Annotated in this window: 69 protein-coding genes and 2 pseudogenes (1 of these 71 cut by a window edge); 35 read left to right on the forward strand and 36 right to left on the reverse strand. The window is 71.9% G+C overall.

Going from position 1 to position 81,432, the window contains the following annotated elements:
• Both AB0O28_RS32960 and rpsT read left to right on the forward strand, forming a co-directional pair.
• Positions 1-660 carry the 3' portion of a hypothetical protein gene (locus AB0O28_RS32960; RefSeq protein ID WP_363646478.1) on the forward strand. 462 nt of this gene lie to the left of the window's left edge, so only the last 660 of its 1,122 coding nucleotides appear in the window; its start codon lies beyond the left edge, outside the window; it ends in the stop codon at positions 658-660.
• Positions 661-797: 137 nt separating this feature from the next.
• Positions 798-1,070: a 30S ribosomal protein S20 gene (gene rpsT / locus AB0O28_RS32965; RefSeq protein WP_363646479.1), complete on the forward strand. Its 273-nt coding sequence runs from the start codon at positions 798-800 to the stop codon at positions 1,068-1,070.
• A gap of 104 nt (positions 1,071-1,174) precedes the next feature.
• Here the strand turns inward: rpsT and AB0O28_RS32970 are convergent, their stop codons facing one another.
• Entirely contained in the window at positions 1,175-2,380 is a 1,206-nt protein-coding gene (locus tag AB0O28_RS32970; RefSeq protein WP_363646480.1) for an MFS transporter, read from the reverse strand.
• Between the two features lie 66 nt (positions 2,381-2,446).
• On the opposite strand from AB0O28_RS32970, the gene AB0O28_RS32975 reads away from it, so the two are divergent.
• Positions 2,447-2,944, forward strand: a complete 498-nt coding sequence (locus tag AB0O28_RS32975; protein ID WP_363646481.1) for a MarR family transcriptional regulator — start codon at positions 2,447-2,449, stop codon at positions 2,942-2,944.
• Positions 2,945-2,961: 17 nt separating this feature from the next.
• Here AB0O28_RS32975 and holA read toward each other — a convergent pair whose 3' ends face one another.
• The 4 genes from holA to AB0O28_RS32995 form a co-directional block, all read right to left on the reverse strand.
• A complete protein-coding gene (gene holA / locus AB0O28_RS32980) occupies positions 2,962-3,927 on the reverse strand; it encodes a DNA polymerase III subunit delta (protein WP_363646482.1) in 966 nt (321 codons plus the stop codon).
• A 95-nt stretch (positions 3,928-4,022) separates the two neighbouring features.
• Positions 4,023-4,790, reverse strand: a complete 768-nt coding sequence (locus AB0O28_RS32985; protein WP_363646483.1) for an SDR family oxidoreductase — start codon at positions 4,788-4,790, stop codon at positions 4,023-4,025.
• 106 nt (positions 4,791-4,896) lie between these two features.
• The gene (locus AB0O28_RS32990; protein WP_363646484.1) at positions 4,897-5,655 is read right to left on the reverse strand and encodes a glucose 1-dehydrogenase; all 759 of its coding nucleotides are present in this window, start codon (positions 5,653-5,655) and stop codon (positions 4,897-4,899) included.
• 98 nt (positions 5,656-5,753) lie between these two features.
• Positions 5,754-6,020, reverse strand: coding sequence for an Atu4866 domain-containing protein (locus AB0O28_RS32995; protein WP_363646485.1), 267 nt, complete (start codon positions 6,018-6,020; stop codon positions 5,754-5,756).
• Positions 6,021-6,165: 145 nt separating this feature from the next.
• On the opposite strand from AB0O28_RS32995, the gene AB0O28_RS33000 reads away from it, so the two are divergent.
• Positions 6,166-7,014, forward strand: a complete 849-nt coding sequence (locus AB0O28_RS33000) for a helix-turn-helix transcriptional regulator (protein WP_363646486.1) — start codon at positions 6,166-6,168, stop codon at positions 7,012-7,014.
• A 145-nt stretch (positions 7,015-7,159) separates the two neighbouring features.
• Here the strand turns inward: AB0O28_RS33000 and AB0O28_RS33005 are convergent, their stop codons facing one another.
• The 5 genes from AB0O28_RS33005 to hflX form a co-directional block, all read right to left on the reverse strand.
• Positions 7,160-9,775 (reverse strand): ComEC/Rec2 family competence protein, encoded by a 2,616-nt coding sequence (locus AB0O28_RS33005; RefSeq protein ID WP_363646487.1) that lies wholly within the window; start codon positions 9,773-9,775, stop codon positions 7,160-7,162.
• A gap of 62 nt (positions 9,776-9,837) precedes the next feature.
• Complete coding sequence (locus AB0O28_RS33010; RefSeq protein ID WP_363646488.1) at positions 9,838-10,902, reverse strand: helix-hairpin-helix domain-containing protein; 1,065 nt, start codon at positions 10,900-10,902, stop codon at positions 9,838-9,840.
• 141 nt (positions 10,903-11,043) lie between these two features.
• Complete coding sequence (locus AB0O28_RS33015; RefSeq protein WP_363646489.1) at positions 11,044-11,898, reverse strand: DegV family protein; 855 nt, start codon at positions 11,896-11,898, stop codon at positions 11,044-11,046.
• 147 nt (positions 11,899-12,045) lie between these two features.
• Positions 12,046-13,254, reverse strand: coding sequence for an imidazolonepropionase (gene hutI / locus AB0O28_RS33020; protein ID WP_363646490.1), 1,209 nt, complete (start codon positions 13,252-13,254; stop codon positions 12,046-12,048).
• A 450-nt stretch (positions 13,255-13,704) separates the two neighbouring features.
• The gene (hflX, locus tag AB0O28_RS33025) at positions 13,705-15,108 is read right to left on the reverse strand and encodes a GTPase HflX (protein WP_363646491.1); all 1,404 of its coding nucleotides are present in this window, start codon (positions 15,106-15,108) and stop codon (positions 13,705-13,707) included.
• Between the two features lie 513 nt (positions 15,109-15,621).
• Here hflX and AB0O28_RS33030 point away from each other — a divergent pair.
• Positions 15,622-16,974, forward strand: a complete 1,353-nt coding sequence (locus AB0O28_RS33030) for an FAD-binding oxidoreductase (protein WP_363646492.1) — start codon at positions 15,622-15,624, stop codon at positions 16,972-16,974.
• A gap of 72 nt (positions 16,975-17,046) precedes the next feature.
• Here AB0O28_RS33030 and AB0O28_RS33035 read toward each other — a convergent pair whose 3' ends face one another.
• Complete coding sequence (locus AB0O28_RS33035; RefSeq protein WP_363646493.1) at positions 17,047-17,727, reverse strand: DUF4097 family beta strand repeat-containing protein; 681 nt, start codon at positions 17,725-17,727, stop codon at positions 17,047-17,049.
• Positions 17,728-17,875: 148 nt separating this feature from the next.
• Here AB0O28_RS33035 and aceB point away from each other — a divergent pair, with 148 nt between their 5' ends.
• The 11 genes from aceB (at position 17,876) to AB0O28_RS33090 (ending at position 30,830) form a co-directional block, all read left to right on the forward strand.
• Positions 17,876-19,462: a malate synthase A gene (gene aceB / locus AB0O28_RS33040; protein ID WP_363646494.1), complete on the forward strand. Its 1,587-nt coding sequence runs from the start codon at positions 17,876-17,878 to the stop codon at positions 19,460-19,462.
• Between the two features lie 18 nt (positions 19,463-19,480).
• Complete coding sequence (locus AB0O28_RS33045) at positions 19,481-20,932, forward strand: FAD-linked oxidase C-terminal domain-containing protein (RefSeq protein ID WP_363646495.1); 1,452 nt, start codon at positions 19,481-19,483, stop codon at positions 20,930-20,932.
• Complete coding sequence (locus AB0O28_RS33050) at positions 20,932-22,287, forward strand: FAD-binding oxidoreductase (RefSeq protein ID WP_363646496.1); 1,356 nt, start codon at positions 20,932-20,934, stop codon at positions 22,285-22,287. The genes AB0O28_RS33045 and AB0O28_RS33050 overlap by 1 nt, the downstream gene beginning before the upstream one ends.
• Positions 22,288-23,538 carry a heterodisulfide reductase-related iron-sulfur binding cluster gene (locus AB0O28_RS33055; protein WP_363646497.1) on the forward strand — a complete coding sequence of 417 codons (1,251 nt, stop codon included), beginning with the start codon at positions 22,288-22,290 and terminating at the stop codon, positions 23,536-23,538.
• Positions 23,539-23,566: 28 nt separating this feature from the next.
• Positions 23,567-24,301: an IclR family transcriptional regulator gene (locus AB0O28_RS33060; protein WP_363646498.1), complete on the forward strand. Its 735-nt coding sequence runs from the start codon at positions 23,567-23,569 to the stop codon at positions 24,299-24,301.
• Between the two features lie 29 nt (positions 24,302-24,330).
• Complete coding sequence (locus AB0O28_RS33065; RefSeq protein ID WP_363646499.1) at positions 24,331-24,549, forward strand: DUF2277 domain-containing protein; 219 nt, start codon at positions 24,331-24,333, stop codon at positions 24,547-24,549.
• An 88-nt stretch (positions 24,550-24,637) separates the two neighbouring features.
• Positions 24,638-25,306 carry a hypothetical protein gene (locus tag AB0O28_RS33070; RefSeq protein WP_363646500.1) on the forward strand — a complete coding sequence of 223 codons (669 nt, stop codon included), beginning with the start codon at positions 24,638-24,640 and terminating at the stop codon, positions 25,304-25,306.
• Positions 25,307-25,496: 190 nt separating this feature from the next.
• Positions 25,497-27,446: an FHA domain-containing protein gene (locus tag AB0O28_RS33075; protein WP_363646501.1), complete on the forward strand. Its 1,950-nt coding sequence runs from the start codon at positions 25,497-25,499 to the stop codon at positions 27,444-27,446.
• Positions 27,447-27,551: 105 nt separating this feature from the next.
• Positions 27,552-28,250: an RNA polymerase sigma factor gene (locus AB0O28_RS33080; RefSeq protein ID WP_363646502.1), complete on the forward strand. Its 699-nt coding sequence runs from the start codon at positions 27,552-27,554 to the stop codon at positions 28,248-28,250.
• The gene (locus AB0O28_RS33085) at positions 28,250-29,278 is read left to right on the forward strand and encodes a CU044_5270 family protein (RefSeq protein ID WP_363646503.1); all 1,029 of its coding nucleotides are present in this window, start codon (positions 28,250-28,252) and stop codon (positions 29,276-29,278) included. Before AB0O28_RS33080 ends, AB0O28_RS33085 begins: the two co-directional genes overlap by 1 nt.
• Before the next feature lie 70 nt (positions 29,279-29,348).
• Positions 29,349-30,830, forward strand: a complete 1,482-nt coding sequence (locus tag AB0O28_RS33090) for a hypothetical protein (RefSeq protein WP_363646504.1) — start codon at positions 29,349-29,351, stop codon at positions 30,828-30,830.
• 10 nt (positions 30,831-30,840) lie between these two features.
• Here AB0O28_RS33090 and AB0O28_RS33095 read toward each other — a convergent pair whose 3' ends face one another.
• The 11 genes and pseudogenes from AB0O28_RS33095 to AB0O28_RS33145 all read right to left on the reverse strand — a co-directional run bounded on the left by AB0O28_RS33095 (position 30,841) and on the right by AB0O28_RS33145 (position 42,401).
• The gene (locus AB0O28_RS33095) at positions 30,841-31,587 is read right to left on the reverse strand and encodes an HNH endonuclease family protein (RefSeq protein ID WP_363646505.1); all 747 of its coding nucleotides are present in this window, start codon (positions 31,585-31,587) and stop codon (positions 30,841-30,843) included.
• Positions 31,588-31,846: 259 nt separating this feature from the next.
• Positions 31,847-32,797: an ABC transporter substrate-binding protein gene (locus tag AB0O28_RS33100; protein WP_363646506.1), complete on the reverse strand. Its 951-nt coding sequence runs from the start codon at positions 32,795-32,797 to the stop codon at positions 31,847-31,849.
• A gap of 162 nt (positions 32,798-32,959) precedes the next feature.
• A complete protein-coding gene (locus AB0O28_RS33105) occupies positions 32,960-33,742 on the reverse strand; it encodes an ABC transporter substrate-binding protein (protein WP_363646507.1) in 783 nt (260 codons plus the stop codon).
• A gap of 175 nt (positions 33,743-33,917) precedes the next feature.
• A pseudogene (locus AB0O28_RS33110) lies at positions 33,918-34,394 on the reverse strand (hypothetical protein); the annotation flags it as partial.
• A gap of 298 nt (positions 34,395-34,692) precedes the next feature.
• On the reverse strand, positions 34,693-35,727 hold the full coding sequence (locus AB0O28_RS33115; protein WP_363646508.1) for a glycine betaine/L-proline ABC transporter ATP-binding protein: 1,035 nt from the start codon (positions 35,725-35,727) through the stop codon (positions 34,693-34,695).
• A 327-nt stretch (positions 35,728-36,054) separates the two neighbouring features.
• Positions 36,055-36,816 carry an SDR family oxidoreductase gene (locus AB0O28_RS33120; RefSeq protein ID WP_363646509.1) on the reverse strand — a complete coding sequence of 254 codons (762 nt, stop codon included), beginning with the start codon at positions 36,814-36,816 and terminating at the stop codon, positions 36,055-36,057.
• A 19-nt stretch (positions 36,817-36,835) separates the two neighbouring features.
• Positions 36,836-39,118 (reverse strand): tetratricopeptide repeat protein, encoded by a 2,283-nt coding sequence (locus AB0O28_RS33125; protein ID WP_363646510.1) that lies wholly within the window; start codon positions 39,116-39,118, stop codon positions 36,836-36,838.
• Between the two features lie 151 nt (positions 39,119-39,269).
• Entirely contained in the window at positions 39,270-40,037 is a 768-nt protein-coding gene (locus tag AB0O28_RS33130; RefSeq protein ID WP_363646511.1) for a hypothetical protein, read from the reverse strand.
• Between the two features lie 71 nt (positions 40,038-40,108).
• Positions 40,109-40,921 (reverse strand): diaminopimelate epimerase, encoded by an 813-nt coding sequence (gene dapF / locus AB0O28_RS33135; RefSeq protein WP_363646512.1) that lies wholly within the window; start codon positions 40,919-40,921, stop codon positions 40,109-40,111.
• Positions 40,922-40,930: 9 nt separating this feature from the next.
• Entirely contained in the window at positions 40,931-41,842 is a 912-nt protein-coding gene (gene miaA / locus AB0O28_RS33140) for a tRNA (adenosine(37)-N6)-dimethylallyltransferase MiaA (protein ID WP_363646513.1), read from the reverse strand.
• Between the two features lie 28 nt (positions 41,843-41,870).
• Positions 41,871-42,401, reverse strand: a complete 531-nt coding sequence (locus tag AB0O28_RS33145; protein WP_363646514.1) for a methylated-DNA--[protein]-cysteine S-methyltransferase — start codon at positions 42,399-42,401, stop codon at positions 41,871-41,873.
• 140 nt (positions 42,402-42,541) lie between these two features.
• On the opposite strand from AB0O28_RS33145, the gene AB0O28_RS33150 reads away from it, so the two are divergent.
• Positions 42,542-43,273, forward strand: coding sequence for a class III extradiol dioxygenase subunit B-like domain-containing protein (locus tag AB0O28_RS33150; protein ID WP_363646515.1), 732 nt, complete (start codon positions 42,542-42,544; stop codon positions 43,271-43,273).
• Here AB0O28_RS33150 and AB0O28_RS33155 read toward each other — a convergent pair.
• A complete protein-coding gene (locus tag AB0O28_RS33155) occupies positions 43,246-44,196 on the reverse strand; it encodes a ribonuclease Z (RefSeq protein WP_363646516.1) in 951 nt (316 codons plus the stop codon). The genes AB0O28_RS33150 and AB0O28_RS33155 overlap by 28 nt on opposite strands.
• A gap of 306 nt (positions 44,197-44,502) precedes the next feature.
• On the opposite strand from AB0O28_RS33155, the gene AB0O28_RS33160 reads away from it, so the two are divergent.
• The gene (locus AB0O28_RS33160) at positions 44,503-45,333 is read left to right on the forward strand and encodes a hypothetical protein (protein WP_363646517.1); all 831 of its coding nucleotides are present in this window, start codon (positions 44,503-44,505) and stop codon (positions 45,331-45,333) included.
• A 130-nt stretch (positions 45,334-45,463) separates the two neighbouring features.
• On the opposite strand, the gene miaB is transcribed toward AB0O28_RS33160, so the two are convergent.
• Positions 45,464-46,924, reverse strand: a complete 1,461-nt coding sequence (gene miaB / locus AB0O28_RS33165; protein WP_363646546.1) for a tRNA (N6-isopentenyl adenosine(37)-C2)-methylthiotransferase MiaB — start codon at positions 46,922-46,924, stop codon at positions 45,464-45,466.
• 238 nt (positions 46,925-47,162) lie between these two features.
• Between miaB and AB0O28_RS33170 the strand changes: the two genes are divergently transcribed.
• The 3 genes from AB0O28_RS33170 (at position 47,163) to AB0O28_RS33180 (ending at position 50,737) form a co-directional block, all read left to right on the forward strand.
• A complete protein-coding gene (locus AB0O28_RS33170; RefSeq protein WP_363646518.1) occupies positions 47,163-47,804 on the forward strand; it encodes a Uma2 family endonuclease in 642 nt (213 codons plus the stop codon).
• Between the two features lie 208 nt (positions 47,805-48,012).
• The gene (locus AB0O28_RS33175) at positions 48,013-50,127 is read left to right on the forward strand and encodes a sensor histidine kinase (RefSeq protein WP_363646519.1); all 2,115 of its coding nucleotides are present in this window, start codon (positions 48,013-48,015) and stop codon (positions 50,125-50,127) included.
• Positions 50,099-50,737, forward strand: coding sequence for a response regulator transcription factor (locus AB0O28_RS33180; RefSeq protein WP_363646520.1), 639 nt, complete (start codon positions 50,099-50,101; stop codon positions 50,735-50,737). The genes AB0O28_RS33175 and AB0O28_RS33180 overlap by 29 nt, the downstream gene beginning before the upstream one ends.
• 1 nt (position 50,738) lies before the next feature.
• Here the strand turns inward: AB0O28_RS33180 and AB0O28_RS33185 are convergent, their stop codons facing one another.
• The gene (locus tag AB0O28_RS33185) at positions 50,739-51,383 is read right to left on the reverse strand and encodes a hypothetical protein (protein WP_363646521.1); all 645 of its coding nucleotides are present in this window, start codon (positions 51,381-51,383) and stop codon (positions 50,739-50,741) included.
• Positions 51,384-51,557: 174 nt separating this feature from the next.
• Between AB0O28_RS33185 and AB0O28_RS33190 the strand changes: the two genes are divergently transcribed.
• The 6 genes from AB0O28_RS33190 to AB0O28_RS33215 all read left to right on the forward strand — a co-directional run bounded on the left by AB0O28_RS33190 (position 51,558) and on the right by AB0O28_RS33215 (position 57,690).
• Positions 51,558-52,313, forward strand: a complete 756-nt coding sequence (locus tag AB0O28_RS33190; RefSeq protein ID WP_363646522.1) for an amino acid ABC transporter ATP-binding protein — start codon at positions 51,558-51,560, stop codon at positions 52,311-52,313.
• 43 nt (positions 52,314-52,356) lie between these two features.
• Positions 52,357-53,190 (forward strand): glutamate ABC transporter substrate-binding protein, encoded by an 834-nt coding sequence (locus AB0O28_RS33195; RefSeq protein ID WP_363646523.1) that lies wholly within the window; start codon positions 52,357-52,359, stop codon positions 53,188-53,190.
• A gap of 35 nt (positions 53,191-53,225) precedes the next feature.
• Positions 53,226-53,897, forward strand: a complete 672-nt coding sequence (locus tag AB0O28_RS33200; protein ID WP_363646524.1) for an amino acid ABC transporter permease — start codon at positions 53,226-53,228, stop codon at positions 53,895-53,897.
• Positions 53,894-54,769, forward strand: coding sequence for an amino acid ABC transporter permease (locus tag AB0O28_RS33205; protein ID WP_363646525.1), 876 nt, complete (start codon positions 53,894-53,896; stop codon positions 54,767-54,769). The genes AB0O28_RS33200 and AB0O28_RS33205 overlap by 4 nt, the downstream gene beginning before the upstream one ends.
• A gap of 86 nt (positions 54,770-54,855) precedes the next feature.
• Entirely contained in the window at positions 54,856-55,602 is a 747-nt protein-coding gene (locus AB0O28_RS33210; protein ID WP_363646526.1) for a transporter substrate-binding domain-containing protein, read from the forward strand.
• Between the two features lie 171 nt (positions 55,603-55,773).
• A complete protein-coding gene (locus AB0O28_RS33215) occupies positions 55,774-57,690 on the forward strand; it encodes a prolyl oligopeptidase family serine peptidase (RefSeq protein ID WP_363646527.1) in 1,917 nt (638 codons plus the stop codon).
• 10 nt (positions 57,691-57,700) lie between these two features.
• On the opposite strand, the gene AB0O28_RS33220 is transcribed toward AB0O28_RS33215, so the two are convergent.
• From AB0O28_RS33220 to recA, 5 genes are all read right to left on the reverse strand, one after another.
• Entirely contained in the window at positions 57,701-57,847 is a 147-nt protein-coding gene (locus tag AB0O28_RS33220; RefSeq protein WP_363646528.1) for a hypothetical protein, read from the reverse strand.
• Between the two features lie 470 nt (positions 57,848-58,317).
• Positions 58,318-59,943 carry a ribonuclease Y gene (rny, locus tag AB0O28_RS33225; RefSeq protein ID WP_363646529.1) on the reverse strand — a complete coding sequence of 542 codons (1,626 nt, stop codon included), beginning with the start codon at positions 59,941-59,943 and terminating at the stop codon, positions 58,318-58,320.
• Positions 59,944-60,222: 279 nt separating this feature from the next.
• Positions 60,223-60,846 carry a recombination regulator RecX gene (gene recX / locus AB0O28_RS33230; protein ID WP_363646547.1) on the reverse strand — a complete coding sequence of 208 codons (624 nt, stop codon included), beginning with the start codon at positions 60,844-60,846 and terminating at the stop codon, positions 60,223-60,225.
• The gene (locus AB0O28_RS33235; RefSeq protein WP_363646548.1) at positions 60,825-61,061 is read right to left on the reverse strand and encodes a hypothetical protein; all 237 of its coding nucleotides are present in this window, start codon (positions 61,059-61,061) and stop codon (positions 60,825-60,827) included. Before AB0O28_RS33235 ends, recX begins: the two co-directional genes overlap by 22 nt.
• Positions 61,062-61,403: 342 nt before the next feature.
• Positions 61,404-62,528 (reverse strand): recombinase RecA, encoded by a 1,125-nt coding sequence (gene recA / locus AB0O28_RS33240; RefSeq protein ID WP_363646530.1) that lies wholly within the window; start codon positions 62,526-62,528, stop codon positions 61,404-61,406.
• A 329-nt stretch (positions 62,529-62,857) separates the two neighbouring features.
• Here recA and AB0O28_RS33245 point away from each other — a divergent pair, with 329 nt between their 5' ends.
• Positions 62,858-63,133 (forward strand): hypothetical protein, encoded by a 276-nt coding sequence (locus tag AB0O28_RS33245; RefSeq protein ID WP_363646531.1) that lies wholly within the window; start codon positions 62,858-62,860, stop codon positions 63,131-63,133.
• Between the two features lie 763 nt (positions 63,134-63,896).
• On the opposite strand, the gene AB0O28_RS33250 is transcribed toward AB0O28_RS33245, so the two are convergent.
• From AB0O28_RS33250 to AB0O28_RS33260, 3 genes are all read right to left on the reverse strand, one after another.
• Positions 63,897-64,091, reverse strand: a complete 195-nt coding sequence (locus AB0O28_RS33250; protein WP_363646532.1) for a DUF3046 domain-containing protein — start codon at positions 64,089-64,091, stop codon at positions 63,897-63,899.
• A 136-nt stretch (positions 64,092-64,227) separates the two neighbouring features.
• Entirely contained in the window at positions 64,228-64,716 is a 489-nt protein-coding gene (locus AB0O28_RS33255) for a VOC family protein (protein ID WP_363646533.1), read from the reverse strand.
• A 46-nt stretch (positions 64,717-64,762) separates the two neighbouring features.
• On the reverse strand, positions 64,763-64,897 hold the full coding sequence (locus AB0O28_RS33260; RefSeq protein ID WP_363646534.1) for a hypothetical protein: 135 nt from the start codon (positions 64,895-64,897) through the stop codon (positions 64,763-64,765).
• Positions 64,898-65,038: 141 nt separating this feature from the next.
• Here AB0O28_RS33260 and AB0O28_RS33265 point away from each other — a divergent pair, with 141 nt between their 5' ends.
• Positions 65,039-70,171, forward strand: coding sequence for a DEAD/DEAH box helicase (locus AB0O28_RS33265; protein WP_363646535.1), 5,133 nt, complete (start codon positions 65,039-65,041; stop codon positions 70,169-70,171).
• 90 nt (positions 70,172-70,261) lie between these two features.
• On the opposite strand, the gene AB0O28_RS33270 is transcribed toward AB0O28_RS33265, so the two are convergent.
• Positions 70,262-72,001, reverse strand: coding sequence for a zinc-binding dehydrogenase (locus AB0O28_RS33270; RefSeq protein WP_363646536.1), 1,740 nt, complete (start codon positions 71,999-72,001; stop codon positions 70,262-70,264).
• 125 nt (positions 72,002-72,126) lie between these two features.
• Here AB0O28_RS33270 and AB0O28_RS33275 point away from each other — a divergent pair.
• Together AB0O28_RS33275 and AB0O28_RS33280 are read left to right on the forward strand one after the other, a co-directional pair.
• Positions 72,127-72,588, forward strand: a pseudogene (locus tag AB0O28_RS33275) (cupin domain-containing protein); the annotation flags it as partial.
• A 169-nt stretch (positions 72,589-72,757) separates the two neighbouring features.
• Positions 72,758-73,033 carry a helix-turn-helix transcriptional regulator gene (locus AB0O28_RS33280; RefSeq protein WP_363646537.1) on the forward strand — a complete coding sequence of 92 codons (276 nt, stop codon included), beginning with the start codon at positions 72,758-72,760 and terminating at the stop codon, positions 73,031-73,033.
• A 97-nt stretch (positions 73,034-73,130) separates the two neighbouring features.
• Here AB0O28_RS33280 and AB0O28_RS33285 read toward each other — a convergent pair whose 3' ends face one another.
• Positions 73,131-74,306: an ROK family protein gene (locus AB0O28_RS33285; protein ID WP_363646538.1), complete on the reverse strand. Its 1,176-nt coding sequence runs from the start codon at positions 74,304-74,306 to the stop codon at positions 73,131-73,133.
• 216 nt (positions 74,307-74,522) lie between these two features.
• Between AB0O28_RS33285 and AB0O28_RS33290 the strand changes: the two genes are divergently transcribed.
• From AB0O28_RS33290 to AB0O28_RS33305, 4 genes are all read left to right on the forward strand, one after another.
• A complete protein-coding gene (locus tag AB0O28_RS33290) occupies positions 74,523-75,854 on the forward strand; it encodes a sugar ABC transporter substrate-binding protein (RefSeq protein ID WP_363646539.1) in 1,332 nt (443 codons plus the stop codon).
• A gap of 5 nt (positions 75,855-75,859) precedes the next feature.
• Positions 75,860-76,879 carry a sugar ABC transporter permease gene (locus AB0O28_RS33295; RefSeq protein WP_363646540.1) on the forward strand — a complete coding sequence of 340 codons (1,020 nt, stop codon included), beginning with the start codon at positions 75,860-75,862 and terminating at the stop codon, positions 76,877-76,879.
• On the forward strand, positions 76,876-77,820 hold the full coding sequence (locus tag AB0O28_RS33300) for a carbohydrate ABC transporter permease (protein ID WP_363646541.1): 945 nt from the start codon (positions 76,876-76,878) through the stop codon (positions 77,818-77,820). Before AB0O28_RS33295 ends, AB0O28_RS33300 begins: the two co-directional genes overlap by 4 nt.
• A 114-nt stretch (positions 77,821-77,934) precedes the next feature.
• On the forward strand, positions 77,935-79,440 hold the full coding sequence (locus AB0O28_RS33305; RefSeq protein WP_363646542.1) for a glycoside hydrolase family 3 protein: 1,506 nt from the start codon (positions 77,935-77,937) through the stop codon (positions 79,438-79,440).
• Positions 79,441-79,521: 81 nt separating this feature from the next.
• On the opposite strand, the gene AB0O28_RS33310 is transcribed toward AB0O28_RS33305, so the two are convergent.
• Positions 79,522-80,973 carry a TIM barrel protein gene (locus AB0O28_RS33310; protein ID WP_363646543.1) on the reverse strand — a complete coding sequence of 484 codons (1,452 nt, stop codon included), beginning with the start codon at positions 80,971-80,973 and terminating at the stop codon, positions 79,522-79,524.
• Positions 80,974-81,432 lie beyond the last annotated feature (459 nt).

Consider the following 81,432-nt stretch of genomic DNA (forward strand, 5'->3'; position numbering starts at 1 on the left):
ACCCTCGGGTTCGACGGAATCCACTACGACTTCGAACCGGTCGACGACGGGGACGGGCCGTTCCTCGGCGTGCTGCGGGAGACACGGGCGGCCATCGGCACCCGGCTCCTGTCGGTCTCCACCCAGCAGATCGAGCCGCTGCCCGGCCTGCGCGCCCCCGCCGCCCTGGCGATCGGCCACGACAAGTACTGGACGCCGGACTACTTCCGCCAGGTCGCCGGCCTCACGGACCAGGTCGCGATCATGACATACGACTCCGGGACGCCCCTGCCGTCCCTGTACGGCGGCTACGTCGCACGGCAGACCTCGCTCGCCCTGGACCTCGTGCCCGAGGACAAGACCCTCCTCATCGGGGCTCCGGCGTATCACGACCACGGCATTTCCTACGGCGACTGGGCCGAGAGCGTCGAGGCCGCGGCAGAGGGCGCGCGGCTCGCGATCAGCGAGCACGGGCCCCGCACCGAGTTCGGCCTGGCCCTGTACGTCGACTTCGCGGCCACCGAGGAGGACTGGAGGGAATACGAGCGGGCCTGGGTGCGCGGCGGCGCCGCAGGGAGCGTGAAGTCCTCGGGCATGAAGACCTCGGGCGTGAAGTCCTCGGGCGTGAAGTCCTCGGGCGGGCGGTCCGATGTGCGGACCTCGGCGGCCGCGCCGCGATAGCATGAGCGGGGGCGGCCCTGTCGTCGTGATTTGAGCGGCGACCCGGGCTGTTGGTATCCTGTCCAACTGCGTGTGGCGCGCCCTCTCACGAGCCCGCGCGCCCCATCCGACCTAGACTTAACACTGAGGCTTTCTTCGTGGCGAACATCAAGTCCCAGATCAAGCGCAACCGGCAGAACGAAAAGCACCGGCTGCGTAACAAGGCCGTCAAGTCGTCCCTGAAGACCGCGGTCCGCAAGTTCCGCGAGGCCGCCGACCAGGGCAACGTCGACGAGGCCCTCGTCGCGCTCAAGGCCGCGTCCCGGCAGCTCGACAAGGCCGTCAGCAAGGGCGTCATTCACAAGAACCAGGCCGCCAACCGGAAGTCGGCGATCGCCCAGCGCGCCGCCGCCCTGCAGGCCGCCAAGTAGTTCCACCAAGCGCACGCCGCATCTCCCCTCGCGGGGGATGCGGCGTTTTCGCGTACCCGCCGCTCTTCGCGTACCCGCGGCTTTCGCGTACCCGCGGCCGGGTGTCAGGCGGGCACGGGCGGCTGCGCCTCCTCCGTCGTGCGCCGCCGGACCTCGGGCAGGGCGAGCACGGCCAGGTTGACCGCGGCCACCAGCACCGCCGCCGTGAGCAGAGGTGCCGCGGACCCGGCCCAGGCGGCGAGCGGCGCGGCCGCGGCGAGCCCGAGGGGCCGGGCCGCGAAGGAGATGAGCGCGTCGAACGAGTCCACCCGGCCGAGGGCCTGGGGCTCCACACGCTGTTGCACGACCGTCTCCCACAGCGGCGTCAGCATCCCCACGCCCAGCATGGCGACGACGTAGGCCGCGGTGACGACCACGGCCGGCGCGGGGAACGCCGCAGGGAACGCGAAGGCGACGAGCGGGCACGCGTAGGTCGCCGCCCCGACCGCCGCCACGGCGAGCGGCCGCCGGATCGGCAGCCTGGGAGCCATGAAGACGCCGAGCACCGTCGCCACCGTTCCCGCCTGCGCGACGACCACCCAGACCGGCTCCCCGCCCAGGCTGCGTACGGCGATGACCGGGCCGAGGGTCAGCAGCACGCCTGCCCCGAGGTGCCAGACGCCGTGCCCGGCCACGCTGATCAGGAACCAGCGGTGCCGCCGCGCCTCGCGCCACCCTTCCCGCAGGTCACCGAAGAAGTGATCGCGTTCGGTCACCGGCCGGGGAGCCGTGACCAGGCCGCCCAGCGTGACCGCGGAGCCGGCGAACAGGACCCCGGTCAGCAGGAAGGACCAGCCCGGCCCGAGCCACAGCGTCAGACCTCCGGCGAGCGCGGGGCCGGCGATCTGGGCGAGGCCGCCGGCCACTCCGATGCGGGCGTTCACCCGCAACCGGTGCTCCACGGGCACCACTCCGATGACCAGCGGTGACACCGCGGGGACGCCGAAGGCCACCGCGGCTCCGGTGAGCGCCGCGAGCACCGCCATCACGGTGATACCGGGGTGCCCGAGGAGGAGCAGCGACCCGAGCGCCACCTGAGCGGCGCAGCGGACCAGGTCGGCCACGAGGATCACCCGCCGCGGCGGGAAGCGGTCCGCGATCACTCCGCCGACCGGGAGCAGCAGGAGCATGGGCAGCATCTCTGCGGCGAGGACGACGCCGAGGTCGAGGGCGGAGCCGGTCACCCTGATGACGGCGAGGGTGAGCCCGGTGGGGATCAGGGCGGTGGCGAGCGCCGCGACCGTCCGCCCGGCGACCAGACGTGCAATCATGCGAGGGAAGGTATTTCGTCAGCGAATCTTTCGTCAACGTATTTTCATCCGGCGTATGATTGTTCCGTGGACGACTCGGTGGACCGGCACATCGCGCGGTGGCGCGGCAGGGCGCCGTTCGACGAACGCGTGGAGGCGATCGTCACGCGCATGCAGTTCCTGGTGAAGCACCTGGCCCAGGCGAAGGACACCGCGCTGGCCGCGGTGGGCCTGCAGGACTTCGAGTACGAGACGCTTCATTGGCTCGGCGCCCGCGGGGAAGGCGGCCGGGCCACCCCGTCAGAGCTCGCCGCCGAGTTGAAGGTCTCTCCCGCCGGCATGACGGGCCGTCTCGACACCCTGGAGAAGGCGGGGCTCGTCCGGCGCATCCGCAGCGCGGAGGACCGCCGCCGGGTGGACGTGGAGCTGACGAGCGAGGGCCGCGCGATCTGGCTCAAGGCGATGGACCTGCGCGGCGAGGTCGAGGACGCGATGGTGGGCGTGCTGGGGCCGGACGACCAGGACGTCATCGCCGCGCTGCTCAAGCGGATGCTGCTTCGTATGGAGAACCCCGGCCCCGCCTGAGCCGGCGGCGGCAGCGCTCAGCGGGTGCCGCGGCTGGTGACGATCGTGTGGACGGCCTTCTCCAGTGCGTACGCCGGGTCGGTGCCGCCGCCCTTGACCTGCTCGTCGGCGGTGGCCACGGCCTGCAGGGCGATCGAAATCCCCTCCGGTCCCCAGCCGGCCAGCTGGCGCTTCACCCGGTCGATCTTCCAGGGCGGCATGCCCACATGGCTCGCGAGCTGGCCGCCGCGCAGGTTGCGGGGCGCCCCGCCCACCTTGGCGAGCGAGCGCAGGCCTCCCGCCAGCGCGCTGACGATCAGCACCGGCGCCACGCCCGTGGCGATCGCCCACCGGACCTGTTCCAGCGCCTCCCCCAGCCGGCCTTCGATCGCCAGGTCGGCGATCGTGAAGCCGCTGACCTCGGCGCGTCCCCGGTAGTACTTCGCGACCGCCGCCTCGTCGATGTTCTTGCCCTCGGTGTCGAAGGCGAGCTGGTTGCAGGCGGCCGCCAGTTCGCGCAGGTCGCTGCCCACGGCGTCGAGCAGCGCCTGGGCGGCGGCGGGCGAGATCGAACGGCCCTCCCCGCGCACCTCGGCCTTGATGAAGTCGAGCCGCTCTCCCGCCTTGGTGAGCTTGGTCACGGTGACGACGTCGGCGCCTGCCTTCTTCACGCCGTCGACCAGGGCCTTCCCCTTGACCCCGCCGGGGTGGGCCAGCACCAGCACCGTGTCGTCGGCCGGATGGGCGGTGTATTTCACGATCTCGGCGATGACGTCCTTCGAGAGGTCCTGTGCCCCGCGGATCACGATGACCGACCGATCACCGAACAACGAGGGGGAGGCGAGCCCGGTGAGCTCCCCCGGCTCCACCTTGCTCCCCTGAAGATCGCGCAGCTCCGCCCCCGGGTCCTCGGCGCGTACCGCCGCCACGATGGAGCCGACGGCGCGATCGGCCAGGAACTCCTCGTCGCCGACGACCAGGGTCACGGGTGCTGGATTCGCCATGTCAGGCAGCATGCCACGCCCAGACGGCCACGGCACATCCGCACGCCCGCTGTCCGCCCTGCCGCTGCCGTGTTGCGGGGGTACGGGTCTGCCGCTCAAATCGCGGTGAACCCGCCGTCCGCCGCGACCACGGCGCCCGTGACGAAGCTCGAACGCGGCGATGCGAGGAAGCAGAGCACCTCGGCGATCTCTTCCGGCTTGGCCACCCGGCCGAGCGGCTGGGCGCCGGCGAAGGACGCCAGGTACGCACGGCTGTCGGAGCGGAAGGTGTCGAGGAAGTCCGTCTCGATGACGCCCGCGGCCACGATGTTCGCCCGGATGCCCAAGGGCCCGCCCTCGACGGCGAGGACCTTGGTCAACTGGGCCAGTGCCCCCTTGGACGCGCTATAGGCGGCGCCCTCGGGCAGCGCGATCGTGCAGACGTAGGAGCCCGTGCTCACGATGGCTCCACCACCAAGGCTCCGCATCGCACGGAACGCCTCGCGGGCGAAGAAGAAAGAACCTCGGGCGTTGACCGCCATCACGGCGTCCCAGTCCTGCGCCGTCGTCTCTGTGATCGGCTTGTTGAGGGTGCGCCCGGCGTTGTTGACCAGGATGTCGAGACCGCCGAAGACATCGACGGCCTCCCGCACCGCGAGGTGGGCGGTCGCCTCATCGGTGACATCGCCGACAAGGGGGTGCACGCCCGGAAACTCGGTGGGCAGTTCCTTCACCTCGGGGCGTTGATCGACGGCGACGATCTGTGCGCCACGGTGGTGCAGCAGCCGGACGGTCTCCTTGCCCACGCCGCGCGCGGCCCCGGTGACGAGGGCGACCTTTTTAGCGAACTCGGCGGTCTCGACGGACGGATTCGCGGGTGTCATTGTCCACTCCTTGGGTGGTGAGGTCAGACGCCGGTTGCGAGGCGCCTGGATCGCCTCGCGATGACGCGGCTGCAGACTTTTCTGCGCGCCGTCCTGCGTCCGCTGCTCAGTAAGCGGTGAGCCCGCCGTCGACCACGAGCTCCGAGCCGGTGACGAACGAGGAGTCGTCGCAGGCGAGAAAGAGGAAAGCGGGTGCGATCTCGTCGGCACGGCCGGCCCGGCGCATCGGGGTGCGCTGGATGTCCGGTTGTTGATCACCCTGCTCGTCCAGGAGATCCTGGATCATCGGCGTCGCGATGACCCCGGGATGCACGGAGTTGACCCGCACTCCCTGCCGCGCGTACTCGACCGCGGCGGTCTTGCTCAACAGACGCACCGCGCCCTTGGACGCCTGGTAGGCCGCGGCGGCGCCGCTTCCCACGAGCCCGAGCACCGATGACGTGTTGATCACAGACGCGTTGCCACTCGCGCGCAGGAGCGGCATCGCCGCCTTCATCCCGAGCCAGGTGCCTTTCTGGTTCACGTCGATGACGCGGTCCCAGGCGTCCTCCCGCGTGTCCTCGATGCCCGGCCAGTCCACGATGCCGGCGAGGTTCACCAGCACGTCCAGCATGCCGAACCGGTCGCGCACGACGCCGATCACGTTGTCCCACTCCCACGCGGAGGAGACGTCGAGGCGGGCGGCAACGACCTCCGCGCCACGCGCCTCGATCCGGTGGGCCAGGTCGCGCAGGGGCCCTTCGGCGACATCGGTGATCACCAGCCGGGCGCCTTCGTCGGCGAAGAGTTCGGCGGTCGCCGTGCCGATGCCGCCGGTCGCGCCGGTGATCAGCGCGACCTTGCCGGCGAGTCGTTGCCCTGTCATGGGAAATCCCCCTGTGTCTCGTTGTGCCGATCGCTGGGTCGGGTCTTGTGGCGTTGCGAGCGCCGGTCATACGCCGGTGAAGCCGCAGGCGACCTCTGTCATGACGGCCTCTCCTCCCGGTACAGCACGAGGTGCTCGTGATAGAGGACCCCGTCCCGGATGTCACCCGTCGCGGTGAACCCGGTGTCGTCGACGTAGTCGAGGTGGCTGCCGGTCACCGTGTACCGGCCGGTGTACGCGCTGCGCCGCTCGCCGCGGGCCTCGTCGTAGCGACCGTCCGGCAGCAACTCCTGGCGGATGTAACCGTCCGCTGTCACCCACATTCCGATCACGTCGACGTTGCCGTCATCGGCGATCTGGGCCATGGCGGGCTCCTTTCCTTTGCTCACTCCACGCGTCCTGGCTCGCTCCACCGAGTCTGCGCAGGCCGGGAGGCATCAACCAGGACGTGTGCTGCCTGGGTGCGGCGCACCCAGGCAGCACGGCGGAGCCGCCGCATAGCCTGAGCACATGGACAGCAACCATCTGGGGGACTTCCTGCGCGCCCGCCGCGCCGGGCTGCAGCCGGAGGACGTCGGCATGGCGAGCTACGGGGCCCGCAGAGTCGCCGGGCTGCGCCGTGAGGAGGTCGCCGTCCTGGCCGGAGTGAACGCCGACTACTACACCCGCCTGGAACAAGGGCGCGAGCGCAACCCCTCACCCCAGGTGCTCGACGCCCTCAGCCGCGCGCTGCGCCTCGACGCAGATGCCCGAGCGCACCTGTACCTGCTGGCCGGGACGGCGCCGGGCTACCGGCCCTCCGCCCACGTCGCCGACCGGGTCAGCCCGGCGCTGCGCCAGTTGATGGACGGCTACCCCAGCACTCCGGCATTCGTCATGAGCCGAACCCTGGACATCCTCGCCACCAACTCCCTGGCCGACGCCCTCTACGCCCCGTTCGAGCCGGCGGACAACCTGGCCCGCATGACCTTCCTCGACCCCGCGGGCCGAGGCTTCTACACAGACTGGGACCGAGCGGCCCAGGCCACCGTCGCCAATCTGCGCCAGGCAGCGGGCTTCGATCCGGACAACCCGCGGCTACGCGAACTCGTCCGCACCCTCACCGAGCACAGTGTGGACTTCGCCCGCCTATGGAACGCTCACACCGTGCGCGGCAAGACCCAGGACGCCAAGCACTTCCTCCACCCCGACGTTGGACCCCTCACGCTCACCTACCAGGCTTTCGACGTACGCGACGCCCCCGGCCAGCAGCTTGTGATCTACCATGCCGAGCCAGGCAGCGTCAGCGCTCAGGCCCTCGACCTCCTCGGCTCCATCCACGCCACCCGGCGCCGGGCCGAACCACGTCCGCACCGTTGATCGGCAGGTCAGGAGCACTTCCACGGCCAGAGTCCGCCGCCCCGGTATTCGGTGCGGACAGGCCGCTGCCGAGCGGGCGCACGTGCCCGCGCTGGGTGCGGAAAACACCGCTCTGCTCGTGATCCTCGCGCACGACTCCACCCGCTCACTTGCCCCGTACGACCACGGCGAGACCGTTATGGGCGGCGACGACGGCGATGTCCCCCGACAGGTCGGTGCGGTAGGGCCGCATGCCGAGCCAGCGCAGGCGCCGCAGCGTCAGTGGGGCGGGATGCCCGTAGTCGTTGACCGCGCCGACGCTGATGAGGGCGGCCCGCGCGCCCGTGGCGGCGAGGAAGGCCGGCGCCTGCCGGGACGACCCGTGATGGGGCACTTTCAGCACGTCGACCCGTGGCAGGCCGCACCGCACCAGGGCCTCCTGCGCCTCCGTCTCCAGGTCCCCGGCGAGCAGGGCCGCCCCCAGAATCGGTCCCGACGCTGGTAGTGCGCCGGGCCCGGCAGGCGCTCCGGGCGCTCCGGACACCCGAGGCACTGCGGGCACTGCCGCTGCGCCCCGCGCTGCGGCTGCGCCCTGCACTGGGGCTACGCCGTGCGCTACGGGCGGCGGGTCGCGTGGTGCCGTGGGCGGCCCGGACCAGCGGACCAGCAGCACGACGCTGGCGTTGTTGGCCGTCGCCCCCTCGCCGGTGCCCTGCGGCGCCACACCGGGCTCGGGGGCGACCACGGTGATCTCGCTCGGCCCGAATCGCCACCGCATCCCGGGAACCGCCTGCCATTCCGGGATTCGGGCCGTCCTGAGCTGCGCGGAGACGCGACCGGCCTCGCCCTCCGGCACGCGGCCCGGGCTCACGACCACCGCCCCCACCGCGCGGCGGCGCAGCACGCCGGGCAGCCCGCCGACGTGGTCGAGGTGGGGGTGGGTGAGGACCACGAGCGGCACCTGTCGCACTCCGAGAGCGCGCAGGCACCGGTCGGCGGGGCCCGGCTGCGGCCCGGCGTCGACCACCACCGCCCGGCCGGGACCTGCCGCCAGCACCAGGGCGTCCCCCTGGCCGACGTCGCAGACGACCAGCAGCCATCCCGGCGGCGGCCAGGGCGACACCACCGGCATGGCCACGAGGGCGGCTAGCAACGCTCCCGCAGCGAGCGCCGCGACCAGGCGCCTGCGCGCACGGCCCCGCAGGACGAGCCATCCCGCGACGGCCGCCACCGCGAGCACGGCTACTCCCGGCACGCCCCCGAGCCACTCGGCCGAGGCGAACGGAAGGTCCGCCGCCCGCTGGGCCACCGCGATGATCCAGCCCACAGCCCACCCGGCGGGGCGCACCAGCAGCCGGGCCAGGTCCATGCTCACCGGCGCGATCACGGCGGCGCAGAACCCGAGCACCGTCGCGGGCGCCACCGCGGGCTCGGCGAGCAGGTTGGCCGGGATCGCGGCCAGGTCGAGGCGCCCGGACATCAGCACCAGCAGGGGCGTGACGGCCGTCTGCGCCGCGGCGGCCACGGCCAGGGCCTCGGCGAGCAGGCGGGGCACCCGGCGCGCCGTCAGCCGGTCACGCCACCGTGGCGCGAGGACCAGGATGCCGCCGGTCGCGAACACCGACAGCGCGAAGCCCCACTGCCGGGACAGCCCGGGATCGAACACGACCAGTCCCAGCACGGTCGCCGACAGGGCGGCCACGCCGTCGCGGGGGCGGCCGGTGCCAAGTGCCACGGCGGCGACGGTTCCCATGACGAGGGCTCGCAACACGCTCGGCGACGGCCTCGCCACGATCGAGAACGCGATCATCGCGACGACCGCGACCACGGCCCGGAGGGCCAGTGGCAGGCCGGCGAAGCGCCCGAGCACCAGCACGGCGCCCGCCACAATCGCCAGGTTGGTGCCGGAAACGGCGGTGAGGTGGCCGAGCCCCGCCGTCGCCAGGTCGAGCCGGACCTCCTCGTCGAGGCGCGACACGTCGCCGACGACCAGGCCGGGCAACAGACCGCGCTGGTCGTCCGGCAGCACGCCGCTCGCCTCGCGCAGCCCCGCGCGCAGCACTCCGGCCGCACGCTGCACGGCCGAGGGCGCGCCGATCGGCTCGGGCGGCCCCCGGACGAGCATCACGGCCGCGACCGGCTCACCCGGCTCGGCCGGTCCCAGCCGCCCGCGCACCCTGACCCGCTGGCTCGGCAGCAGCGAACGCCACCCGTCGGCGGGACCCAGCAGCACGACGGGCACATCCACGACGTACCGCTCCCGGGCGGTTGTCACCACGAGCATCCGGGCCCGGACGACCGCCGTCTCCCGCCGGGACACCCCGCCCTGGTGCGGCCGGATACGCGGATCGTCGGTGATCTCGGCCTCTGCGGTCACCGTGGCGTCCCGGCGGGCCATTTCCGGCACCGGCCCGGTGGTCACCCCGTGAACCGTGAACGCCGCCACCGAGGCCGTGACGGCCACGGACGCGAGCGCCGCCAGCGCGATCCTGACGGCGGCGCCCGGCGCCCCCGCCGGGCCGGCGAATCGCCCGCCTGCCTCGGCGGCGCCACCCCGGCCGTACTCTCCCACCGGAGCCTGGGTGGGGTCCGCCATGTCGTTGGGGCGCCGCGCCACGGCCCAGGTGACGGTGCCCGCGACAGCCGCGGCCAGTGCCACGGCGGCTCCGGCGACGGCGGGGCAGCCGAGCAGCACGAGTGCCGTGAGCCAGGAGGCCAACGCCGGAGTGGCCAGCGCCGCCGGACCGGGACCCGTCCTGGCGAGCCCCGACTCATCCCTCATCAAGTCATCGTGCCCCGGCTCGTCGCGACCCTCGGGAAGGTCGTGGGGGCGGCCGACGGCGGTCACACGGAGACCTTGTCGCGCATCTCGGCGAACTTCCTTTCTCCGATGCCCGGAACGTTTTTCAGCTGGTCCACGCTCTGGAAACCTCCGTGGGAGGTCCGGTAGTCGACGATCCGTTGCGCGATCACACCGCCGATCCCGGGCAGCGCGTCGAGTTGCTCGGCGGTGGCGGTGTTGAGGTTCACCACTCCGGCTCCCGGGCCTTCCGGCCCCACGCCTGCAGGACCCGGAGCAGGGCCCGCGCCGGGCGGCGCCGGGCTTCCGGCGACGATCTGTTCACCGTCCACCACGCGCCGGGCCAGGTTGACTCCGCCCGGTTTCGCGCCCTTCCGAAGGCCGCCCGCGGCCTCGATCGCGTCGGCGACCCGTGAGCCCGGCGCGAGAACGAACACCCCCGGGTCGCGGACCTTGCCCGTCACGTACACCACGACCTGAGCCGATGCGCCGGATGGGGCCGCGATGCCCGCGGCGCCCGGGACGTAGGCTCTGGCGCCCGGTCCGGCGCCGCCTTCAGGTGCCGGCGTCGCAGGCGAGGCCGCACTCTGCACCATTCCGGGGACGGAGGCAGGGCCAAGGTCGCGAACGGCGGTGGCCGGGAGCGGCGGGGCGATCGGCTCGGCCACCGGCCTCGACCGCCACACGAGGATCCCGGTGACGACCGCCGCGAGCAACCCGGCGGCCACCAGCACCCGTAGCCCCGGCATGCCCGGATCGAGCCGTGGCAGGGCGCGGCCGAAAGCCGCCCGTCCGAGCGTTCGCAGGTCACGCGTGGCGACCTCGGGCCCGTCCGCACATCCTTCCCACCGATGCGCGACCTCCTCGGACAGGCCGGAAAGGTCCTCACGGCAAGGGCCGTCCTCAGCCTCCTCGGCCTCCTCAGGCGGACGGGTCTCCGTACGAACGGGGTCAGGAGCGCCGAAGGACGGCGGCGGCCCTGGCGGGGACGGCACCGACCGCAGGCGGGCGGACGGGGGAACCGGATCGAGCGGACGCAACAGCCCGCGCAGGCGGGACTCGCCGGCGGCGACGCCGCGCGCGGCCCCGCGAGACTCCTTGCTTCGCACGCCAAGGACGGTAGGCACACGCCATGACCCCGCCCGGTCCCGAGCGGAATTCTGTGGACAACCGCCAACCGTCGCGGCGGAATCACCGCCGGTGCGAGGGAATGTGTCGACGGCGGCGAACGCACCGCGGCGTCGACCGGCTCAGTCCACTGCGGCGGGGGCGACGGTGACGCCGAGCATCCCGGGGCCGACGTGCGCGCCGAGGACGGGGCCGATCTCGGCCACCCACATCCGTACGAGCCTGGGCAGCCGTGCGGTCAGTCCCTTGGTGAGCGCCTCTGCCCGTTCGGCCGCCATGAGGTGCTGCACGGCCACGTCGACCGGCCGGTCCCCGGCCGCCTCCACAGCCAGATCCTCCAGGCGGGACAGAGCACGGCTCGCGGTGCGGACCTTCTCCAGCACGCCGATCTCGCCGTCGGCCATACGCAACAGCGGTTTGATCGACAGCGCCGACCCCAGGAGGTTGGTCACCCGGCCGATCCGCCCGCCGTGCCGCAGATAGTCGAGCGTCTCCACGTAGAAGAACGTGCTCGTGGCAGCGGCCCGCCGCCGGGCCACGGCGGCCACCTCGGCGGCGGGGGCTCCCGCGACGGCCGCCCGCGCGGCGGCCAGCACCGCGAAGCCGAGCCCCATCGCGATCGACCCGCTGTCGACGACCTCCACCGGCACGGGGGCGTCACGCGCGGCGAGACGAGCGGAGTCGGCGGTGCCCGACAGCGCGCCGGACAGGTGGATGGAGACGACCTCGGAAAAGCCGTTCGCGGCGGCCCGCCGGTAGACGTCCGCGAAACGCTCAGGGGGCGGGCGCGAGGTGACGATCGGCGAGCGGTCCTTGAGAGCGTGTGCGAGCAGGTTCGCGTCGAAGGGGGTCACGTCGTCGACTTCGCCATCCCCCAGGACCACCTGAACCGGTACGACGGTGACGTCCCACCTACCGGTCGCCTCGGCGCCGAGGTACGCCGTGGAATCAGTGACGACAGCGACAGACGGTGACATATCGCGAGATTACCCAGGGCTGATCGCCTGGCAACCTGGTCGTGAACTCAGATGACGCGGCGCCGGTGGAGACGCCGGCGCACGCCGAGGGCGGCCGCGGCCGGCCTCCGGGGGTCTCGGCGCGAGGGCCCCGGCCGGGCGGGGGCGTCACTGAACGGGGACTCCACCCCGCCACACGCGACGCGGCTTGAGGCCGAACGACCAGGCGAACGCGCCCTCGTGGTCGGCGTCCCACTGCACGATGTCGGCGAGGCGGCCGGGCGCGAGGATGCCGCGGTCGGGGGCACCGAGGACCTGGGCGCCGCCCAGTGTGGCGGCCCGCAGGGCGTCTCCGACGCTCATCCCGAACGCCGCCACCGCGAGGCTGATGACCAGGGACATCGAGGTGATGCCGCAGTGGCCGGGGTTGTGGTCGCTGCCGAGCGCCACCGGGACGCCCTGGGCCAGCATCCGCCGCACCGGCGGGAGGTGGCCCACCTGCAAGGCCGCGCCCGGGCAGACGACGGCGGGCACGCCGTACCTCGCCATCAGGGCGACGTCCTCGTCGGAGGCGTGGTGGAGCAGGTCGGCGGAGGCGCAGCCCATCTCGGCCGCGAGCTGGACGGCGCCGCGCCGGTTGTACGCGCCCGCGTGGATGCGGGGCAGCAGCCCGACGTTGCGGCCGGAAGCCAGCACCCAGCGGGCCTCCTCCGCGGTGAAATGACCATCGTCGCAGTAGACGTCCACGCTGTCGGCCCCGGCGCCGGCGGCGTCCGCGCACCAGGAGGCCACGGCCTCGACGTAGTCGCGCTGGCGGCCGAAGTATTCCGGCGGCACCACGTGAGCGGCCAGGAACGTGACGTGTACCCGCGGCATCATCGGCTCTTTCTCGAGCTCGCGCAGCAGCCGCACGTCGGCCAGCTCGCCGTCGCGGGTCAGGTGGTAGCCGGTCTTGGCCTCGACGGTCGTGGTGCCGTTGAGCAGCCACTCGCGCAGCCGTTCGCGGACCCCGTTGCACAGTGTCCAGGGGTCGGTGCCGCGCGTCACGGTGACGGTCGACCCGATGCCGCCGCCCGCCGCCGCGATGGCCGAGGCGCTGGAGCCTCCGGATCGCATCGCCATCTCGGCGTACCTGTTGCCGGCGTACACGGGATGGGTGTGCGCGTCGATGAGGCCGGGTGTGACGAGAGCGCCGCCGAGGTTCTCCACGTGGTCGACGTCGACGATGTCGTCCACCACTCCGGGAACGCTCTGCGGGAGGTCCGCGGCGCGGCCGACCCATGCGATCCGGTCGTTGTGCACCAGAATCGCGGCGTTGCTGCAGACGTCGTGCCCGGTCCACAGCCGGCCGATGTTGGTGAGAAGGCGAACGGTCATCCGACCACCTGCCGAACACCCCTGGACGACGAACGGCCCCCGCCTGCGGGCGCCTGGCCCGCCGGGTCCGCTGCGTGTCCGGACGTCATGGGGGGTCTCCTGCCTCATCGCGCACCGATGTTGTGCGATGACCCTACCGCCGGGATCTCGAACCCGGACGATTTAGTTCAGTTACGGTATTTCACCGGTGGGCCGGATGTACAGAGTTGGCGACAGAAACGCACGTCGATCTCATGCGCATCGAACGCATCAGTCGTCTCACACGCTGCGGAGAGATCAGGATCGCCGACGCCGATCCCATGTCCGCGAACGCCTTGGAAAGGGTGACCACACTGCCTGGAGTCATGTTGTTACCCACGCCATAAGGTCCCATTAGGCTTTCCTTATCGTAGCAAGGGCAACCGTTGGCGGGCCACCGACACGCGGAAGGTGACCCGCCGATAAATGGCGTCAGACGGTCTCGACGGGCTTGGCCACCCGGTCCAGCTCCGCGTACAGGTCGGCGAAGACCCGGGCGTGCAGGACGGTGCCGTCGCCGGTGTGCTCCAGCGACAGGACCTCGCCCTCGTCGTGCGCCCGCGCGATCAGGTCGCCCCTGTTGTACGGCACCAGCAGCCTGACCTCGTGGTCGAGGCGGGGCAGCTCGCGCTCGATCATCGACATCAGCTCGGCGATCCCGGTCCCGGTGCGGGCGGAGACGACCATGCTGTGCCGCTCCTTCATCGTCAGCCGGGTCAGCACGACCGGGTCGGCGGCGTCGGCCTTGTTGACGACCACGATCTCCGGGATGTCCCGCGCGCCCTCGATCTCGGCCAGGACCTCGCGGACCGCCGCGATCTGCGACTCGGGATCGGGATGCGACCCGTCCACCACATGGAGGATCAGATCGGCGTCGGCCACCTCCTCCAGCGTCGAGCGGAACGCCTCGACGAGCTGGTGGGGCAGGTGCCGTACGAAGCCGACCGTGTCGGCCAGTGTGAACAGGCGGCCCTCGGGGGTACGCGCCTTGCGCACGGTGGGGTCGAGGGTCGCGAACAGCGCGTCCTCGACCAGCACGCCCGCGCCGGTCAGCCGGTTGAGCAGCGACGACTTGCCGGCGTTGGTGTATCCGGCGATCGCCACGGCCGGCACCTCGCGGGCCTGTCTGCGGTGCCGCATGGTCTGCCGGGCGGTCGACATCTCCTTGATCTGCCGCCGCAGCTTGGCCATGCGCTCGCGGATCCGCCGCCGATCCAGCTCGATCTTGGTCTCACCGGGGCCGCGGCCGCCGATGCCGACGCCGCCCGCGGCGCGGCCGCCGACCTGCCTCGACAGGTTGCCACCCCAGCCTCGCAGGCGCGGCAGCAGATACTGCAGCTGTGCCAGCTCGACCTGCGCCTTGCCCTCACGGCTCTTGGCGTGTTGCGCGAAGATGTCGAGGATCAGCGCGGTCCGGTCGATGACCTTGACCTTCACGACCTCTTCGAGCTGACGGAGCTGGCCGGGGGTCAGCTCGCCGTCGCAGATCACGGTGTCGGCGCCGCTGGCGGCGACGATGTCGCGCAGCTCGATGGCCTTGCCCGATCCGATGTAGGTGGCGGGGTCGGGCCGGTCCCGACGCTGGATCAGACCCTCCAGCACCTGGGAACCGGCGGTCTCCGCCAGGAGCTTCAGCTCCTGCAGCGAGTTCTCCGCGTCCAGGATGGTGCCACCCGCCCAGACGCCTACCAGGACCACGCGCTCCAGACGGAGCTGGCGGTACTCGACTTCGGTGATGTCTTCGAGCTCTGTCGACAGACCCGCTACGCGGCGGAGCGCCTGGCGCTCTTCCAGTTCGTAATCGCCCACGGCGAAGTCTTCGGGCTCGTTTCGCATATATGTCATCTCTACTAGACAGAACAGCCGGACGCGCCGATGCCTTCCCGGCCCCGCAGCGCCCTTCGTCGATGGTGACACGACCGCCGGGACGTACGCACTCCCTTATGCGCCCGGTCCTGGTGAGCCCGGTTCCGATGAGCCCGGTTCGGGGCCGAAAGTCGCGCGGCACGGCGGCCCGGTCCGCACAGGCCTGCGGGTGCCGGCGGACGGTCCCGGGAGGTGCCCGCCCCGGTCGAGCGAACCGGCCCGTTCCGGTTCCGGAACGACCATGGCCGGCACCGCCCGCCGCCCGGTCGTGCCGATATCCACGGCGTGCCGGGCCGACGATCTTTTACGGGCCGCACGGGCGGGATTCCATGATTCCTCTGGACGCGAAGATTTCGATCTGTAGCGTATTGCCCGACTTGTGGGTCGCCGGAGCAGCACACTTCCAGTCGATTTTCATCCGGCTGCAACCAGCCCCCACCAGGATGCCGGGCCGATCAGAGAACGTGAATCAGGAGGAAAAACGTGTCGAATTTTGAAGCCGATCTGCGGCGGGCGGTGCGCGGACGGGTGCTCGTGCCCGGCGACGACGACTTCGAGGCGGCCCGGCTGCCCTGGAACCGGGCCGTGGACCAGCAGGTGCGGGCCGTCGTGGAGATCGAGGACGCCGCGGACGCCGCCGCCGTGGTCCGGTACGCGAAGCAGGCCGGTCACGCCGTGGCCGCGCAGCCGAGCGGGCACGGCGCCACGACCCGGCTCGACGGGACGATCCTGGTGCGCACCGGACGGCTGCGCGGTGTGGAGATCCAGCCGGAGCAGCGGACCGCCCGGGTCGAGGCCGGCGTGCAGTGGGGCGAGTTGCTGAGCGCGACCGGCAAGCACGGGCTGACCGGCCTGCCCGGCAGTTCCCCCGTCGTCAGCGTGACCGGCTACACGCTCGGCGGCGGGCTCGGCTGGTTCGCCCGCAGGCATGGCTGGGCGTCCGGCGCCGTACGGGCCTTCGAGGTGGTCGACGCGGACGGCGAGGCCTTACGCGTGACGGCGGACTCCGACCCCGACCTGTTCTGGGCCCTGCGCGGCGGCGGCGGCGACTTCGCGCTGGTGACGGCGATGGAGCTGGACCTGCACCCGGCACCCCTGCTGTACGGCGGGCGCATGCTGTGGCCGGCCGAGCGTGCGCCCGAGGTGCTCGCCGCGTACCGCGAGGTGACCTCGACTGCGCCCGCCGAGCTGACCGCCTGGTTCACGATGGTGAAGTTCCCCCCGTTGCCCCAGGTCCCCGAGCCGCTGCGCGGCCTCTCCGGGGTCGCGGTGGACTCGACGTTCCTCGGCGGTGAGGAGGAGGGGCGCGACCTGCTGCGGCGGTTCGAGGACATTCCCGGCATGATGCTCGACACCCGCGCCGTGATGCCGCTCGACGCCCTGGGCGGCATCTGCGCCGAGCCGACGCAGCCGGTGCCCGGCGCGGGCCGCGGCGAACTACTGACCGGGCTCGGCGACGCCGTGGGCGCCGATCTGCTCGCGGCCGCGGGCGACATCGCCCCCCTGGCCTCGGTGCAGGTGCGCCACCTGGGCGGCGCGGTGAGCCGGCCCGCCGACGGCGGCGGAGCGGCCGGGCCCATCGCCGAGCCGTACCTGCTGGGCATGATCGGGCCGATCATGTCGCCGGAGAGTGGTCAGGCGGTCGCCGCGCGGCTGGCGGACATCGCCCGGGCGATGGCGCCGCACACGACCGGCCGCAAGCCGCTGACCTATCTGGGCGGTGGCGAGACGGCCGTCTCCGCGTTCGACCCGGACACCCTGGCCCGGCTGCAGGAGATCAAGCGTCGCCGCGACCCCGCCGGCGTCTTCCGCTCCAACCAGTCCGTGCTCGCGTGACGCGATCCGCGGCCCGAAGGCCGCTCCCGCCCCTGAGGCCGGAGCGCCGCGGACGGCCGCGGTAGCGCCGCGTCAGAGCTTGTGCACCTCGGCGTCGCCCGATCCGGTCCTGATCGTGATCGTGTGCGGCGCCGAGTCGTCGTCCGGCACCTCGATCCTGCGGTCGCCGCTCCCCGTCGACGCGTTCACGTTGTAGGTGCCGTCCGGCACCCAGAGCCGGCCGTCGCCCGACCCGGTCACGGCCTGCACCTGGTCGGGTACGGCGGTGAACCGCAGCGTGATGTCCCCCGACCCCGTGCGGGTGTTGACCTGCTTGGCGGCGAGCCCCCGCGCGTCGACGTCGCCCGAGCCGGTGGAGGCGTTCACCTGGCCGGTGACGTCGCGCAGGGTGAGGTCTCCCGACGCGGTGTCGATCTTCATGGTGAGACCGCGCGGCACCTCCACCTCGTAGTCCACCGAGCAGTTGTCGCACTTGTAGGCCAGTGTGAGCGTGTCCCCGTCGACGGAATGGCCGTCCTTGGGCTTGTCTCCGCGCCAGTGCAGGGTCTCGGTGACGTGGACGCCGGACCTGTCGCTCTCGTTCACCACGATGTCGCCCGACCCGGTGCGGGTGTCCAGGACGGTCACCTTGTCCGTCACGTCGTAGGACTCCACGGCCTGCTGCCCGCCGAAGCCGATCCGCACATCGCATGCCGTGACGACGAGGCTCATTCCCAGGACGGCCCCCGCGACGGCCATCGTCTTGTTTCTCATGTCCTCGATCTTCGGGGATGCGTACGCCGTCTCCCATCGGGGAATCCCCGGACCGTCCCCTGAGGAACCCCCGGCGTTGACCCCCTGCCGTCGCCTGAAGTAGCGTCAATTCCACCATTCAGAACCAGTTTTCCGGAAGGTGGAAAAGATGGAAAACGTCGAGATCAAAGGCCCCATGCTGGACCGGTTCGACGAGATCCTCACTCCCGAGGCCCTCGGCTTCGTGGCCACCTTGCACCGCGAGTTCGACCCCAGGCGCAGGGATCTGCTCGGCGCCCGGCAGGCGCGGCAGGAGGAGCTGTCCGCCGGCGGCATGCTCGACTTCCTTCCCGGGACCGCCCGCGTCCGGGAGTCCGAGTGGCGGGTCGCCCCGCCGGCGCCGGGGCTGGAGGACCGCCGGGTCGAGATCACCGGTCCTGTCGACCGCAAGATGACGATCAACGCGCTCAACTCGGGCGCCAAGGTGTGGCTGGCCGACTTCGAGGACGCCAACTCCCCGACATGGGAGAACACGGTCAACGGGCAGCTCAACCTGCGCGACGCCCTCGACCGCGCGATCGACTTCTCCTCCGGCGGCAAGACGTACGCGCTGCGGCCGGACGAGGAGCTGGCCACGATCGTCGTCCGCCCGCGCGGCTGGCACCTGCCGGAGAAGCACATCGTGGTGGACGGCTCGCCCGCGTCCGCCTCGCTGGTCGACTTCGGGCTCTACTTCTTCCACTGCGCCACCCGGCAGATCGGCAAGGGCCGCGGCCCGTACTTCTACCTACCGAAGATGGAGTCGCACCTGGAGGCGCGGCTCTGGAACGACGTGTTCGTCCGGGCCCAGGAGCTGCTCGGCATCCCCCGGGGGACGATCCGGGCGACCGTGCTCATCGAAACCTACCCGGCGGCGTTCGAGATGGAGGAGATCCTCTACGAGCTGCGGGAACACTCCGCGGGCCTCAACGCGGGCCGCTGGGACTACCTGTTCAGCGTCATCAAGAAGTTCCGCACCCGGGGCCGGGAGTTCCTGCTGCCCGAGCGCAACGCGGTGACGATGACCGCGCCGTTCATGCGCGCCTACACCGAGTTGCTGGTGCGCACCTGCCACAAGCGCGGCGCGCACGCCATCGGCGGCATGGCGGCTTTCATCCCCTCGCGCCGCGATCCCGAGGTCAACAAGGTCGCGCTGGAGAAGGTGCGGGCCGACAAGACCCGCGAGTCGGGTGACGGCTTCGACGGCTCCTGGGTGGCCCACCCCGACCTCGTGCCGATCTGCCGCGAGGTGTTCGACGGCGTGCTCGGCGACCGGCCCAACCAGCTCGACCGGCTACGCGAGGACGTCCACGTCACGGCCGAGGATCTGCTGGCGGTGTCCAGAACCCCCGGTGAGATCACCGAGGCCGGGCTGCGCAACAACGTGGACGTCGGCCTGCGCTACCTGGCGGCCTGGATGGGCGGCAACGGCGCCGCGGCGATCCACAACCTGATGGAGGACGCGGCGACGGCCGAGATCTCCCGCTCGCAGGTCTGGCAGTGGATCCACAACGACATCACGCTGGCCGACAGCGGCGCGGTGGTGACACGGGAGCTCGCCGAGCGGATCATCGAGGAGGAGCTGGCCCGGATCGCCACCGAGCCGGGTTACGACGAGCGGCTCTACGCACAGGCCACGGCGCTGTTCAAGGAGGTCGCCCTTGACGACGACTTCGCGGAGTTTCTCACGCTGCCCGCGTACGCGCGGATGCCGTGACGATGTGGAGGGAAGCCGATGCCCGGGCTCGAACGGCTGACGGCGGGGCTGGCCGCCGTGCTCCCGGCCGACGCCGTCGTCACCGACCCCGTACGGCTGCGCACCTACGAGTGCGACGGGCTGACCAACCACCGGGCGACCCCCGGGGTGGTCGTGCTGCCCGAAAACGCCGAGCAGGTCGCCGCGGTGGTGCGGCTGTGCGGCGAGCACGGCGTGCCCTTCGTCGCCCGGGGGTCGGGCACCGGCCTGTCCGGCGGCGCCCTCCCCCGCACGGACGGCGTGCTGATCGTCACCTCCCGCATGCGGCGGATCCTTGAGATCGACATCCCGAACCGCCGGGCCGTGGTGGAGCCCGGGGTGACGAACCTGGCCATCACCGAGGCGGTCCGCGACCAGGGCTACTACTACGCCCCCGACCCCTCCAGCCAGCAGGTCTGCTCCATCGGCGGCAACGTGGCGGAGAACTCGGGCGGCGCGCACTGCCTCAAGTACGGCTTCACGGTCAACCACGTGCTCGCCGCCGAGGTCGTCACGCCCGACGGGGAGATCGTGGAGCTGTCCGCCGACGACCCCGGCTACGACCTGCTCGGCGCGTTCATCGGCTCCGAGGGCACGCTCGGCATCGCCACCACGATCACCGTACGGCTGTCGCGGGCGCCCGAGACGGTCACGACCCTGCTCGCCGCCTTCACCGGCATCGAGGCCGGCGGGCACGCGGTGTCGGCGATCATCGCGGCGGGCGTCGTGCCCGCCGCGATCGAGATGATGGACGCGCTGGCGATCGAGGCGGCCGAGGCCGCCGTCCACTGCCGCTACCCCGCCGGGGCGGGAGCCGTACTGGTGGTGGAGCTGGACGGCCCGCGTGCCGAGGTGGAGCACCAGTTCGCCGCCGTGGAGCGCATCTGCCGCGACAGCGGCGCCTTCGAGATCCGGGTGGCCGCCTCCGCCGAGGAGCGGGCGGCCATCTGGAAGGGCCGCAAGTCGGCGTTCGCCGCCGTCGGCCGCATCAGCCCGGCCTACATCGTGCAGGACGGCGTGGTGCCGCGGACCGCGCTGCCGAGCGTGCTCGCGGGGATCGACCGGCTGCAGGAGGAGTACGGCATCCGGGTGGCCAACGTCTTCCACGCCGGCGACGGGAACCTCCATCCCCTCGTGCTGTTCGACGACTCGGTGCCCGGCGAGGCCGAGCGCGCCGAGGCCGTCAGCGGGCGCATCCTCGACCTGTGCGTCGAGCACGGCGGGTCGATCACCGGGGAGCACGGCGTCGGCGTGGACAAGGCCCGCCACATGCCCCGGATGTTCACCGAGGACGACCTCGACACCATGCAACTCGTGCGGTGCGCGTTCGACCCGGAGGGCCTGGCCAACCCCGGCAAGATCTTCCCCACCCCGCGGCTGTGCGGGGAGGCGCCGGGGGTGCGCAGGGGCGCGCACCCGCTGGTGGAGGCCGGCCTGGCGGAGCAGTTCTGATGGACGCCGCCGGGAACGCGCTGGCCGCGACGGGCGTGGAGATCCGCGCGGCGGGCGACGACGACGAGGTCGCGGGCGTGCGGCCGCGCCGGGTGGCGCTGCCCGAGTCGGCCGTGGAGATCGCGGCCGTGATGCGGGTCTGTGCCGCGCACGACCTCGCCGTGGTCGTGACCGGCGGCCGGAGCAAGCTGCACTGGGGCGCCCGGCCCGAGCGCTGCGACGTGCTCGTGGACCTGTCCCGCATGAACCGCGTGCTGGAGCACGCGGCGGGCGACCTGGTCGTACGGGCGCAGGCCGGGGTCACCCTGGAGGCCCTGGCGGACACCCTCGCCGGGGAGAACCAGGAGCTCGCGCTCGACGTGCCCGTGCCCGGCACCACGGTCGGCGGGCTGCTGGCCACCGGGATCGCCGGACCGCGCAGGTTCCGGTGCGGCACCGCCCGCGACCTGCTCATCGGCGTCACGGTCGTGCTCGCCGACGGCACGATCGCCAGGTCGGGCGGGAAGGTCGTCAAGAACGTCGCCGGGTACGACCTCGGCAAGCTGTTCACCGGCTCGTACGGCACGCTCGGGATCATCGCGGACGCGACGTTCCGCCTTCATCCGCTGCCCGCCGCCCGCGCCTGGGTGACGGCGACAGTCGAACGGCCGGTGACCAAAACGAATGGGACCTGGACGACGGAGGACGGCCTGACCTTCGAGACTCTCAGCACGGATCTGGCCGGATCCCTGGCGACGATGGTTCCCGCGGTGACCGAGTCGCCGCTGGAGCCGAGCGCGGTGGAGATCGACTGGCCCGACGTGAAGGGGCCCTGCACGGTGGCGGTCCTGGTCGAGGGCGCCGCCGCGACCGAGCGTGCGAAGGCGCTGTGCGGGCTGATGGGCGAGACGGCGGAGGTGGCCGAGGAGCCGCCGCCGTGGTGGGGACGCCTGCCCGAGCCGCCGGGGCGGGCCGCCGAGCCGCCCGGTGCGAAGCCCACGGCCTCGCGCGATGGAGAAATCCTGCTGGAGGTCGGGAACGCCCCCTCCCGGCTGGCCGAGACTTTCCTCGGCTTCCTGGAGGCGGCCCAGGTCACGGGCTTCCGGGCGGCGCTTCGAGGTTCGCTCGCCGCGCAGGTGCTGCACATCGCCCTGCCGCCGGACACCGATCCGGCGCTGGTCGCCGGGTTCACCTCCCAGCTGCGCGCCAACTTTGAAGAGGAGGCGCGCGTGGTCGTGCTCGCCGCGCCGTGGGAGGCCGCGCGCCGCCTCGACCGGTGGGGGCGCGTCGGCGCGCTGCCGCTGATGCGCCGGGTCAAGGAGCGGTTCGATCCCGACCGCCGGCTGTCCCCCGGACGATTCGTCGGAGGTATCTGAATGGACCCCGAGCTGATCAGGGACTGCGTGCACTGCGGGTTCTGCCTGCCCACCTGCCCGACGTACGTGCTGTGGGGCGAGGAGATGGACTCCCCGCGCGGGCGCGTCCACCTGATGGGGCAGCACGTCGAGGGCACTCCTGTCACCGACGCGATGGCCGGTCACTTCGACGCCTGCCTCGGCTGCATGGCCTGCGTCACCGCGTGCCCCTCCGGCGTGCGGTACGACCGCCTGATCGAGCAGACCCGCGCGGTCGTCGAGCGCGAGCACGTGCGCCGCCCGGACGAGCGCGCGATCCGGGCGCTGGTGTTCGCGTTGTTCCCCTACCGGCGCAGGCTGCGGGCGATGCGGCTGCCCATGCGGCTGAGCAGGCGCCTGCGGCCGTTCCTCGAACAGGTGCACCCCTCCCTCGGTGCGATGGCCGAACTGGCACCCGGCGTCCCCCGGCCCGTACGGCTGCCGCCGCTGGTGCGGGCGAGGCGACGCCGCAGGGCGCGGGTCGGGCTGCTCACCGGCTGTGTGCAGGGCGAGTTCTTCCCACAGGTCAACGCGGCGACGGCCCGGGTGCTCGCGCTGGAGGGCTGCGACGTGGTCATCCCGCCCCGGCAGGGCTGCTGCGGGGCGCTGTCGCTGCACGCGGGCCGCGAGGCCGAGGCGCGCGGGTTCGCCCGCCGCACGATCGCCGTCTTCGAGCGGGCCGGGGTGGACGCCGTGGTGGTGAACGCGGCGGGCTGCGGATCGAGCATGAAGGACTACGCCGAGGTGCTGGCCGGCGAGCCCGGCTGGGCGGCCCGCGCGGAGGCGCTGCGGACCCGCGACCTGGCGGAGTTCCTGACCGAGCTGGGACCTGTCGCCGCGCGTCACCCGCTGCCGGTCGCGGTCGCCTACCACGACGCCTGTCACCTGGCCCACGCCCAGGGCGTGCGCGCCCAGCCGCGCGAGCTGCTGCGCGCGATTCCCGGGCTGGAGCTGCGGGAGGTCGAGGAGTCCGCGATCTGCTGCGGGTCCGCGGGCACCTACAACCTCTTCCAGCCGGAGGCGGCCCGCCAGTTGGGCGACCGCAAGGCCGAGCGGGTGCTCGCCGCCGGCGCCGAGGTGCTGGTGTCGGCCAACCCGGGATGCACGATGCAGATCGCGGCCGCCGTACGCAGGGCCGGCAAGGGGGAGATCAGGGTCGCGCACACGGCCGAGGTCCTCGACGCCTCGCTGCGCGGGCTGGATCCCGGCATGCTGGGACGGTCGCCGCATTGAGGATGACACGGCCGAGGAGGAGAACGCGATGAGCGTGCAGAGCGTCGACCGGGCGCTGGACGTGCTCGAAGCACTGTCCGAGCACGGCGGCCAGGCCGGTCTGTCGGAGATCGCGGCCACGACCGGTCTGCCGTACGGGACGATCCACCGGCTGTTACAGACGCTGCTGGCCCGCGGGTACGTCCGGCAGGAGTCCGACCGTCGCTACGCCCTCGGCGGCGCGCTGGTGCGCATCGGCGGCGTGGCCGAGCGGATGCTCGCGGTCTGGGCCGAGCCCTATCTCGCGAGGCTCGTGGAACTGTCCGGCGAGACCGCCAACCTCGCCGTGCTGGAGGGCGACTACGTCGTCTACGTGGCCCAGGTGCCCTCGCCGCGCAGGCTGCGGATGTTCGCCGAGGTCGGGCGCCGGGTGCTGCCGCACAGCACGGCCGTCGGCAAGGCCCTGCTGGCGGAGCGGGACGACGCGGCGGCGGTGTTCCGGCGCACCGGGCTGCCCCGCCGTACGGACCGGACGATCACCGAGATCGGAGAACTGCTGGAGGAACTCGACCGGGTGCGCGCCCGGGGATACGCGCTCGACCTGGGCGAGGAGGAGAGCGGGGTGCACTGCATGGCCGTGCCGGTCCACGACGGCGGGCGGACCTTCGCGGCGATGTCGGTGTCCGGACCTGCCGAACGCATCGACGCGGTCGACCGCGAGGAGCTCGCCGCGATGCTGCGCAAGGTGGCAGAGGACTTCGGCGCCGCCGTCTTCCGCTCCTGACGGGGTCTCCGATCGGTCAGTATGGGCACATGTGCCGAAGCATCAAAACCCTGCGCGCGCCCTTCACCGACGAGGTGACCGAGGAGGACATCCGGGCGGCGGCCCTGCAGTACGTCCGCAAGATCTCCGGCTTCCGCGCGCCCGCCGCGCACAACGCCGAGGCGTTCGACCGCGCGGTCGAGGAGATCACGCAGGCCAGCGCGGCGCTGCTGGCCTCCCTCCAGGTCCGCGGCTCGGCGGCCCGATAGCACCGGCGTCCACGCGCGGGGCCCACGCGTGAGAGGTCAGAGCACGGGGTCCAAGCGAACCGCAAGTGCCGGGCGCGACAGTGGCCGCATGGGTATGATCTCCGACTTCCTCATGGCCCGGCGGCTGCGCAAGGGGCCCACGCTGCTGCTGCCGTACGCACCCGACCCCGCGACCGTGCTGCGGACGGTGCGGCTGCACGACCCGCAGGCCGGGCCGTACGGGCGAGGCTTCAAGATCGGCGAGAACGTCGAACTGCGCGGGCCGATTCGGCTGACCCCGGAGCTGGCGGCCAGGGCCGGCCTCCCGGCGGGCTGGGCGGCCGCGTTCTTCGCGCGCAACATCGACAGCGAGGAGGGCGGCGACTTCTCCCGGCCGGGCCTGCTCGTGCGGGGCCTGGCCGAACGGCTCGGCGGCCGGGAGCACCCGGAGTGCCAGGAGCCGCCGGAGGACCTGGCCGAGGTCACCGGCGGGCGGGCGATCCCGGTGGACGAGCTGATCGCCCTGCTCGCGGACGACCTGCCCGGCCTGGCCGTCACGACGGTGACCGACGCCGGCACGACGCTGCTCACCAGCGCCGAGAGCCCGATCGAGGTCTTCGTCAACGAGTGGGACGCGGACGACGTGACCTACGAGCTGTCCGCGGACGGCGGCTACGGCACCGAGATCCCCGCCACCGCCCGGCGGGCCGCCCTCGCGATCGTCGAGCGCACGGGCGGGGTGGCCCGCGACCACAACGGATTCCTCATCACGGAGTGAGCACAGCGGGTGGCCCCGGCCCGGCGGCCGACCATGCCCGGGCGCATCTGCGCGGGTCCACGGGACGCCGGCCCTCGCATCGCCCGCGCAGGAGTGATTGCCTGTCCTGACTGGAACGCTTTGCAGCAGCCGGTAAGCATGTCAGGATAAATGATCGCATCGGCGGTTCCGAGGGAAAGGGGGCGGACCGGTGCCACCTGCGATCGTCGGGCATGAAGGTCCCCTTGCCGGTCAGCGTTTCCCGATCGACGACAAGCCGATCACCTTCGGTCGCAGAGGCGACAACAGTGTGGTGATCACGAGTGAAAGGGCCTCGCGCTTCCACGCGGAGGTACGCCGCGAGGCCGAGGGCTACGTGCTGCTCGACCGGGGCAGCAGCAACGGGACGCTGGTCAACGGCAGGCGAGTCACCACGCACGTGCTCCGGCCCGGCGACACGATCGCCATCGGAGGAGAGACGTTCCGCTTTGAGGCGTTCGACGACGCCGAGACGGTCATGGACACCGCCCTGATGCAACGGTTCCGCCGGTCGTTCCCCGACGTCGAACCGGAGCAGGTCCTGCACGTCACCATCTCCGGCGGCGGGCCCGTCGGGCTGGCCTTCGCCCTGCTCCTCGAACACCTCATGGGGCAACGGGTCACCATCACGATCTACGACGGCCGCTGGACCGAGGACGGGCCGCGGATCGTGTGGAAGAACGCCACGCAGGGCAACAACCGGCGGCAGCAGGTCGTGACGGTGCAGAGCCGCCAGTATCTGAACCTTCCGGAGGACGTCCAGTCGCGGCTGTTCACCGAGGGGTCCTACAGCGAGATGTGGCCGGCCGGTCCGGACTCGATCCGCGGCTACGGCCCGCGCAACATCCGGATCGCCTACATCGAGGACACCCTGCTGGAGATGGCGAACGAGAGGTCCGCCCGCATCCGCCTGGTGCCCGAGATATTCGACGCCGCGGAGCGCCAGGACGCCGTGGCCAAGGAGCACGTGCTCGTCATCTGCGAGGGAGGGCGCTCGCGAACCCGCGAGCACTTCACCGACAGGTTCGGCCGGGCCGACGACTCGATCTTCTCGCTCGACGGCCGGCACCTGCAGGACGTGGTGCTGGGGCTGCGGGTGAAGTCCAGCCTGCCGGACCCGGCGATCGTGCTGCTGACCGTGGCGCAGAACCGGTTCCTCCTGAACTCCCTGCGCGGCGAGGGCTTCCTGAACATGCGGCTCACCGACGACGAGGCCGCGGAGGTCGTCGGCATCGACCCCGTCCGGCACGTGTTCGAGGAATGCGTCGCCTCCAGTCCCTGCCTGATGGAGCGCACCGAGGACGGCGACTTCCACTGCTCGACCCACCACACGCTGTTCCTGCCCGCCCTCATCAGGGGTTCGGAACTGTGGAGGCGGGCGAAGGAAGGGCTCGCGCTCTTCGGCGTCGCCGACGGCGACGTGAGCGCGGTCACCGCCTTCCGGCTGGACATGGTGCAGCGGCCGCGGTTCACCGCCCGGTTGTACTCCCCCACCTCGACCACCCCGGGGACGTACGGGTTCCTCCTGGGAGACGCGGCCAACGCGATCCACTTCTGGCCGGGGCGGGGCCTCAACAGCGGGCTGGCGTCGGCCATCTCGCTGGCCCGGTCGCTCAACCGCAACTGGCGTGGCAGGCCGTTGCGGGACGCCGACTTCGTACGGCACGAGGCGGCGATGTCGATGCTGCAGTATCGGCACAAGAGCCGCGCGTGGAACGCGATGGTGACCACCGACGAGCAGGGGGTCACCCGGGCGATCAAGGACACGATCGTCCAGGGCATCGAGGAGGGCCGCGCCGCCCCGGACAGGGAAGCGGACATCGACGCCCTGATGGAGCGCCTGCGGCAGATCCGCGACCGCCTGTCACCACGTGTTCCCGGCATGCCCGACGACGCGACCCTCATCAGGCACCTGCGCGAACTGCGGAGCGAGACACTGCGTACCCTGCTGGTCAGCGGAGCCTGGGAGACGCTGACGGTCGGCGGCGAGGAGGTCGACATCGACATCTTCGACCAGCCGGTCTCCGCGGCGTCCCCCGCGACGTCCCCTGTCGAGGGGGCGCTCGTCGCGCGGCAGGCGGACGGACAGCCCAGGCGGCCCGGCGAGACGCCCTCCGGCTGACGTCGCTGCGGCGAATCGCGGAACCGGCCCGGGCCGTCCGGCGGAGTAGGGGTGAAGGGCGCGACGGCGCCCACGGAAGGACTCCCCTATGAACGGATATAACGGGTGGTGAGGACGGTCTCCGGCGACACGCGCCTTCCCTCGACCACGACGGGTCACCGGTTCGACGGCAGCCGCGACGCTGACGAGGCGAACGGCAGCGGGCCGGAGCACGCCCTGGTGACGTATCCCGGCGCCGACGGCGACGAGCCGAGCGACGCCGGGCTGATCGAGGCGTCGCTGACGTCGCCCGAGCGGTTCGCGGGCGTCTTCGACCGGCACGCGGACGAGATCCACGCCTACGCCGGCCGCCGTCTCGGCCCCGAGCACGCCGACGACGTGACGGCCGAGACGTTCCTCGTGGCGTTCCGCAAGCGGCACCGCTACGACACCTCCCGGCCGGACGCCCGGCCCTGGCTGTACGGCATCGCGGCGAACCTCATCTCCGGGCACCGCAGGTCGGAGGTCCGCCGCCTGCGGGCGCTCGCCCGGGCGCCGCACGACGCCGGGGAGCGCGGCTCCCACGAGGAGGAGCGGGGAGCGGAACGGGCGAGCGCCGCCGCGCTGCGGCCCGCGCTCGCGGCCGCCCTGGCACGGCTGTCGGCCGCCGAGCGCGACCTGCTCCTGCTTGTCGCCTGGGCCGACCTCTCCTACGAGGAGGCGGCCGAGGCGCTGAAGATCCCCATCGGCACGGTCCGCTCGCGCCTGCACCGGGTGCGCACGAAGCTGCGCCGCCATCTCGACCTTCCCGAGGAGAACGTGTGATGACCGACGAGATCGATCTGGTGGCGCGTGAGCGGCCCGACGTCACGCCCTACTCCCTGGCCGCCAAGGCGGCCGTGCGGCGGCGGCTGACCGGCCCGGCGGGCCGTCCCGTCCGCCCGCGCCCGCGTCCGTACCTTCTTCTGGCGGGAGGGACGGCGTTGCTCGCCGCGGCGGGCGTCGCCGCCGTCACCACCGTGCTGACGCAGCCGCAGGCCCGGCCCGCGAAGGTGAGCCCGGGGGTCGTGACGCTGCCGGAGGTGTCGGCCATGTCGGCCGAGGAGGTGCTGGGCAGGGCGGCCCGCGCGGTGACCGACCTGTCGCCGCGCGACGACCAGTTCGTCAAGGTCAGCTCGCAGACGATGTACGAGGCCGACGTGGTCGGCGAGGCCGACAAGGAGTCGCGCTACCTCTACCGGACGAAGCGGACGATCTGGCTGTCGGCCGACGGCACGAGGGACGGCGCGCTGAAGATCGAGCATCTGGAGCCCCACGCCTACCCCGGCTGGCCGATCCCGCCGGAGGCCCACAAGGAGAAGGGCACCGAGTGGATGCGGCTCCCGGCCTGCGACGGCGTGCGGGACACCGCCTACACGAACCTGAAGAAGCTGCCCGCCGACCCGGAGAAGATGCGCGCCTACCTGTACGACCGGCCGCACGGCGACAACCCGCCCGACACGGGGGCGTGGACGGCCGTCGGCGACCTGCTGCGGGAGACGTACGTGCCGGCGCCCCAGCGCGCGGCGCTGTTCAAGGCCGCCGCCACGATCCCCGGGGTCACGGTGACCGAGAACACCGAGGACGCCGCCGGACGGACCGGCATCGGCGTCGGCCGGGTCTCCGGCGGGGTGCGCGAGGAGATCATCTTCGACCCCTCCACCTACGAACTGCTCGGGGAGCGCGGCATCGTGGTGGACGAGAAGGAGGCGAAGGCGCCCACCGGCAGCCTGGTGGCCTCGACCGCCCAGCTGGAGACCACGGTCGACGACACCGCACCCGAGGTGAAGGACGCCCACACCGTCTGCGGCTGACAGATTCGCCCGTCCCGCCGAAGCGATCTCCCCTAAGATCACCTTCTTTGTGCGGGAAGGGCGCGGGGTGTTGAGAGAGCGGGCAGGCTGGATCGCGGCCGGGGTCTACCTGGCGACCTCGGCCGTCGGCGTCGTGGTCACGGCCGTCACCGGGCGTCTCGAGGCCCTCTGGGTGACCGTCCTGTGGTATCCGCTCGACGACGACTCCTCGGGCGGCCTCGCCGAGGCGCCCGAGGTGGCCACGGTGGGTCTCCTCACGATCCTCGCGCTCAAGACCTGGATGCTCCGCCAGGTCTTCACCCTCCCCCCGCGCGCGCCGCGGCCCGCCGACCGGCGGACGGTCTGGCTGCGGCGCCTGCTGTACCTGGCCGTCGCCCACGCCCTGATCCCCCCGCTGCCGGCCGTACGGCTCCCCGGCGTCGTCGGCGAGGTGCTCATGCCGGCCCTGTGGTGCCCGCTGCAGGTGCTGTTCGCGCTGGCCCTGCGCGGACGGCTCCGGGTGGTCGCGCTCGTCTGCGCCTGGCCGGGGTCGGCGGGCCTGGCGATGATCGCGATGGAGGAGGTCCCCGGGGTGCGCGCGCCCCGGTTCCTCGTGCTCGCCTGCCTGGTCATGGCGGCGGCCTGGCAGGTGGCCGTCCTCTTCGGCCAGCACAACGACGGCCGCTGGAGCCGCGACACCGTCACGGCAGGCTGGCGCCACGTGACCGTGACGCTGGCGACCTTCCTCGCCGCCATGGCCGTCCTCTGGGCGTTCACCTCCACCACCGTGCCGCTGACGGAGCTGCTGGAGGAGGTCGACGTCTTCCTGGCGGTGTGGCTGGCCCGCTCCGCCCGCGAACTCACCGGCCCGCGCGGCACGCCCCCGGAGCGGACGCCGCTCCGGCCGTCCGGGCCGATCCTGCTGGCGGCGGTCCTGCTGCCGTTCCTCGTGCTGGTCGGGCCGGAGGAGACCGCGCGCCCCGCTTACGACGGCTCGTGGTACGACGCCGGGCCGCCCGAGGCGTCGCGGTCCGGGCACGGCGCGCGCGCGGACCACGAGAGCGACGTCGCGGAGGCCAATGCCCGCTGCCGGGACCCCTGGCCCCGCCTACGGGCCCGGCGTCAGGGCACGGCCGCGTACTTCCTGTTCGAGGGCGGGGGATACGGCGTGTACGACCCGGACGACACCACCGAGGAGGGTGAGGGCGCCTTCGACGCCGCGGTGGACGACGGGTTCGTCGCCGCGGCGGGCAGTTCGGTGGCCGTGGTGACGTACGGCGAGAACGAGCCGATGTGCCTGACCGTGAAGGCGTTCGGCTCCGCTCCCCCGCTGCGCTTGAAGGGCTGGAACCAGGTGGCCGAGGTCGGCGTCGTCAGCCGCAGCGGCCGCCTGGAGGTGCCCTCGTACGCCGACGGCGGCGACGAGGGCGCCGGAGCCCGGCTGCCGAACCTGGCGGTGAAGGGCCCCGGACGCTACCGGCTGCGGGCCTACGCCCGGGGGGCCGAAGGTGCCGAGGAGCACCTGATCGTCGTGTTCCCCGGCCGGTCGGCCGAGAAGGTCGTCTACCGTTGAGCCGGGCCTTCTACTTGCACTGCTCCAGCATGGCCGCCTTGTCGGCGGAGGTCACCGGCAGGTCGTACTTGAGGGCCACCTGGGCGAACCGCACGGCGTAGGAGCAGCGGATGTCGCGGCGGGGCGGCAGCCAGGTGGCCGGGCCCGAGTCGCCCTTGGAGCCGTTCGTGGAGCCGTCCACGGGGATCAGGTTGAGCGGGTCGTTGGCGATCTGCTTGCGCTTGCTCTCGCTCCACCGCGACGCGCCCATCTGCCAGTCGTACGACAGGGGCATGACGTGGTCGATCTGGACCTTCGCCGCCGCCGACTTGCTCCACTCGATGGTCTTGCCCGTGTACGGGTCGTAGATGGTCATAGAGACGATGACGCAGTTCGACCCGCTGCGATACTTGATGTCCCGGCCGTCCCGCTTGAGCAGGTCGTTGCGGGTGTCGCAGCCGTTGCGCCCCCACGGGACGTCCTCCACGTTGTCGGCCCAGGCATAGCCGAACTTGTCGCGGTCGTAGCCGGTCTTCGTCCCCCGGCCCTTCGTCGCCACCTTGTCGATCAGCGCGCGGGCCTTGGTGCGGTCCTTGTCCGAGGTGATCTCTTTCAGGCCGGGGCCGGTGCCGTCGGGGTTGTCGAGCGGGTTGACCCCCTGCTCCGTCCCCGAGTCGCCCTTCCCGCCGCCGCCCTGGCCGGTGACGTTGCCGTCCAGTTCCGGCATCGGCCCGCAACCCGCCAGTACGGCCACCGCCACGGAGATCCCAGCGATCAACCGGATACCACGCCCGCCCACTGCCACCCCTAGGTAATGAAATATCCCTCTCAGGTATAGCAAAGTGCAAAAAAGTGGCAAAGGAGGCACGCACAAGAGTGTCGGGTTTCGTGATCTTCGCGTGACAGATCGCGCTCAGGACATGTGTGACACTCCCGAGTGCATCGCTCCGGGCGGTGCCCGGCCGTGCAGTCCCCGCGCCGTCGCGTGCGGCCGAGCCGCCCCAGGCGGCCGGCGGAGCATGGATCAGATCGGTGGATCAGGCCGGGATCCAGTCCTGCCAGACGATCCTGTTGGCGTCGACCCACTTCTTCGCGGCCGCCTCGGCGCTCATCTTGTTCACCGCGATGTCGTAGGCCACGGCGTTCTGGTCGCCGTTGGTCCAGCTCCAGTTCTTGATGAACTCGTACGCCTTTCCGCCGGTCTTGGAGAACTTCACGCTGACGATCTTGTCGAGCAGATACGGCGGATAGTCGCACGTGATCGTCTTGACGTTGTCGTCGCACCCGATGGCGTACGGCGGAAGGTTGATCTTGACGAGCTTCAGCTGGTTGAACAGCCACTGCGGCTCGTAGAAGTACATCAGCAGCGGGGTCTCGTTCTCGGTGGCCTTGCGAGCCGCGGCGATCAGCGCCTCCTCGCTGCCGGAGTAGACCACCTTGTACGGCAGGCTCAGGTTCTTGATGAGCGCCTCGTCGTTGGTGACGAAAGACTTGTCGCCGGCCAGGTACTGACCCAGGCCGTCGCTCTTGTCGGTCTTGAACAGATCCTTGTGCTTGGCGAGGTTATGCCAGTCCGTGATGTCCGGATATTTCCGGACCATCCACTCGGGGACGTACCACCCGAGGACGCCCTTGTTGCCGTCCTCACCCGCAGTGATCGCGACCTTCTTGTCGTCGATGTACTCCTTCTTCAGCTCCGGGTGGTTCCAGTTCTCCAGAATGACGTCGACGGTGCCCTTCTCGAACCCCTTCCAGGAGTCCGCCTCGCCACTCTCGATCTTCTCGACCTTGTAGCCGAGCTCGTGCTCCAGGAGGTAGGCGACGACCGCGGCGCTGGCCTCGTAGCCGATCCACGGATTGACCGCGAGTCGTACGGTCTTCGTGCCGCCCCCGGCGCCCGCTCCGGCGGCGTCGTCCGAGCTCCCGCCACCGCAGGCGGTCACGGCCAGCGCGAGCGTCAGCGCGCCCGCAAGGAGACGAATCCTCATATCTGACCTCACCTGGTGTGATACGGGCGGCGAACGCGAGCGGCGGGGCCGCGGCGACACCGGCAGGGTATTCCACCGGCAGGCGGGAGCGGCCGCGATCCGTGAGGATCGCGGCCGGCGGTGCTCACGCCCCGGCGGGCGTGCGGAGTCGTGACGCTCAGATCACTTGGGCATCCAGGCCTGCCACTTGGCGGTGTTGGCCTCCACCCACTTGGCCGCGTCCTCGGCCGACATGCCGTTGTTGGTGATGTCGTCGGCCACCACATTCTGGTCGTCGTTCGTCCACTGGAAGTTCTTGACCAGCTCGTACGCCTTACCGCCGGTGTCGGCGAACTTCTTGCCCACGATCTTGTCGAGATCGTACGGCGGGTAGTCGCAGGCGATCTTCTTGGGGTCGCTGCCGCATCCCTCGGTGTACGCGGGAAGGTTCACCCTGACCAGCTTGACCTGGTTGAACAACCACTGCGGCTCGTAGAAGTACATGAGCAGCGGCTTCTTCTGCTCGGTCGCCTGCTTGGCGGCCTTGATCAGCGCGGCCTCGCTGCCCGCGTAGACCACCTTGTAGTCGAGCTTGAGGTTCTTGACCAGCGCCTCGTCGTTGGTGACGAAGGACGGGTCGCCGTCGAGAAGCTGGCCCTTGCCGTCCGACTCGGAGGTCTTGAACAGGTCGGCGTACTTGTTCAGGTTCTTGTAGTCGGTGATGTCGGGGTACTTCTGCGCCATCCACTCGGGCACGTACCAGCCGATGACGCCCTTGTTGCCGGTGCTGCCCGCCTCGACGGCGACGTTCTTCTCCTCGATGTACTTCTTCTTGAGGTCCGGGTGGCCCCAGTTCTCGATGAGGACGTCGACGCCGCCCGACTCCATGCCCTGCCAGGACGGCTCCTCCGCGAGCGTCACCTTCTCCACCTGGTAGCCGAGCTCGTGCTCCAGCAGGTACGACACCACGGCGGCGCTGGCCTCGTAGCCGACCAGCCGTTGATGGCGATCTTGACAGTGCCGCCCGCGCGCCGATCACCACCATCGCCAGCGTCATGACGATGCCCTGGTTCGCCGCGAGCAGCAGCGAGCCGCGCGCCATCGGCAGCTGGACCTTCCACAGCAGCTGCCGGTCGGTGGAGCCCGCGGACCTCGCCGCCTCCATGACGGTCCCGGGGAGCGCACGCAGGCCGTCCTCGACGAGGCGGGCGACCACCGGCACCGCGTAGATGAAGGAGGCCGTGATCGCGATGCCGTGATCCTGATCGCCGGCGGCATCGCGTAGATCGTCGTGGCGATCGTCGCCGACGCCGGGCCGATGAGGAACAGCAGCACCATCGGCGACAGGTACGAGAACGTCGGCATGATCTGCATGACGTCGAGCACCGGGGTCACGATCCGGCGTACGCGGGGCGAGCGACCGGCCCAGATCCCCAGCGGGATGCCGAACAGCAGCGACAGCACCACCGCCGACAGGGTCAGCGCGAGCGTCTCGACGCTCGCCTCCCAGAACCCGAGAACGCCGACGCCGGCGAAGCCCGCGAGCGAGACGAGCGCGATCCGCCACCCGCCGGCCAGCCAGCCGAGCCCTGCGGCCAGCCCGAGGAGACCTGGCCATCCCAGCGCGACCAGAGCGGCCTGGATCCCCTCGTAGACACCGGCGGCGCCCAGGCGGAGGTGATTGACGACGTACAGGAAGATCGGACTGCTGTTGCGGTTGGCGTCGACCCAGTCGCGGGCGTCGTTGAGCCAGTGGAACAGGGTGGCGTCGTCGTCATGCGGCAGCACGGCCTTGCCGCGGAACGCCACGTAGAGGGCCACCACCGCGACGACCCCGGCGACCGGAGCGGCCCAGCGCGGCAGGCGCCGGACCCGCACAGGGGCCTGCACGGGCGGTGCCACCTGAACAGGCGCGCTCACCGCGCGGCCTCGGTCCCGGGCCGCACCGCGCCGAGAATGTCCACCCGGCTCACCACACCGGCCAGTTCGCCGTCGGCGACGACCCGGATGGGCCGGTCGGACGCCATCGCCGCCGGAACCGCGTCGTGGATGACGGTGTCGGCGGGCAGCTCGGGCCCGTCGAGCGGCTCGTCCGGCTCGGGAGTGCGGCAGATCCAGCGCAGCGACAGCACCTGCGCCCTGGGGACGTCGCGCACGAAGTCGGCCACGTAGTCGTCGGCGGGCGCTCCGACGAGTTCCTCGGGGGTGCCGACCTGCACGATCGCACCCGCCCGCATGATGGCGATGCGCTCGCCGAGTTTGAGCGCCTCGGACAGGTCGTGGGTGATGAAGACCATGGTCTTGCCGACCTCGCGGTGCAGCCGGATGACCTCGGCCTGCATGTCGCGGCGGATCAGCGGGTCGAGCGCGCTGAACGGCTCGTCGGACAGCAGCACCTCGGGGTCGACGGCGAGAGCCCGGGCCAGCCCGACCCGCTGCTGCATGCCGCCGGACAGCTGCTCCGGATAGGAGTCCTCGTGGCCCTCCAGCCCGACCAGCGAGAGGATGCGCCGGGCCTTCTCGTGCCGCTCGGCCCTGCCGACGCCCTGGATCTCCAGGCCGTAGCCGACGTTGTCCACGACCTTGCGGTGCGGGAGCAGCCCGAAGTGCTGGAAGACCATGCTCACCCGGTGACGGCGAAGCTCCCGCAGCTGCTTGGCCGACATCGCGCGCACGTCCTGTCCGTCGATGCGCAGTTCGCCCGCCGTCGGCTCGATCAACCGGGTGAGACAGCGCACCAGCGTCGACTTGCCGCTGCCCGACAGGCCCATGACGACGAAGACCTCGCCCGGCCGTACCTCGAAACCGGCGTCCCTGACGGCGACGGTGCAGCCGGTCTTCGCCCGCAGTTGCGCGGGCTCCAGGTCGGCGTCGGAGCTGCCGATGATCCGGTCGGCCTTGGGACCGAAGATCTTCCAGAGTCCGCGAACCTCGATCGCGGCTGTGCCCACTCTGATTCCCCTCACTTGGCGCTCGCCCGCGAGGCGGCGTGGACGCCCGGGAACGCCAGAGCACGGCGCGAGGGCTGCCGCTCGCACGCCGTGTATGAAGAGCGGGGGCCAACGACTCCTCAGGGCACACGCAACAGGCGTTGCGCTATGCGCAACACGGATCCTGTTTTGACAACAGCTCTGAGGCTAGGGAGCCGCCGCACCCTTATGGCGGAAAATGCCGCCTAATGCCATATCGTGACCGTCCGGTGATCTCTTGCCTCAGTGGTCACGTACGGTGATGAATCGGCGGCAATGGGTGAGACCGGCCCATTCGGCGGGCGACGGTCAGGTGGCGAGGATTCCCCCGTCGACCGGGATGACCGCCCCGGTGACGTACGAACCGGCGTCGGAGGCGAGGAAGACGGCGGCCGCGACGAGTTCCTCCGGGGCGCCCGAGCGCTTCATGAGGACGCGCTGCTCCCGCATGCGGTCGAGGTAGCCGTCGGGATACCGCGCGGTCATCTCGGAGTCGAAGAAGCCTGGCTCCAGACAGTTGACCCGGATGCCCAGGCGCGAGGTCCACTGCTGGGCGAGGTCGCGGGTGAGCCCGGCGACGGCGGCCTTCGAGGCGCTGTAGGCCGCCTGCGGCAGGCCGGCCGTGGTCTCGCCGAGCACGCTGCCGATGTTGACGATCGACGAGCCGGGACGCATGACGCGGGCGCAGGCCTGGGCCATCCAGTAGGTGCCGTGCAGGTTGACGTCGAGCACCCGGCGAAACTCCCCGGGCGTCTCACGCAGGGCGGGCACGGCCGTGCCGACGCCCGCGTTGTTGATCAGCACGTCCACACGGCCGAACTCGCGCATGGCCGCGTCGACGAGGGCCTGGCACTCCTCGGGGACCGACACGTCGGTCCGGACCGCTAGGCAGCGGCGGCCGGTCTCCTCGACCAGCCGCCGTGTCCGCTCCAGGCCCTCCGGGCGGCGGGCCCCGATCACCACGTCGGCGCCCGCCTCGGCGAGGCCCCTGGCGAAGGCGACACCGAGCCCCGACGAGGCTCCGGTCACGACGGCCACTCTGCCGTCGAGCCGGAACCGATCCAGGATCACACCCGCCCCTTAGCTTGCGTCAGAGGCCGTATTCCTTGGAGATGCGCTCGTGCCGCTCGGCCTCGATGCCGACCTCGCGGGCCAGGTCGAGCCATGCCAGCGGGTGGGACCACTGCTCGGTGACGTCGTCGAGAACGGCGTCCAGCTCCGCCGGCCGCACGGTGGGCGGGATCGCGATCCAGCCGAACACCCCGGGAAGCTGCTCGCCGGTGGCCGGGTGCGTGACGCGGTAGTTCTCCTCGCTGTAGACCCACATCGGCCAGCCGCGCTCGGCGAGGACCTCGTTGAACTCGGCCCACTCGTCCTCCGACGGCGCCGCGCCATCGAAGAACCAGCTCGTGTAGCCGCCCGGACGCAGCATCGTCACCCCGGCGAACGGGATCACGAAGCTCTCCCGCTCCTGCTCGTTCTCCGGGATGGGCTCGAGCGGCCGGGGGTCGATCACGACCACGTCGCCCGCGTTGTACTCCATCCCGCGCGGCTGCGGGATCGCCAGGCGCGCGGTGGCCGGTCCGGTCCGTACGGCGAGCACCTCCCGCTGGCTGCCGTCGGGGGCGGGGAGGATCACCCGGACCAGGTGCCACTCCTCCTCGATCGGGCCCTCGCCGGGCTCGATCGGCATGCCGAGCTTGGCGCCGGCGGCCCGTACGGTCGCCCAGTCCTCCACGGCGGTGGACAGGACGATGAGCCGCCAGACGTCCTCCTCCTCGCTCTCGCCGGAGTCGAGCAGCGGCTTGAGGATCTCGGCGGCCTTGGCGTTGTCGCCGATCTGCTGGACGGCGCCGGACCACAGGCGGCGCGCCTCCAGTCCGCCGTCGTGGGCCACCGCCTGCTCGGCCTCGGCCGCCGTCTCCTCCCACCGCTCGCGCGCACGGTGCAGCCGGGCGAGCGTGAGGTGCGAACGGGTCTCCGGCAGCCGGGCCGCCAGGGTCTCCACCCGCTCGTCCTGCCTGGCCTCGATGAGCAGGCCGGTGAGGTAGGAGAGGTCCTCGTCGCCGGCCGCTGCCGGATCGCCGTCCTCGGCGACCGTCTTCCAGTAGAGGTCGGCTCCCACGGGGGCATAGCCCAGGAACCCGAGCGTCGTCGTGTGACGCCGCGTGGCCTCGAGGTCCGTGCCGGACAACGGCCACAGCCAGCCCACCCACCGCTCGGGGTCGGCGGTGCGGCCGTCGGCGGCGTCGAAGTAGGCCACCAGCTCGTCGCGGGGGCCGGGCGGCGGCAGTTCCTCGGCGGCGTCGGCGGCGGCCCGCAGCTCGGCCACGCGCTCGGCCAGCCCCTCGGTCACGCGCAGGTCGGCGAGCACGGCCTCCGCGTAGTCGGCCAGCAGGCGGGCCTGCCACAGGCCCTGCCGGGCGACCGCGAGGTGCCCGGCCGTCAGCGCGAGCTCGAACCGGGCGCGGTGGCCGCCCACGTTCTCGAAGTAGGCCATCCACTGACGCAGGATGCGGCCGAGCTGCCAGGTGTTGGCGATCGAGCCGCCCGAGGCGAGCGTGCGGACGGTGTGCGCCCACTCCACCCACTCACGCGCGTGGTCGCCCACCACGTCGAGGTCGGGCAGTGCGTCCACGGCCTCCTGCATCCGGCCGAGCGCGGCCAGCACCTGCGAGCGGAGCAGGGCCTCGCGGCGGCCCTTCGCGACCGGGTCGTCCGGCTTGAATTCGGTCGAGGCGTCGAGCGCGGTCAGCGCGTCCTCCGGGCGTCCGGCGGCGAGCAGGGCCCGCGCGGAGGCGGCGCCCAGCTCCCAGCTCGCCTCGCGGCCCGCGCCGCGCAGGCGCTCGACCGCCGCCTCCGCGTACGCGACGGCCTCGGCCGCCTGACCCGCGTCCATCAGGGCCGCGACGTACTGCGTGGCCAGGCCGGGGAAGGCGAGAGAGTCCGGGGTCACCCCGTCGAGCGCGGTGTTGAGGGCGGCCAGCCGGATCTCGGCGTAGCCGGGACCGTCGGCGTTGGCCTGAGTCATCGTCAGGAGCTCCACGGCGCCGGGCGCGGCGGGGCAGTCGCGGACGTCGTCGCGCTGGGCGAAGTCCACCAGCGAGGCGGCGTCGTCGAGCGCGACCGCGCCCATCGCCCGGTCGCCCACCCGCCCGAGCAGGTGCCAGTATCGCGCGAAGAACTCCAGCCACGGCTTCTCGAGCGACCCGGCGTGCTGCGCGATCGCGGGCGCCACGACGTCGAGCTGGGCGAAACGGCCCTCCAGCGCCTGCGCGGGCACGTCGCCCAGCGCCATGGCCAGCCCCGTGTTGCCCGCCTCGTGCAGTTCACGCTGGGTGCCACCCACCCAAGCCCAGATGTCCACGTCCATGAGCAGTCAGTCTGCCAGGTCGCCGACCATGACCCAAACAGCACGCCGCCCCAAACAGCACACCGGCCGAACACCGGGGCGGCCGGAACGACGGGCCGGCTCGGCGGCGCGCCGGCCCCGGACGGCGGCCGGCCTGCGGGGCGGGCGCGCGTCAGCGCGCGCGGGCCACCTGGGACGCCTTACGGAGCAGGCCGCACAGCTCGGCGAGCTCCGCCGGGCCGAGCAGCGCGTACGCCCGGGCGACGAGGTCGTCGGTGAGTTCCTCCGCCCCGGCCCTGCGCTCCGCCGCCTCCGCCGAGGGCTCCGGGTACGGCTCGGGCCAGGCCAGGAAGCGGGCGACGTCGAAGGCCCGGTCGTACGGAATGGGCGTTCCGGTGCCGCCCGCGCCGACGAGGGTGGCCTCCAGCGCGCCGACGCCGCACGCGACCACGGCCGTCGCGTGCCGGGCACCGCGCAGTTCCCTTACGACGTGCAGCAGGTGGGCCGCCAGGGCGGGGCCGCCGTCCGGCCGCGGCATGGCCCGCCAGCCGGCGAACAGCGGCGCGCAGAACGGGTCCGCGCCGTCGGCCACGACGGCGAGCAGCTCGGCCAGCCGGTCGGCGTCCTCCAGCCCGGCGAGCTTGCGCCGCCCCCAGTCGTGACACGCCCCGGCGTAGAGCGCGGCGGCCTCCTCCGCGGGGAGCTTGCGCCCGCCCTCCCACGATTGGCGGACGTGCCCGGCGGGGAAGAAGACGACGGCCGCGAGCACGACGTCCGCGTCCACCTCGCCGAGTACCCCGCACCTGCCCCGGAAGTACATCTCCCGCGGGCCGAGGCCGTGGCGTTCGCACAGCGCCTTGACCTCCCGCGAGAGCATGAAACCCCCGCCGAGGGCTCCGACGACCGCCTTCGTCTCCAGTACCGCGTCACGCGGGTTCATACGCCCTCCTCGGTCTACTTGTCAGACTCAGGGTGACGGACAGAACAAAGTTCCGCAAGTCTCTGAAACGATCAGAGGACGGCGGGCCACTCCCCCGAGGCGACGAGGACGGCGGGCCCGGCCAGGTAGCTCGTGTCCTCGTCCAAAGTGACGGTGACCGTGCCGCCGAGGACCCGGACCTCCCACGTGCCGACGGTCTCACCGGCGGCGTGGGCGGCGGCGACGGCCGTCGCGACGGCCCCGGTGCCGCACGAGCGCGTCTCCCCCGAGCCCCGCTCGTGCACCCGCATGGACACCGTGTGGTCGCCCACGGCGTTGAACACCTCGACGTTCACGCCCTCCGGGTAGACCTCCCGGTCGAACTCCGGCTCCCGTCCGAGGTCGAACCCGGCCACCGGCTCCTCCACGGCACAGGCCAGGTGAGGGTTGCCCATGTTCACGTTGAGGCCGCGGCACTCGCGTCCGTCGACGACCGCGCGGCTCTCCCCGAGCACCCGCGGCCTGCCCATCTCCACGGTGACGTCGCCCGTCGCGCCGAGCCGTACGCGCTTGAGGCCCCCGCGGGTGGCGACGGCGAACTCGCCGGGCGCCGCGAGACCCGCCTCCACGAGGTAGCGGGCGAAGACCCGGACGCCGTTGCCGCACATCTCGGCGACGCTGCCGTCCGCGTTGCGGTAGTCCATGAACCACTCGGCCTCACCGGCCTGCGCGGCGGCCTCCGGGCAGAGCTTGGCGCGCACGACGCGCAGCACCCCGTCGGCGCCGATGCCCGCGCGCCGGTCGCACAGCGCCGCGACATCCCTCGCGGACAGGTCCAGCGTGGCGTCGGCGTCCGGCAGGATGACGAAGTCGTTCTCGGTGCCGTGGCCCTTCACAAAGCGCATGAGACAAGTCTAGGAGGCGCCGGTGATCACGCCGATCGCGCGGTCGGCCAGGTCGGGGGCGTCGAACGGCAGCCACACCACCCGGGGGTCGCGGCGGAACCACGACTCCTGCCGCCGGGCGAACCTGCGGGTGGCGCGCACCGTCTCCTCCCGCGCCTGCTCCTCGGTCCACTCGCCGCTCAGGAAGCGCAGGACCTGCGCGTACCCGAGCGCCCGGCCGGCGGTCCTGCCCTCCGCGAGGCCCCGCGCGGCGAGCGCGCGCACCTCGTCCACCAGCCCGGCCTCCCACATGCGGCCGACCCGAAGCTCGATCCGCTCGTCCAGGACCGGCCGCGGCACCTCGACGCCGATCTGCGCGCTGTCGTAGACCGCGTCGTACGACGGCATCGTGGCGGAGAACGGCCGGCCGGTCAGCTCGATGACCTCCAGGGCGCGGACGATCCTGCGGCCGTTGCTCGGCAGGATGTTCTCCGCGGCCACAGGGTCGAGGCCCTTGAGCCGTTCGTACATCGGCGCCGGGCCCGTCTCGGCGAGCTCCTTCTCCAGCCGGGCCCGCACGTCCGGGTCGGTGCCCGGGAACTCCAGGTCGTCGATCGCGGCGCGGACGTAGAGCCCGGAGCCGCCCGCCAGCACGGGCACCCGGCCGCGGGAGCGCAGGTCCTCGATCAGGGGGCGGACGAGCCGCTGATACTCGGCGACGCTGGCCGTCCGCGTCACCGGCCAGATGTCCAGCAGGTGGTGGGGGACGCCGCGCCGCTCGGCGGAGGAGAGTTTGGCGGTGCCGATGTCCATGCCCTCGTAGAGCTGCATGGAGTCGGTGTTGATCACCTCGCCGCCCAGACGGAGCGCGAGCTCGACGGCCAGGTCGGACTTTCCCGCCGCGGTCGCGCCGACGACGGCGATCACAGGTAGCTGCCCCACACCGTCCAGTGTCCCAGCGACGGGGAGGTCACATGTCCCAGTCGAGGGTGGGAGGAAGGTGACCTTCGAGGGTGAGCAGCCACCGCTTGGACTCCACGCCGTCGCCGCCGCTGAAACCGCCGAGCCCGTTGCTCGCGACGACCCGGTGACACGGCACGATGATCGGGATCGGGTTGCCGCCCATGATCGAGCCGATGGCCCGAGCCGGGACCCCCGTGCCGCTGCGCGCCGCCAGCTCCCCGTACGTCACCACCTCGCCGTACGGGACGTCGGCGAACAACGTGCCGAGAACCCGCCGCTGCAGCGGCGACATGAGCCGCCAGTCGATCGGGACGTGGAACTCCTTCAGCTCGCCCCGGAAGTACGCCGCCAGCTCCTCACGGACGGCGGCCGTACGGGCGGGGTCGTCGGCGGCGGCCATCCCGAGGCGATCGGCGATGCGTCTCCTGAGCCTGGGGTCGTCCCGGAAGTGCGTCGCGGCGACCCCGTCCTCGGTGACGGCGGCGAGCACGTCGCCCAGCCGGGTCGGTACGGTCGCGAACGCCACACTGCTGTCCATGCCTCCCATTCTGCGCCTGATCGGGCGAGGTCCGGCCGGTCCCCGGCGCACACGCCCGATGTGCGCGACCGCACGCCGAGGCGCCGACGAGGGGCGCTCCACTCGCGGCCGGCCGGTCCAGGTGACGGTAGGGTGATCGGGTGCTGGTCGCCGCTGCCGTCTGCCCGCATCCTCCGCTGCTCGTCCCGCAGGCCGCCGGGGCCGCCGCACCCGAACTCGACGATGTGCGCGCCGCCTGCGCCGCGGCGGTCGGCTCGCTCCTGAACGCCCGCCCCGATGTGCTGGCCGTGACCGGCGGCGCGGAGGTCTTCGCGTCCTTCCCCGATGACGCGGCGGGGACGCTGCGCCCGTGGGGCCCCGACGTCCGGGTCGGCCCGGGAGACCCCGTCCTGCCCCTGTCGCTCACGATCGGCCGCTGGCTGCTCGAACGGCCGCACACCATGGGGCCGGACGCCGAGGTCACGCCCAAGCCGCCGTCCGGGCTGCCCGTCCTGCGGTTCGAGGCCGTGGGCTTCGACGCGTCGCCGGACGAGTGCGCCGCGCTGGGCGGCCGCCTGGCGGGATCGGCCGGGCGGGTGGCGCTGCTGGTCATGGGCGACGGCTCGGCCAGGCGCACCGAGAAGGCGCCCGGCTACGTGCATCCGGACGCCGTGCCGTACGACGGGATGCTCGCCGCCGCGCTCGCCTCGGGCGACATCGGGCGTCTGCTGGACCTCGACCCGGGCGAGGCGCGGGAGCTGTGGGCGGCGGGCCGGGCGGCCTTCCAGGTCCTCGCGGGGGCCGCCAGGGAGGTGCCACCGACCACCGCCGAACTGCTGTACGACGACGCGCCGTACGGCGTCGGCTACTTCGTGGCCCGCTGGATCTGGTAGTCCGCGCGCTTGGGCACGGGGACGCGCATGAGGTCGCGCGCCGTCACGACCTCCCCCGCGTAGGACTTGCGCACCTCGTCCACGAAGCGCGGCTCGTCCGCCGTCGTGTAGCGCTCGGAGAAGTGCGTGAGCACCAGGCGCCGCACCCCGCAGGCCGCCGCGATCTGCCCCGCCTGGGCCGCCGTCAGGTGCCCGTACTGCGCGGCCAACGCGCTCTCGTCCGAAAGGAACGTCGATTCGATCACCAGCAGGTCGACGCCCTCGGCCAGGGCGAACGCCCCGTCGCACAGGCGGGTGTCCATCACGAAGGCGGCGCTCTGTCCCGGCCGGGGCGCGCTGCACTCGTCAAGCGTGACCGTCGAACCGTCCGGCATCGTCAGCGAGCCCCGCCGCTGGAGCTCCCCGACCATCGGCCCGCGTACGCCCCGTCTGGTCAGCTCCTCCGGCAGCATGCGGCGACCGCCCGGCTCGTCCACGCGGTAGCCGTACGACTGGACGGGATGCGACAGCGGCCGCGCGGTCAGCGTCACGGGTCCCGACGGCCACCGGACCACCTCACCGGAGACCGGCCGGGGGCTGATCACGTCGGTGTCTGCGAAGGCCGTCGCGTTGCGCAGCCTGCGCCAGTAGATCTCGCCGCTCGCCGGATAGGCCGCCCGCACCTCGTGGTTCACCTTGTCCCTGGCGATCCGCTGGATCACGCCGGGCACCCCGAGGCAGTGGTCGCCGTGGAAGTGGGTGACGCAGATCCAGGTCACGTCGTGCGCGCTCACGCCGGCGTGCAGCATCTGCCGCTGCGTGCCCTCCCCCGGGTCGAACAGGAACCCCTCGCCGTCCCAGCGCAGCAGGTAACCGTTGTGGTTGCGGTGACGGGTGGGCACCGCGCTCGAGGTGCCGAGGACGACCAGTTCACGAACGGACACACCGCCGATGCTAAGTCGTGCCCGGCGACCGGGCCCGCCGCGCCCGCCCCGGGCCCTCACGGACTTCGGACGGCAGGAGGGCCGCAGCGACGGCCTCGCGGCGCTCCATCATGTGCCTGAATGGCAGAACGCACGAATTTCGCCGTACAGGCCCGGCGTCGCCTGGCGGAAATTTCCCCCAATTCATGGTCGAGGTGGCCTATCTGGGACTCCCGGAAATCGGCGGAACCGCAGCTGAAACCGCCTATGTGGCGGGCAGACTGAGAAATCCGAGACACCATACCGCCACATGAAAAGAACACGACCTTGCCGGATTTCTCCCCCACCCCACGGCACCGGCGCGAGGGCCATCCCGTCCTCGCCCTGACAGGCGTGATCGGCGTGACCGCCATCGCCGGGCTCGGCGTCGTGCTGGCCGTCCTGCCCGGGCAGGACCTCGCGCCCTCCATCGCCCGGCCGGTGGCCGCCGATCCGGCCACCGCGGCCAGGCCGGCACGTCCGGCGCCGGGTTTCCCCGCCGCCGGTCCCTTCTTCTCACCGCCGGCCGCCCGGCGAGCACCCGCGCCCGAGCGGCCGGAAACCGAACCGGAACGCGCGGCGCAGCCGCGGGAAGAGACGACGGAAGAAGCGGTGACGCCGGAGGTCCCCGAACGGGAGCGGCCCGCGGGCGAGCCCGACGCACTGCCGCCGGGGCACGAGAGCGGGGCCTCGCGCCCGCCCGGTCGCCGTCTCCCGGCGATGAACCCCTCGTCCCGATCGCGGCCGTCGTCACCGGTCTCGTCCGGTACGACGGGCCGCGTCAAGACGAGGGAGGCGGGCCGGTCACGACGTGCCCCGGACGCCCCGAGACCTGCCGCACGGGGCTCCGGAACCGGCGGCTCGGCCGCCGGCACCACGGCGAAGGACACTACGGCGAAGGACACCGTGCCCAAGAACGCCGTGCCCAAGAACGCCGTGCCCAAGAACGCCGCGTCCAAGGACACGACGGCCCGTGACACGGGCACGCGGGACACGGCCGCGTCTCGCGCCGAGGCGGACGGCGCGGCGCACGCCCGGATCCAGGATCCCTGCCTGCGGTTCGACGACGATCTGCGGCGCGCCTACTGCTATGAGGTCCTGCGCCGCCTCACCCAATGATCCGGCCCAGTGACCCGGACCATCGATCCGCGAGGCCCCGACGCCGGCGCCGGCACGGCGCCCCCTCGGAGCCGGGGCCGGGCGTCGTTCCCCCGGCGCGCGTCCGGCCGGGCACTCGGCCCACGGGCCGTCAGACTGCCGAGCAGGCGGGCGGCTCGGCGGGGAGCGGGGCCGGACGGCCGATGGTGGGCATGCCCAGGCTGACCGCGTTGCCCCGCTGCGGGGCGGCCTGCCGGGCCTCCCAGGCGTCGCCCGCGCGCGTCCGCCGTACGGACAGGACCTTGTCGGCGACCAGGTGGTGCGGCGCGGCGTAGGTCACCTCGACCGTGACCATGTCACCGGGACGCGCGTCGGCGGCGACATCGGACGCGGCGAGGTGGACGAGACGGTTGTCGGCGGCCCGGCCGGACAGGCGGTGGGTGGCGTCGTCCTTGCGGCCCTCGCCCTCGGCGACCAGCACCTCCAGAGTGCGCCCCACCTGCTTCTTGTTCTCCTCCCAGGAGATCTCCTCCTGGAGGGCCACCAGGCGCTCGTACCGCTCCTGCACCACGGCCTTGGGCACCTGGTCCTCCATCGTCGCGGCCGGGGTGCCGGGCCGGATGGAGTACTGGAACGTGAACGCGTTGGCGAAGCGCGACTGCCGTACGACGTCGAGGGTCTGCTGGAAGTCCTCCTCGGTCTCACCGGGGAAGCCCACGATGATGTCGGTCGAGATCGCCGCGTCCGGCATCGCGGCCCGGACACGTTCGATGATCCCGAGGTAGCGCTCGGACCGGTACGACCGGCGCATGGCCTTGAGGACGCGGTCGGAGCCGGACTGCAGCGGCATGTGCAGCTGGTGCATCACGTTCGGCGTCTCGGCCATGGCGGCGATCACGTCGTCGGTGAAGGCGGCCGGGTGGGGCGAGGTGAAGCGGACCCGCTCCAGGCCCTCGATGTCCCCGCAGGCCCGCAGCAGCTTGCCGAACGCCAGCCGATCGCCGAACTCCACGCCGTAGGTGTTGACGTTCTGCCCCAGCAGGGTGATCTCCAGGACGCCCTGGTCGACGAGGGTGCGCACCTCGTTGAGGATGTCGCCGGGGCGGCGGTCCTTCTCCTTGCCGCGCAGCGACGGCACGATGCAGAACGTGCAGGTGTTGTTGCACCCGACCGAGATAGCCACCCAGGCGGCGTACGCCGACTCGCGGCGGCTCGGCAGCGTCGAGGGGAAGGTCTCCAGGGACTCCTTGATCTCGACCTGGGCCTCTTCGGCGATCCGGGCCCGCTCCAGCAGCACCGGCAGCGACCCGATGTTGTGGGTGCCGAAGACGACGTCCACCCAGGGGGCCCGGCGGACGATCTCGCCCTGGTCCTTCTGCGCCAGGCACCCTCCGACGGCGATCTGCATGCCCTCGCGGGCCATCTTGATCGGCCGCAGGTGGCCCAGGTTGCCGTAGAGCCGGTTGTCGGCGTTCTCCCGCACGGCACAGGTGTTGAACACGACGACGTCCGGTGTCTCCCCTTCGGCGGCGCGGACGTATCCCGCGTCCTCCAGGAGCCCGGAAAGCCGCTCGGAGTCGTGCACGTTCATCTGGCAGCCGTAGGTCCGCACCTCGTAGGTCCGGGTCGCGCCCTCGGCGCCCCGTGCCGCTGTCGCGCCTTCGGCGCCGCGTGCGGTCGCAGTCTGTGTGGTCGCAGTCATCGCATTACAAGGGTAGGCGCTTCCCCACCCCCACCCGTACGGAAACATCGTGCACTCACTCGAGCACGGAGAGCGACGATAGGGTACGACGACGAACGCGTGCGACACTGAGAACGGACCTATTGCTGAGAGGTGAGCCTCGATGGCGATGCCCGCACGATCCACGGAGGCGCCGATGCAGGCCCACGAGGCGCGGGCGGCCGGGAGCCCCTGGCGCGTCCCGGGCGAGCTCGGCGTCGAGGAGTGGTTCGAGCTCAACGCGCAGGCGGACGACGGCAGCCGCTACGAGCTCATCGACGGGAGTCTCATCGTGTCCCCCGCACCGCTCCCGATGCATCAGTGGATCGGCGACAACCTGCGCGCGGCCCTCCACGAGGCGGCCCCCGAGGAGTTGGTGGCGATCACCGCTGCCGGGTTGCTCCTCGACGGCAGGCCGGGGGTCATCCCGGATGTCATGGTCGTCGACAGGCAGCCGATCCGCGAGGGCGCATCGGTCGTCCGGCCGGAGTGGGTGCGCCTGGTCGTGGAGATCGTCTCGCGCTCCACCACTATGACCGATCGAGTGGTGAAGCCCGCCAAGTACGCCGAGGCCGGCATTCCCTGTTTCTGGCGAGTCGAGACCCACCCCTTCCGCGGGCAGGCCGCCGATCGGCTCCCGGTTGTATCCACGCATCGGCTCGACGAGGACGGCCAGTATCAGCTGACGCACCGGATCGGAGCGGGCGAGGCGGTCGCCGTCGCCGAGCCGTTCAAGGTGACCGTCGACCCCGAGGCACTCTCCAGGATGTGACGCGTGAGCGGCCCGCAGTGCCCCCCATCCGGCTCGCGAGGCGCGGCGCGGCCCTCGAATGGGGACCACCTCGTGCGAACAGTCAGCCGCCGGTTTCAGCAAACTTGCACGAAATGTCCTGGGACATTGTCCTGTTCGCCTGGGCATTTCGGTCGCTAGCCTGAGCCCACTCAGCGGTCGCGCCGGAGGCGCGTGGAGGAGGCGGGCGGTGCGGCGTACTGCGTGGGCGGTCTGCGCCCTCACCCTGCTCCTTGTCGCCGCGGCCCTGGTGCTCGGCCACCGCAACGGCGCCGGGCTGTTCGCCCAGAGTCACCTCATCTTCGTCGCCGTCTGCGGACTGGTCGGCGGCCTGATCACCGCCCGGCGTCCGGGCAACGCCGTCGGGTGGCTGATGGCGGCCTGCGGCCTGTGCTTCGCGGCACTGGACGCGACCGGGCACTACGCGCTGGCCGGGCTGCCGTTCGCGACTCCGATGGCCTGGCCGCAGACGTGGCTGTGGGTCCCCGCCAACCTGTCGGCCGCCGCCGTGCCGGCGTTCTTCCCGTCGGGACGGCCGTCATCCCGCCGGTGGCGGGCGGCCCTGTGGACGCTCGCCGCGGTCGCCGCCGTGATGACCACGCTGAGCGCCCTGCTGCCCGGCCCCAGCCACCAGGTCGGCTGGGGCACACCGCTGCCGAACCCTCTCGGGGTGCCCGCGCTCGCCGTCGTCGCGCCGTTCGTCGAGCCGCTGACGACCGGGCTCATGGGCGCCCTGTTCGTGACGGGCGCGGCCGGTCTCGTCCGCCGGGCCGGACGCGGCGACGCCGGCGAACGGGAGCAGCTCAAGTGGCTCGGGTACGCCGCGGGGCTCGCCGGGCTGATCGTCGCGGGGCGGCTGGCCGCGGGCCTCGCCGACGGCGACCCCCGCTCCATCTGGCCCATCACCAGCCCGTTCTGGGAGCTGCTCGGCACGTTCGCGGCCTGCCTGCTTCCGGCCGCCGCCGCGGTGGCGGTGCTGCGGCACGGCCTGTTCGACATCGACCTCGTCATCAACCGCACGCTCGTCTACGTGCTGCTGTCGGCGTGCGTGTTCGGCGGCTACGTGCTCGCGGTCACCTATCTCGGCGCGGTGTTCCGCGCGGCGGGCGGGTTGCCGGTGTCGGTGGCCGCCGCCGGGGTGGTCGCCCTCGTCTTCGCGCCGCTGCGCGAGCGGTTGCAACGCGCCGTCAACCTCGTGATGTACGGCAGGCGAGACGATCCGTACGCGGCGCTGGCCCTGCTGGGCAGGCGTCTGGAGGAGGCGGCGGCGGAGCCGGGGGCGGTGCTCGCCGCGGCCGCCCGGTCGGTGGCGGAGGCGCTGCGCCTGCCGCACGTCGCGGTCGAGGTCGCCGGTGGACCGACTCACGCCTACGGCGTGCCCTCCCCCGGCGCCGTACGGCTGCCGCTCGTGCACCGGGGCGAGCCGGTGGGCGACCTGGTCCTGTCCCCACGTCCGGGCGAGAGCGGGCTCGGCGCGAGGGACCGCCGGGTTCTCGCCGACCTCGCCCGGCAGACGGGGATCGCCGTACACGCCGTACGGCTGTCCACGGACCTGCGGCGCTCGCGCGAACGGCTGGTGACGGCGCGCGAGGAGGAGCGGCGGCGGCTGCGCCGCGACCTGCACGACGGCCTCGGGCCGACCCTGGCCGCGTTGACCATGCGGGCGGAGGCCGTGCAGGACATGGTGCGCGATCCGGACGCCCTGGCGATGCTCGAAGAGATCATGACCGACGCCCGCACGGCGATGGCCGACGTGCGGACGCTGGTGGAGGGGTTGCGGCCGCCGGCCCTCGACACGCTGGGCCTGGCCGGGGCGATCAGATCGCACGCGGCCCGGCTGCCCGGCGTCGAGGTCGACGTCGAGATCGAGGAGACCCTCCCGGCGCTGCCCGCGGCCGTGGAGGTGGCGGCCTACCGGATCGCCGCCGAGGCGCTGGCGAACGCCCGCCGCCATGCGGGGGCCGGACGAGTGCGCGTACGGCTCGGCATGACCGGCGGCGCGCTGGAAGTGGAGATCGCCGACGAGGGCGGCGAGCCTCACGCGGCCGCGGGCCCGGCGTCCGCCCGGCCCGGGGTCGGCACGGCCTCGATGCGCGAGCGTGCCGCCGAGCTCGGCGGCACCTGTGTGATCGGCCCGCGGCCCGGTGGCGGGACGCGGGTGCTGGCCCGCCTTCCGGCCCTGAACACGGCACGCAACCCGGCCCCGGAGATGGCCGGGATCACGGCCCCGGACACAGCCGGTGCCACGGTGTGGGACACGAGACGGGAGGCGGGCGATGGAGCCGATCCGCGTGCTGCTGGTTGACGACCACGCGGCGTTCCGCGCGGGGCTGCGCGCGCTTCTTCGGCCGGTTGAGGAGATGGAGGTCGCCGACGAGGCGGCCAGCGGCGAGCAGGCCCTCGCCCTGCTCCCCCGCGTGCAACCCGACGTCGTGCTGATGGACCTCGCGATGCCGGGCATGGGCGGGGTGGCCGCGACCGAGCGGATCACGAGGGACAACCCGCACGTGCGGGTCCTCGTCCTCAGCATGGCGGACGACGACGACGCGGTTTTCGCGGCACTGCGCGCGGGGGCACGCGGGTACGTGCTCAAGGGCGCGCGGCGGGCCGAACTCGTACGGGCGATCCTGGCCGTGGCCGAGGGCGAGGCGATCTTCGGCCCCGCCCTCGCCGGACGGCTGATGGGCTACTTCTCCGGCCTCGGCGGGAAACCGGAACCGAGCTTCCCCGAGCTCACCCCGCGCGAGCGGGAGATCCTCGGTCTGGTCGCGGGCCACCTGACGAACGTGCAGATCGCGGCCCGGCTCGGGCTGAGCCAGAAGACCGTGCGCAACCACGTGTCCAGCATCTTCGCGAAGCTGCGCGTGGCCGACCGGGCCGCGGCGATCATGCGGGCCAGAGAGTCGGGTCTCTAGGTCAGGCGGCCCGCCAGTCCTCCACGGGCATGCGCAGGACCTTCAGGGCGACGGTGCCGTACGCCGCGAGGTGGAACAGCGACCCGATGGCCTGAACGGCCGGCGGCTGCTCGATCGTGAGAAACGGTCCGCAGGTGCCCGCGAGCGCCGCCACCGGGACCCACCACGGCGCGCGCCGCACCGCCGCCAGGCCCGTCAGCAGCACCAGCAGACCAGCGTGGAGGAGGAAGCCCGGCAGGAGGACGCCGTACACGAAGCCGCCGAGCGCGCCGGCCACCTCGGTCACCCGGGCGGCCGGGGCGTCCGGAAGGCTGAGCGCCAGCGCCAGGTCGTAGAAGTCGGTCATGAACAGACAGGCGGCGGTGACCGCGCCTGCCAGGCCGACGGCCGCGCCGATGTTGCCGGTACGCGGCGCGCGCCGGCGCAGCAGATGGGCGAGCCCGAGGACCACCGGGACCAGGCAGACGGTCGCCCACTGGAACAGCAGCGCGCTGGCCTGCACCTGCACCGGACTCGCGCGGAACACCGCGGGATCGTGCTCGGTGCCCGGGGGCGAGGTCAGGAAGGCCAGGCCCAGCAGGACGGGCCACGCCAGCATGGCGGCGCCCGCGACGGTCTTACGGAACAGGTCCGGATTTTTCAGCATCTGCGCTCCTGGACGACGAGAGATCGGCAGGAGCCAACCGGGACCGCGTCCCGGGCCACATGGGCCGGCCGTACGGGTGGGCCGGGAGCGATGTCCTGAGCAGCCAGGATGTGACCGATTCGGTACCGGGACGTTAGTGACTTGGTCGTCTTGACACCCCTACGTTTGATGACCATGACGGAGAACAGTGGTGCCGCCCCGCTTGTCAGGCTGGAGGGAGTCAACAAGCATTTCGGTCCGCTGCACGTGCTCAGGGACATCGACCTGAACGTGGGCCGGGGCGAGGTGGTCGTGATCATCGGCCCGTCCGGTAGCGGCAAGTCGACGCTGTGCCGGGTGATCAACCGGCTGGAGACCATCGACAGCGGGGCCATCGTCTTCGACGGCCAGGAGCTGCCCGCGGAGGGTAGGGCCCTCGCCCGCCTGCGGTCCGAGGTGGGAATGGTCTTCCAATCCTTCAACCTGTTCTCTCACAAGACGATCCTGGAGAACGTCACGCTCGGCCCGACCAGGGTGCGCAAGGTCTCCCGGCAGCAGGCCGAGCAGCGGGGCATGGAGCTGCTCGAACGGGTCGGCATCGCCTCGCAGGCGAGCAAGTACCCCGCCCAGTTGTCCGGAGGCCAGCAGCAGCGCGCGGCCATCGCCCGCGCGCTGGCCATGGACCCCAAGATGATCCTTTTCGACGAGCCCACCTCGGCCCTCGACCCCGAGATGGTCCAGGAGGTGCTCGACGTGATGACCGGCCTGGCCAGGGACGGCATGACGATGATGGTCGTCACCCACGAGATGGGCTTCGCCCGCAGGGCGGCCAACCGGGTCGTCTTCATGGCCGACGGCCAGATCGTCGAGGAGGGCGAGCCCTCGGAGTTCTTCACCCAGCCGAGCACCGAGCGCGCCCGCGACTTCCTCTCCAAGATTCTCACCCACTGATTCCCGCTCACAACAAGCTCCACAAAAGCGAAAGGTGACACGGATGCGATTCGGAGCCGGCCTGCTTGCGCTCGCCGCCCTGGCAACCGGCCTGACGGCCTGCGGTAACTCCGGGGCTGACTCGATCGTCGACAAGGCGAAGAACGACAAGAAGCTCGTCGTCGGCATCAAGATCGACCAGCCGGGCTGGGGGCTGAAGAAGCCCGACGGCGGCTACGGCGGGTTCGACGTCGACGTGGCGAAGTACGTCGCCAAGGAACTCGGCGTGCCCGAGAGCGGGATCACGTTCAAGGAGGCCCAGTCGGCCAACCGCGAGCCGTTCATCCAGCAGGGCCAGGTGGACATGGTCATCGCGACCTACTCCATCACCGACGAGCGGAAGAAGAAGATCTCCTTCGCCGGGCCCTACCTGGTGACCGGCCAGGACATCCTCGTCCGCGCCGACGACACCTCGATCACCGGGGTCGACTCGCTGAAGGACAAGAAGGTCTGCGGCGCGCAGGGCTCCTCGTCGCCGAAGCGGCTCGCCGACAAGTTCGGCCCCGACTGGGAGTCGAAGAACCTCACCCAGCAGCAGGGGTACGGCGCCTGCCTGCCACTGCTGGAGAACAAGCAGGTCGACGCGATCTCCACGGACGCGACGATCCTCGCCGGGTTCGCCGCCCAGCGCCCCGGCAAGTTCAAGCTCGTCGGCCAGCCGTTCAGCGAGGAGAAGTACGGCATCGGCATCAAGATGGACGACAAGGCCGGCCGCGACGCGATCAACACCGCGATCGAGAAGTTCTTCAAGGACGGCAGCTGGCGCAAGGCCCTCGACGCCAACCTCGGCGAGTTCGGCAAGTACTTCACGACGCCGCCGTCCGTCGAGCGGTACTAGGACGGCACGGAAGCGGCACTGAGAGGAGGCCGGCGGTGGAGGCCGTCGTCGACGAGCTTCCCGTCATCCTCGGCGCGTTCTGGCTGACGGTGAAGCTCACGGTGGTCAGCGGGGTCATCTCGCTGGTCTGGGGGATCGTGCTGGCGGCCATGCGCGTCAGTCCGCTGCCGGTGCTGAGAGGGGCGGGCGCGCTGTACGTCAACGTGCTGCGCAACACGCCCCTCACATTGATCATCGTGTTCTGCGGGCTCGGCCTGGGCACGGTGATGAACGTCCAGTTCTCCCGGGACGACCTGTCGCTCAACAGCTTCTGGCTGTCGATCATCGGGTTGTCGGCCTACACCTCCGCCTTCGTGTGCGAGGTCGTACGGTCCGGGATCAACACCGTGCCACTCGGGCAGGCGGAGGCGGCCAGGGCGATCGGGCTGACGTTCCTGCAGACGCTCCGCCTGGTGATCCTCCCCCAGGCGGTGCGCACGGTCATCGCGCCGCTCGGCAGCCTGCTGAACGCGCTGGTCAAGAACACGACGGTCGCGGCCGCGATCGGCGTCATGGAGGCGGCGCTGCGGATGAAGAACCTGTTCGACGCCCACGGAGACGCGGTCATCCCCGTCTTCCTCGGCTTCGCCGCCGGGTTCGTCGTGCTGACCCTCCCCATGAACCTCCTGGCCGGGCGGCTGGCCCGGCGTCTGGCGGTGGCCCGATGACCGATCGCGCCACCGTCCTCTACGACGTCCCGGGCCCGCGGGCCCGGCTGCGCAACAATGCGCTGACCCTCGCGTTCGGCGTCGTCCTGCTGCTGGTCGCGTACTTCGTGTGGACCAAGTTCAGCGAGAAGGGCCAGTGGAACGGCGAGCTGTGGCAGCCGTTCCTGCGGGCCGACACCTGGACCGAGCTGATCCTGCCCGGGCTGCTCAACACGCTGGCCGCCGCCGCGGTCGCCGCAGTGCTCGCGCTGCTGTTCGGGGCCGTGTTCGGCATCGCGCGCCTGTCGGACCACCGCTGGGTGCGCGTCCCGGCCGCGGTGGTCGTCGAGGCCTTCCGCGCGGTCCCGGTGCTCATGCTGATCTTCTTCGCGCAGTACGGCGGAAGCCTCGCGGGCATGGTCGTGACCGAGTTCGCGGCCGTGGTCTTCGGTCTCACCGTCTACAACGGGTCGGTCCTGGCCGAGATCGTGCGCGCCGGCATCCTCGCCGTGCCGCGCGGCCAGGCCGAGGCGGGACACGCCATGGGCCTGCGCAAGAACCAGGTGATGCGGCTGATCCTGCTGCCGCAGGCGGTCACCGCGATGATGCCCGCGATCGTGAGTCAGCTCGTGGTGCTGCTCAAGGACACCGCGCTCGGATTCGTCGTGGCGTACGCCGACCTGCTGAACGCGGGTGCCCGCGTGGTGCCGGCCAACTACGCCAACCTGATCCCTTCGGTCATCGTCATCGCGGCCGTCTACATCGCGATCAACCTGGCGCTCGGCTACCTCGCCACCTGGCTGGAACGGCGCAGCAGGCGCAGCCGCAAGGTCGCGGCCGACCCCGCCGCCGCCGAGGCGGCCGCGGGCGGCGAGGTCGCGCTGATGCGCTGACCGGTGACCCGTGCGGCTCGCGGGTAAACGGATCTTTGCCGTGTCGCTGCTGGCGCAAGGACGCGCGCGACCTCGATATTGAGCGCGTGTGGCGTGGCGTTGCCGTGGTCGGCGTCCTGGCGGCCGCGTTCCTGTCCGGTGGATGCGGGAACGACGGCACGCTGGTGATCGCCGTGCGCTCCGGGCAGCCGGGTCTGGTCACCCGGCTCCCCGACGGGCGCTACAGCGGCTTCGACATCGAGGTCGCGCAGTACGTCGCCCGGGTGCTCGGCTACCGCGACGACCAGGTCGTCTACACACTCGACCCCGCGCGGGCCGATCTCGTCGTCGGCGCCACCGGCCCGCCCGGTTCCCGCTTCGTCGCCGGCCCCTACCTCGTGACCAGCACCGACATCCTGGTCCGGAACGGCGACCTGTCCATCCGCCGCCCGCGCGACCTCACCCGCAAGCGCGTCTGCGCCACCCGGGAGTCCGCCGAGCCACTCGTGAAGAGGTTCGGCGACCGCTGGCGGCGGTTCTTCCTCGCCGAGGCGAACCTGCCGGCGGCCTGTGCGCCGCTGCTGGCCTCCGGCCGGACCGACGCGATCGTGGCCGACGCCCCCGTGCTCGCCGGGCTGTCGGCGCAGTATCCCGGCAGGTTCCGCTTCAGCGGCAGGCCCCTGGCCACCGAGAAGTACGGCATCGCCGCCGGGACGCCCGCGCTGCGCGACCAGGTCGAGGAGGCACTGCGCCGGATGTTCGAGGACGGCACCTGGAAACGGACGGTCATCGACCAGCTCGGCGCGCTCGCGACCCGCTACACCGCTCCCCCACCCCTCGACCAGGTGTACTGATCACAGAGGTCAGGCACGGGGCGTCGCGGTACAACCGCGCCGTTCGTCTGACGGGCTCTGCCGGGCCTCGTCGGCCGGAGCGCTCGCGAGGCGTGATGTCGCGTGCAGTTTTCCGCGCTTCCTGCCCGCATTCGCGCCCCCGGGACCGGGCTCGTCCGGCAGGATGCGGTCATGCCCCCCACGCCTGGCCCGAGGCCGTTCTCGCCACGGCCCTCGCCCATCTCCACCACCGACGTGGCACGCGCCGGCCTCCGGCTCGGCTTCCCGACCGTGCTGGGCGGGGAGACGTGGTGGGAGGAGGACCGCCCCATGGAGGGCGGTCGCCGTACGGTCGTCCATGCGGCCGCCGACGGCTCCCTCACCGACCTGCTTCCCGCGCCCTGGGACGCCCGTACGCGCGTCCACGAGTACGGCGGGCGGTCCTACGCCGTCGTGCCCGGCCACGGCGTCGTCTTCGCGCACCACCCCGATCAGCGGCTCTATCTCGCCCGGCCGCACGCGGGCGGCGAGCCCGGCCCGGGCGCGGAGCCGCCCCGCCCGGTCACGCCGGATCCCGAGGAGCCGGGCGCGCTGCGCTATGGCGACCTGCGGGTCCAGGACGGCCCCGCGGGCCCGCTCGTATGGTGCGTCCGGGAACGCCACCACCACGACGGCAAGGTCACCCGTTCGATCGTGTCCGTGGCGCTGACCGGGGACCACGAGATCGCCGAGCCGGTGACCGGCAGCGACTTCTACGCCTCGCCCACACCGTCCCCTGACGGCCGGCACCTCGCCTACATCTGCTGGAACCACCCGCACATGCCCTGGACCGGGACCGAGTTGCGGGTCACGCGGCTGTCCGACGGCGCCACGTGGACGGTGCTGGGCGGGCCGGCCGAGTCGGTCCTCGCGCCTGCGTGGTGCGACGCGCGGCGCCTGTACGCCGTTTCGGACCGGTCCGGCTGGTGGAACCTCTACCGAGTGGATGTGTCCGGGGCGTCGTGCGAGGCCCTGTGCCCGGCCGAGGAGGAGTTCGCCGGGCCGCTGTGGCAGCTCGGCGGCCTGCCGTACGCCGTGCTGGCCGACGGACGGCTCGCCGTCCTGCACGGGCGCGGCGACCTGCGCCTGGGCGTCCTCGACCCGGACACGGGCGGGCTGAGCGACCTCGATGTCCCGTTCCGGGGATGGTCGCCCGTGCTGGACACCGACGGCGACGTGCTCGCGGGCATCGGCTACGGGCCGGACACGCCGCGCTCGGTCGTCCGGATCGACGCCGCCACCGGCAGCGCCGAGCAGTTGCGGCGGGAGGTCGACGAGCTCCCCGAAGCCGCCGTCCTCCCGCGGCCCCACGCCGTGGAGTTCGAGGCCGGGCAGGGCGGCCGGGTCCACGCGTACCTGTATCCGCCGGACCGGGATCCACACGAGCGGGCGGACGAGGGCGGCGCCCCGTACGTCGTCTTCGTGCACGGCGGGCCGACCGCCCACTCGACGAGCGAACTCAGCCTGGAGAAGGCGTTCTTCACCAGCCGCGGCATCGGCGTGCTCGACGTCAACTACGGGGGGTCCACCGGGTACGGCCGCGCCTACCGGGAGCGCCTGCGTGGCAAGTGGGGCGTCACCGACGTGGAGGACACCGTCGCCGCGGCGAAGTGGCTGGTCGCCGAGGGGCTCGCCGACCCCGCCCGGATCGCCGTACGCGGGGCGAGCGCGGGCGGCTGGACGGTCATGGCCGCCTGCGGCGCGTCGGACGTCTTCGCGGGCGGCGTGTCGGTGGCGGGCGTCAGCGCGCTCGCGCCCCTCGTCGCGGTCACCCACGACTTCGAGTCGCGGTACGTGGAGTGGCTGGTCGGTCCCGAGGACCGGTACGACGAGCGCGAGCCGCTGGCCCGGGCCGGCCGGGTGAACTGTCCCATGCTGCTCATGCAGGGACTCGCCGATCCGGTCGTGCCGCCGTCCCAGTCCCGGGCGTTCGCCGACCGCCTGACGGCGCGCGGCGTGCCCTGCACCTATCTGACGTTCGAGGGCGAGGCTCACGGGTTCCGGCGGCTGGAGACCAGGGCCGCGGCCCTCGCCGCCGAGCTGTCGTTCTACCTGCAGATCTTCCGATGAGTGGGACCGGTCACCCGTCCGTCTCGGCGAGGAGCGTGCGCATGCGGTCGATCTCGATGCGCTGATCCGCGTCGGCATGGGTGACGAACTGGTTGATCTCTGACTCCTCGCCTCTCCCATCGCCGAAGAGCCGCTCCACCATGGTCAGCGCTCCCATTCGTCGACCGGGCCGAGCGGTTCGCCGGCGGGCCGCAGAAGAACGCCGCCGTGGCGCAGCTGCGGGCCGTCTCCCACCAGCTCGACACCTTCGTCGGCGCGCAGGCGACGCCGGCCGAGGCGCTCAACGACCTCGCCGACGCGCTCAGCCGAAAGGCTTGACCGCCTGGCCAGGGGGCGGCCCACCGGGGCGTCCCCACATGACCGGGCCCCCGCCCAGCAGTGGGCGGGGGCCTTCTGCCTCGTCGGCCAGGTGACGCCGCATCGGGCACCGGCGGGTGTCGTTCTCCCGCCCCGGCGGACCGATCAGGCGGGGGCTCGGCCCGCTGGAAGACATGTCGCCGAGGCACTGTCCACGACAGCTCACCGGCCCAGCTCACCGGCCCAGCTCACCGGACCGGGGAGCGGAGCGAGGGCCGAAGGTCGCTTCCGGCGCGGCGACCGGCCCCGCCGAGGTTCATGGACACTTCGCTAGCGGGCGAACTCGGTGGCGCGGGACTCGCGGACCACGGTGATCCGGATCTGGCCCGGATAGGTCAACTCCTCCTCGACCTGCTTGGCGACGTCCCTGGCGATGACCTGGGCCTGGATGTCGTCGACGTTGTCGGGCCGCACCATCACCCGAATCTCCCGGCCCGCCTGCATGGCGAAGACCTTGTCGACTCCCTCGTAGGACGAGGCGATCTCCTCCAGGCGCTCCAGCCGCTTGACGTACGCCTCCAGGGACTCCCGTCGGGCGCCCGGACGGCTGCCGCTGATCGCGTCCGCGGCCTGGGTGAGAACCGCCTCGACGGTCCTGACCTCCACCTCGTTGTGGTGCGCCTCGATGGCGTGGACGACGTCCTCGTGCTCGCCGTACCGCCGGGCGATCTCCGCGCCGATCATCGCGTGGCTGCCCTCGACCTCGTGGGTGAGGGCCTTGCCGATGTCGTGCAGCAGCGCGCAGCGCTTGACGAGGTCACGGTCGAGTCGCAGCTCGGAAGCCATGATCCCGGCGATGTGCGCCGACTCGATCAGGTGCTTGAGCACGTTCTGGCCGTAGGAGGTGCGGTAGCGGAGCTGCCCCAGCAGGGTGATCAGCTCGGGGTGCATCTCGGTGATGCCCAGCTCGACCAGCGCGTCCTCTCCCGCCCGTACGCACAGGTCCCGCACTTCGGCCTTGCTGCGCTCGTACGCCTCCTCGATCCGCTGGGGGTGGATCCGGCCGTCGAGCACCAGCTTCTCCAGCGTCAGCCTGGCCGTCTCCCTGCGGACCGGGTCGAAGCACGACAGCAGCACCGCCTCCGGTGTGTCATCGATGATCAGATTGACTCCGGTGGTGGATTCGAAGGCCCTGATGTTGCGGCCCTCGCGGCCGATGATGCGGCCCTTCATCTCGTCGCCGGGCAGATGGAGGACGCTCACCACCGACTCGGCCGTCTGCTCGGTGGCGACCCGCTGCACGGCCAGCGTCACGATCTTGCAGGCGCGTTTTTCGCCCTCCTTCCGGGCCTCGCTCTCGATCTCCCGGACGATCAGCGCGGCCTCGCGCTTGGCCTGGTTCTCGATCTCCTTGACCAGCTCCGTCTTCGCCTGCTCGGCCGTCAGGCCGGCGACTCGCTCCAGGATCTCCTTGCGCCGCTCGGCCACCCGCTCGAGCTCCTCGCGACGGTCGGCCAGCTCGGTCTCGGTCTCGGCCAGCTTGCGGGCCCGCTCGGTCTGCCTGCGCGCCTCCTCGTCGAGCCGCTGCTCACGCTCGGCCAGCCGGTTCTCCCGCCGTTCGAGGTCGGAACGCAGCTCCTTGAGCTCCGTCTTGAGGAGGCGTGCCTCCTCCTCGACCTCCTTGCGCATCAGCGCGGCGCTGTCGGCCAGTGTCTCGGACTTCCTGAGAATCTCCCCCGCGTCACGCTCCGCCTTCGTGCGGATCTCTTCGGCCTCACGTCTGGCTCGTTCGAGTTCCTCGTTGACCTCGGTCTTCACCTCGGCGAGCTGCTCGGGCGAGGGGCCGGGCGGAGTGACGACACCGCCGGTGCGGCGCATGACTATGACGAGGGCGGCGATCATCACGAGAGCCAGCAGCACTACCGCAACCGCAAGAACGATCACGATCGTGTCCATGCGCGCTCACCCCTCACGACAACTTGTGGCAGGGGTCACACGCGCAGCACGGCAGCGCCCGGTGGCGTCACCAGGACAAATATCGTCGCAATGCCCGACGCCCCGAAGGGCGACCGATATGGCCCGGAGGCCGGTCAATGTCTCTCGTCCGTCGTGGTACACCGTTATGGCAATCCGCGCTGCGCGGAGTAACTCCTCACTGCGGTCGAGATTAAGCGTCAGAGAGGTAACGAGCAAGCAAAGATGCCCTGTCAAGTGACTTTGGCATGGTGCTATGGCTCACTCGAAAGTATCCGGAAGCCCATCTGCAGGGCTGCCTTCAGCCTCGATCGCCTCTCGGACCACGCGGAAGGCCAGGCCCGGCGAGTAGCCCTTGCGGGCCAGCATGCCGACCAATCTTCGCATGCGCGCCCGCGGCTCCACCCCGCGGGTGGCGGCCAGCTTCCGCTCCACGAGTGTGCGCGCGGTCTCGGCCTCCTCGTCCGGATCGAGCCGCCCGACGGCGTCCTTGACCGTCTCCTCGGCGACGCCACGCTGCCGCAGTTCCTGGGCGAGCGCACGGCGGGCGAGCCCGCGACCGGCGTGCCGGGAGCTCACCCACGCGGCGGCGAACGCCTCGTCGTCGATGAGCCCGACCTCGGAGAACCGCTCCAGCACGGCGTTCGCCGCCTCGTCGGGGACGTCCCGCTTGCGCAACGCGTCCGCGAGCTGGGCCCGGGTCTTGGGCGCCATCGTCAGCAGCCGCAGGCAGATGGCCCTGGCCACCGCCTCGGGATCGGCCGGCGGCCCCTCGCTCGCCGCGCTCCCCTCCTGCGGCCCGTCGGGCGGCCATCCACCCGACCGCTCACGCTTTCGCCGGCGTCTCGGCGCTCCCCGTTCTTTCAGGCCCGCCTGTTCACCCAGCGCACCGTGTTCTCCGAGCGCGCCGTGTTCGCCCAGCGCACCATGTTCACCCAGCGCACCATGTTCTGCAGGCGCGTGGTGTTCTCCCAGCGGGCCGTGTTCGTTGAGCTCGTGATGTTCTCCCGGCGCGCCGTGTTCTGCAGGCGCGTGGTGTTCTCCCAGCGGGCCGTGTTCGTTGAGCTCGTGATGTTCTCCCGGCGCGCCGTGTTCTGCAAGCGCGTGGTGTTCTCCCAGCGGGCCGTGTTCTCCCAGCGCTGCCTGTTCGCTCAGACCTGCCCGGTCTCCCCGCCGGCTGCCACGTCCCTGACGCCGGCGTCCGGCCCGGCCGGCCGCCTGTCCCGCCTCCGTGGCCTCCGCCCGGCCGAACGCTGCCCGACCGATGCCCACCTGACCGAGTTCCGTCCGCCGGATCTCCTCACGCAGGGCGGCGATCGTCGCGGATGCGTCCCCGGCAGAACCGGGCGAATCATCCGCAGACCCCCAGGGCCCGGAGTTCCAGTCCCCCGGCCCGATCTCGTCGTCCGGGCCGGGGAGCTCGTCGCGCCTCATGTCTGCGCTCAGACGTCACCCGGCTTGGGCGCGCTGGCCGCCTTGCTGCCCCGGCCGGACGCAGAAGCGGGGGCCCGGCCGGACGCGGGAGCGGGCGGTGCCGCCGGAGCGGCGGCGGGCTCGCTCGGCGCGTCGATCCGCGGCCCGACGCCGAGCTTCTCCTTGATCTTCTTCTCGATCTCGTTGGCGATGTCGGGGTTGTTCTTCAGGAAGTTGCGGGCGTTCTCCTTGCCCTGCCCGAGCTGGTCGCCCTCGTACGTGTACCAGGCGCCGGCCTTGCGCACGAACCCGTGCTCGACGCCCATGTCGATCAGCCCGCCCTCGCGGGAGATGCCCATGCCATAGAGGATGTCGAAGTCGGCCTGGCGGAAGGGCGGGGCCATCTTGTTCTTGACGACCTTCACCCGGGTCCGGTTGCCGACCGGCTCGGTGCCGTCCTTGAGCGTCTCGATCCGGCGCACGTCGAGCCGCACCGAGGCGTAGAACTTCAGCGCCTTGCCACCCGTGGTGGTCTCGGGACTTCCGAACATGACGCCGATCTTCTCGCGGAGCTGGTTGATGAAGATGGCGGTCGTCCGGGTCTGGTTCAAGGCGCCGGCGACCTTGCGCAGGGCCTGCGACATGAGGCGGGCCTGGAGACCGACGTGACTGTCGCCCATCTCGCCCTCGATCTCGGCCTTCGGCACGAGGGCCGCCACGGAGTCGATCACGATGATGTCGACGGCGCCGGAGCGGATCAGCATGTCCGCGATCTCGAGCGCCTGCTCACCGGTGTCCGGCTGGGAGACGAGCAACGCGTCGACGTCGACGCCCAGCTTCTTGGCGTACTCGGGGTCGAGGGCGTGCTCGGCGTCGATGAACGCGGCGATGCCGCCGCCCTTCTGTGCGTTGGCCACGGCGTGCAGGGCGACCGTCGTCTTACCGGAGGACTCGGGGCCGTACACCTCGACGATCCGGCCGCGGGGGAAGCCGCCGATGCCGAGGGCGACGTCGAGAGCGATGGAACCGGTGGGGATGACCTCGATCGGGGCACGCGCGTCGTCTCCGAGACGCATGACGCTGCCCTTGCCGAACTGCCGCTCGATTTGCGCGAGGGCGGTCTCAAGGGCCTTCTCGCGGTCGTTGATTGCCATTGGGTGCCCCCTGGAGGGTGGTCGTCTGCTTGGTCACCGAAAAGCTACGGGGTGCCACCGACATTTTCCGGAGCTTCCCGCACACCGCCGGGAAGGCGGGCCGGGAACCTGTCGCGCCCCGGTGACCTGATGGCGCGCACCCCGGCGGCGACTCATCCAATATAGCCGAACGACTGTTCGATCACGTGCCGGAGCCGCCACCGCGCACGACAGACGAACGGCATCCCAACCGCGCCGTTACATTCCCGGGCGTTACTCTGCCATGGTTGCCAGCGCGATGACCTGCGACGATCCTTGTAGCAAAGCTGGATCTCCCGCTGGAGGGCCATGTGACGGGCACCGGCGACTACAGCGGACAGCGCCTGGCCCGCCTTGAGGCGCTCGCGGCGCGGCTCCCCGAGCACGGCCTCGCCGCACGCCTGCTCGGTGCGGACGATCCCGTTCTGTCCGTCTGGCATCCGGGCACCGGCAGGCAGACGATCGTCTTCGCCTCACCCGCGAGGGAGGGATGGATGTTCCTGTGGGCGCCGGGCGGCCAGGAGAGCGCCGACGACCCCGGCCGTGCGGCCGAATCGATCAGCCGGACGCTCTCCCCGCCTCCCTGATCCTCCCGGTGACGCCGGTCGTCAGCGGACGACTTCGCCCAGTTGACCCGGGCGCCGGTGCGGAGCACCGCCCGCCGATAGACGCGGGCCGCACCCAGCAGGACGGCGGCCACGGCCGCGATCATGAGCACCCCCGCGATGAGGATCTCCCCCAGCGGTACGTCGGCGGCCGCCGTACGCACGGGCATGACCACGGAGGAGAACGGCGGCATGGGCGACAGCACGCGCGCGAGGGTGCCGGTGGGCTGGACGGCGGCTGATGCGCGTGCGGATCTCCCGCTGGGCCACCAGCATCATCTCGTGATGCCGACCGGGTCGCAGAGCCGTTCGACCAGGTCGAGCCGGTGGCTGGAGAAGATCACCGGCACGCCCGCGGCGGCGCGGTCCTTGAGCACCTCGGCGAGAGCGTCGACCGCCAGCGGGTCGAGACCCGAGAACGGCTCGCTTCATTCGTTTGACACGGCAGCAAGCACTCAACCGTCGTTCAACTAAGCGCCGCGGCGGCGATGGCCGGCTTCGCGGTGAATCGGCCCCGGTCCCCCGGCGGTGAAGATGTGCGGGTCGCCGACGACGGCCGGGGAAAGTGCCGCGAAGGGAGAGGCTGCGACGCGAGCTGGGACGCCTCGGCATGGGCGGTATGCCGCCGACAGGTGAGTTCGCGATGCGGATGCGGACGGAGACCTCGGTGTGGCGAGGGTGCCGAAGGACACACGGGCAGGGTGCGGGCACGATTCGGGACCCGTCCGGGCTCTGCGGTGTCGCGTCAGCGCAGTCTGGAGTCCACGTCGACCTCCTGGCATACGGCCTGCCACACCTGCTTGGCCGCCACGCCCTCGGCGAGGGCCTGCTCGACCGTGCGCCCGCCGAGCCCGGAGATCACGTAATCCTTCGCCCACGACTCCGCGTACGCCTCGCCGAAGTGGCGGCGCATCCTGTTCCAGAAGTCTGTGAGGCGCATGGGTTCAGTATGGACCCGCGGCCGGGATGAGCTCTCCCGGCCGCGGCGCCGCGATCGCCGCCCGTCGGGCGGCCGTCCGGCGTTGGAGCCGCGTGGGCGCCGAACTCACTTTGGCGTCCTCATGCCGGGGAGCCGGTCACATGACGCGGCTGCCGTACATCTCTCCCAGCGGGTCGGCGAGGAGCTCCAGGCGGGCGCCGTCCGGGTCCTGGAAGTAGATCGAACTGCCGCTCTCCTCCTGGTACGGCACGCCGGCCGCGTCGAGCTTGCCGCGCAGGCGCTCCCACGTCGCCCGGTCCACGGAGATCGCGATGTGGTGGAGCCCGCCGAGGACCTCCTTGTACGGCTCCAGATCGAGACCCGGCAGGTCGAAGAACGCCAGCAGGTTCCCGTTGCCGATGTCGAAGAAGAAGTGGTTGGACCCGCGGTAGTCGCGGTTCTCGAAGATCTCGGTGAGCGGGAACTCGAGGAGGTCGTGATAGAAGCGGATCGTCCGCTCGACGTCTGACGAGATCAGTGCGAAGTGGTGCAGGCCCCTCGCGCTGCTTGCGGCACGGCGCTCGCTCAGGTAGCGCTCGCGGATCCGCGAGCGCTCCGCCTCGATGGCCGCGTAGTCGATTTTCATACTGAGGAAGGTTGTCCCGAGCGAGGCATGTCATGCCATCCGGGTGTCAGGAGAGCAGCCATCTTCGCCAGCCGATCCATTCCGCGCGCTCGGCCCGCAGCGTCTCGTAGCGGGCCTGGCGGGACTGACGGGCCTGATGGGCGAGGTCCTGCCGGTCGGTGCGGCTTCTCCTGCCGTACATGTCGTGATCCCTCCATCGGGGAGTTGGGGTCGCGTCGAACGGGGATCAGCCTGCCGGGGCCGGCTTGCCCCACACTTGCTTCTCACCTGGCGGGACGGCGACGCGGCGTTTTCTGTCGGTGGCGCGATGCATGATGGGCAGGTGGGTTCGCTCGACGGCTTCAGCCCGGTGACCAGGGAATGGTTCACCGGCGCCTTCGCGACGCCGACGGCCGCGCAGGAGGGCGCCTGGTCGTCGATCGCCAGAGGCGAGAACACGCTCGTGGTCGCTCCGACCGGGTCCGGCAAGACCCTCGCGGCCTTCCTGTGGGCGATCGACCGCCTCGCCGTCGAGCACACGGCGGGCTGGGCCTCGCGGGCGGATGCGGCGGCGGGCCGGGAGCACCACGGCGGGGTCACGCCGGGTCGGCCCGGCGAGGGGCCCGGCGGGTCCGAGGCGGGGCGGCCCGGCGGACGACGCGGCGCGCGGCGCGGCCGGAAGGAGAACGGGGAGCCGCCCCGGCCGTGCCGGGTCGTGTACGTCTCTCCCCTGAAGGCTCTGGCGGTGGACGTCGAGCGAAACCTGCGGGCCCCGCTGACGGGCGTCCGGCAGACGGCGCTGCGGATGGGCCTGCCCGCCCCCGACATCTCGGTGGCGATCCGCTCAGGGGACACCGCGGCCGAGGAGCGGCGCCGTTTCGCCGCCCGGCCCTCCGACATCCTGATCACGACGCCCGAGTCTCTGTTCCTGATCCTCACCTCGCAGGCGCGCGAGGCGCTGCGGGGCGTCCAGACCGTGATCGTCGACGAGGTGCACGCCGTCGCGGGGACCAAACGCGGGGCGCACCTCGCGCTGACGCTGGAGCGGCTCGACGCGCTGCTGCCCGCTCCGGCCCAGCGCATCGGACTGTCGGCGACCGTGCGGCCGGTGCGGGAGGTGGCGACGTTCCTCGGCGGGTCCCGCCCGGCCACGGTCGTGCAGCCGCCCTCCGAGAAGATCATCGAGGTCGACGTCGTGGTCCCGGTTGAGGACATGACGGAGCCGGCGCCGCCCGGCGCGGACGGCGAATCGCCGGAGCACCGCAGGAGCATCTGGCCGCATGTCGAGGAGCATCTCCTCGACCTGGTCGAGGCCCACCGGTCCACGATCGTCTTCGCCAACTCCCGGCGCCTGTCTGAGCGCCTGTGCACCCGGCTCAACGAGCTCGCCTGGGAACGGCGGGCCGCGCCCGCGCCGGGAGAAGGTATGGAGCCGGAGGATCCGGACCGCTGGTCCGAGGCGGGCCCGCCCGCCATGCCGTCGGAGTACATGGCCCAGGCGGGGGCCTCGGCGGGCGCGCTCCCCGAGGTGGTGCGGGCGCATCACGGCTCCGTCTCCAAGGAGGAGCGGTCCCAGATCGAGGAGGCGCTGAAGTCGGGCCGTCTGCCCGCGGTGGTCGCCACCTCGAGCCTGGAGCTGGGCATCGACATGGGCTCGGTCGACCTGGTGGCCTGTGTCGAGGCGCCGCCCAGCGTGGCGAGCGGGCTGCAGCGCATCGGCCGCGCCGGGCACCAGGTCGGTGCCGTGTCCCGAGGCGTGATCTTCCCCAAGTATCGGGGCGACCTGGTTCAGACGGCCGTCGTGGCCGAGCGCATGCGGACGGGGCAGATCGAGGAGATTCGCTATCCGCGCAATCCCCTCGACGTGCTGGCCCAGCAGATCGTCGCGATGACCTCGCTCGACGAGTGGACGGTCGACGCGCTGGAGGCGGTGGTGCGCCGGGCCGCGCCGTACGCCACGCTGCCGCGCAGTGCGCTGGAGGCGACGCTCGACATGCTCGCCGGCCGCTACCCGAGCGAGGAGTTCGCAGAGCTGCGCCCGCGCATCGTGTGGGACCGGGTGACGGGCACCCTCCAGGGCCGTCCCGGGGCCCAGCGCCTGGCGGTGACGAACGGGGGCACGATCCCCGATCGCGGGCTGTTCGGCGTGTTCCTGGTGGGCGACAAGGCGTCGCGGGTGGGCGAGCTCGACGAGGAGATGGTCTATGAGTCCCGCGTCGGCGACGTGTTCGTGCTGGGCGCGACCTCGTGGCGGATCGAGGACATCACCGCCGACCGGGTCCTGGTCTCCCCCGCCCCCGGCCAGCCGGGCAAGCTGCCGTTCTGGCACGGGGACGCGCCGGGGCGGCCCGCCGAGCTGGGCCGGGCGATCGGCGCGTTCCTCCGCGAGCTGTCGGCCGCCGGGACGGGCGGCCGGGGCGACGCGGCGGCGGCGCGCGAGCGGGTCCGCGCGGCGGGCCTCGACGAGTACGCCGCGGGCAACCTGCTCGCCTACCTGACCGAGCAGCGGGAGACGACGGGCTATGTGCCCGACGACCGCACGCTCGTGATCGAGCGGTTCCGCGACGAGCTGGGCGACTGGCGCGTGGTGATCCACTCCCCCTTCGGCGCGCGGGTCCACGCCCCCTGGGCGCTCGCCATCGGGCGGCGCCTGCGCGAGCGGTACGGCGTCGACGTCCAGGCCGTCCACTCCGACGACGGCATCGTGTTGCGCGTGCCCGACACCTTCGAGGAGCCGCCGACCGACGTCGCGGTGTTCGACGCCGAGGAGATCGAGCAGATCGTCGTCGAGGAGCTGGGCGGGTCGGCCCTTTTCGCCTCCCGGTTCCGGGAGTGCGCCGGACGCGCCCTCCTGCTGCCCCGCCGCTCCCCCGGCAGGCGCAGCCCCTTGTGGCAGCAGCGCCAGCGGGCGGCCCATCTGCTCGGGGTCGCGAGCAAGTACGCCGGGTTCCCGGTGGTGCTGGAGACGATGCGCGAGTGCCTGCAGGACGTCTTCGACGTGCCGGGCCTCGTGGAGCTCATGCGAGACGTGGCCGCCCGCCGGGTGCGGGTGGTGGAGGTGGAGACCTCCCAGGCGTCTCCGTTCGCGGCGTCGCTCCTGTTCAACTACATCGGCGCGTTCATGTACGAGGGGGACGCGCCGCTCGCCGAACGGCGGGCGCAGGCGCTCGCCCTCGACACCGCGCTTCTCGCCGAGCTCATGGGGCAGGCCGACCTGCGGGAGCTGCTCGACCCGGACGTCGTCGCCGAGACCGAGCGGGAGCTGGCGCGGCTGGACAGGCCGCTGCGGGACGCCGAGGACCTCGCCGACCTGCTGCGCTCGCACGGCCCGCTGCTCGCGGAGGACGTCTCGATCCGCGAGGGCGACCCCGCCTGGCTCGCCGGTCTGGAGCGGGCGCGCCGGGCCATCCGGGTACGTGTGGCGGGCCACGAGCAGTGGGCCGCCGTCGAGGACGCCTGGCGCCTGCGTGACGCGCTCGGGGTGCCGTTGCCGGTGGGCGTTCCGCACGAGTTCCTCGAAGCGCCCCTCGCCGGTGGGCCCGGCGGGCCGGGCGGCGGCCACGCCGCTTCCGATCCGCTCGGCGACCTGGTCGCGCGCCACGCCCGCACCCGCGGCCCGTTCTCCTCCGGCACGGCCGCCGCCCGTTTCGGTGTGGGCGTCGCGGTGGTGGACGAGGCCTTTCGCCGTCTCGCCGCGGCGGGCCGGGTGGTCTCGGGTGAGTTCCGCCCCGGTGGCCGGGGCGAGGAGTGGTGTGACGCCGGGGTGCTGCGGTTGCTGCGGCGCCGGTCGCTGGCGCGGCTCCGCAAGGAAGTGGAACCGGTCCCTCCGGAGACGCTGGCGGCGTTCCTGCCCGCATGGCACGGCATCGTCCCGCAGACCGTCACGCCGACCGGCGGCCGCGCGGCCGGAAACGACGGCGGGTGGGCCGGTGGCGAGCAGGGGGGCGCCGGCCGGATCGACGGCGGGGCCGCATACCCGGGCGCAGGCGTGCAGGCGGGCCGGCCGTGGCAGCAGCGCGGCGGGCGGCAGGACGAACCCGCACGGCATGAGGGCTGGCACGCAGGTCCAGCGAGGCAGGAGGGCCACGGCTCGGCGCGGGCGATGGACGCCCTGATCACGGCGATCGAGCGGTTGCAGGGGGCGGCCGTCCCCGCCTCCGCGCTGGAGTCGCTAGTGCTGCCCGCGCGGGTGCCCGGATACTCCCCCGCTCTGCTCGACGAGCTGACCTCGTCCGGAGAGGTCGTCTGGGTGGGCCAGGGCTCCCTGCCCGGCGGCGACGGGTGGGTCGGTCTCTATTTCGCCGACACCGCGCCCCTGCTGCTCCCCACGCCGGCCGAGATCACCATGACGCCGCTGCACGAGCAGATCCTGGAGATCCTGAGCGGGGGCGGAGCACTGTTCTTCCGTGAGCTGTCCAACCGGGTCGCGACCGCGGCGCTCGGCGACGGCGCCCCTCCTCCGCCCGGTCCGGACGCCGCCTCGGCCCGCCGGGCCAGAATCCTCGGCCGCGTCACCGGCACCGAGGCGACCGGGATCGGACCGGGAGCGTTCACACGACAGGGTGCGACGAGTCCGCACGCGGCAGGCGTGGCGCGCGCGAGCGCGGTGCCGGACGACACGACACTCGCGGCGGCGCTGTGGGACCTCGTTTGGGCGGGCCGGGTCACCGGCGACACGCTCGCCCCGCTCCGTTCGGCGCTGGGCACCGGGCGGCCGGCCCACCGGCCGGCGGCGACCAGACGCCGCCGCGCGGTGCTGCCGACGAGAAGCGGCCCGCCGACCGTGAGCGGCCGATGGTGGCTGCTGCCTTCGCCGTCGGCCGACGCCACTCAGCGGGCGCACGCGCAGGCCGAAGTCCTGCTGGAACGACACGGCGTGCTGACCAGGGGCGGCATCACCGCCGAGCGCCTGCCCGGCGGGTTCTCCGCCGTCTATCAGGTGCTGCGCGCCTTCGAGGAGAGCGGCCGGTGCCGTCGCGGCTACTTCGTGGAGGGTCTGGGCGGCGCCCAGTTCGCGCTGCCTGGCGCGGTCGACCGTATGCGTGCGATGTCCTCCACACGCCCCGCTCCGGTCGAGGACCTGTGGACCATCCCCGCCCCGCCGCCGCCCCGCCGTGCGGTCGTGCTCGCGGCGACCGACCCGGCCAATCCGCACGGCGCGGCCCTGCCGTGGCCGGACCGCGCGGACGACGTGACCCACAAGCCGGGCCGCAAGGCCGGCGCGCTGGTGGTGCTGGTGGAAGGCGCGCTGATCCTCTACGTCGAGCGCGGCGGGAAGACCCTGCTCTCGTTCGGGCCCGAGGAGGACCTGAGGCCCGCCGTGCAGGCCCTGGCCGTCGCGGTGAAGCGGGGGGCGCTGGGCAAGCTGACCGTCGAGCGGGCCGACGGCGCCGCCATCGGCGACTCCCCGCTCGCGGCGGCGCTCGAAGCCGCGGGCTTCCACCCCACCCCTCGCGGCCTGCGCATCCGCGCCTGACTCGGTTCGCGTTCAGCGGGCGGAGCCGCGGCCTCACCCACGCGCGCGCCGGTCACGCGCACCCCGGTCGCCCACGCGCGCGCCGGTCACTCACGCACGGCGTCCCGCGCGCTCGGCAGGGCTTGCCCCTCGGATCCTGCAGCGGCACGCTCGCCCTGCCACGCCGGGCCGGTCTGGGCGTGGAGAGCGCCGGCCGACGTCTGACAAGCGCCGGGGCTCCACCGTCAGTACGACTTTTCCCCGGACAAGACCGCGCTCCGCTTCCCGATGCAGGTCCGCCAGGGACTCCAGCGGGCGAACGGCCGCCTCGACGTCCACCAGGCCCTTGTCGATCAGCGCCACGAGCTCGGTCAGCTGACCCGGGTCGTTGCGGGCCACGAACCGGACGGCGCGCGGATGCACGATCGGCTGGGTGATCGAGACGAATTCCTCGGCCAGCTCCGTCACCGAGGCGGGCACGTCGGGCACCAGGTTGATCAGCACGTCGTTGCCGCCCGGCAGGGCGTCGGTGGTGTAGTCGACGACCTCGTCGGCGCCCAGCGCCCGCACGGCGGCGGCGCTGCGCGGGCCGGCCGTGGCCACCACATGCGCGCCCGCGAGCTTGGCCAGCTGCACGGCGAACAGCCCGACGCCGCCGCCCGCGCCGTTGATCAGCACCCGGCTGCCGCGGCCGATTCGGGCGTGCTCAAAGACCGCCTGCCACGCGGTGAGCCCGGCCACCGGCACAGCGGCCGCGGCCGCCAGCGCCATCCGCTCCGGCGCCCTGGTCAGCATGCTCGCCTTCGCGACCGCGTACTCGGCCGCCGCTCCGTCGATGAGCCCGATCACCCTGTCGCCCGGGGCGAGGTCACCCGCCCCGGTGACCACCGTGCCGGCTACGTCCCAGCCGAGCGTGTGCGGCAGCGTGACGCCGAGCACGTCCCGCAGCAGGCCCATCCGCAGGCCGGCCTCCGACGGGTTGAACGACGTGGCGGTCACCCTGATGAGCACCTCGCCCGGCCCGGGCCTCGGCACCGGCACCTCGTCCAGCGAGATCACAGAGGCGTCGCCGTACTCGTGGATGCGGGCGGCCCGCATGGTGCCGAGGAAGTCCGCGGCGTGCTCGCTCGCCCATGTCTCGAACGTGCTCGCGGGCGCTCCGGTGACCTCCTCGGCGGTCCCGGTGACCGGGCCGGGCTCGGCCAGGCCGCGCAGCGTCCCGTCCACGACCGGCGCGGGCCACCCCAGCCCGAGCAGCCGTCGCCTGGCCTCCTCCGGGGGCTCCTCCTCCCAGCGCACCGGCCGGCCGATCGCCGCGCCGATCGCCCGCGCCTGCTCCCGTTGGGTCAGCGTCCGAGGTCCGGTCAGCGTGTGGACCACGCCGTGGTGCCCTTCGCCGAGCAGCGCGCGCACCGCGACGCCTGCCACGTCCCGCTCGTGGACCGGGGCGAAGGCCACGTCGCCGTACGGCTGCCGCACGACGCCCGCGCGGACCTGGTCGGCCCACCGCAGAGTGTTGGCCGCGAACGCGTGCGGGCGCAGCACCGTCCACTCCCGGGCGGTCCCGGCGATCAGGCGCTCGATCTCGACCTCGTGCGGGCGCGCGGCGGCCGAGGACAGGTAGACCACCCGCCGCGCCCCGATCAGCTCCACCACCTCGTGGACGCCCTCGACCGAGTCGAACGGCCACAGCAGGAACACCGCATCGACGCCGTCGAGAGCCGCTTCCAGCGCGACCGGATCGGTCAGCCGTCTCGTCACCGTGCGGACGTCGGCGCCCGCCTCTTCGAGCTGGTTCACCAGGGGACGGCCGATCGTGCCGGTCGCCCCGCTGACCAGGACTTTTGTCATGCCGTCAACCATAGGAGCACTGCATGAGGCGACCAATGCGCTTCTGTCTGCGATTCATACGCGATCATCTCTCGCATTAGACTCACGTGATGGACGTGCTGAGCGACGTGGTCGCCTCTATGCGCATGGGCGTGCCCCGCTCGGCGCGTGTCGAGTGGCCGGCCCCCTGGGGGCAGCGGTTCCCGTCGGTGTCCGGCTCGGCGGGGTTCCAGGTGGTGCTGCAGGGCTCGTGCTGGGCGATCCCGCCGGAGGGCGAGCCGATCCCGGTCGGCACGGGCGACCTGCTGTTCTTCCCCCATGGGCACGGTTACGCGCTGGCCGACTCGCCCACCAGCCCCGTCGTGGAACCCGACTGCGACCCCTACGCTCCCGCCGAGCTGTTCGCCTCGGCCTCCATGGAGGGCACCGGGCCCGTCACCGTCACGCCCTGCGGCGGCTACCGGCTCGACTCCACGCAGGCTCATCCCCTGCTCGGAGGATTGCCCGCGATGATCCACCTGCCCGCCAGGCTCGGGCACAACACCGAGCTGCGCGCCGCCGTGGAGCTGCTCGGCGCAGAGATCGCCGCCCCGCGGCCAGGCGCGGCCCTGGTGGTACCGGCGCTGCTGGACACGCTGCTGCTGTACATCCTGCGCGCCTGGTTCGACGTCTCGATGGGAGCACTGCAAGCCCGGCGGCTGGGCCGCCGCGCTGGCCGACCCCGTCATCAGTGCCGCACTCGGGGACATCCACCGAGACCCTGCCCATCCGTGGACGGTGCAGTCGCTCGGCCGTCGCGCGGGGCTGTCCCGCGCGGCGTTCTCCCGCCGGTTCGCCCAGTTCGTCGGGCAGCCACCGCTGACCTATGTGACGTGGTGGCGGCTCAACACGGCCGCGCACATGCTGCGCGACTCCGACGCCCCGCTGAGCGAAATCGCCGGCGCGGTCGGCTACGGCTCGGAGTTCGTGTTCGCCAATGCCTTCAGGCGCGAGTACGGCATGGCCCCCGGCAGATACCGCCGCCTGGGCTGTCCTTCTCCAGGACGCTCATAACTGGACAGGTCGCCATAGGCGGCCTCGTGCTCGGCGCGCGATGGCGAGGTGAGTGCAGCGGTCGCGTGGAGAGCCGGGCATGACGGTCGGCATATCGTCAGACTGTGTCCGAGAAGACCTCTTCACGCGCTCGGTCCAGTGCCGCGACGATCGCACCCATGAGAACGGGATTGCCCTTCACCGCGGTCGCCACCACTGTGGGGCGGCTCGGGCACACCCGGGCCACCGCCTCCTCGACACGCCCCGCGAGGTGAGCGCCGCCGGCCCTGCCCACGTCACCGCCGAGCACGACGAGTCCCGGGTCGAGAACCACGGAGACCGCCGCGACCCCTACCGCGAGCCGCCCGGCCAGGTCCTCGACGAAGGCCTCGTTGCCCGCGTCGATGGCCGTACGGACGAGGCCGGCCACCCCGGCGTCCCGGACGTTTCCGGCGGCGACGCCGTGCACGCGGGCCAGATTTCGCAGCGCCTCTCCTCCGACGAGGCGCTGGAAGGAGCCGGTCTGCGGCGCCGTGACCGCGCTGGGCAGCGGCTCCCCGGGGACGGGCAGCCAGCCGATCTCGCCCGCGCCGCCGGTGATGCCGCGATGCAGGCGCCCGCCGAGCATGACACCGAGGCCCTGTCCGACGCCCGTCCAGAGAATCACGAAGTCGTCGGCGCCCCGCGCGGCGCCGTACGTCCTCTCGGCGAGGGCCGCCAGGTTGACGTCGTTCTCGATGATGACGCTCTCGCCGAGCAGGGTGCGCAGCCCGGCCAGGATGCCGACATGCCAGGCGGGCAGGTCGACGGAGTAGCGCATGTCACCGGTGAGCGGGTCGACGACCCCGCGCGTGCCGATGACGAAGCAGCGCAGCCGGGCGAGTTCGATCCCTGCCGTCCCGCATGCCCGCTGCACGGCCTCGTGGACGATGCGCACCGGATCGCGGGCCTCGCTCGGGTCCACCGTCACCTGGGCGACGACCGTGCCGGTGATGTCGGCGACGGCGGCCGTGACGCTGTCCGGCAGCACCTCCAGCCCCGCGACGTACGCGCTGGAGGGGTTGACCCCGTACAGCGCGGCGTTGGGGCCGCGTCCGCCGGGGCGCTCCCCCGCGGCCGTGACCAGCCCGCGCGTCTCCAGGCGGGCCAGGAGCTGGCCGGATGTGACCTTGGACAGCCCGGTAAGCTCTCCCAACTCAGCCCTGGTCAGCGGGCCTCTGGAGATGAGGAGTTCCAATGCCGCGCGGTCGTTGATCTGCCGAAGCAGCCGAGGCGTACCCGGTTGTTGTGGCACCGGCTGGTTCCCCTCTCGTCACGATCCGCTAACACGGTCTTTTTTATAAGAAAGTTTCTTGTTAGTTTAGCGCCAGCCAGCCCGGAGGCAACCGATCAGGCCTCGGGACGCCAGAGCGCCGACCGAAAGGAGAGCGCCTTCCAGCAGGTGAGCGGCCCGCCGACACCCCCCACGAGGCGCACCCCCGACGCGAAGCCGGGAAGGGAGAGACCCATCGTGAAGATCGCGAAGATCGCGGTCGCGACCACCGCGACCGCTGCCCTGGCCCTGGGACTCGCCGCTTGCGGAAGCGACGACTCCGGTAGCACGACCACCCCGTCGTCCTCCGCCGCCGCGAGCGGTCCCAAGTTCGCCGGCCAGACTCTTACCGTGTGGCGACTCGGTGCCCCCACCGACGTCTTCACCAAATACATGGACGACCTGAACGCCGAGTTCAAGGAGAAAACGGGCGCCGAAGCCAAGGTCCAGTGGATCCCCTGGCCCGACGCCCAGAAGAAGTGGACCACCGCGCTCGCCGGCGGCGAGGGCCCGGACGTCACCGAGTTCGGCAACGACCAGGTCGCCGCCTGGGTGGCACAGGACGCGCTCGCGGACATCACCGACGCCACCAAGAGCGACCCCGAGCTCCAGCAGATCCCGCAGAACCTGTGGAGCTACGAGACCATCGACGGCAAGGTCTACGCCGTGCCGTGGGGCGGCGGCACCCGCGCCGTGCTCTACCGCAAGGACTGGTTCGACAAGCTCGGCATCGAGGTCCCCAAGACCTGGGACGACCTGGTCGCCGCGGCCAAGAAGATCGTGGACAAGCAGGGCAAGGACGTCGACGGCTTCGCCTTCAACGGCGGCTCCGACGCGAACATGTCGCTGTCGCCGTTCGTCTGGTCGGCGGGCGGTGACTTCGCCAAGTTCGAGGGCGGCAAGTGGGTGGGTCAGCTCACCCAGCCGGGCTTCAAGGAGGGCTTCCAGTTCTACACGGACCTGGTCGCCAAGGACGGCGTGTCCGGCAAGGGCCGCCTGACCCAGAACTCCGTCGACATCGCCCAGCGCTTCGCCGCCGGCAAGGTCGGCATGTACGTCACCGGCGGGTGGGACATCGCCGCCATCAAGGAGCAGAGCAAGGGCAAGGTCGACGAGTCGAAGATGGGCTTCTTCTCGCTGCCCGCCAAGGACGGCTCCGGCCCGGCCCCGGCCTTCCAGGGCGGCAACGACATCGCCGTCTGGAAGGACACCAAGAACCCCGAGCTCGCCCTGGAGTACGTCAAGCTCGCCGCGGGCAAGGAGTTCGGCGTGCGGTACGCCAAGGAGGGCGGCCTGCTGCCGCTCTACCCCGACGCGCTCGCGGAGATGGGCGGCGACCCCGCCCAGAAGCCGTTCACGGACACCTTCAAGGTCGCCAAGGGCTTCCCGGCCAGCCCCAACTGGGCCGAGGCCAACGACACCAAGGCCGTGCTGCAGAACGCGGCACGCGAGGTGATCGAGGGCAAGAAGGGCGTCGACCAGGCTCTGACGGACGCGAACACCGAGCTTGAGACGATCCTCAACCAGTAGGGATCATGACTCAGACGTCAACCCTCGCCCGGGGCGGAGCCGACACCTCCGCCCCGTCGCGGCGCAGTCGCAAACGGGCGCGCGGATCGGGCCTGTCGCCGAAGGCCGTTCCGTACGTCCTGCTCCTGCCCGGTCTTCTGGTCATCGCGGTGCTGCTGCTCTACCCGATGTACCAGATGATCGAGATGTCCTTCCACAAGGTCGGGCTCCGGCAGATCAAGGCCGTCAATCCCGCGCCGGCCGACTTCGTCGGCGTGGACAACTACAACAGCGTCCTCTCCTCGCCCCTGTTCTGGTCGTCGCTGCGCAACACGGTGATCTTCGCGCTCGTCACCGTCACACTGACGCTCGTCCTCGGCACATTGGTCGGCCTGCTGCTGAACCGGCTCGGCAGCAAGATGTCCACGTTCGTCATCGTCGGCGTCATGGCCGCCTGGGCGACCCCGCCCACCGCGCAGGCCATCGTGTGGAAGTGGCTGTTCGACTCGGACGCCGGCGTCGTCAACTGGATGCTGAACCTGCTGCCCGACTGGCTGGCGAACCTGCTGTTCGGCCGTTCGGACTGGAGCGGGCAGCCCTGGTTCAACGACACCTCCACGCTCTACTTCGTGCTGGTCGTGGCCGTGGTTTGGGCGTCGTTCCCGTTCATCGCGGTGTCGGTGCTCGCCGGTCTGAAGAGCATCCCGTCGGAGCTGTACGAGGCGGCGAAGATGGACGGCTCGGGTGCGCTCACCACGTTCAGGAGGATCACCTTCCCGCTGCTCAAGCCGGTGTTCTCGGTGCTGGTCGTGCTGTCGATCATCTGGGACTTCAAGGTCTTCACCCAGCTCTACCTGCTGGCGGGCGGCACCACGAACCGGGACTCGTTCAACCTGTCGCTGTGGAGCTACGCCGAGGCGTTCGGCGGCAGCGCGCCGAAGCTGGGCCTCGGCGCCGCCATCGCGGTCGTGCTGACCGTGATCCTGCTGCTGATCACCCTCGTCTACGTCCGGCAGATCGTGAAGACGGAGGACGACATCCGATGAGCCCGCTGACCCGCAACAAGCCCGGCCGGGTCCCGCCGAACGCGCCCAGGGTCGTGGTGCTCCTCTTCGCGGTTCTCCCGGTTCGCTGGAGGATCACGCCCTTCAAGCCCTGGCTCGCCCGGGTCTCGCTGAACGCGGCCGGGGTCGCGGTGTTCCTCTTCGCGGTCTTCCCCGTCTACTGGATGGTCGCCACGGCCTTCAAGCCGAACGACCAGATCTTCACCACGAGCTTCATCCCGTTCCCCAGCCCGCCCTCGCTGGACCACGTCCAGCGGGTCTTCACCAAGGGCGTGGGCGAGCTCCCCATCTGGCAGTACCTGCTCAACAGCACGATCGTGGCGCTCAGCGCCGTCGTGATCGGCGCCGTCTTCGCGCTGCTCGCCGCGACCGCGGTCGCGCGGTTCCGCTTCCGCTTCCGCACCTCGTTCCTGATCCTGCTGCTGATCGTGCAGATGGTGCCGGCCGAGGCGCTGCTGATCCCGCTGTTCACCATGGTCAAGCGGATCGGCCTGTACGACCAGCTGCTCGGTCTGATCGTCATCAACGTCGGCCTGACGCTGCCGTTCTCCGTCTGGATGCTGCGCACGTTCGTCGCGGCCGTGCCCAGGGAGCTGGAGGAGGCGGCCTGGATCGACGGCGCGGGCCGGTTCACCACCTTCTGGCGGGTGCTGTTCCCGCTCGTCGCGCCCGGCCTCGTCGCGACCAGCATCTTCGCGTTCATCACCACCTGGAACGAGTTCGTGTTCGCCCTGACCCTCATCAACGACCAGGGCAAGTACACGATGCCGGTCGCTCTGAAGTTCTTCGTCGGTCAGCGCTCGACCGACTGGGGCGGCATCATGGCCGCCTCGACCCTGATGACCATCCCGGTCCTCATCTTCTTCCTGCTGGTTCAGCGGCGGATGGTCTCCGGCCTCGTCGCGGGCGCGGTCAAGGGATAACCCCGCCGCCAGCACCCCCCTCGTACGGCCGCCCGCACGGCCACCGCCCCCGGTGGCCGTACGGGGCCTGCCCGCGCGCCCTCACCCCCACCGCACCCAAGGAGCCGAGACACCATGTCCGCCACCCGCGACCCCCTGGCGGGGGCCGCCGCCCCGTCCACGCGTACCGGCGACCCGGGCCTGAACCGGCTCGCCGCGGGAACACTGCTGATCTCGTTCAGGGGCACGACGGCGCCGGACTGGGTGCTACGCGGCCTGGAGGACGGTCTTGGCGGCGTCTGCCTGTTCGGGTCGAACATCGCCGGCGACGAGCAGGTGGCCGCGCTCATCGCCCGCCTGAACGAGGCGGGCCGCCCGGTCGTCTCCCTGGACGAGGAGGGCGGGGACGTCACCCGGCTGGCCTACCACACCGGGAGCGCCTACCCGGGCAACGCGGCGCTCGGCGCGGTGGACGACGTGGATCTGACCGAGCGGGTCTACCACGCGATGGCCGCCGACCTCGCGCGGTGCGGGGTGAACCTCGACATGGGCCCGGTGGCCGACGTGAACACCGCCGACGACAACCCGATCATCGGCACCCGGTCGTTCGGCTCGTCGCCCGGCCTCGTGGCACGGCACACGGTCGCCGCCGTACGCGGCCTGCAGTCGGCGGGGATCGCCGCCTGCGTCAAGCACTTCCCCGGCCACGGCGCCACCCATCAGGACTCCCACCTCGAGATCCCGCTGGTGGACGCCTCTGTCGACCTGCTCAGGGAGCGCGAGCTGGTCCCCTTCCTCGCGGCGATCGAGGCCGGAGTGAAGTCGATCATGACGGCGCACGTGGCGGTTCCCGAGCTGACCGGTGACCTGCCCGCGACGCTCAGCGCGCAGGCGCTCACCCGGCTGCTGCGCCGGGAGCTGGGTTACGACGGCGTCGTGCTGACCGACGCGCTCGACATGCACGCGATCAGCGGGAGCGTGGGGCTCGCGGAGGGGGCGGTGCTGGCCCTGTCCGCGGGCGCCGACATGCTGTGCCTCGGGCCGCTGCCCACGCCGGAGGATGTCCGGCGCATGGTGGCCCACATCGTCGACGCCGTCGCCGAGGGCAGGCTGGCGGGTGAGCGGCTGGAGGAGGCCGCCGCGCGGGTGGAACGGCTGCGCGACTGGTTCGAAACCTCGCGCACACAGGTGGCGCAGGACGAAGTCATCGGTCTCGACGCCGCCCGCCGCGCCGTGTCGCTGACGGGCTCCACGGGCCCTCTGGCCGATCCGTTCGTGGTCGAGATCGACACGCCGCCGACGATCGCGGTGGGCGAGGTGCCCTGGGGCGTCGCGCCGTGGCTGCCGCAGGCCGAGATCGTCCGGGTCACGCCGGAGAAGGCCGACGCCGGGGCGCTGCTCGGCCGGGCGGCCGGGAACCGCTCGCTGATCGTGGTCGTCAAGGACGCCCACCGGCACGCGGGCAGCCGGGACCTGATCTCCGCGTTGCTCGCCGCCCGTCCGGACGCCGTCGTGATGGAGATGGGCCTGCCGATCTGGCGGCCCGGCGCCGGGGCCTACATCGCGACGTACGGCGCGGCCCGTGCCAACGCACAGGCGGCGGTGGAGCTGCTGTGCGGTGGTCCCCTGGCGGTCAGCTAGCCGTTGTCGAGCCAGTTCGTCGCGGCCGGCGAACTGGCTCGACTGACCCACGACCGCCCAGAACTCACCCGCGGGGCCCGGTCAGCCGCAGCTGATCGCGGTGTACGTGGCGTCGTAGGACGTGGTGACCTGCTTGCCACCGATCGTCGCGGTCCCCGTAACCGTCACCTTGCCCGCGCCGATCTGCCCGGCCCGCGCGCTGAAGGACTGGTACGCCTGCTTGCCCGGAGCCACGTCGGCCACCGTCTTGGAACCATAGGGAGTCGACAGCGTCACGGTCACCGGCACATCGCCGTCGTTGACCGCCGTCACCGCGACGTACACCGACGTGCCCACGCAGCGGGACGAAGCGGTGACGGTCAGCGGGACCTTGTTGCGAAGCGCCGACATGTTGGCGTAGCTGATCCTGGCGTGCTCCAGCGACTGGCCGGGGTTGGCCGTGCCGCCGGGGGCGTTGTCGTTCTCGAACATCGGGTTGTAGCGGCCCCTCTTCGGGCCCTCGGAGAAGAACCCGTCGTAGTCGATGTCGCCGAGCCCGAACGCCGTCATGTCGTAGCCTTGGCTGGTCGCCGGGTCGTACTTCCCGTCCTTGGCGTGGAACAGCGGGAACCGCGCGTCCGCCCCCTGCACGACCCTCAGCGGGTTGAAGATGCCGGTCTGCGTCGACCCGTCGGGCGCGGTGAAGGTCTTGTACCTGTGCTGGGCCACGTACGCCCAGAAGATGTCCATCTCCAAGTGGACCAGCTGGGGGTCGGTGATCTGCAGGAAGTACTCGAGGCGGCGGATGCCGGAGGAGCGGGTGGGCCGGCCCTGCGCGTCGAGCGGGCCGCTGTCGAGCAGGAAGCTGTAGGCGACGTCGTGATTGTGCGTGTACAGCTTGAGGCCTGCGTCCTTGGCGAGGGCGCCGAGCTGGTGCCACTTGTCCGCCGCGACGTCCCAGTCGGCCTTGTAGGCGCTGCCCGTGGGGTCGTTGCCGGTGCCGACGTGTTCCATGCCGAGGATGTTGGCGATCTCCAGGTGAAGCTTGAAGCGGTCGATGTCGGCCTGGCTCAGCGGCCAGGAGCCGGGGATGAACCCGTGGTTGCCCTGGGCGCGCAGGCCGTTGTCGTCCAGCCAGCCGCGCAGCAGGCGGGCACCCGCCACGCTCTCCAGGTTCGCGCCGCCCTCGGCGTTCGCGTGCTGGCTGTAGCCGGCGAACTCGACCTGCGAGTAACCGATCTTGCCCAGCTCCTCGAAAGTGCGCCGGAAGCCGGCGGGCAGGCTCGGGTCCGCCAGCGGGTTACGCGAGATCACGTCGCGGACGGTGTAGAGGATGATGCCTCGCTTCGCCGCCGGAATCAGCGCGTACTGGTCACCCTTCATCTCGTCGCCCTCGCCGAGGCTCGCGTGGGCGGCCGAGGAGAACAGACCCGTCGCCGACAGGGCCGTCACCGCCGTCACACCCGTCGTGGCCGCGAGGAACTGGCGCCGGTTCAGCCCCAGCCTGCGGCGCAGCATCTGCCCGGTCTCGTTCTCTTCGTCGAACGCGCTCATCGTTGTGCGACTCCATGTCGTGCCAAGTTCATATGCATGAAGAACCTTGATCCCCCGATGACGCGGCGAGCCTCTGATGCCTCCTCTTCCGCCCCACGCTTCACTGTTTGGGCAGCTTGATCAGGAAGCTACGTCACTTTGTGTGAACTGTGAAGAGTGTTCTGCCGAGATCCGCGTGACTTTGTTTGGATTGAGATCAAAGTGGCGGCCGTACGTCGCCGGCAAGAGATAGCCGTCGTCGGCGTCGATCGCGGATGGTCGTCCGGGACGCGTGCCAGACTCGCACGCGTCCCGGACGTTCGCAGCGGGCAACCGCGTCCCGCCTTCGGCTCAGGTCTGGTTGAACAGCGAAAGGGTCAGGGTCGAGTGGTACTCGCCGGCGGCGACGTCGACCGGGGTGCGCAGGGCGAGGTCGGCGTTGACCTTCGAGGTGCCGATCTCGTCGGAGGAGTTGGCGGT

This window comes from Microbispora sp. NPDC088329 (assembly GCF_040685655.1).
GTDB lineage: Bacteria > Actinomycetota > Actinomycetes > Streptosporangiales > Streptosporangiaceae > Microbispora.

Excerpts from the sequence above, each read along its gene's own strand:
- AB0O28_RS32990 (WP_363646484.1), bottom strand. The coding sequence starts at position 5,655 with ATGACAGGGCAACGACTCGCCGGCAAGGTCGCGCTGATCACCGGCGCG.
- rny (WP_363646529.1), bottom strand. The coding sequence starts at position 59,943 with ATGGACACGATCGTGATCGTTCTTGCGGTTGCGGTAGTGCTGCTGGCT.
- AB0O28_RS33180 (WP_363646520.1), top strand. The coding sequence starts at position 50,099 with ATGGAGCCGATCCGCGTGCTGCTGGTTGACGACCACGCGGCGTTCCGC.
- AB0O28_RS32985 (WP_363646483.1), bottom strand. The coding sequence starts at position 4,790 with ATGACACCCGCGAATCCGTCCGTCGAGACCGCCGAGTTCGCTAAAAAG.
- AB0O28_RS33260 (WP_363646534.1), bottom strand. The coding sequence starts at position 64,897 with ATGTACGGCAGGAGAAGCCGCACCGACCGGCAGGACCTCGCCCATCAG.
- AB0O28_RS33005 (WP_363646487.1), bottom strand. The coding sequence starts at position 9,775 with ATGAGGGATGAGTCGGGGCTCGCCAGGACGGGTCCCGGTCCGGCGGCG.
- AB0O28_RS33220 (WP_363646528.1), bottom strand. The coding sequence starts at position 57,847 with ATGGGAGCGCTGACCATGGTGGAGCGGCTCTTCGGCGATGGGAGAGGC.
- AB0O28_RS33050 (WP_363646496.1), top strand. The coding sequence starts at position 20,932 with ATGGACGCCGCCGGGAACGCGCTGGCCGCGACGGGCGTGGAGATCCGC.
- hflX (WP_363646491.1), bottom strand. The coding sequence starts at position 15,108 with ATGCGAAACGAGCCCGAAGACTTCGCCGTGGGCGATTACGAACTGGAA.
- AB0O28_RS33015 (WP_363646489.1), bottom strand. The coding sequence starts at position 11,898 with ATGTCACCGTCTGTCGCTGTCGTCACTGATTCCACGGCGTACCTCGGC.
- AB0O28_RS33000 (WP_363646486.1), top strand. The coding sequence starts at position 6,166 with ATGGACAGCAACCATCTGGGGGACTTCCTGCGCGCCCGCCGCGCCGGG.
- AB0O28_RS33205 (WP_363646525.1), top strand. The coding sequence starts at position 53,894 with ATGACCGATCGCGCCACCGTCCTCTACGACGTCCCGGGCCCGCGGGCC.
- AB0O28_RS33035 (WP_363646493.1), bottom strand. The coding sequence starts at position 17,727 with ATGAGAAACAAGACGATGGCCGTCGCGGGGGCCGTCCTGGGAATGAGC.
- AB0O28_RS33255 (WP_363646533.1), bottom strand. The coding sequence starts at position 64,716 with ATGAAAATCGACTACGCGGCCATCGAGGCGGAGCGCTCGCGGATCCGC.
- AB0O28_RS33295 (WP_363646540.1), top strand. The coding sequence starts at position 75,860 with ATGACTCAGACGTCAACCCTCGCCCGGGGCGGAGCCGACACCTCCGCC.
- AB0O28_RS33045 (WP_363646495.1), top strand. The coding sequence starts at position 19,481 with ATGCCCGGGCTCGAACGGCTGACGGCGGGGCTGGCCGCCGTGCTCCCG.
- recA (WP_363646530.1), bottom strand. The coding sequence starts at position 62,528 with ATGGCAATCAACGACCGCGAGAAGGCCCTTGAGACCGCCCTCGCGCAA.
- AB0O28_RS33190 (WP_363646522.1), top strand. The coding sequence starts at position 51,558 with ATGACGGAGAACAGTGGTGCCGCCCCGCTTGTCAGGCTGGAGGGAGTC.
- AB0O28_RS33055 (WP_363646497.1), top strand. The coding sequence starts at position 22,288 with ATGGACCCCGAGCTGATCAGGGACTGCGTGCACTGCGGGTTCTGCCTG.
- AB0O28_RS33125 (WP_363646510.1), bottom strand. The coding sequence starts at position 39,118 with ATGGACGTGGACATCTGGGCTTGGGTGGGTGGCACCCAGCGTGAACTG.
- AB0O28_RS32970 (WP_363646480.1), bottom strand. The coding sequence starts at position 2,380 with ATGATTGCACGTCTGGTCGCCGGGCGGACGGTCGCGGCGCTCGCCACC.
- AB0O28_RS33250 (WP_363646532.1), bottom strand. The coding sequence starts at position 64,091 with ATGCGCCTCACAGACTTCTGGAACAGGATGCGCCGCCACTTCGGCGAG.
- AB0O28_RS33085 (WP_363646503.1), top strand. The coding sequence starts at position 28,250 with ATGACCGACGAGATCGATCTGGTGGCGCGTGAGCGGCCCGACGTCACG.
- AB0O28_RS33060 (WP_363646498.1), top strand. The coding sequence starts at position 23,567 with ATGAGCGTGCAGAGCGTCGACCGGGCGCTGGACGTGCTCGAAGCACTG.
- AB0O28_RS33170 (WP_363646518.1), top strand. The coding sequence starts at position 47,163 with ATGCCCGCACGATCCACGGAGGCGCCGATGCAGGCCCACGAGGCGCGG.
- AB0O28_RS33215 (WP_363646527.1), top strand. The coding sequence starts at position 55,774 with ATGCCCCCCACGCCTGGCCCGAGGCCGTTCTCGCCACGGCCCTCGCCC.
- AB0O28_RS33130 (WP_363646511.1), bottom strand. The coding sequence starts at position 40,037 with ATGAACCCGCGTGACGCGGTACTGGAGACGAAGGCGGTCGTCGGAGCC.
- AB0O28_RS33195 (WP_363646523.1), top strand. The coding sequence starts at position 52,357 with ATGCGATTCGGAGCCGGCCTGCTTGCGCTCGCCGCCCTGGCAACCGGC.
- dapF (WP_363646512.1), bottom strand. The coding sequence starts at position 40,921 with ATGCGCTTTGTGAAGGGCCACGGCACCGAGAACGACTTCGTCATCCTG.
- AB0O28_RS33065 (WP_363646499.1), top strand. The coding sequence starts at position 24,331 with ATGTGCCGAAGCATCAAAACCCTGCGCGCGCCCTTCACCGACGAGGTG.
- AB0O28_RS33305 (WP_363646542.1), top strand. The coding sequence starts at position 77,935 with ATGTCCGCCACCCGCGACCCCCTGGCGGGGGCCGCCGCCCCGTCCACG.
- aceB (WP_363646494.1), top strand. The coding sequence starts at position 17,876 with ATGGAAAACGTCGAGATCAAAGGCCCCATGCTGGACCGGTTCGACGAG.
- holA (WP_363646482.1), bottom strand. The coding sequence starts at position 3,927 with ATGGCGAATCCAGCACCCGTGACCCTGGTCGTCGGCGACGAGGAGTTC.
- AB0O28_RS33310 (WP_363646543.1), bottom strand. The coding sequence starts at position 80,973 with ATGAGCGCGTTCGACGAAGAGAACGAGACCGGGCAGATGCTGCGCCGC.
- AB0O28_RS33270 (WP_363646536.1), bottom strand. The coding sequence starts at position 72,001 with ATGACAAAAGTCCTGGTCAGCGGGGCGACCGGCACGATCGGCCGTCCC.
- AB0O28_RS32995 (WP_363646485.1), bottom strand. The coding sequence starts at position 6,020 with ATGGCCCAGATCGCCGATGACGGCAACGTCGACGTGATCGGAATGTGG.
- AB0O28_RS33070 (WP_363646500.1), top strand. The coding sequence starts at position 24,638 with ATGGGTATGATCTCCGACTTCCTCATGGCCCGGCGGCTGCGCAAGGGG.
- AB0O28_RS33300 (WP_363646541.1), top strand. The coding sequence starts at position 76,876 with ATGAGCCCGCTGACCCGCAACAAGCCCGGCCGGGTCCCGCCGAACGCG.
- hutI (WP_363646490.1), bottom strand. The coding sequence starts at position 13,254 with ATGACCGTTCGCCTTCTCACCAACATCGGCCGGCTGTGGACCGGGCAC.
- AB0O28_RS33185 (WP_363646521.1), bottom strand. The coding sequence starts at position 51,383 with ATGCTGAAAAATCCGGACCTGTTCCGTAAGACCGTCGCGGGCGCCGCC.
- AB0O28_RS33100 (WP_363646506.1), bottom strand. The coding sequence starts at position 32,797 with ATGAGGATTCGTCTCCTTGCGGGCGCGCTGACGCTCGCGCTGGCCGTG.
- AB0O28_RS33145 (WP_363646514.1), bottom strand. The coding sequence starts at position 42,401 with ATGGACAGCAGTGTGGCGTTCGCGACCGTACCGACCCGGCTGGGCGAC.